Origin of the sequence: Allomuricauda sp. MMSF_3307 (assembly GCF_030733585.1) — a bacterium.
GTDB lineage: Bacteria > Bacteroidota > Bacteroidia > Flavobacteriales > Flavobacteriaceae > Flagellimonas.
Map to the genome: position 1 here is coordinate 1 of NZ_JASHIQ010000002.1, position 115,343 is coordinate 115,343.

115 protein-coding genes, 2 tRNA genes and 1 pseudogene (1 of these 118 running past the window's edge) are annotated in these 115,343 nt (G+C 42.4%); 65 read left to right on the forward strand and 53 right to left on the reverse strand.

What is annotated here, in order from left to right; translation table 11 throughout:
- Nucleotides 1-531 (reverse strand): annotated as a pseudogene (locus RBB12_RS04305) (hypothetical protein); the annotation flags it as partial.
- A 94-nt stretch (nt 532-625) separates the two neighbouring features.
- On the opposite strand from RBB12_RS04305, the gene proS reads away from it, so the two are divergent.
- The 3 genes from proS (at nt 626) to rpsT (ending at nt 2,541) form a co-directional block, all read left to right on the forward strand.
- A complete protein-coding gene (proS, locus tag RBB12_RS04310; protein WP_306014434.1) occupies nt 626-2,101 on the forward strand; it encodes a proline--tRNA ligase in 1,476 nt (491 codons plus the stop codon).
- Between the two features lie 81 nt (nt 2,102-2,182).
- Nucleotides 2,183-2,254, forward strand: a tRNA-Glu gene (locus RBB12_RS04315).
- A gap of 35 nt (nt 2,255-2,289) precedes the next feature.
- Nucleotides 2,290-2,541: a 30S ribosomal protein S20 gene (gene rpsT / locus RBB12_RS04320; protein WP_179384367.1), complete on the forward strand. Its 252-nt coding sequence runs from the start codon at nt 2,290-2,292 to the stop codon at nt 2,539-2,541.
- Between the two features lie 65 nt (nt 2,542-2,606).
- Here the strand turns inward: rpsT and RBB12_RS04325 are convergent, their stop codons facing one another.
- The 4 genes from RBB12_RS04325 to rho all read right to left on the reverse strand — a co-directional run bounded on the left by RBB12_RS04325 (nt 2,607) and on the right by rho (nt 6,489).
- Nucleotides 2,607-3,293, reverse strand: coding sequence for a hypothetical protein (locus tag RBB12_RS04325; protein ID WP_306013460.1), 687 nt, complete (start codon nt 3,291-3,293; stop codon nt 2,607-2,609).
- Nucleotides 3,294-3,397: 104 nt separating this feature from the next.
- A complete protein-coding gene (locus RBB12_RS04330; protein WP_306013459.1) occupies nt 3,398-4,087 on the reverse strand; it encodes a hypothetical protein in 690 nt (229 codons plus the stop codon).
- Between the two features lie 10 nt (nt 4,088-4,097).
- Nucleotides 4,098-4,745: a hypothetical protein gene (locus RBB12_RS04335; protein ID WP_306013458.1), complete on the reverse strand. Its 648-nt coding sequence runs from the start codon at nt 4,743-4,745 to the stop codon at nt 4,098-4,100.
- 130 nt (nt 4,746-4,875) lie between these two features.
- Nucleotides 4,876-6,489 carry a transcription termination factor Rho gene (gene rho / locus RBB12_RS04340; protein WP_293283186.1) on the reverse strand — a complete coding sequence of 538 codons (1,614 nt, stop codon included), beginning with the start codon at nt 6,487-6,489 and terminating at the stop codon, nt 4,876-4,878.
- Nucleotides 6,490-6,680: 191 nt separating this feature from the next.
- On the opposite strand from rho, the gene RBB12_RS04345 reads away from it, so the two are divergent.
- Nucleotides 6,681-7,091: a DUF4293 domain-containing protein gene (locus tag RBB12_RS04345; RefSeq protein ID WP_179384362.1), complete on the forward strand. Its 411-nt coding sequence runs from the start codon at nt 6,681-6,683 to the stop codon at nt 7,089-7,091.
- A 67-nt stretch (nt 7,092-7,158) separates the two neighbouring features.
- On the opposite strand, the gene RBB12_RS04350 is transcribed toward RBB12_RS04345, so the two are convergent.
- Nucleotides 7,159-8,106, reverse strand: a complete 948-nt coding sequence (locus RBB12_RS04350) for an MBL fold metallo-hydrolase (RefSeq protein WP_306013457.1) — start codon at nt 8,104-8,106, stop codon at nt 7,159-7,161.
- Nucleotides 8,107-8,108: 2 nt separating this feature from the next.
- On the reverse strand, nt 8,109-8,603 hold the full coding sequence (locus RBB12_RS04355) for a metallophosphoesterase family protein (RefSeq protein ID WP_306013456.1): 495 nt from the start codon (nt 8,601-8,603) through the stop codon (nt 8,109-8,111).
- An 88-nt stretch (nt 8,604-8,691) separates the two neighbouring features.
- On the opposite strand from RBB12_RS04355, the gene truA reads away from it, so the two are divergent.
- Nucleotides 8,692-9,447 carry a tRNA pseudouridine(38-40) synthase TruA gene (truA, locus tag RBB12_RS04360; protein WP_306013455.1) on the forward strand — a complete coding sequence of 252 codons (756 nt, stop codon included), beginning with the start codon at nt 8,692-8,694 and terminating at the stop codon, nt 9,445-9,447.
- A complete protein-coding gene (locus RBB12_RS04365; protein WP_306013454.1) occupies nt 9,431-11,203 on the forward strand; it encodes an ABC transporter ATP-binding protein in 1,773 nt (590 codons plus the stop codon). Before truA ends, RBB12_RS04365 begins: the two co-directional genes overlap by 17 nt.
- 2 nt (nt 11,204-11,205) lie before the next feature.
- Here the strand turns inward: RBB12_RS04365 and RBB12_RS04370 are convergent, their stop codons facing one another.
- The 3 genes from RBB12_RS04370 to folP are packed head-to-tail and all read right to left on the reverse strand — an operon-like array spanning nt 11,206 to nt 13,645.
- Nucleotides 11,206-11,982, reverse strand: coding sequence for a DUF3667 domain-containing protein (locus RBB12_RS04370; protein ID WP_306013453.1), 777 nt, complete (start codon nt 11,980-11,982; stop codon nt 11,206-11,208).
- Nucleotides 11,979-12,767 (reverse strand): diadenylate cyclase CdaA, encoded by a 789-nt coding sequence (gene cdaA, locus RBB12_RS04375; RefSeq protein WP_293288219.1) that lies wholly within the window; start codon nt 12,765-12,767, stop codon nt 11,979-11,981. The genes RBB12_RS04370 and cdaA overlap by 4 nt, the downstream gene beginning before the upstream one ends.
- A 44-nt stretch (nt 12,768-12,811) precedes the next feature.
- Nucleotides 12,812-13,645, reverse strand: coding sequence for a dihydropteroate synthase (gene folP, locus RBB12_RS04380; RefSeq protein ID WP_306013452.1), 834 nt, complete (start codon nt 13,643-13,645; stop codon nt 12,812-12,814).
- Nucleotides 13,646-13,740: 95 nt separating this feature from the next.
- Here folP and RBB12_RS04385 point away from each other — a divergent pair, with 95 nt between their 5' ends.
- From RBB12_RS04385 to RBB12_RS04410, 6 genes are all read left to right on the forward strand, one after another.
- On the forward strand, nt 13,741-14,283 hold the full coding sequence (locus RBB12_RS04385; protein ID WP_306013451.1) for a DUF1599 domain-containing protein: 543 nt from the start codon (nt 13,741-13,743) through the stop codon (nt 14,281-14,283).
- Nucleotides 14,280-15,374, forward strand: a complete 1,095-nt coding sequence (locus tag RBB12_RS04390) for a BT_3928 family protein (RefSeq protein WP_306013450.1) — start codon at nt 14,280-14,282, stop codon at nt 15,372-15,374. The genes RBB12_RS04385 and RBB12_RS04390 overlap by 4 nt, the downstream gene beginning before the upstream one ends.
- Nucleotides 15,375-15,416: 42 nt before the next feature.
- Nucleotides 15,417-16,166 carry a triose-phosphate isomerase gene (gene tpiA, locus RBB12_RS04395; protein ID WP_306013449.1) on the forward strand — a complete coding sequence of 250 codons (750 nt, stop codon included), beginning with the start codon at nt 15,417-15,419 and terminating at the stop codon, nt 16,164-16,166.
- A 10-nt stretch (nt 16,167-16,176) separates the two neighbouring features.
- Entirely contained in the window at nt 16,177-17,004 is an 828-nt protein-coding gene (gene prmA / locus RBB12_RS04400) for a 50S ribosomal protein L11 methyltransferase (RefSeq protein WP_306013448.1), read from the forward strand.
- 23 nt (nt 17,005-17,027) lie between these two features.
- Nucleotides 17,028-17,303 carry an ATP-dependent Clp protease adaptor ClpS gene (locus RBB12_RS04405; RefSeq protein ID WP_306013447.1) on the forward strand — a complete coding sequence of 92 codons (276 nt, stop codon included), beginning with the start codon at nt 17,028-17,030 and terminating at the stop codon, nt 17,301-17,303.
- Nucleotides 17,304-17,454: 151 nt separating this feature from the next.
- Nucleotides 17,455-18,057 (forward strand): hypothetical protein, encoded by a 603-nt coding sequence (locus RBB12_RS04410; RefSeq protein ID WP_306013446.1) that lies wholly within the window; start codon nt 17,455-17,457, stop codon nt 18,055-18,057.
- Between the two features lie 54 nt (nt 18,058-18,111).
- Here RBB12_RS04410 and RBB12_RS04415 read toward each other — a convergent pair whose 3' ends face one another.
- Nucleotides 18,112-19,719 carry an amidohydrolase family protein gene (locus RBB12_RS04415; RefSeq protein WP_306013445.1) on the reverse strand — a complete coding sequence of 536 codons (1,608 nt, stop codon included), beginning with the start codon at nt 19,717-19,719 and terminating at the stop codon, nt 18,112-18,114.
- Nucleotides 19,720-19,892: 173 nt separating this feature from the next.
- Between RBB12_RS04415 and RBB12_RS04420 the strand changes: the two genes are divergently transcribed.
- The 17 genes from RBB12_RS04420 (at nt 19,893) to RBB12_RS04500 (ending at nt 39,075) form a co-directional block, all read left to right on the forward strand.
- Nucleotides 19,893-22,685 carry a TonB-dependent receptor gene (locus tag RBB12_RS04420; protein WP_306013444.1) on the forward strand — a complete coding sequence of 931 codons (2,793 nt, stop codon included), beginning with the start codon at nt 19,893-19,895 and terminating at the stop codon, nt 22,683-22,685.
- Complete coding sequence (locus RBB12_RS04425; protein ID WP_306013443.1) at nt 22,685-24,016, forward strand: DUF4249 domain-containing protein; 1,332 nt, start codon at nt 22,685-22,687, stop codon at nt 24,014-24,016. Before RBB12_RS04420 ends, RBB12_RS04425 begins: the two co-directional genes overlap by 1 nt.
- Entirely contained in the window at nt 24,013-25,371 is a 1,359-nt protein-coding gene (locus RBB12_RS04430; protein ID WP_306013442.1) for a DUF4249 domain-containing protein, read from the forward strand. Before RBB12_RS04425 ends, RBB12_RS04430 begins: the two co-directional genes overlap by 4 nt.
- 10 nt (nt 25,372-25,381) lie before the next feature.
- Nucleotides 25,382-27,151 carry a hypothetical protein gene (locus tag RBB12_RS04435; RefSeq protein ID WP_306013441.1) on the forward strand — a complete coding sequence of 590 codons (1,770 nt, stop codon included), beginning with the start codon at nt 25,382-25,384 and terminating at the stop codon, nt 27,149-27,151.
- 21 nt (nt 27,152-27,172) lie between these two features.
- Nucleotides 27,173-27,613 (forward strand): DsrE family protein, encoded by a 441-nt coding sequence (locus tag RBB12_RS04440; RefSeq protein ID WP_306013440.1) that lies wholly within the window; start codon nt 27,173-27,175, stop codon nt 27,611-27,613.
- A 524-nt stretch (nt 27,614-28,137) separates the two neighbouring features.
- Nucleotides 28,138-28,719, forward strand: a complete 582-nt coding sequence (locus RBB12_RS04445; RefSeq protein WP_306013439.1) for a hypothetical protein — start codon at nt 28,138-28,140, stop codon at nt 28,717-28,719.
- Between the two features lie 41 nt (nt 28,720-28,760).
- Entirely contained in the window at nt 28,761-29,822 is a 1,062-nt protein-coding gene (locus RBB12_RS04450; RefSeq protein WP_306013438.1) for a sensor histidine kinase, read from the forward strand.
- Entirely contained in the window at nt 29,822-30,544 is a 723-nt protein-coding gene (locus tag RBB12_RS04455; protein ID WP_313882857.1) for a LytR/AlgR family response regulator transcription factor, read from the forward strand. Before RBB12_RS04450 ends, RBB12_RS04455 begins: the two co-directional genes overlap by 1 nt.
- A gap of 143 nt (nt 30,545-30,687) precedes the next feature.
- Nucleotides 30,688-32,445 carry a CocE/NonD family hydrolase gene (locus tag RBB12_RS04460; RefSeq protein WP_306026718.1) on the forward strand — a complete coding sequence of 586 codons (1,758 nt, stop codon included), beginning with the start codon at nt 30,688-30,690 and terminating at the stop codon, nt 32,443-32,445.
- 155 nt (nt 32,446-32,600) lie between these two features.
- A complete protein-coding gene (locus RBB12_RS04465; RefSeq protein ID WP_306013435.1) occupies nt 32,601-33,287 on the forward strand; it encodes a DUF4386 domain-containing protein in 687 nt (228 codons plus the stop codon).
- Nucleotides 33,288-33,408: 121 nt separating this feature from the next.
- The gene (locus tag RBB12_RS04470) at nt 33,409-33,846 is read left to right on the forward strand and encodes a hypothetical protein (protein ID WP_306013434.1); all 438 of its coding nucleotides are present in this window, start codon (nt 33,409-33,411) and stop codon (nt 33,844-33,846) included.
- 470 nt (nt 33,847-34,316) lie between these two features.
- Nucleotides 34,317-35,357 (forward strand): serine hydrolase domain-containing protein, encoded by a 1,041-nt coding sequence (locus tag RBB12_RS04475; protein WP_306013433.1) that lies wholly within the window; start codon nt 34,317-34,319, stop codon nt 35,355-35,357.
- On the forward strand, nt 35,347-35,814 hold the full coding sequence (locus tag RBB12_RS04480) for a thioredoxin family protein (protein WP_306013432.1): 468 nt from the start codon (nt 35,347-35,349) through the stop codon (nt 35,812-35,814). The genes RBB12_RS04475 and RBB12_RS04480 overlap by 11 nt, the downstream gene beginning before the upstream one ends.
- A gap of 38 nt (nt 35,815-35,852) precedes the next feature.
- On the forward strand, nt 35,853-36,545 hold the full coding sequence (locus RBB12_RS04485; RefSeq protein WP_306013431.1) for a DUF4386 domain-containing protein: 693 nt from the start codon (nt 35,853-35,855) through the stop codon (nt 36,543-36,545).
- 34 nt (nt 36,546-36,579) lie between these two features.
- On the forward strand, nt 36,580-37,200 hold the full coding sequence (locus RBB12_RS04490; RefSeq protein WP_306013430.1) for a hypothetical protein: 621 nt from the start codon (nt 36,580-36,582) through the stop codon (nt 37,198-37,200).
- A gap of 192 nt (nt 37,201-37,392) precedes the next feature.
- Nucleotides 37,393-38,076 carry a DUF6624 domain-containing protein gene (locus RBB12_RS04495; protein WP_306013429.1) on the forward strand — a complete coding sequence of 228 codons (684 nt, stop codon included), beginning with the start codon at nt 37,393-37,395 and terminating at the stop codon, nt 38,074-38,076.
- 105 nt (nt 38,077-38,181) lie between these two features.
- Nucleotides 38,182-39,075 (forward strand): alpha/beta fold hydrolase, encoded by an 894-nt coding sequence (locus RBB12_RS04500; RefSeq protein ID WP_306013428.1) that lies wholly within the window; start codon nt 38,182-38,184, stop codon nt 39,073-39,075.
- Nucleotides 39,076-39,093: 18 nt separating this feature from the next.
- On the opposite strand, the gene RBB12_RS04505 is transcribed toward RBB12_RS04500, so the two are convergent.
- From RBB12_RS04505 to RBB12_RS04600, 21 genes are all read right to left on the reverse strand, one after another.
- On the reverse strand, nt 39,094-39,849 hold the full coding sequence (locus RBB12_RS04505; protein ID WP_306013427.1) for a type 1 glutamine amidotransferase domain-containing protein: 756 nt from the start codon (nt 39,847-39,849) through the stop codon (nt 39,094-39,096).
- Between the two features lie 151 nt (nt 39,850-40,000).
- The gene (locus tag RBB12_RS04510; RefSeq protein ID WP_306013426.1) at nt 40,001-41,119 is read right to left on the reverse strand and encodes a type 1 glutamine amidotransferase domain-containing protein; all 1,119 of its coding nucleotides are present in this window, start codon (nt 41,117-41,119) and stop codon (nt 40,001-40,003) included.
- Nucleotides 41,120-42,170: 1,051 nt separating this feature from the next.
- A complete protein-coding gene (locus RBB12_RS04515; protein WP_306013425.1) occupies nt 42,171-42,908 on the reverse strand; it encodes a hypothetical protein in 738 nt (245 codons plus the stop codon).
- 84 nt (nt 42,909-42,992) lie between these two features.
- Nucleotides 42,993-43,838 carry an NmrA family NAD(P)-binding protein gene (locus tag RBB12_RS04520; protein WP_306013424.1) on the reverse strand — a complete coding sequence of 282 codons (846 nt, stop codon included), beginning with the start codon at nt 43,836-43,838 and terminating at the stop codon, nt 42,993-42,995.
- 36 nt (nt 43,839-43,874) lie between these two features.
- Nucleotides 43,875-44,366 carry a DUF1772 domain-containing protein gene (locus tag RBB12_RS04525; RefSeq protein WP_306013423.1) on the reverse strand — a complete coding sequence of 164 codons (492 nt, stop codon included), beginning with the start codon at nt 44,364-44,366 and terminating at the stop codon, nt 43,875-43,877.
- Nucleotides 44,350-44,715: a hypothetical protein gene (locus RBB12_RS04530; protein ID WP_306013422.1), complete on the reverse strand. Its 366-nt coding sequence runs from the start codon at nt 44,713-44,715 to the stop codon at nt 44,350-44,352. Before RBB12_RS04530 ends, RBB12_RS04525 begins: the two co-directional genes overlap by 17 nt.
- A gap of 11 nt (nt 44,716-44,726) precedes the next feature.
- Entirely contained in the window at nt 44,727-45,062 is a 336-nt protein-coding gene (locus tag RBB12_RS16120) for a helix-turn-helix domain-containing protein (protein WP_409557900.1), read from the reverse strand.
- A gap of 81 nt (nt 45,063-45,143) precedes the next feature.
- Nucleotides 45,144-45,689, reverse strand: coding sequence for an NADPH-dependent FMN reductase (locus RBB12_RS04535; RefSeq protein WP_306013421.1), 546 nt, complete (start codon nt 45,687-45,689; stop codon nt 45,144-45,146).
- A gap of 102 nt (nt 45,690-45,791) precedes the next feature.
- Entirely contained in the window at nt 45,792-46,874 is a 1,083-nt protein-coding gene (locus tag RBB12_RS04540; RefSeq protein ID WP_306013420.1) for a hypothetical protein, read from the reverse strand.
- A gap of 168 nt (nt 46,875-47,042) precedes the next feature.
- Nucleotides 47,043-47,414, reverse strand: coding sequence for a DoxX family protein (locus RBB12_RS04545; RefSeq protein ID WP_306013419.1), 372 nt, complete (start codon nt 47,412-47,414; stop codon nt 47,043-47,045).
- A gap of 21 nt (nt 47,415-47,435) precedes the next feature.
- Nucleotides 47,436-48,080, reverse strand: a complete 645-nt coding sequence (locus RBB12_RS04550) for a hypothetical protein (RefSeq protein WP_306013418.1) — start codon at nt 48,078-48,080, stop codon at nt 47,436-47,438.
- Between the two features lie 53 nt (nt 48,081-48,133).
- Nucleotides 48,134-48,727, reverse strand: a complete 594-nt coding sequence (locus RBB12_RS04555) for a Crp/Fnr family transcriptional regulator (protein ID WP_306013417.1) — start codon at nt 48,725-48,727, stop codon at nt 48,134-48,136.
- A 144-nt stretch (nt 48,728-48,871) separates the two neighbouring features.
- The gene (locus RBB12_RS04560) at nt 48,872-50,122 is read right to left on the reverse strand and encodes a S41 family peptidase (protein WP_306013416.1); all 1,251 of its coding nucleotides are present in this window, start codon (nt 50,120-50,122) and stop codon (nt 48,872-48,874) included.
- 4 nt (nt 50,123-50,126) lie between these two features.
- Nucleotides 50,127-51,263, reverse strand: coding sequence for a serine hydrolase (locus RBB12_RS04565; protein ID WP_306013415.1), 1,137 nt, complete (start codon nt 51,261-51,263; stop codon nt 50,127-50,129).
- 27 nt (nt 51,264-51,290) lie between these two features.
- Nucleotides 51,291-51,935: a hypothetical protein gene (locus RBB12_RS04570; RefSeq protein ID WP_306013414.1), complete on the reverse strand. Its 645-nt coding sequence runs from the start codon at nt 51,933-51,935 to the stop codon at nt 51,291-51,293.
- A gap of 250 nt (nt 51,936-52,185) precedes the next feature.
- Complete coding sequence (locus tag RBB12_RS04575) at nt 52,186-52,803, reverse strand: CatB-related O-acetyltransferase (RefSeq protein ID WP_306013413.1); 618 nt, start codon at nt 52,801-52,803, stop codon at nt 52,186-52,188.
- Nucleotides 52,803-53,183, reverse strand: coding sequence for a hypothetical protein (locus RBB12_RS04580; protein ID WP_306013412.1), 381 nt, complete (start codon nt 53,181-53,183; stop codon nt 52,803-52,805). Before RBB12_RS04580 ends, RBB12_RS04575 begins: the two co-directional genes overlap by 1 nt.
- Nucleotides 53,184-53,195: 12 nt before the next feature.
- The gene (locus RBB12_RS04585) at nt 53,196-54,062 is read right to left on the reverse strand and encodes an SDR family oxidoreductase (protein WP_306013411.1); all 867 of its coding nucleotides are present in this window, start codon (nt 54,060-54,062) and stop codon (nt 53,196-53,198) included.
- Nucleotides 54,063-54,085: 23 nt separating this feature from the next.
- A complete protein-coding gene (locus tag RBB12_RS04590; protein WP_306013410.1) occupies nt 54,086-55,189 on the reverse strand; it encodes a serine hydrolase domain-containing protein in 1,104 nt (367 codons plus the stop codon).
- Between the two features lie 96 nt (nt 55,190-55,285).
- Nucleotides 55,286-57,061, reverse strand: coding sequence for a helix-turn-helix domain-containing protein (locus RBB12_RS04595; protein WP_306013409.1), 1,776 nt, complete (start codon nt 57,059-57,061; stop codon nt 55,286-55,288).
- 559 nt (nt 57,062-57,620) lie between these two features.
- Nucleotides 57,621-57,694, reverse strand: a tRNA-Arg gene (locus RBB12_RS04600).
- A gap of 62 nt (nt 57,695-57,756) precedes the next feature.
- On the opposite strand from RBB12_RS04600, the gene RBB12_RS04605 reads away from it, so the two are divergent.
- The gene (locus RBB12_RS04605) at nt 57,757-58,269 is read left to right on the forward strand and encodes an adenine phosphoribosyltransferase (protein WP_306013408.1); all 513 of its coding nucleotides are present in this window, start codon (nt 57,757-57,759) and stop codon (nt 58,267-58,269) included.
- On the opposite strand, the gene RBB12_RS04610 is transcribed toward RBB12_RS04605, so the two are convergent.
- The 3 genes from RBB12_RS04610 to RBB12_RS04620 form a co-directional block, all read right to left on the reverse strand.
- Entirely contained in the window at nt 58,260-58,409 is a 150-nt protein-coding gene (locus RBB12_RS04610) for an SsrA-binding protein (RefSeq protein WP_179384282.1), read from the reverse strand. The genes RBB12_RS04605 and RBB12_RS04610 overlap by 10 nt on opposite strands.
- Nucleotides 58,410-58,927: 518 nt before the next feature.
- Nucleotides 58,928-60,703 carry a M56 family metallopeptidase gene (locus RBB12_RS04615; RefSeq protein ID WP_306013407.1) on the reverse strand — a complete coding sequence of 592 codons (1,776 nt, stop codon included), beginning with the start codon at nt 60,701-60,703 and terminating at the stop codon, nt 58,928-58,930.
- The gene (locus RBB12_RS04620) at nt 60,700-61,059 is read right to left on the reverse strand and encodes a BlaI/MecI/CopY family transcriptional regulator (protein WP_306013406.1); all 360 of its coding nucleotides are present in this window, start codon (nt 61,057-61,059) and stop codon (nt 60,700-60,702) included. Before RBB12_RS04620 ends, RBB12_RS04615 begins: the two co-directional genes overlap by 4 nt.
- A gap of 151 nt (nt 61,060-61,210) precedes the next feature.
- Between RBB12_RS04620 and RBB12_RS04625 the strand changes: the two genes are divergently transcribed.
- On the forward strand, nt 61,211-62,149 hold the full coding sequence (locus tag RBB12_RS04625; protein WP_293284402.1) for a calcium/sodium antiporter: 939 nt from the start codon (nt 61,211-61,213) through the stop codon (nt 62,147-62,149).
- A 63-nt stretch (nt 62,150-62,212) separates the two neighbouring features.
- On the opposite strand, the gene RBB12_RS04630 is transcribed toward RBB12_RS04625, so the two are convergent.
- On the reverse strand, nt 62,213-63,223 hold the full coding sequence (locus RBB12_RS04630) for a glutamine synthetase beta-grasp domain-containing protein (protein WP_179384278.1): 1,011 nt from the start codon (nt 63,221-63,223) through the stop codon (nt 62,213-62,215).
- Between the two features lie 211 nt (nt 63,224-63,434).
- Here RBB12_RS04630 and RBB12_RS04635 point away from each other — a divergent pair, with 211 nt between their 5' ends.
- The 9 genes from RBB12_RS04635 (at nt 63,435) to pyrF (ending at nt 72,370) form a co-directional block, all read left to right on the forward strand.
- Nucleotides 63,435-65,621, forward strand: coding sequence for a glutamine synthetase III (locus RBB12_RS04635; RefSeq protein WP_179384277.1), 2,187 nt, complete (start codon nt 63,435-63,437; stop codon nt 65,619-65,621).
- Between the two features lie 80 nt (nt 65,622-65,701).
- Nucleotides 65,702-66,880, forward strand: coding sequence for an AIR synthase related protein (locus RBB12_RS04640; protein WP_306013405.1), 1,179 nt, complete (start codon nt 65,702-65,704; stop codon nt 66,878-66,880).
- Nucleotides 66,881-66,928: 48 nt separating this feature from the next.
- A complete protein-coding gene (locus tag RBB12_RS04645) occupies nt 66,929-67,369 on the forward strand; it encodes a ubiquinol-cytochrome c reductase iron-sulfur subunit (RefSeq protein ID WP_179384275.1) in 441 nt (146 codons plus the stop codon).
- A 20-nt stretch (nt 67,370-67,389) separates the two neighbouring features.
- Nucleotides 67,390-67,827, forward strand: a complete 438-nt coding sequence (locus RBB12_RS04650; protein WP_306013404.1) for a thioredoxin family protein — start codon at nt 67,390-67,392, stop codon at nt 67,825-67,827.
- Nucleotides 67,824-68,819, forward strand: a complete 996-nt coding sequence (locus tag RBB12_RS04655; protein ID WP_306013403.1) for an FAD:protein FMN transferase — start codon at nt 67,824-67,826, stop codon at nt 68,817-68,819. Before RBB12_RS04650 ends, RBB12_RS04655 begins: the two co-directional genes overlap by 4 nt.
- Before the next feature lie 12 nt (nt 68,820-68,831).
- Nucleotides 68,832-69,041, forward strand: a complete 210-nt coding sequence (locus RBB12_RS04660) for a DUF4266 domain-containing protein (protein ID WP_179384272.1) — start codon at nt 68,832-68,834, stop codon at nt 69,039-69,041.
- A gap of 80 nt (nt 69,042-69,121) precedes the next feature.
- Nucleotides 69,122-70,366, forward strand: a complete 1,245-nt coding sequence (locus RBB12_RS04665) for a DUF3570 domain-containing protein (protein WP_306013473.1) — start codon at nt 69,122-69,124, stop codon at nt 70,364-70,366.
- Between the two features lie 69 nt (nt 70,367-70,435).
- Nucleotides 70,436-71,512 carry a peptide chain release factor 1 gene (prfA, locus tag RBB12_RS04670; protein ID WP_179384270.1) on the forward strand — a complete coding sequence of 359 codons (1,077 nt, stop codon included), beginning with the start codon at nt 70,436-70,438 and terminating at the stop codon, nt 71,510-71,512.
- Nucleotides 71,513-71,548: 36 nt separating this feature from the next.
- Complete coding sequence (gene pyrF, locus RBB12_RS04675) at nt 71,549-72,370, forward strand: orotidine-5'-phosphate decarboxylase (RefSeq protein WP_306013402.1); 822 nt, start codon at nt 71,549-71,551, stop codon at nt 72,368-72,370.
- A gap of 8 nt (nt 72,371-72,378) precedes the next feature.
- Here the strand turns inward: pyrF and RBB12_RS04680 are convergent, their stop codons facing one another.
- Nucleotides 72,379-72,570 carry a hypothetical protein gene (locus RBB12_RS04680; protein WP_179384268.1) on the reverse strand — a complete coding sequence of 64 codons (192 nt, stop codon included), beginning with the start codon at nt 72,568-72,570 and terminating at the stop codon, nt 72,379-72,381.
- A gap of 244 nt (nt 72,571-72,814) precedes the next feature.
- On the opposite strand from RBB12_RS04680, the gene RBB12_RS04685 reads away from it, so the two are divergent.
- Nucleotides 72,815-73,294: a hypothetical protein gene (locus RBB12_RS04685; protein ID WP_306026717.1), complete on the forward strand. Its 480-nt coding sequence runs from the start codon at nt 72,815-72,817 to the stop codon at nt 73,292-73,294.
- Nucleotides 73,295-73,479: 185 nt separating this feature from the next.
- Here the strand turns inward: RBB12_RS04685 and RBB12_RS04690 are convergent, their stop codons facing one another.
- The 3 genes from RBB12_RS04690 to purU all read right to left on the reverse strand — a co-directional run bounded on the left by RBB12_RS04690 (nt 73,480) and on the right by purU (nt 77,499).
- Nucleotides 73,480-74,184 (reverse strand): DUF4197 domain-containing protein, encoded by a 705-nt coding sequence (locus RBB12_RS04690; RefSeq protein WP_293284420.1) that lies wholly within the window; start codon nt 74,182-74,184, stop codon nt 73,480-73,482.
- A gap of 122 nt (nt 74,185-74,306) precedes the next feature.
- Nucleotides 74,307-76,598 carry a glycoside hydrolase family 65 protein gene (locus RBB12_RS04695; RefSeq protein WP_306013400.1) on the reverse strand — a complete coding sequence of 764 codons (2,292 nt, stop codon included), beginning with the start codon at nt 76,596-76,598 and terminating at the stop codon, nt 74,307-74,309.
- A gap of 52 nt (nt 76,599-76,650) precedes the next feature.
- Complete coding sequence (gene purU / locus RBB12_RS04700; protein WP_293284424.1) at nt 76,651-77,499, reverse strand: formyltetrahydrofolate deformylase; 849 nt, start codon at nt 77,497-77,499, stop codon at nt 76,651-76,653.
- Nucleotides 77,500-77,641: 142 nt separating this feature from the next.
- Here purU and RBB12_RS04705 point away from each other — a divergent pair, with 142 nt between their 5' ends.
- Complete coding sequence (locus tag RBB12_RS04705; protein ID WP_306013399.1) at nt 77,642-81,100, forward strand: methylmalonyl-CoA mutase family protein; 3,459 nt, start codon at nt 77,642-77,644, stop codon at nt 81,098-81,100.
- Nucleotides 81,101-81,116: 16 nt separating this feature from the next.
- Here the strand turns inward: RBB12_RS04705 and RBB12_RS04710 are convergent, their stop codons facing one another.
- The gene (locus tag RBB12_RS04710) at nt 81,117-81,509 is read right to left on the reverse strand and encodes a hypothetical protein (RefSeq protein ID WP_306013398.1); all 393 of its coding nucleotides are present in this window, start codon (nt 81,507-81,509) and stop codon (nt 81,117-81,119) included.
- A 121-nt stretch (nt 81,510-81,630) separates the two neighbouring features.
- Here RBB12_RS04710 and RBB12_RS04715 point away from each other — a divergent pair, with 121 nt between their 5' ends.
- The 3 genes from RBB12_RS04715 to RBB12_RS04725 all read left to right on the forward strand — a co-directional run bounded on the left by RBB12_RS04715 (nt 81,631) and on the right by RBB12_RS04725 (nt 84,271).
- The gene (locus RBB12_RS04715) at nt 81,631-82,083 is read left to right on the forward strand and encodes an Lrp/AsnC family transcriptional regulator (protein WP_179384261.1); all 453 of its coding nucleotides are present in this window, start codon (nt 81,631-81,633) and stop codon (nt 82,081-82,083) included.
- Nucleotides 82,084-82,146: 63 nt separating this feature from the next.
- Complete coding sequence (locus tag RBB12_RS04720; protein ID WP_306026641.1) at nt 82,147-83,568, forward strand: alpha/beta hydrolase; 1,422 nt, start codon at nt 82,147-82,149, stop codon at nt 83,566-83,568.
- Between the two features lie 64 nt (nt 83,569-83,632).
- Nucleotides 83,633-84,271 carry a DUF1684 domain-containing protein gene (locus RBB12_RS04725; RefSeq protein ID WP_306013396.1) on the forward strand — a complete coding sequence of 213 codons (639 nt, stop codon included), beginning with the start codon at nt 83,633-83,635 and terminating at the stop codon, nt 84,269-84,271.
- Between the two features lie 38 nt (nt 84,272-84,309).
- Here RBB12_RS04725 and RBB12_RS04730 read toward each other — a convergent pair whose 3' ends face one another.
- From RBB12_RS04730 to RBB12_RS04750, 5 genes are all read right to left on the reverse strand, one after another.
- Nucleotides 84,310-85,059, reverse strand: a complete 750-nt coding sequence (locus tag RBB12_RS04730; RefSeq protein ID WP_306013395.1) for a DUF6733 family protein — start codon at nt 85,057-85,059, stop codon at nt 84,310-84,312.
- Between the two features lie 319 nt (nt 85,060-85,378).
- Nucleotides 85,379-86,635 (reverse strand): ammonium transporter, encoded by a 1,257-nt coding sequence (locus RBB12_RS04735; RefSeq protein ID WP_306013394.1) that lies wholly within the window; start codon nt 86,633-86,635, stop codon nt 85,379-85,381.
- Nucleotides 86,636-86,663: 28 nt separating this feature from the next.
- On the reverse strand, nt 86,664-87,002 hold the full coding sequence (locus tag RBB12_RS04740) for a P-II family nitrogen regulator (RefSeq protein WP_179384257.1): 339 nt from the start codon (nt 87,000-87,002) through the stop codon (nt 86,664-86,666).
- A gap of 271 nt (nt 87,003-87,273) precedes the next feature.
- Nucleotides 87,274-87,645, reverse strand: coding sequence for a fluoride efflux transporter CrcB (gene crcB / locus RBB12_RS04745; protein ID WP_306013393.1), 372 nt, complete (start codon nt 87,643-87,645; stop codon nt 87,274-87,276).
- A gap of 313 nt (nt 87,646-87,958) precedes the next feature.
- Nucleotides 87,959-88,147, reverse strand: a complete 189-nt coding sequence (locus RBB12_RS04750; RefSeq protein ID WP_306013392.1) for a hypothetical protein — start codon at nt 88,145-88,147, stop codon at nt 87,959-87,961.
- A 39-nt stretch (nt 88,148-88,186) separates the two neighbouring features.
- Between RBB12_RS04750 and RBB12_RS04755 the strand changes: the two genes are divergently transcribed.
- Nucleotides 88,187-88,573: a nucleoside triphosphate pyrophosphohydrolase family protein gene (locus RBB12_RS04755; RefSeq protein ID WP_306013391.1), complete on the forward strand. Its 387-nt coding sequence runs from the start codon at nt 88,187-88,189 to the stop codon at nt 88,571-88,573.
- A gap of 25 nt (nt 88,574-88,598) precedes the next feature.
- On the opposite strand, the gene RBB12_RS04760 is transcribed toward RBB12_RS04755, so the two are convergent.
- A complete protein-coding gene (locus RBB12_RS04760) occupies nt 88,599-89,675 on the reverse strand; it encodes a branched-chain amino acid aminotransferase (protein ID WP_293284438.1) in 1,077 nt (358 codons plus the stop codon).
- A gap of 105 nt (nt 89,676-89,780) precedes the next feature.
- Here RBB12_RS04760 and RBB12_RS04765 point away from each other — a divergent pair, with 105 nt between their 5' ends.
- From RBB12_RS04765 to RBB12_RS04810, 10 genes are all read left to right on the forward strand, one after another.
- Complete coding sequence (locus RBB12_RS04765; RefSeq protein ID WP_179384253.1) at nt 89,781-90,254, forward strand: DUF4920 domain-containing protein; 474 nt, start codon at nt 89,781-89,783, stop codon at nt 90,252-90,254.
- Nucleotides 90,251-90,916 (forward strand): tRNA (5-methylaminomethyl-2-thiouridine)(34)-methyltransferase MnmD, encoded by a 666-nt coding sequence (mnmD, locus tag RBB12_RS04770; protein WP_306013390.1) that lies wholly within the window; start codon nt 90,251-90,253, stop codon nt 90,914-90,916. The genes RBB12_RS04765 and mnmD overlap by 4 nt, the downstream gene beginning before the upstream one ends.
- A gap of 137 nt (nt 90,917-91,053) precedes the next feature.
- Nucleotides 91,054-91,998, forward strand: coding sequence for a TIGR01777 family oxidoreductase (locus RBB12_RS04775; protein WP_306013389.1), 945 nt, complete (start codon nt 91,054-91,056; stop codon nt 91,996-91,998).
- Nucleotides 91,999-92,144: 146 nt separating this feature from the next.
- The gene (locus RBB12_RS04780; protein ID WP_306013388.1) at nt 92,145-92,720 is read left to right on the forward strand and encodes a nucleotide exchange factor GrpE; all 576 of its coding nucleotides are present in this window, start codon (nt 92,145-92,147) and stop codon (nt 92,718-92,720) included.
- A 6-nt stretch (nt 92,721-92,726) separates the two neighbouring features.
- Nucleotides 92,727-93,848 (forward strand): molecular chaperone DnaJ, encoded by a 1,122-nt coding sequence (dnaJ, locus tag RBB12_RS04785; protein WP_293284448.1) that lies wholly within the window; start codon nt 92,727-92,729, stop codon nt 93,846-93,848.
- 181 nt (nt 93,849-94,029) lie between these two features.
- Nucleotides 94,030-94,968 (forward strand): ABC transporter ATP-binding protein, encoded by a 939-nt coding sequence (locus RBB12_RS04790; protein WP_306013387.1) that lies wholly within the window; start codon nt 94,030-94,032, stop codon nt 94,966-94,968.
- Nucleotides 94,958-96,301: an ABC transporter permease gene (locus RBB12_RS04795; protein ID WP_306013386.1), complete on the forward strand. Its 1,344-nt coding sequence runs from the start codon at nt 94,958-94,960 to the stop codon at nt 96,299-96,301. The genes RBB12_RS04790 and RBB12_RS04795 overlap by 11 nt, the downstream gene beginning before the upstream one ends.
- Nucleotides 96,302-96,305: 4 nt before the next feature.
- Nucleotides 96,306-97,193, forward strand: coding sequence for a mechanosensitive ion channel family protein (locus RBB12_RS04800; protein ID WP_179384246.1), 888 nt, complete (start codon nt 96,306-96,308; stop codon nt 97,191-97,193).
- 108 nt (nt 97,194-97,301) lie between these two features.
- Nucleotides 97,302-98,096 (forward strand): DUF6268 family outer membrane beta-barrel protein, encoded by a 795-nt coding sequence (locus tag RBB12_RS04805; protein ID WP_306013385.1) that lies wholly within the window; start codon nt 97,302-97,304, stop codon nt 98,094-98,096.
- Between the two features lie 10 nt (nt 98,097-98,106).
- Nucleotides 98,107-99,270 carry a sigma-54 dependent transcriptional regulator gene (locus tag RBB12_RS04810; protein ID WP_306013384.1) on the forward strand — a complete coding sequence of 388 codons (1,164 nt, stop codon included), beginning with the start codon at nt 98,107-98,109 and terminating at the stop codon, nt 99,268-99,270.
- On the opposite strand, the gene RBB12_RS04815 is transcribed toward RBB12_RS04810, so the two are convergent.
- On the reverse strand, nt 99,271-99,972 hold the full coding sequence (locus tag RBB12_RS04815) for a hypothetical protein (RefSeq protein ID WP_306013383.1): 702 nt from the start codon (nt 99,970-99,972) through the stop codon (nt 99,271-99,273).
- Nucleotides 99,973-100,152: 180 nt separating this feature from the next.
- Between RBB12_RS04815 and RBB12_RS04820 the strand changes: the two genes are divergently transcribed.
- Nucleotides 100,153-101,037, forward strand: a complete 885-nt coding sequence (locus tag RBB12_RS04820; RefSeq protein ID WP_306013382.1) for a PPK2 family polyphosphate kinase — start codon at nt 100,153-100,155, stop codon at nt 101,035-101,037.
- Nucleotides 101,034-102,431 (forward strand): M28 family peptidase, encoded by a 1,398-nt coding sequence (locus tag RBB12_RS04825; protein ID WP_306013381.1) that lies wholly within the window; start codon nt 101,034-101,036, stop codon nt 102,429-102,431. Before RBB12_RS04820 ends, RBB12_RS04825 begins: the two co-directional genes overlap by 4 nt.
- A 95-nt stretch (nt 102,432-102,526) precedes the next feature.
- Here RBB12_RS04825 and RBB12_RS04830 read toward each other — a convergent pair whose 3' ends face one another.
- From RBB12_RS04830 to pepT, 4 genes are all read right to left on the reverse strand, one after another.
- Nucleotides 102,527-103,090, reverse strand: a complete 564-nt coding sequence (locus RBB12_RS04830) for a PepSY domain-containing protein (protein WP_306013380.1) — start codon at nt 103,088-103,090, stop codon at nt 102,527-102,529.
- Between the two features lie 142 nt (nt 103,091-103,232).
- The gene (locus RBB12_RS04835) at nt 103,233-103,520 is read right to left on the reverse strand and encodes a hypothetical protein (RefSeq protein ID WP_306013379.1); all 288 of its coding nucleotides are present in this window, start codon (nt 103,518-103,520) and stop codon (nt 103,233-103,235) included.
- Between the two features lie 103 nt (nt 103,521-103,623).
- Nucleotides 103,624-104,214, reverse strand: a complete 591-nt coding sequence (locus RBB12_RS04840) for a YdeI/OmpD-associated family protein (RefSeq protein WP_306013378.1) — start codon at nt 104,212-104,214, stop codon at nt 103,624-103,626.
- 2 nt (nt 104,215-104,216) lie between these two features.
- The gene (gene pepT / locus RBB12_RS04845) at nt 104,217-105,446 is read right to left on the reverse strand and encodes a peptidase T (RefSeq protein WP_306013377.1); all 1,230 of its coding nucleotides are present in this window, start codon (nt 105,444-105,446) and stop codon (nt 104,217-104,219) included.
- A 102-nt stretch (nt 105,447-105,548) separates the two neighbouring features.
- On the opposite strand from pepT, the gene RBB12_RS04850 reads away from it, so the two are divergent.
- Genes RBB12_RS04850 through RBB12_RS04865 form a run of 4 tightly spaced genes read left to right on the forward strand, consistent with a single transcriptional unit; the run spans nt 105,549 to nt 108,612 of the window.
- Nucleotides 105,549-105,968 (forward strand): hypothetical protein, encoded by a 420-nt coding sequence (locus tag RBB12_RS04850; RefSeq protein WP_306013376.1) that lies wholly within the window; start codon nt 105,549-105,551, stop codon nt 105,966-105,968.
- Between the two features lie 56 nt (nt 105,969-106,024).
- A complete protein-coding gene (locus RBB12_RS04855) occupies nt 106,025-107,065 on the forward strand; it encodes a quinone-dependent dihydroorotate dehydrogenase (protein WP_306013375.1) in 1,041 nt (346 codons plus the stop codon).
- Between the two features lie 5 nt (nt 107,066-107,070).
- Entirely contained in the window at nt 107,071-107,727 is a 657-nt protein-coding gene (locus tag RBB12_RS04860) for a LysE family translocator (RefSeq protein ID WP_179384236.1), read from the forward strand.
- 21 nt (nt 107,728-107,748) lie between these two features.
- A complete protein-coding gene (locus tag RBB12_RS04865; protein ID WP_306013374.1) occupies nt 107,749-108,612 on the forward strand; it encodes a hydroxymethylglutaryl-CoA lyase in 864 nt (287 codons plus the stop codon).
- A gap of 51 nt (nt 108,613-108,663) precedes the next feature.
- On the opposite strand, the gene RBB12_RS04870 is transcribed toward RBB12_RS04865, so the two are convergent.
- Entirely contained in the window at nt 108,664-110,886 is a 2,223-nt protein-coding gene (locus RBB12_RS04870; protein WP_306013373.1) for a TonB-dependent receptor domain-containing protein, read from the reverse strand.
- A gap of 276 nt (nt 110,887-111,162) precedes the next feature.
- On the opposite strand from RBB12_RS04870, the gene RBB12_RS04875 reads away from it, so the two are divergent.
- From RBB12_RS04875 to RBB12_RS04885, 3 genes are all read left to right on the forward strand, one after another.
- Nucleotides 111,163-111,663 carry a hypothetical protein gene (locus RBB12_RS04875; RefSeq protein ID WP_306013372.1) on the forward strand — a complete coding sequence of 167 codons (501 nt, stop codon included), beginning with the start codon at nt 111,163-111,165 and terminating at the stop codon, nt 111,661-111,663.
- 85 nt (nt 111,664-111,748) lie between these two features.
- Nucleotides 111,749-113,221 carry an IMP dehydrogenase gene (guaB, locus tag RBB12_RS04880; RefSeq protein ID WP_127141366.1) on the forward strand — a complete coding sequence of 491 codons (1,473 nt, stop codon included), beginning with the start codon at nt 111,749-111,751 and terminating at the stop codon, nt 113,219-113,221.
- A gap of 93 nt (nt 113,222-113,314) precedes the next feature.
- Nucleotides 113,315-115,343 carry the 5' portion of a fibronectin type III domain-containing protein gene (locus RBB12_RS04885; RefSeq protein ID WP_306013371.1) on the forward strand. 266 nt of this gene lie beyond the right edge of the window, so the window shows 2,029 of its 2,295 coding nt (coding positions 1-2,029); its start codon is at nt 113,315-113,317; its stop codon lies beyond the right edge, outside the window.

The window sequence follows — 115,343 nt, forward strand, 5'->3', positions numbered from 1 at the left end:
AAGACCTCCCCAGCCCCAGCGGTTCCATCTCCATGGGTTGTTCCAGCCCCAGCCCCAGCCAGCGTTCCAGCCCCAACCGGCGTTCCATAGCCAAGGGTCGTTCCAACCCCAGCCCCAGCTGTTGTCATAAACATTTATGGAAATATTGGAAGGATTGTCCCCCCAACCGGGATTGCCATTATAGTTATTGTTGTAGGCAAAATAATCGGTTTGCTCACCATAGGGAATAGTATCATTTTGTGTTTGACTGGAGTAACTGTCAACATCGGTAAAAACCTCACTGTCCAAAATTTCACCGTATTCATTTGCTTTATCACCAAAATAATCCCCGTAGATATTATTTTCCTGCTGCTCAACCCTTTCGGCTTGTGCATTTCTCTTTTCTACGCTCACTACACGATTATTGGGAGTGTATATGCCATCATCATAATAGGAAGCCTGCTGATATGAACCACAGGAGGCCATAAAAAGGGCGGCAACCATCAATATGGCGGGGGTTCGTAATTTATTGTGAAGTAAAGACTGTAACATGGTGCAATTTTTATTGTTGAACATACTAAAAATAATTAGTTTTACCCAATCATTTCACTATTAAAGTCACAAGTTTTGTGCCAAACTTCAATTAATGGGTAAAAATTTAACGAGCAGAGCGGAGGATTATTCCAAATGGTATAACGAACTGGTGGTAAAGTCGGATTTGGCCGAAAACTCGGGGGTCAGGGGTTGTATGGTTATCAAACCCTACGGATATGCCATTTGGGAAAAGATGCAGGGACAATTGGATAGGATGTTCAAGGAAACGGGCCACGAGAACGCCTATTTTCCACTGTTCATACCTAAATCCTATTTGAGCAAGGAGGCCAGCCATGTGGAAGGATTTGCCAAGGAGTGTGCCGTGGTTACCCATTACCGTTTAAAAAATGTGGAAGATGGCAGTGGTATTGTTGTGGACGAGGATGCCAAATTGGAAGAGGAACTTATTGTTAGACCCACCTCCGAAACGATTATCTGGGATACCTATCGAAAATGGATTCAATCCTATCGCGATTTACCGTTGAAAATTAACCAATGGGCCAATGTGGTGCGTTGGGAAATGAGGACCCGTCTTTTCTTGAGAACGGCAGAGTTTTTATGGCAGGAAGGGCACACGGCCCATGCCACGCGCGAGGAAGCTTTGGAAGAAGCTGAATTGATGATGAACGTGTATGCCGAGTTTGTTGAAAACTACATGGGCGTGCCCGTGATCAAGGGAACCAAAACCGAAAGTGAACGTTTTGCCGGAGCAGAGGAAACCTATTGTATCGAAGCCCTTATGCAGGACGGTAAAGCATTGCAGGCGGGTACTTCCCACTTTTTGGGGCAGAACTTTGCCAAGGCATTCGATGTGAAATTTGCCAATAAGGAAGGTTCCCAAGATTATGTTTGGGCCACTTCTTGGGGTGTTTCCACCCGATTGATGGGCGCCTTGGTCATGACCCATAGCGACGATAATGGTTTGGTGCTTCCTCCCAAGTTGGCGCCGATACAGGTGGTGATCGTCCCCATTTATAAAGGACTAGATCAATTGGACGCGATTTCCGAAAAAGTGGAGCCTTTGGTAAAGGAACTTCGTAGCAGAGGAATTACGGTGAAGTACGATACCCGCGATACCCACAAACCGGGCTTTAAATTCAACGAGTACGAATTAAAAGGGGTTCCCGTCCGATTGGCAGTGGGTCAGCGCGACTTGGCCAACGGAACATTTGAGGTGGCACGAAGGGACACTTTGACCAAGGAAATCGTGAAAGCCGATGAGGTGGTGGACAAAGTTGTGGCCTTAATGGATGAAATCCAAGAGAACATCTTTAAAAAGGCATTGGACTACAGACAAGAACATATTACCGAAGTGGATTCCTATGAAGAATTCAAAAAGGTAATCGAGGAGAAAGGTGGATTTGTTTCCGCGCATTGGGATGGTACAGCCGAAACGGAAGATAAAATTAAGGAGGACACCAAAGCTACGATTCGTTGCATTCCCTTGGATGCGTCGGAGGAAGTGGGTAAGTGTATGGTAACAGGAAAGCCATCTGTTCGGAGGGTATTGTTTGCCAAAGCCTATTAAATAGCTTGCAAAAAATAAAAAATACTGTTGCAAGACTTAAAAATAGTTGTATTTTTGCATCCGCAATTATGCAAGCATAATGGCCCGTTCGTCTAGGGGTTAGGACGCCAGGTTTTCATCCTGGTAACAGGGGTTCGATTCCCCTACGGGCTACAAAGAAAGTTTTTAGAAAGAATTAATTGTAAGCAATGGCAAACCATAAGTCAGCATTAAAGAGAATCAGAAGAAACGAAGCAGTACGTTTGCGTAACAGGTATCAGCACAAAACCGTGCGTAACGCCATCAAAAAATTGCGTAACGAAGAAGACAAGAAAGCTGCTGAAGCTTTGTTGCCTACTGTCGTTGGCATGATCGATAAATTGGCCAAGAAAAATATCATCCACAGCAACAAGGCGGCCAACCTTAAGAGCAAATTAATGACTCAGGTTGCAGGAATGTAATCTTGAATCATACTTTAAATAGCATCAAGCGTCTCCATATTGGGGGCGCTTTTTTTGTTATGATGTTATCTAAACGCCCTCCTTTTATGGGTGAGTACCCCGATTAGAAAGGAGCCGTACATAAACAGTATCAATACCCATAGTATGCTTCGTAAACGATATTGTACCCATATTTTTGGTGCCTCGTACCCAATCAAGATGAGATAGGGAAAGAAGACATGGAAAACCACCAGTCCCAAACTGGTCCAGAACATTAGGTTATACTTCATAGGTTGAGGATGGGTCTCGTTCCTTTTTTCTTTAAAATAGAGCCAAATCACAAATAAAAGTATCATGGACGCCACGAGATCTGCGTAGTAGAGGTTGGAATAAAACGGATCTTGAAAGAAAAGGCTTAGTCCGTAGGAACCAAGGCTCGTCACGGCACCTACAATGATCCATTTTTTGTATTTGTCCGTTTTTACCAAGCGCCAATAGAGGTAATAGAAAAACGCAAATGAAATCACGGAATAAATATTGTAGATGATTACGTTGTACCAATCGTAATTACTGTCGCTCACCACTTGAAACTCATCATGGAATTTGATGAAATACCCCAACAATTCTGTTAAAAACGTGTACATGAGGTACATGGGGTAATACTTCATGGGGGTATCAAAATACGTGTGGTAACGGGACATGGCCACAAGCCACACAATCAGATAGAAGGGAATGATGTACTGCTCGCTAAGAAATTTAAATAGTTCCTCCATGGGTATGGGCTACCTGATTGGCTGTCAGTAGTTTTCTGTGTTCGTAAAAATACATAAAAAGCCTCCACGAGGGAGGCTTTCTTCTGGAACTTGTATCATTATGCTTATCGAAAAGCCTTTCTTTTGCCCATCAATAGCCCAAATATGATAATTAGGTACATTAGGGCTATTGCGGTAAGTAACAAGGGTCTAAAGTATACCTGAACCCCAATGTTGAGGTCCAAAAGATAAATAGTGGAAATGATTGGAAAAAGGGAATAAAAAACGAGAATACCTGTGCTGACCCAAAACATTAAATTATATTTTAAGGGCTGAGGCAACTGTTCCAACTGCTTTTCCCTGAAGTAGGAAAGTACGATGTAGACCATCATCACCGAGCCGATGATATGTGCATAGGTCATTTGATTGTGCAATGGATTGTAGGCTATGGCATTTACAAGGTATACCAATCCACAGATTCCCATTAAATATCCGATCTGTTTTTTTAGACTTTGGTTATGAAGTACCTTTTGATAAACCCCAAAAAAGAAGATAAAGAAAACGAGCTGGTACACATTGTAAATAATGACATTGTGCCAAGCATACCTTCCATCTGAGAAAAACTGGAAATTGTTGTTGTACTTGATGAGAACGCCCAAGAGCTCCGTAAAAAAAGTGTAAATGATGATCATCGGGAAGTATTTCAACGGGGTGTCGAAATACCTTCGGTACTGTACAATGGCCACTATCCATGTTACGAGGTATAGCGGCACATAGAAGTGCTCGGTCAGATAATCCAGGAGCTCTGTTGGCATGTTCCCTTATTTAAAAATCGGTGTATGGGGGCGGTCCAGAGCCTCCATGATTAAGGTTCAAGCTTCGGTCACCATTTTGAAATAGAGCGGGCACCATACTTGCCTTGGAAGTGTTGGCTTCTTGCATTCCGCCGTCTTCCGGGCTTCCCACCACATCTTTGATGGGTTTTGCCTTTCCATCCGCAGCGATGTAAAAGCCATATTCCTTACCATCCATCATAGTGGTAGGTACTATAAAAATGGAATTTTGTCTCGGATGTACGACCTTTTTTCCATCTGGAAAATCGGGCTTGTTGGGATAATTGGCAAAATACAAGCGTAGCGAAGCTACTTCAACGCCTGCAGCTTCAGCTTCCTGCTCCACATAGGCCATGTATTGTTTCATGTCGGCATAGGTGAAAGCGGTGAAACGGGCGGGAATAAACTTTTCGTCTGGATTTTGCTCCATTTCAAATTGTTCGATCATACTAACCCTGTTCCGGGTATAATTGTCGTAAAGGGATTTGGATTCTTCCAGGGATATAATGCCCTTCGGAGGTTCTACCTTTTCAGGTTTGGGTTCGGTAGGCTCATCCTTTTTTGGACCTTGTTGACAGGACCCGATGAATAGCAATGATGCGCCAAAAATAGCGAGCAAGGCCTTTTTGTTGTGATTCATAGTAAAGTGTTTTAAGTTCAGTTTTGAGGAAACCGAAATAAAGATATGCCTTTTCTATAAATTGACTCAACAAAAAACCCTTCAAAGCAAATTGAAGGGTCTATGATTTTTAGTTGTTATGGAACTATTTTTACTCGTTCATGGTGAGCAAAAACTCCTCGTTGTTCTTGGTTTGCTTTATGCGCTGCTCCATAAACTCCATGGCTTCAATTGGGTTCATGTCGGCAAGATACTTGCGCAAGATCCACATACGTTGAATCGTATTTTCGTCCAACAGAAGGTCGTCCCTTCGCGTTGATGAAGAAATAAGGTCGATGGCAGGGAAAATCCTTCGGTTGGAAATTCTTCTATCCAATTGAAGTTCCATATTACCTGTACCCTTGAATTCTTCAAAAATAACTTCGTCCATTTTGGAACCGGTCTCTGTCAATGCCGTAGCAATAATGGATAGTGAACCTCCATTTTCGATATTACGGGCAGCTCCAAAGAAACGTTTGGGCTTATGCAGTGCATTGGCATCCACACCACCACTCAAAACCTTACCAGAAGCTGGCTGCACGGTGTTGTAGGCTCTCGCCAAACGGGTGATGGAATCCAAAAGGATTACTACATCGTGACCGCATTCCACCAATCTTTTCGCTTTGTCCAAAACAATGTTGGCAACCCTAACGTGTTCGGTGGCCTCTTTGTCAAAAGTAGAAGCTACCACCTCGCCACGCACGTTACGTTGCATATCGGTTACCTCTTCTGGGCGTTCATCAATCAAGAGGATGATTTGATATACCTCTGGATGGTTAGCGGCAATAGCGTTGGCAATATCCTTCAACAACATGGTCTTACCCGTTTTGGGCTGGGAAACGATCATTCCCCTTTGTCCTTTTCCAATAGGGGAGAACAAATCCATGATTCTGGTTGAAATCGTACTCTGTTTTTCCGCCAACTTGAACTTTTCCTTAGGAAACAATGGCGTAAGGTGCTCAAATGCTACCCTGTCCCTCACTACTTGGGGATCTAGGCCATTAATTTTGTTCACCTTGATCAATGGAAAATATTTTTCCCCTTCCTTTGGAGGGCGTATGTTCCCCAAAATGGTGTCGCCGGATTTTAGTCCGAACAATCGTATTTGTGATTGGGAAACGTAAATATCGTCGGGAGAAGAAAGGTAATTGTAATCGGAAGACCTTAGGAATCCGTACCCATCCTGCATAATGTCCAGTACACCTTCACTTTCGATAATGCTGTCAAATTCGAACTCAGGCTCTTTATACCTATTTTTCAGGTCCTTGTCAAAATTGCTGTTCTTTTTGTCGTGGTGGCCCTTATTTTGTTGGTTGTTATTGTTGCTTCTCCTGTTGCTTTGGTTCTTCTGGGAGTTGTTGTTATTGTTGTTCTGGGGTTTGTTGTCCTTTTTTTGTTGTGGACTTTGCCCTTTGGAATCATCCTTTTTGTTTCGAGGCTCTCTTTTCTGTGGAGCTTTTTCGGGGGCATCCCCTTTGTTGTCATTTGCCTCGGTCTTTTTCGGACGAGGGGTCCTGGCTCTTTTTTGTTTCGGCTCTGGTTTGTCGTCCGCAGTTGTTGTGGCTACGGTTTCTGCCACGGCTTTTGGGTTGGAGGCCTGTACATCCAATATTTGGTATACCAGGTCCAGTTTTTTCAAGGTTTTGAATTTGGGAACATTGAGTTCTTTTGCAATCTCTTGCAACTCAGGAAGCTTTTTAGCTTTTAGATCTGAAATCTCGAACATTAAGTAAAGAAATAAGTTAAACTTGTGTGATTCTTAATATGAAGTAAGGGTTATTTTGGATGCTACTGGAGAAAAGAATTTCTTGGTAGGTGCTTGCTAATAACTGCACAATAATACAAATTATTTTTCAAGAATAAGCCCTCATTTCTCAAAAAGACGCCTATTTTTGCCATTGGAAATCAAATTTTGCAATGATTCAACGAATCCAGACGTTATATTTGCTCATAGTAGGCCTCATTTCGGGCATACTGCCGTTCTTTTTGAATTTATGGGTGGAAGTTGGCGGAAAAGAGGTGTTTGCCCAGGATGAAGTGCTGGTGAGCCTTGTTTTTTACATAGTGACCGTTTTGGCCGTTGTGTCGATTGTGATGTACAAGAAAAGACAAAATCAATTTGTGGTAAACAGATTGAATATGATATTGAACCTTTTTTTACTAGGATTTTTCGTTTATCGATCGCTAAGCTTATCCGGAGAAACTGTGGTTTCTGAGAAGGGTATTGGGATGCTGATTCCTGTATTTTCTATCGTTTTTCTGGTCCTGGCCAACAGGGCTATCAAAAAGGATGAAGATCTTGTAAAATCTGTGGATCGCTTACGTTGAACCTAACATCTTAGTAGTATTAGTGCGAAAAAACCCTGGCCTTGGCCGGGGTTTTTATGTTGTTGGGTTACAGTTTAAATCTTGAGCCAAAAGTGGCCATGTTGAAACCAGAGTCAATTACTTTTTTATAAGCTGGACTAGTGGTGTCCAAAAGTGCGTTGGTATGGTTAAAATGTATAAAGTATACCTTGGATTTCTCCACTTGGGGCAAATCCTTTAGCAATTGCATACTTTCCACGACAAAGGGATGCGGGATTTCTGCAATGTTTCTCGAATTGATTTCTGGGCCATCAAAAAAGGTAGCATCCAGAAATGCCAGATCTACAGCTTTGATTTCATTCAATATGTCCTTTTCCCATTTGGACCATTTGTCAATATCGGGAATAAACAAGACAGATTTGTTGGGGCCGATGATTTTAAAACCCACCGTTTCCGAATATTCATCCCTATGCGGAACCGTAAATGGAATCACACTTAAATCTTGGGTAAGTTGAATTGTTTTTTCATTCTGAATGGACTGAATGGAAATATTGTTCAATTTTACAAGCTGACTCCATGGTCCATTGGTTTCCAGGAACCGTTTCATTTTGGGCATCGCATACACGGGAACTCTCTTGCTACCAAGGGACTCTCGGCCCAAGTACATTAAGCCGGTATAGTGGCCAATGTGGGCATGGGTAATAAAAATGCCATCAGGAACCTCTTGGTTGAGGTTGTTTCTCTCTTTCAACAATTTTAATTGGGAGGGTAAATCTGGGGTAGCTTCAAAAAGATAGCTTTTTTGGTTTAGATGGTCTACCACACCCAAGGATACTACTTTACGTGTAGGGTCAGGATTTTTAAACAGCCCTTCGCAGCACGATTTTTGACACCCAATATGAGGGCTTCCTCCATCCTGAACCGTTCCCAAAATATAAAGCGATGGATGTTTGGAATGACCATAGGTGTCCTTTTGGGCATTTACACTATTGCAACTGACCCAAATACCAAAAAAAAGAATTATCAGGTATTTCATTTTCATCTTTTTCCAAGTTCAACCACCTCCAAGTCACTGATTTTTTCCCCATCGATTACAAACCGCAACATGGTCCGCACTTGATGGAAACCATGCTTTCCGCAGGCCCCGGGGTTCATATGCAAAACCCCCAATTTTTTGTCATGCATCACCTTTAGGATATGGGAATGACCGCAAATAAAAAGTCTTGGCGGATTGCTCCTAATTTCGTCCCGCACACGAACGTTGTACCGATTGGGGTATCCGCCAATGTGCGTGATCCATACATCGACCCCTTCGCACATAAATCGATTGTTTTCCGGAAACTCTTTTTGGATCACATGGTCGTCAATATTGCCATAAACGCCCCGAACAGGTTTTAACGCTTTCAATCTATCGGTGACAGAAAGGTTCCCAATATCGCCGGCATGCCAAACTTCGTCGGCCTGGGCGGCATATTTCAGAATGGTCTCATCCATATGTCCATGCGTATCGGAAAGCAATAAAATCTTTGTCATTTCGCTAAAAATATGCTAAAAACCCAAGGTCGGATTTGGTTTGGAAAGGATTCAATTATCTTTACGGGCTTAAAAGTAAGGGATTCCATTGAGATATTTTATCCAATTTTCTTATTTCGGAAAGGCGTACCACGGCTGGCAAAATCAACCCAATGCCATAACAGTGCAAGAGGTACTGGAAAAGGCACTTTCCACCTTGCTCCGTGAAACTATCGAGGTAGTGGGAGCCGGAAGGACTGATGCCGGGGTCCATGCCAAGCAGATGTTCGCACATTTTGATGTTGAACATATTTCGGATGTGGATGAGCTGGTGTACCGTTTGAATGCCTTTTTGCCCGATGATATTGCGGTGCGGCACCTACGGCAGGTTCCAGAGGATGCCCATGCCCGTTTTGATGCTGTGGAACGGACTTACGAATATTGGGTGGTGAAGGAAAAGAACCCTTTTTTGTGGGACTACGCCCACTGGGTAAAGTATCCTTTGGATATGGATGCTATGAACAAAGCAGCCAAAATCCTATTGGACCATACCGATTTTGAATGTTTTTCCAAATCCAATACCGATGTGAAAACCTTTAACTGTGATGTTAGGGAAGCCTACTGGAAAGTCGATTCTGAAAAATGGGTGTTCACGATCACGGCAGATAGATTTCTACGGAATATGGTTCGTGCTGTTGTGGGCACACTGTTGGATGTTGGCACGGGGAAAATCTCTCCCGAAGACATCCACAACGTAATTGCAAGTAAAGATAGGGGAGAGGCAGGCGTCTCCGTCCCCGCAAAAGGATTATATTTGACCAAGGTTAGCTACCCAAAAGAAATTTTTGATGAGCAAAAAGGATGATGCAGGCAAGGCGTTTGATTTTCGCCTTTTTAAACGGGTTTTTTCACGGACCAGGCCCTATCGGGGCATTTTTTGGTTGGTGGCCATCGTGGCTATCCTCTCTGCCGCATTTGCTATTGGGATACCCTTGTTGGTAAAAACCATTATCAACCAATCGTTGGAAAGTAAGGATGGCGGGCAATTGCTCACCAATGTACTTTACATGTTGGCCTTTCTGTTGGGGCAGGTAGTCACCCAGTTGTTATTTAACTATTATGCCAACCTTTTGGGCGAATCGGTCATACGCGATATTCGAATCAATCTATTTGAGAAGATGACCAGCTTTAAAATGACCTATTTCGATAATTCTTCTATCGGCGTATTGGTCACGAGAGCGGTCGCCGATATGCAGCGTATCGGTGAAATCTTTAGCCAAGGATTCTTTATGATTGTTGCCGACGTTCTGAAGATGTTATCTGCCGCTATTATCATGGTAGTAATCAACTGGAAATTGGCGTTGATCGTGTTCGCTATTCTCCCCGTTATTTTGATAGCTACGCGTCTTTTTCAACAAGCGATGAAAGTTGCATTTATCGAGGTGAGGGCCCAAGTGTCCAACTTAAACTCTTTTGTGCAGGAGCGTATTGCAGGGATGAAGATCGTGCAGCTCTTTAACCGCGAGGAAATTGAAAAGGAAAAGTTTCGCGTAATCAACGAAAAGCATCAAAATGCCTGGTTGAAGACCGTTTGGTACAACTCTATATTTTTTCCCGTAGCGGAAATATCCAACTCCATTGGGATTGGCTTGGTGGTCTATTTTGGCGTCATCCAAAACATCCAGAATGTGGGAATGGACAACAAAGGAGCTATTGTCGCCTTCTTTTTCTTGATGGATCTCTTGTTCCGGCCATTGCGCCAGATTGCGGATAAGTTCAATACGCTGCAGATGGGAATGGTAGCGGCCAACCGTGTGTTCAAGATTTTGGATACCGATAGCCATATTGACGACAATGGAACCGTGGAGAAGAAAGATGTGAAAGGTGATATCGAGTTTAGGAATGTCCATTTTGGCTATGTGCCCGATGAGGAAGTACTGCACGGGATTTCCTTTAAGGTGAAGGCAGGGGAGACTGTTGCCATTGTTGGTGCCACGGGTGCCGGGAAATCCACGATCATCAATCTGCTCAACCGGTTCTATGAAATCAATTCCGGGAAAATCTTGGTGGATGATGTAAGCTTGGAGGATTATACCTTAAAATCCTTGCGTTCCCATATTGCGATAGTGTTGCAGGACGTTTTCCTATTTGCCGATACCATTGCCAATAATATTTCGCTCCGTGACGAGAAGGTGACGACCGAACAAATAGAGGCCGCGGCCAAACAGATTGGAGTCCACGAGTTTATTTCGAGTCTTCCAGGGGGCTACCAATACAACGTGAAGGAACGGGGCACCATGCTCTCCAGTGGCCAACGCCAATTGATTGCCTTTTTACGTGCCTACGTGAGCAACCCTAGTATCTTGATTTTGGATGAGGCTACATCATCAGTAGATACCTATTCCGAACAATTGATCCAGCAAGCTACGGATAAAATCACCGAAGGCAGGACTTCGATTATAATAGCGCACCGTTTGGCGACCATCAAAAAGGCGGATAAAATCATAGTGATGGACGCGGGTAAAATTATTGAGACGGGCACCCACAAGGAATTGTTGGACAAGGGCGGTTACTACAACGACCTTTACAATGCACAGTTCTTGGCGGAGGAAGTGGCTTAACTTTACTGCGGAGGCAAGAAATCTTCAACTTTTAGCTCGCCGATCAACAGCAGGAATAGTGGAAGGGCAATGGAAAAGGCGAAATAAAGAATAAGCAGAATAAAATGAAAAAGTAACAATCTCGCAATAAGTGCTACTCCTCTAGATTTTGAAATGCGAATAATGACGTATGTGGTATAAACCACCATGAAAAGAATACCAATAAATGAGAAAATGAAATACTGTTCTGGGATAAAGAACAGGACAATAATAGATGGAAGAAAGATGACCAAGCTATAATGAGCAAGGGCGTACATAAAAATGATGGTACGTTCGGCGAAATTATACCTTTTTTGATCAAAACATAGCCAACCAGCAATGGTCATCATGGGAACAAACAACAAAAAAATAAGTGCTTGGTAGTCTAGGATAAAATCCATCAATTTTTCCTGATACTTCGTAGTCACACCATTGTTTATCATATTGAAATTGATGGCATCACCCGATTTGACCATCAAAAAAACGATAAGTCCTGATAGGGTAATCGCAATCCCCATATAACTTATCGGGTTAAGGTATTTCCTGCGAATTCCTTGAAGATACCCCTCAATGACCACCTCTGGTGTAGTAGTTAAATGTACTACGGTCCTTATGAACGTATTATCTAAATTGAAATATCGCTCTAAAAAGTCTGTCCAAAGATTTTTTATGGTGATTCGGTTGCGTATCACTTTTGCGCCACAAGCGGGGCAATACAAATAATCCGTTCGCAATCTTGCGTCACAATTTTTGCAGGTCATTGCTCCAAATCCTTTTTAATGCGTTTGATCAATTCTTCCCTTCCCTTAAAAGGAACAAAATCTCCATTTTTAATGTAGGATATCGACCCTGTTTCCTCGCTCACCACTAGGCAGAGGGCATCCGTTTTTTCGGTGATGCCCACGGCCGCCCGGTGTCGCAGACCAAAGCGTAGGGGAATATTACGGTCGTTGGACACGGGCAATATCACTCGGGTCGCGGTTATCGAGTTATCCTGAATCACAATGGCACCGTCGTGCAAGGGACTATTTTTAAAGAAAATGCTTTCAAGAATGGGCTGGGTCACTTTAATGTCCATCGCATCCCCAGTGGATTTTACAAAGTCCATGGAATTGTTGCGCTCGATTACAATGAGTGCACCTGTTTTGGATGTGGCCATACGTTCACAGGCCCCGATAATGGCCTCCACATCGGTGTTGGTGGAAATGGCTTCCTGTTTCAGGAATTTAAAGTGCTTGAAAATATTCCGTTTCGAGGCAAAGTTGGTGGAGCCGATCATCAATAAAAACTTGCGTATCTCCTGTTGAAAAACGATGATGAGGGCAATCAAACCAATATTCATAAACCCGCCTACCATGCTACTGATCATTTTCATTTGGAGCAGCTCGGTAAGTTTCCAAAGCGCCCAAACAATCACGATCCCTATAAAAATATTGATGGCAACCGTGCCCTTGACCAGTTTGTAGATGTAATAGAGGAGTGCGGCCACGAGGACAATATCGATGATATCCGTAATCTTGAACTCGAGAAAATTTAGAAAATCCAATGGCGGCGTTTTTGTAAAATTAGCAAAAATAGCAGAACCTCAAATTAGAGCGCATTCTCTTTTAAGACCTCCACAAGTTTAACACATTCCATGGCTTCTTTTACATCGTGCGCCCTAATTATGTTCGCACCTTTCAATAGGGCTATGGTGTGCAGTGCCGTGGTACCGTTAAGTGCTTCCTGTGGAGACGATTCCAAAACCTTATAGATCATGGATTTTCGGCTCAGGCCTATTAAAATGGGCAAACCAAAGGTTTGGAACAGGTCCAGATGGTTCAGCAAGGTGTAGTTCTGTTCGGTGGTCTTGGCAAAACCAAACCCAGGGTCAATAATGATGTCGTTGATTTTTCTGGAGGTGGTTTCCCGTATTTTTTCGGAAAAATAGCTTCTCAAATCCTTGATCACATCCGAATAGGTGGCCTGTTTTTGCATGGACTGTGGGGTACCTTTCATGTGCATCATAATGTAGGGTACTTGATAGTTGGCTACCGTATCAAAGATGGCAGTGTCCAAATTCCCTGCCGAAATATCGTTGATGAGGGCCGCGCCGTGTTCAATGCTCTCCGCAGCTACCTTGCTTCGGAAAGTGTCCACAGAAATCAAGGTGTCCGGAAATTTAGTTAAAATAAGGTCGATCACGGGAAGCATCCGTTGCAATTCTTCATCTTCTGGAACATGTTCGGCCCCTGGGCGCGAACTGTAAGCGCCCATATCAATAAAGGTGGCACCGTGATTCAGCATGTATTCCACTTGCTGGAGGATGGAAGTTTCGTCCTTATACTTGCCCCCATCAAAAAAAGAATCGGGCGTAAGGTTGAGGATGCCCATCACTTTAGGTCTTGTAAGATCTACCAGTTCGCCTTTGCAGTTTATGGTCATAAAAAATATCTGCTTTGTTGGGTTTCATTATCTTTGGCAAAATGCGCTTGGCGATGGCCAAGTTGGACGAAATTTACGCAAATTAGCAACAATACATGCAGCAGACTTCCCAACAATATGACGCGGTGATTCAAACCTGCCGGGAATTGTTTTCAAAAAAGGCAAAGGATTATGGTACCGCATGGCGCATCCTAAGGTTACCCTCGCTAACAGATCAGATTTTTATTAAGGCACAACGGATTCGAGGTCTTCAGCAGAATGATGTACGCAAGGTGGACGAAGATGAGCGTTCCGAGTTTATCGGAATCATCAATTACGCCATTATGGCTTTGATTCAAATACAAAAAGGAGTGGTGGAGCAGCCAGACCTAACGGCGGAAGAGGCCATTGCCTTGTACGATGAACAGGTGGCCATTACCAAAAAGTTGATGGAGGACAAAAATCACGATTACGGGGAGGCTTGGCGCGACATGCGGGTCAGCTCACTCACGGATTTGATTCTGCAAAAATTGCTCCGAGTAAAACAGATTGAAAATAATAAGGGCGCCACCTTGGTAAGCGAGGGCGTGGATGCCAATTATCAGGATATGGTCAACTATGCGGTTTTTGCTATGATTCACTTAAACGAAGAAAAATGAAATATTTGGTCTGGATATCAAGGATTATTGTAGGTGTGCTGTTTATTATCAGCGGTCTCATCAAGTTGAACGACCCTATGGGGTTTTCATTCAAACTGGAAGAATACTTTAGCCCTAGCGTGCTGGATTTGCCATTTTTAACGCCCTTGGCCTTGGGGATTTCCATCTTTGTGGTCATTGTTGAGGTTATTTTAGGAGTTTTGCTCTTGATTGGGTTCAAACCAAAGTTTACCGTTTGGAGTCTGTTGTTGATGATTGTTTTCCTCACCTTCCTCACCTTCTATTCCGCCTATTTCAATAAAGTGACGGATTGTGGGTGTTTTGGGGATGCCATCAAACTAACACCATGGGAATCCTTCACCAAGGATGTCATATTGCTGGTGTTCATTCTGATACTGTTCTACGGTAGAAAGTACATCACGCCACTGTTCGGCCCAAAAATCAACTGGTCCATTGGAGGAGTGGCTTTATTGGCTTGTATATTGTTCGCCAACCATGTATTGGCCCATTTGCCTGTTGTAGACTTTAGACCCTATAAAATTGGGGCCAATATCCAAGAAGGAATGTCTGTTCCCGAAGATGCACCCCAACCCGTGTACGAATATGCTTGGCGATTTAAGGTGAACGGAGAGGAACAGATTTACATTACCCAAGGGGATTACCCTTCTGTGGATGGAGAATTTATTGATGTGGAAACGACCGAAATCCAAAAAGGGTATGAGCCCCCCATTCACGATTTTACGATTGAGCAAGAAGGACAGGATTATGCCTCACGGGTTTTGGAAGTGGAAAAATTGGTAATGGTCATCGCTTACGATTTGGCCAAGAGCAATTGGGATGCTTTTGAAGAGGTGGCCAAAGTGACATCAGAAGCCAAACAAAAGGGATATAAGGTCATTGGTATGTCCGCTTCAAGCAGTGATATGGCCAATCGTGTTGTGGATACCTACGGATTGGACTTCAAGTTCTTTTTCACCGATGAGACGACCTTGAAGACCATTGTGCGATCAAATCCGGCCATTCTGGTGCTCCACAAAGGAACCATTGTGCAAAAAGTACATTATAACGATTTTGACGAGCTTAAGCTTTAATCAAACGACAAAACGAAAACGAAAAACATAATAACAGATATCATGAGAACAAAGATTGTGGCAGGAAACTGGAAAATGAATAAGAACCTTCAGCAAACCGAGGAACTGCTGGCCGAGCTCTCCGCCAAACTACCCGATACCGATGCTGACGTAATTGTGGCACCGACCTTTGTGAATCTTCAAGCTGCAAAGCAGGCCTTGCAAGATTCAAAGATTCAGGTGGCGGCACAAAACATGCACTTTGCTGAAAGTGGTGCGTACACCGGTGAAATCTCCGCCGATATGTTGTTGGGCTTGGATGTAGATATCGTCATTCTTGGGCACTCCGAAAGGCGCGCTTATTTTGGCGAGGATGATGCGTTTTTGGCCAAAAAAGTGAAAACAGCTGTGGAAAAAGGTCTTAAAGTGATTTTTTGCTTTGGGGAAGAATTGGACGACAGGAAATCCGGTAATCACTTTTCCGTAGTGGAAAGCCAATTAAAAAATGCATTGTTCGAACTTAAAGCCAGCGCATGGAGCAAAATTGTGCTTGCCTACGAGCCCGTTTGGGCCATTGGTACGGGAGAGACCGCAAGTCCCGAGCAAGCGCAAGAGATGCACGCTTTTATTAGAAAAACCATTGCCGATGGGTTCAATTCGTCTATCGCCGAGGATGTTTCCATTTTATATGGTGGTAGTGTGAAACCAGGGAATGCGAAGGAAATATTTTCCAAACCCGATGTCGATGGCGGACTCATTGGAGGTGCTTCATTGGTTGCCAAAGACTTTACGGATATTATCAAGGCCATTTAATACTTAAACATTGGTCTATCTCGAATACGATTTTAAGGTCAGTCCGCTCCAACCCGCAACAGATATGCTCATTGCGGAGTTGGGGGAGATGGGCTTTGAGAGTTTTGTGGAAACGGAAACAGGGCTTTTGGCCTATATCCTCAAATCTGAATGGCAGGACCACAGCTTGGAAGACCTTTTTGCATTCCAAATTCCAGAAGTAAAGATTAGCTGGACCCGCAAGGAAATTGAGCAGCAAAACTGGAATGCGGAGTGGGAGAAGAATTTCCATCCCATTCTCGTGGGGGACCGCTGTATGGTGCGCGCACCGTTTCATCAACCCTTGGAAGTGGATTACGATATTGTTATTGAACCAAAAATGAGCTTTGGTACAGGGCATCACGAAACCACCCACATGATGCTTCAGCATATATTGGACAATGATTTTGAAGGAAAAACTGTATTGGACATGGGCTGCGGCACCGGAGTGCTGGCCATTTTGGCCAAAAAACGGGGAGCAACGGACGTAGAGGCCATCGATATTGATGAATGGTGCTTTTTGAATACCCAAGAAAACGTGGAGCGCAATGATTGTTCGGATATCAAGGCATTTCAAGGGGATAGTGGTTTGCTTAAGGGCAAAAAGTACGACATCATCCTGGCCAATATCAACCGGAATATTCTTTTGGAGGATATCCCTATCTATGCAGATTGCCTCAAAAACGGCGGAGCCTTATTTTTAAGTGGCTTTTATTTGGCGGATTTGGATGCAATTTCCTCAAAATGTGCTGCATATGGTTTGGAATTTGAAAAAAATCTGGAGAAGAACAACTGGGTTGCGGCAAAATATGTAAATTAGAAAGACATAAACTGCAATAGATTATGGGCACTAAAGAAAAAGAGTTGGAAGATGTTCTTCTGGAAGAAGAAATCACTAAAGAGCACGAAATAGTACTTTTTAACGATGACGTCAACACTTTTGACCACGTTATAGAAACCCTTATCAATGTGTGCGAGCACACGCCCGAACAGGCAGAGCAATGCTCGTTGATTGTGCATTACAATGGAAAATGCACGGTGAAGACCGGCGAATACTCATTCCTGAAACCCAAGTGCAGTAAGTTGTTACAGGCAGGATTGAGTGCAGAAATCGTGTAATACATTTTTAAGTTGTAGCTTTTCCATAAATTGATACTGCAAACCAAAAATTCATGTATTCTTTAGCTTGAATTGAATTATCTTGCCGTCCCAGTCTTTACATTTAGCCTAAACAATCAAAAACCAACCCGATAACCACCCATTCTGCAAGATGAGTGAATTTTTTAAGGCTGAACTCAAAGACCGTTTTTTGGAATATGCCCTGGACCGTAATGATTATTTTGAAGTCCAGACCCTCTATGATGAATTTTTGCGTCCCAATTACAGTCTGGACTATGTGCAGAAATTGGTCAAGGAAATACAAGAGTACGATGAGGGCCTACTGGATGTAATGGGGGGTAATGGTTCGGATATTTTTATGCTGGCTTCCACGGCAACCACCCAGGACTTTTTGGAGGAGGGGGGCTTTATGCATCTTTATGTAAAGGAAGAAGAAAAGTGGGATACGTTTTTGGAACACCTATCCAGTACGCCCAAATTGACCAAATCAGAAAAAAAGCTCCTCAAACAAAATAATCCTCAACTTAAAAGGGAAAAGTTCATGCTTTTTGGTCTAATTGGTGCCGTGGCCATCAGTTTCCTGTTTACCCTGATTAGTATTTTCAACGAGACCTTGTTAAAACCGGAATACGTTCCTGCCGATGAGTTTCAACGAAAAATGAACCAATTGCAAGAGCAGTACATCTTGGAAAACGAACGCCTCAAGTTGGAGCTCAGGGAAGCCCAGCGAGTGTTAGACTCGTTGGAAAAATAGGATAAAAAGACCGTGGGGAAAGTCCACGGCCTATTTTTTTAGGTGCATGCTGCCTTAGGGCTTCATTCCCGGCTGTACAATTTTATAATTGGATTCGGCCTTCGCCTTTTCGACGATTTTTTTCACATCTTCCAATAGTTTTTTGGCATCGTAAATAATGCCATCTTTAATGGTATATTTTACCCCACCAACCCTTTTCACCGTATTGTCTTCTTGCAGTTGGATGGCACCCGTACCATAGAGTGCCTTCAGGTTGACCAACGGATTCTCCTCAACAATCACAAAATCGGCCAGTTTCCCTACTTTAATGGTTCCGATTTCATCTTCCAGTCCAAGTGCTTCGGCACCGTTCAGGGTAGCGGCCTTGATTACTTCCAGCGGATGAAAACCAGCTTCGCGCAAAAGTTCCATTTCCCGTGGGTAGGCAAACCCATACAATTGGTAGATAAAACCGGCATCAGTGCCTACGGTAATACGTCCGCCCCGATTTTTGTATTCGTTCAAAAAGGTCATCCAAAGCCTGTAATTTTCTTTCCAGTCCATTTCCTGCTCCGTGCCCCAATAGTGCCAGTAGGAACCATGGGATTGTCTGCTTGGCGCATAGAACTCCCAAAGGGAGGGAAGGGTGTATTCCTCATGCCACTCTGCCCGCCTTGCCCTTTGCAGGTCGCGATTGGCTTCGTAAATCACCATGGTGGGGGAGATGGAGAAATCCAACGAAATCAACTCGTCCATTACAGCATTCCATTTTTCAGAATACGGTTGGGCCGCCTGTGCCCATAGTTGTCCTGCCTCCCCAAAACGATCTTGCTCGTTTTGGTAGTTGTAATCCAGGGAATAGTCTTGTACCGTCCTGTCGTCGAACAAAGCTTCGGGCAATCCGTACCAGTGCTCCATGGAGGTAAGTCCGGCCCGGGCACTGTTCAGCACGTTCCAACGACCCACATACAGTTGGGCATGGTGTGTTTTGGAACGTAGGCCCAACTTTTTGTTTTCGTCCAACGCTGCGGTCATGACCTCGGGCAGTCCTCCGCCAAACTTGATGCCATCCGCACCTTTTTTGGCATTGGCGCGCACCCATTCCCGAGCGGCTTCGGGGGTTGTAATATCATCTCTGGTGCGTTCACCGGTCAAGCTGCTACCGAACCAAGTATACGCCTCAATCCGCGGCGCTGTGATTTCATTTTTATTGCTTTTTTCTTTTTGGTCCAGCACCCAATCAATGCCATTTCCGGAACCAGGATCACAAATGGTCGTGATACCGTGGCCCATCCAAAGTTTAAAAACATATTCAGCGGGGGTACCTTGCGAACTCCCGCCAATATGGGCGTGGGTGTCCACAAACCCAGGTAGTAGGTACATGCCTTCGGCATTCAGCTCCTTGCCGCCCTCTTTGAGTTTGGGCCTGCCCTTTGGGTCAATTGCCATTCCGGGAAAACCGACAACCTTAACAGAAGCAATGCGGTTGTTCTCCACTACAATATCCACAGGACCCATAGGCGGGGACAGGGTACCATCGATTACCGTAACGCCGCGAATAATGAGTTGCGACCAAGGTCCTTCTCCTTCCGCTCTTGGAGGTGCTTTCTCAATTTGTGAATAGGAATGGAGCCCAAGCAAAAGGCAGATACATAAAAGGGAGTGTAGTTGAATTGTTTTCATAGGTTGGGTTGATTGGTGCTATATGTAGTAGCGCTATTTGATAAACTTCTAAATTATTTGGTTCAAAACGTGTGAAAATTCAATTTTTTAAAGAAATCCTCGATTTTTTCTAAACTAAATTAAACAACTTATTGATTTATTTTTAAATTCATCAAAGCTAATTCGATAATTCTTTGGGACTTCGTATCAAATTGTACTCTTTTTTTAAAAAGGGAAGTTGGTTTGCCATTTTCTTGATGGCACAATCGATGTTTTCCCAAAACACGGAGATCAGTGTTTCGCAGGATACACAAAACCCTCGGGAATTCTTCCAAGAATTACAGGAAAAATCAGGATATACTTTTTTCTATCTCCACGATTGGATCGATGGGTTGGAACTGCCGGAAAATATCCCCAACGCTTCCCTATCCGAGATTTTGGACACCGTTTTATCCGATACCTCATTGAACTATTACATCCTGGAAGAAGAAAAACGGGTGTTCCTGTTGCAGAATACCATCATTTATGATGAACTGCCCATTAGTTTCTATCAACAGAGCGATACCATTTTACAGTCCCAAACCGCCGAGACCCGGGGCAACCTTCCGCCCCCGACCTTTTTTCAGGATGAAGTTGTACAACGGCAACAACAATTGCCCGTTGCCCGTGTGGGACGTGCTGACGAACAGGACCTGAGGTCGAGCTACCGCTTATCGGGCCGTGTGCTCAATGCGGAAAATGGTGCGCCCATTCCGGATTTGGCCGTAAGGAGCGGCGGACGTGTGGCCGTAACCAACGAACAGGGTGTCTATGAGTTGGAGCTTCCGGCAGGTTACAATTTGGTCACCACCAGTGCAATGGGCATTCAAGATTCGGAGCGCGAGGTAATCATGTACAACGATGGCACGTTGGATTTCACGCTTCAAGAAAGTTTGGAACAGTTGCAAGAGGTCGTAGTTGAGGCAGATGCAGTAAGTAATGTGGAGGATGCCGTATCGGGGAGTGAAGAAATCAACTCGGAAGAAGCGAAGGACATCCCTTTGGTACTTGGGGAAAGGAACATTCTGGAAGTGGCCAAGGCCCTGCCCGGTATATCATCGGCTGGTGAAGGAGCAACTGGGTTGAACGTAAGAGGCGGCAAAACCGACCAAAACCTAGTGTTATTGGATGACGCGGTGCTGTACAATCCTACCCATTTTTTTGGCATCTTTCAAGCACTCAACCCGTTCACCACCGAAAAGGTGAACATCTACAAGGGCGCCGCGCCCATGGAATTCGGGGGAAGGCTCTCCTCCGTGCTGGACATCGAGACCAAGAACGGGAATACCGAAAAAATATCGGGCGAGGGCTCCATTGGGCCCGTGACCGGAAACCTGGCCCTGGAAATTCCATTGAAAAAGGACGTCTCTTCCCTGGTGATAGGGGGTAGGGGCGTTTATACCGATTGGATATTGCGATCCCTGGACGAGGAATCCCTGAACAATAGTGAAGCCTCATTTTTTGACGGCATCGTGAAATATCATCATAAATTCAACGAAAACAGTGAAGTGAGGGGTACGGCGTATTACAGCCGCGATAATTTTAGCATCACTTCCGATTCCCTTTATAATTACAGCAACCGATTGGGTTCGGTACGGTGGGCACATAAGCTCAACGAGAAAACTACCGGAGTACTCACAGGGAGCCACAGTAGCTACAATTTTGGAATTGACTACGAAGGCGAAGGTAACGGCAACTTTGAATTGGACTACACCATTAGTGAGTCCGAATTAAAGTACAAATTGAATACTCGACTGAACAGTAACCACACGCTGGATTATGGTATGTCCACAAAATACTACTCGTCACGACCAGGAGATGTAAGGCCCACGGGGCAGAATTCCAATGTTGAGCCAGTTTCGATTGACAGGGAGCAGGCTTTGGAAGGTGCACTCTTTATTGGGGACGAGTTCAAGGCTTCGGATAGGCTTTTATTTAACGTTGGTGTGCGCTACGCTTTTTACGCAGCTTTGGGCGAAGGAACACAAACTACCTATCAAGAAGGTGCCCCACGAAACCAGTCAACTGTTCAGGATACCATATCCTACGGCTCCGGCGAATTTATCGAAACCTATGGCGGACCTGAGGCCCGGATTTCTGCACGTTATTTGATATCCGATGATTTTTCGGTAAAAACCAGTTTTAATAATTCCTATCAGTTTATACATACCCTGTCCAACAACACGACAGTTTCGCCTATCGATACCTGGAAGCTATCGGACCTGAACATTGCGCCGCAAAGAGGCTATCAGGCGACCCTTGGATTCTTTAAAAACTTTAACGACAATATGTACGAACTGAGCTTGGAGGGATACTACAAACGCATGGAGGACGTGTTGGACTTTAAAACGGGGGCCGACCTTTTGCTGAACGAAAATGTGGAGACCGAGGTGCTCCAAGGTCAAGGAAAGGCCTATGGTGTTGAATTTCTTATGAAGAAAAACCGAGGCGATTTTAACGGTTGGCTGAGTTATACTTACTCCCGCTCCAAATATCGGTTCGATGGCAGTACCCCGGAGGAGCGCATCAATGACGGGGAGTTCTTTCCGTCCAATTTTGACAAGCCACACGACCTGAGCGTCATCGCCAACTATAAGTTTACCCGGAGGTACAGCGTCTCGATGAACTTTGCCTATCAGACCGGGCGTCCGGTGACCTTTCCGGTGGGAACCTTTAGGTTCAACAATGCGGACTTTGTGGCTTTCAGCGATCGGAATGCCTTCAGGATACCCGATTACTACCGGTTGGACCTGGGCATCAATATAGAGGGCAACCATAAAAAGAACAAGCTGGCCCACAGTTTCATCACCATACAGGTATACAACGTTTTGGGCCGGAACAATCCGTATTCGGTATTCTTTGTGACCGAAAACGGGGAGGTAAAGGCCCTGCAAAGCTCCATTTTTGCCATGCCCATTCCCTCCATAACCTATAATTTCAAGTTTTGATGAATCGCGCTAAGATCATATATCGAATCATGTTGAGCTGGGTTCCTTTATTGTTTTTGGGTGCCTGTGTGGACGAATTGGAGATCGAGTCATTGGGCAATGATGAGGAGACACCTCCTCTGGTCATAGAGGCGGTTCTTACCGATGAGGTCATCAACCAAAAAGTATTTCTGAGCAGGAGCAGCCAACGCTTGGATTTGGAGACGGATACGATTTACAACCCGAATGTTCCCCTTGGCAGGGGCCCCAGAGATTCCGTTGATGCAGAAAGCGGGGCCACGGTTCGCCTTTTCGGCGATGATGGAACGGAATATGCTTTTTTTGAGAGTGAAGCGGGCCTGTACCAGTCCGACCAGGCTTTTGCGCTGCAATTGGGGACCGATTATACCTTAGAGATCATAACCCGAAATGGCAATGAGTATGCATCGGACCCCATTGCCGTGCCAGGAAAATCCACGCTGACCAATCTATACGCCGAAAGGGCCACCAATGACAATGGGGAAGAGGGCATTGCGATTTATGTGGACAGTGAACCGGAAGAAGGAGATACTCAGTTTTACAGGTACGCTTATGAGGAAACATATAAGGTTGTGGCCCCGCTTTGGTCGGCTAACGAGTTCAGGTTGACGGATTATGACCCGTGTGCATTGCCGAGTCCCACTTATAATCTGTCTGTCGTACCCAAAGAAGTGGAAAATAGGGTGTGCTACAATACCGTTGCGTCCAATACCATTATACAGTTAAGTACTGCTGGCAATCCAGGAGGTGATATATCCAAACATATGGTCCGTTTTATCGGAAAGGATAATTTTATCATTTCCGAACGCTACAGTATTCTGGTGCAACAGCAGGTACAATCTGCCGATGCCTTTTCCTTTTACTCCAATCTGAACAACTTTTCACAATCGGAAAATATATTTTCCCAAGTACAGCCCGGGGCCATTTATGCCAATGTGTTCCGAAAGGACGGGACCACCGAGAATGTATTGGGCTATGTAAGTGCCGTTGGGGTATCGGACCAGCGGTTGTTCTTTAATTTTGAAGATTTTTTCCCAGACGAGGAGCTTCCGGAATTTCCGTTCAATTGTGTTTATCAATCCCCACCGGAGTCACATCCTTCGTATTGTAGCCAAAATCCGGGGCCCAATCCATGTCCGCTTTCCATTATAGAAAGAGTTGATTTGGGAACCATCAGTTATTTTTCAACCTATGATCAAGCCTTAGTGCCCCTAGCGTCCTGTCCCAGCGATTATGTAGTGGTGCCACGGATATGCGGCGACTGCACACTGTTGGGCAGTAATGTTGAACCCGATTTTTGGATTGAAGGATGAACAATAAAGCTCACATATTTGCTGTTGCTTTAAGTTCTTTGGCGGTTGCTTGCGTGGAACCTTTTGATGTATCTTCTGAAATTCGTTCCGATACGAGTTTAATTGGTGCATTAGTGGTGGAAGCCAACATTACTGACATAGAAGGAACACAACGGATTTTCTTGAGCCGGATGCAACGAGTGGTAAGCGATAGTACGGTTAATGTGGAAGAAGAACGACTTTTTAACGTAAACGCGCCAATTATAATACCGCGCGGTCTTGGTCCTGAATTTGAAAGTAATGCTACCGTTGAAATTCGTGCAGCCAATGGTGCGGTTTACGGCTTTGAAGAAACCGAAGACGGCACCTACGAATCCTTGGTGTCGTTCGCGGCTATGCCCAATGTTTCCTACCAATTGTTCGTGTCCACTTCGAACGGGGAAGAATACGTGTCCGATGCTGTGGTGCTTCCTAGGACATCTACAATAGAAAACTTGTATGCCGAGCGAATGGTCAGCGACTCTGGACTCGAAGGCGTCGGTATTTTTGTGGATTCTACTTTCCCTTCCGATAGCGACAAGCTGTTCCGCTTTGCCTACGAAGAAACCTATAAGATTATAGCGCCTTATTGGACACCATTCGAATTTGAGATTATTAGGGATGAAACGGAGTTTATTTTTGATGATGACGGTAATGTACAAGAGATTTTATATCCTGACGTGCGATTGGTGCCCCGTGCTCGGGAAGAGCAAGTGTGTTACAGGACCGATCTCTCGGCTGGAGAGGTTTTGCTGAACGCCAATAGGTTCAATGGAAATAGAGCGGAAAGGACCATGGTCCGCTTTATTGGTGTTGACAATCCAATCATATCCCATCGATATAGTATTCTTGTCAAACAAAGGGGAGTTTCCAGACAAGCTTTTGATTTTTATGAGAGGTTAGTTGCATTTTCACAAAGTGAATCCCTTTTTAGTCAGGTACAGCCAGGTAGTTTGGAAGGAAATGTGTATAGTGCCAATGGTGATACAGAGGTTATTGGTTTTTTTGAAGTTAGCACAGCGGTAAGTCAACGGTTATATTTCAACTTTGAAGATTTGTTTCCAGATGAACCACTTCCCCCGTATTTCGGTGATATCAATTGTGAAAATTCGGTTGCCCCAATTCTTGGTAACCCTGAAAGGGACGGACCACCTCCACCATTTGGAGGTTGTGCGAGACCATTGATTGAAGGTGTTCAACTTGGTCTGGTAGAGTATTATGAAGCAAATAGCAACCCTCCAGGTGAATGCGAAGGTCCATATTTGGTGGTTCCAACCATATGCGGGGATTGCAATGTGGTGGGATCCAATGTAAAACCCGATTTCTGGGTGGATTAAAAAACAGTTTATGAAAACACAATGGATACTTTTTTGGGTTATCGCATCCTTGGCCTTTCAAGTCAAGGCACAATACGTCATAGGCAGTGCGGAAGAATTAAAGAACCTCAAAAGTCTGCCGCAGGAAAAGGTCTATCTGCACCATACGGGCCCCATCGTGTTTACGGGAGAGTATGTGCATTACGCCTTTTATTGTTTCAATGCGCAGAACAATCGGGCCAGTGATATCAGTTTTACAGGCTACGTGGCCTTGGTCAACCAAAAAGGGGAATACGTGCTGGAACAAAAGGTGCGGTTGCAGAATGGCCTGTCCCACGGCGACTTTTTTGTCAACACCGACGTTCCTTCGGGAAACTATAAACTGTTAGGGTATACCCAATGGATGAAGAACAACGGATTGGAACAGGTCTTCAAGGATGATCTGGTCATCATCAACCCCTACCAACAGGACCAGTCACAACTAATGTCCACTTCCTTGGAAGAGGAAAGGCGGGTTATTGAAACAACACGACCTGTGGATTCCTCCATGGTACAGATAAAACTGTCGGAAAAAAGGGTGGGTACTCGAACAAAGGTCAGTTTACAGTTGGTGAACTACAAGGCCAAGCTGGGTCATGGAACGTATACCCTAAAGGTCCAAAAAAAGGATGAAATCAGAACAAGACCTGCCGAAAACGCCATTTCCTATGCCCGTTCCTATTTTGATGTGAAGGGCGAGCTGGACAAGAAGGTGGGCGACAGCCTTTTTCTGCCCGAGCAGCGCGGGGAACTCTTGTTCGGTAAGGTGACCGACCCACAGGGGAACCCATTGCCCGATGCCAAAATAGTGGTTTCCGTGCCAGGTGAGGGTTTCTTGCTCAAATTCGCCACCACCGATGCACAGGGGAACTTTTATACCTATCTGAGAAAGGACTATAAGCAAGACAGGGCCATTATCCAGCCCACCGATCATACACAGGATGTTCGGGTATCCTTCGGTACCTTGCCGAATCTGGATGCTTCGGGACTTGTATTTGGTGATTTTCGCTTACAATCCAGTGCTATTGAAGCGATAAAAAAGCGCAGTATTTACAATCAACTGGAAAACCAGTTCTTTTCTGCAAAACCGGATTCCGTTCTTTTGGGAGACCCTGTAGACCCTTTTGATGGGGGAATACCCAATACCATTTATTTGGACGATTACACGCGTTTCCCCACCTTTCAGGAAACCTTGGTGGAAGTCTTTAATTTAGCAGGCTACAGGAACAGTAGTAGTGGCAGTGATTATATCCGGATTGCACAGGACTTCGAGAAGTATACAGAAGAGGCCAATAGTTATCCGGCCATTGTGCTGATCGATGGGGTATATATTCCCGACCATGAAAAGATAAAGAGCTTTGATGCCCGTAAAATTGAATCCATCAGTACCGTTCCCGATCAGTTTGTGATGGCGGGCAAGGATTACCAAGGGATTATGTCGGTCAAGACCATTGCGGGCGATTATTTTGAAGAGTACACCCCAGAATATGGGATCAATGTGCCCATAAAAAAGGCCCGGCCGCAAAAAAATTATTTTGAACAACGCTACGGCGTCGAAGAAAGCGACCAAAATCATATCCCCGACTACAGACGGATTCTCTTATGGGAGCCTCAGGTGGAGGTTTCGGATGCGGAGCTGCAGTTCGAGTTCTACACTTCCGACCTCTCCGGGGAATTTGACGTAGTTTTGGATGGATTCACCAGCTACGGAAAGCCGATTTCGGTGTATGAGACCATTCTGGTGCAAGATGACAGCCAATAACCTAAATTCATATATCATACGATGAAGTACTTACGCCATTGTTCTTTTTTCCTTTTAATGTTGGTTTTTTCCACGAATCAAGTGTCCGGTCAGCAACAACTGAGTGCCGAGGTGGTATCCGACCTTCAAAAAACGACCCAATATGCCTTTGTTTTAACCGAAGAGCGACATTTTAGGGGTGTTTTGTCGATGTACGATACATTGAAAGCAAACGGTGTGACCATTACCGACTATGAAATTGTTGTAAAGGGCAAGGTGGTCTTGCAGCTGAAGAAAGGTTCCGAACTGGAGTCCTTATATCAAAAGTATAAGGATAAGGTGCGGGTAAGCGTATGTAGCGTTGCCATGTCCAAATTGGGCGTTCACGCGGACGAACTCATCCAAGGCCTGATTCCCGTGGAAACAGCTTCCATTCGAATGTTACAGTTGCAGGCTAGAGGGTATAATACGCTGACCTATTAGCAGATGGGGTTGAACCCATTTTTGTGACCGCGGCAGGATTTGCTTCGCCTTTCCTGACAAAGTTCCGCTTTGAAAATAGTCCAAACAAAAAAACGCTCAAGCAAGCTTGGCGTTTTTCCTTATTTGAACTATGTATTCGTGACCGCGGCAGGATTCAAACCTTTGTATAGAACCCTTGTTAAAGGGTTTTAGAGCCTTTCAAAATCTGTTGACCGATTTGTTGACGCGTAATTTGACGGTGTTTACAGTCAATCAAACTTTCTTGGCAAACTTACTGAAATTTTTGATTCATTGGTTCCCGAGATAAAGATGACTATGATAAGAATCTCCATCCTATTAGGGGGTGAAGTATAAAAGTAACCCATGGGTTTTGGATAGTTAGCTCTTTTCTAACATTTAACCCCTTAAATCTGCGTTCATGTACTTTTACTATGTTGTAAGGCGCTCTTTTCCTTGCTTTGTACCATGCTGTTCATCATAGTGTTGGAACAACAACGAATATTCATCAATCAAAAAACGAACAAATGAAAAAAGGAGTAATTACAAAACTTATACTGGTATTGTTATTGGCCAGTTGTGCATCAACAAAAACCAGCGAACCCATTGTAAAGGATTACCAAATTGGTGAAAAATGGACTTGGAAATGGGAACGTAAAGTAAAGGGGGAAGTTCGGGCAGAAGGTGAGGACATTCAAGAAGTTGTCAAATACAAGGGTACTTTGGGGCTTTGGAATGGAGCAGACACCCTAGAAATTCCGATTGCTCCCAATAAAAGCCAGAGCAGTACGCCCTTCCGAAATTGGCCTTTGCAGGTTGGTAAAAAGTGGAAATATGAGTCTGAATGGGTGAATAATGAAGGTACTAAAGGAAAGACCAGTCAGGATGTTGAAATTGTTTCCTTTGAAGAATTGCATGTGGAAGCTGGAAAATTCATGGCCTACAAAATTGAATACAAGGGAATTGTGACAAACTCTCGTGGTTTTAAGGGAGAGATGACCGATATTTGGTGGTATTCCCCAGCATTGAAAACCTACATAAAACATATCAATGATGATGGGTATGGTCTATATACCAATGAATTGACCAGTTATTCAAAAGCGGAGTAAGAATCCTCCCTATATGCAATCGAAAGCGATCAAATAAAACAATGGGTACTACAAACAGACATATGGGACTCTCGCTATATTGGAAATGCCAACTTATTGGCTGGGGCGTTGTTTCCTTATTGTGGCTCTATATTGCTTTGGACAGGGATCAATTTTCAGTTCCCCAGGCCTTGATCAACTACCTGCTTGACGTTTCTATTTGTATTGGGCTTACACACGCATACAGGTCTATTGCGTTGCGACTAAAATGGAATCAATTGGGCATTAACCCATTGGTGGTAAGAATCATACCATCCATTCTGGTTTTGTCCGTTTTGTTCATGCAGATCATGAATCTTAAAACATCAGCCTTTATCTATTGGGTCAATGGTGCCAATACCTTTAAGGAGAATGTATTGGTTTGGAACCCGGTTTTGATTACTGGCTTGAGGCATATGGCTATTTGGGTATTGGCATATCACGCCTATCATTTTTATACGAGGGAAGTCAACACCACCAAGGTCAATGCCCAGCTTTCCGTTGTAGCAAAACAAAGTCAGTTGGATAATTTATCGGCACAACTCAATCCTCATTTTTTGTTCAATTCGCTGAACTCCATAAAGGCATTGGTTCTCGAGAATCCCACAGGGGCACGGAGGGCCATCGATTTGTTGTCCGATTTGTTGCGCACATCACTTTATGAGAAGGAGCACCTGAGTATTACTGTGGCCGAAGAAATGAATTTGGTTAAAGATTACGTGGAATTGGAAAAACTGCGGTTTGAGGAACGCCTCAATGTTACATTCAATATGGATCCTGCTATGGAATATGTAAAGATACCGCCACTGAGCATCCAACTCTTGGTGGAGAATGCCATAAAGCATGGGGTGGACAAACAATTACAGGGCGGCATGGTGGATATCTCAGTTCAAAAACAGGATGGCAATCTCATGATTCAGGTGAAAAATCCGGGGATACTCTCCAAAGGAGAAGGGGCAGGGGTAGGACTGACAAACTTAAGTGAACGTCTGTCACTGCAGTATGATGGACTGGCGCGTATCAAAGTCGAAGCACCTTCGGATAATTTGGTTCTTGCGACCTTGCTAATACCAATTGAAAAATGATGGGCAATTATACAACCTTGATCATAGACGATGAGCGCTTGGCTAGGGAAGAAGTGAGACGTGCACTGGAAAACCATCCAGAATTTACGATTGTTGGTGAGGCGAACAATGTAGAAGTTGCCAAGGCATTGATAGAAAAAGAGCAGCCGGACATCATTTTTTTGGATATCCATATGCCCGGAAAATCAGGTTTTGATTTATTGGAGGAGTTGGGGACTGTTCCAGAAGTGGTGTTCACCACCGCCTATGACCAATACGCAGTTCAGGCCTTTGAGGTAAATGCTTTGGACTATTTGGTAAAACCGTTGCGTGAGGAGCGTTTTGCCAAAACCATCGAAAAAGTAAGGCTTGAGTTTAAAAAGCAGGAAGAAGAGCAGAAGGTGCCTTTGACGAGTCATCAAAAAATCTTTATCAAGGATGGTGAAAAGGTGTACTTTATAGCATTGTCACAAATAAGTTTGATGGAGTCCATGGACAACTATGCCCGACTTTATTTTGGCAATGAAAAGCCGATGATCAAACGCTCGTTGAACCAGTTAGAGGAGAGACTGGACCCGAAAATATTTTTTAGAGCGAATCGAAGTCAAATCATCAATACGGAATACATCCAAGAAATACAACCCTATTTTAATCACAAACTACGAATTGTATTGACCACTGGGGAGATTGTAGACCTATCGAGTAGGCAATCAGTGAAGTTCAAAAAACGAAATAGTTTGTAGCAAAGCAACATCAATCACATCCAAAAACGAACAGTAATTGCATGCCGCTAATGGACGGAAATGTCCTGAATTTAACATCAATCAAAATGAACAAGTCACTCAGTATAATAACCTTTTGTATAGCCTATATGCTATTAAACTTAATGTCGTGCAAGGAGCAAACTTCGGTTCAGACCCCTAGAACACTTACCGAAAATGGCACAACATATCTGGTTCAGGATAGCATCTTGATTTCAACAACCGATGGGGCAAAAATCCATGCGATTGTGGTTCGAACATCTGAAATGAAGGAACCCGCTCCTGCTGTGTTGTTCCATACCATCTATGCCCGTAAAGATGATTTCGATAGGGCCAAACTCGCCGCTGACCATGGATATGTAGGTGTGGTTTCCTATACTCGGGGCAAGGGCCTGAGCCCGGATTCGATAGTACCCTATAAGCCTGAGGCCACAGATACCTACACGATAATTGACTGGATCAGCAAGCAGGATTGGAGCAATCAAAAAGTGGGGATGTATGGGGGAAGTTATGTCGGTTTTGCCCAATGGGCTGCCGTAAAGAACAAGGTACATCCCGCTCTAAAGACCATAGTGCCTTCCGTTTCGGCCGCACCGGGTATTGCCGAACCCATGGAGAATGGCGTCCATTGGAATTTCCATTATCCTTGGCACCATTACGTGTCGAACACTAAGTACTTGGATACCATTTTATACAACAATGGACAACGTTGGCACAACTTAAACATGAAGTGGTTCGAAACTGGGGTGGCTTATAGTGCTATGGATAGTCTGGATGGATTGTCCAATCCTCAATTTAGGGAAGGTTTGTTACACCCGACTTATGATAGTTATTGGCAACGTATGATGCCCTACAAAGAAGAGTTTGCCCATATCGATATTCCCGTTTTGGCCACTACCGGATACTATGATGGTGGACAAGTGGGAACCCAGTATTATTTAAAAGAGCATACCAAATACAACCCAAGGGCAGAACATTATCTGGTGATTGGGCCCTACACCCATTATGGGGCCCAAGAAAAACCAAGTAGCCACATTTTTGGTTATGATGTTGATCCTGTCGCTCAAATCGACATCCTTGAGTTAATATTTGAGTGGTTTGATCATATTTTAAAGGGAAAACCAAAGCCAGCATTTTTAAAGGATAAAATCAATTATCAAGTCATGGGTTCCAACAAATGGGGGCATGCCCCCTCTTTGCGGACCATGGCAAATGATACCTTGACCTATTATTTGGGCAATGAGCGATCGGGAGTGACTTTTGCATCCCTGTTCGGAACAGGGAACAATGGAAAGGATGAACATTATACACTCTCCGACAAACCTTTGGATGCCAATAAGTATTTGAAGCAGGTCATAGATTTTACGGACCGCAGCAATTTGACTTGGAATTCAAGTGGTTGGAGAAACATTGTGGCGGATAGCCTTATGGTTGGACATGGTTTTTCATTTGTGACAGCACCTTTTGAATCCGATGTTGAATTGAATGGTTCGTTTGGAGGGGAAATCTCAGTGTCCATCAATAAAAGGGATTTTGATTATACGGTAGTCGTATTTGAGCAGACCCCTGATGGTAATTTCTTTGCGTTGACCTTACCCTACAAGGCTAGGGCAAGTTTTGCACATAGCCTTGAAGAAAGACAGTTGTTGACTCCAAATAAAAAAACAAAACTTCCTTTTGGCATTGTACGGATGACCAGTAAAAAGATAAGTAAGGGTAGTCGGTTGGTGGTGGTCATCAATGGAAATAAAGAACCCTTTACGGAACTAAATTACGGAACAGGGAAGAATGTTAGCGAAGAAACTATCCAAGATGCGAAGGAGCCTTTGGTTATAAAGTGGTATGGGGATGGATATATTACAATTCCGGTGATGGCTTATTAACAAAACCATCACTTGTCTTTAGACTAAGTTCAGTCCACTTTTGGTTGAAGATTTACATATGCTTATATGAACAAGTTGTATGCCATTAAAGTAAAATTGTAACAATAATTCTGTTGCACCGTCATATTTATTATGAACACTAACACAAATAATCTATGGGTTTAAATAAGGAACAAAAGCAATCGGTCAAAACCGCAAGAATAACAGGCTTATGGTATTTAATGATGGCTATTACGGGTATTCTGGGGTTTATGGTCTTTCACTCCGAAATATTTGTATCTGGTAATCCTGAACAAACGCTAACCAATTTAGTAGAATTGGAATCTACGGCAAGAATTAGGTTACTATTAGAGTTTGCTATTGTAATATCACAAGCACTTACCGCAGTTTGGTTTTATAAATTATTTAAAGACAATTATGAATGGGAAGCCTGGACGCTGGGTATATGGGGAATGGTGAATGCTTTAGCCATTATGATAAGTGCAATTTCAATCGCCTCTGCAATAGGTATTGCCAATTCTGATATAAATGCTACGGAAGACAAAGTTGTACTAATTCAGGTTTTTCAAAATATAATTTCAAATGCTTGGGGCATTGGTGGTCTTTTCTTTGGGCTTTGGTTATTTCCTATGGGGTATATAGTCATCAAATCTAAAAGAATGCCTGTCTGGTTAGGAAGAGTTATTGTTTTGGGTGGTATTGGCTATGTAGTTAGTACCGTTATCCGCTATGCAGGAATTGATTTTAGCTTTAATAGATTTCTTACGCTACCCGCAACCATTGGGGAATTTTGGATGATAGGTTATTTACTGATTTTTGGCATAAGACCTGTGAACGATTAAAATTAATTAAAACAGCACACCACAAGGGGGCTATAATTCATTTTGACAACTATTTACATTGGAGTATAGTAACATATTACAGGTTTTCATAATCCAGTTGGCAAACATTTAGAAAGACCATATGAAAAAAAGAAAAATTATCGCATTATTATTTTTGATTGTTGGGCTTTCTTTGAGTGTTGCCTTTATACTTAAGATTGAATTTCCTCAAGGATTTGAGGCATATTTTAAAAGAGAATACTACAATCAATTTGGTCCTTTATCTATAAGTGTTGAATTTTTAATTGCTGGTTATCATTTATTTATAGGGCATAAAAAAACAAATTTCACCTTGGCTCTTTTTGGGTTTACTGCTTTGTTAGATCCTCTTTTTAATCAGATGGGTCTTTTCAACAGTACAGTACCTCTTTACGGAACCATAATATTATCGATTTGTGCTCTTTTGAGTTTATGGCTGGCATTTGCAAACACTTTTAAATTAAAACGTTTATCTAATTTGGAAGCCATATTTAGTATTGTCCTTGGTGTTATTGTGGAACTATTTTTCAATTACCTATAATATATTGCCAACAATGTATGTAAATAATGGCTTCTTAGGTAATAGGAAACGGGTAAAATGGAAGAGTACAGCACAATAGAACAGACATTTTCACCAACAGCATTGAAAGAAATATCTAGTTGGATTTTAGGTCATATAAATTAATTGGTTCTGATTTTATATTTGGAACTTTTCATAATAATAGACAAATAATTTTACTTCATCGAACTATTAACAGTGATAAAATGCTCGATGTTTTCTTTCGTAATATTTTAAAATGCATCATAATTTATAGTCTTGCTCCATAATTTATAGCAATTCGCTAAACTTAATAACCCTTGATTCATAACTGATTACTCTTGCTTCAAAGTTGATCGCATCTTTGTATCATCAAATTAAAGCAATAGCACGGTCTTACTTTGAGCTTAGAAAATTTTTCTATCTATAAAAGTAAAACTACGGGTATTTAAACTCAGATTAATTTAGGAATCATGAATAAAAAAAAGACAAAAATTGTATTGAGAACTATATTGATAACTGCTTCATTAGCTTCATTGTTTTTTGTGCCTTGGAAATTGGTAAAAGCATGGATTTTACCTCTACCCAATTCAGTTCAAGAGCAATTGGACCAAGCTGTAGATCACGGATTTGAAGGTGTTGTTGTTTACGTAGACCAAGCTGGGGAAAGCTCTAAAAAATACGCTTCAGGTTGGCACAATAAAGAAACCAAAATACCTGCAAAACCAAACGCACTTTACAAAATTGCAAGTATTAGTAAACTTTATGATGCAGTTGCCGTAACCAAATTGGTGAGTTCGGGCCAATTATCATTGGATAAAACACTTGCAGATTATTTGCCAGAGCTTGTTGGTAAAATAGAGAATGCAGAAACCATCACTTTAAGATTAATGATTCAACATAGAAGTGGTATTCCAAATTTTACAGATGCACCCAACTTTTGGGAGGAGCCCACGGGTACATACGAAGAATCTTTAGCACTTATTGAAGGTAAACCTGCCAACTTTAAACCTGGCAAAAAATATGAATACTGTAACACTAATTACCTGTTGATCAATAAAATAATGGATAATGTTTTGGGCTATCGTAATTTTCAATTTATTCAACAAGAAATTTTAATCCCTCTAGGCCTCAAAAACACATTTAGCTCGGTCAATGAAGTAAACATAGATGATGTAATGAGTGGTTATCATGTAGGATATCCTCACGACCTTAAAAATAACGATCACGGAATGCATGCTACTGCAGAAGATGTGGGCAAGTTCATAAGGGCATTAAATGACGGCACTGTATTTAAGAATAATGAACAAGAGATATATGCTTCTATTTATGAATTTGAACATGATGGATGGGTCCCAGGATACCAAAGTTTTGCCAAATATTACAAGAATAAAGATACGGTAATTATTGCATTCTATAGTACAACCGATCCCAAGTTACTCAATTGGAATTTATCGCAGATTTTAAATAGAAGAATATATAGGATTATCAAAAAATCTAAAAATGAAGGATAAAAACATCAATTCAGATGTAAAGCGATCAAAAAAGAAGTCGCATCCATTTTGGAGCTTTTTTTGGCTAATATTTTTAGTTGTTTCACTTGGTTATGCTTGGTACTCTTTTTATGAGCCATCTAATGAAATTAAGTTGGTAAATATTTCTAATCAGGAATTACTCGTCAACAATTTCAATAAATACTCAAAAGTTTTTTTTACAGGAGAATGGTGTTCACCCTGTCGTATAATGAAACGTGAAGTATTTGCAGACCAGAAAGTTGAAGAGATTGTGAATTCAAAATTCAGAGCTATCATGATTGATGTCGGCAATCCAGAAACCAATGAAATTGTAAATCAATACAAAACAAATGTGACTCCAACCACAATAATTCTAGATTCAAAAGGGAAAGTTATTGAGCGTATAGTTGGTAAAATTGAAAAAAACAAATTCCTTGAAATGCTTCTAAGTATTTAATCTTAGAGAAAAATTTTAAATAAAAAATAAATTTCGAAATGAAAAAAAATATATCACTTTCAAAAGCTGCATTAATAGCAGGTATAGGGCTCTTAATTATGACTTTAACAGTGCCATTTGCTGAATTTAAAATAATCCCGGATTTAGTTAATCCCAATAGTGCATTGGAGACTGCAAACAATATCACTGATAATTTATTTTTATTTAATGTGGCTATATTCTTGATATTTATAACAATTGTAGCAGATATTGTTGTTGCTTGGGCGCTTTATGTGTTTTTAAAACCAGTAAATAAAAGTCTATCATTACTCACAGCTTGGTTTCGTTTACTATACACTGCTGTATATCTTGTGGCTATTACAAATTTGATTAAGGTTTTTACGCTAACAAAAGGTAATTCATACTTCCTTTCAAATTCTCAAGATCAAATTTCAGAATTCATGCTTTTCTATATTAAATCCTATAAATATGAGTGGTTTTTTGGCTTAGTTCTTTTTGGAATCTATCTAATTATTCTTGGTTTTCTGGTACTCAAAGCAAGTTATATACCTAAAATAATGGGTTGGTTATTAATCATAGCTGGTATAGGTTATGTTGTTGGTCACCTAAAAGTGTTTTTGTACCCCAATATCAATACAAGCTTTAGTATGTTTACTGCATTGGGCGAATTAGTATTTATGCTTTGGCTTCTCATTAGAGGTTCAAGAACTAAAGAATTCCAAATAAGCTAATAGAATTCTTTAAACAATCAAAAAACGAACAATTATGACATCAATTAAAATGAAAACAATCAAAAAACAAATTTTATTAAGAATGGCTTGTGTTGCCTTTGCATTAGTATCTAGCATATCATACGCACAACAAAATACAGATACAGCAACAACAACACAAAGGGATGGTTTCATCTTCGAATTCGTAGTAGGGGGAGGTATAATCGGCATAGAGGATAGTGCCGGTATACAAACCTTCGACAAATCACAGGGAACTTTCGTTTTTCCGGATCTAAAGTTTGGCCACATGTTGAACGAAAAACTCGCCATTACCCTCTCCTTTGCGGGAAATATATACGAATTTCAAGATAGTGACAGAAACTTTGGAGGTTTTATTCCCTCTGTACAATATTGGGTGAAAGATCGTTGGTGGATCCTTGGAGGAATTGGTTTAGCCATAGATTCGCCAGCACTATATGATATTAAGGAAAATGTAAATGACGATTGGAACTTTGGTTGTGCTGTTATGGCAAGTACAGGTTACGAGATTTACAAAAGGAAAAATTTCGCCCTTAATGTGCAGTCTAAACTAGTTTTGGGTCGTGTATCTTTACATGGAGATGCACATAGAGATGGACTCATCTTTAATGTAGGGTTAGGGTTTAGCTGGTTATAGTTCTTAAATTGAATTAATCAGCAAATACAAACACTAAAAAACAATCTATTTCCAAGTATTCTATTCTTAGATTCAACTAGTATGCCCAAACCAAATTATTTTGGTTTGGGCATATGAATATACTACCCGTGGATATCGACACTTTAAATTATTGATCAAAACTTAATGATAAGTCTAAAAACCTCTAAAAGAATGAAATATATTTTAATGACCTGTTTACTATTAGTGATGGGATGCACTAATAACCCCAAGAAAAAAGAAGCATCAGCAAAAAAGGAGACTCAAGAAAACCTAATCGCCGTTATAGATACTATTTGGCAAACGGAACAAGGACCAATTCGATTAAGGGATTCATTAATAGATCTATATGGTGCAGACTCAAAGCAGGTAAAAGAACAGCAAATAATTATCGACAAAAATCATAGGATCAATGAAAATATAGTAAAAGATATTCTCGAAAAATATGGTTGGCCTGCAAAGGAAATTATAGGGGAACGCGGTAATTGGACAATTTGCAATGTTATTCAACACTCGGATAATAGCGTTAGGGTACAATACCTCCCTATGATGAGGCAAGCTGTAAAGGATAAGAAATTGCAGCCAAGATTCTTGGTCAGGGCAGAGGATAGAATAGCAACTGAAAGAGGCGATTTACAGATTTATGGGGGACAGATGAAATACTACCCAGAAACGAAAAGTTTTAATCTTTGGCCAGTTTTTGACCCCGAAAACATAGATAAAAGAAGGACTGCAATCGGATTGGATTCCATTGCCATATTTCTAAAGAATAGGTTCGATTTTCAATGGAACCTGGAAGAACAAATAAAAAGAACAGAAGAATTTATATTGGCAAAATCAGTAATGGGGGAACAATGAGTTATTTACATAAGTTCTAGCTTCTAAACACGAAATTTTAAAGTTAAAACATAGCAACTTCGTCATCATCGATCAATAAAATATCAATCCATAAATCATCAACTCGTGCTGAGAGCAGTCGAAGCATCAAAAAACGAACAGCAAATGTTTTTTAAATCTCAAGAAGGAAAATCAAAAATTTTAAGTCTCTATAATCGAAAACTTCAAGAACTTAACATCGATTACTCTGAAAAATTGGTGGATACCAAGTTTGGTAAAACCAATGTAATACAAGTTGGAGATGCCAATTTACCGTCATTGATGCTGATACATGGTACAGGAGGCTGTGCACCCCAGATTTTAGCGTCCTTTCCCAATTTGGCATCACAATATTGTGTATATGCAGTAGATGTGCTGGCACAACCCAATAAAAGTGCTGAGAACAGATTGGACATGAAGTCTTTGGATTATGGCAAATGGCTTTTAGAGGTCATGATAAAATTAAGGTTGAAAGAAGTAACCTTGGTCGGTTTTTCCTTTGGAGGTTTAATCAGTTTAAAAGCATTGGAGTATAACCAAACACCGATTAAACAAGTGTTCTTAATTGCACCGGTTTATATCGTTAATGGCAACCCAATTCTAAACCTGTGGAAAATGTTTATTCCATTGAAAAAATTCATCAAAACAAATAACCAAAAGCACATTAAAAAAGTTATGGATGTACTTTTTTCTAACTATGATGGTTTTGCATTGGTCTTCATGTCAACGGTATTTCAACACTGCAATATGGATTTTTCACCGTTACCTGTAATTTCGAAGAAATCAGGGAAAACCATCAAAAAACCGATCACTATTTTCGCTGCTGAAAAGGACATCATGTTCCCGGGCAAAAAATTGATAAAACGAGCAAAGCAAGTGTTTCCTTCTTTAGAAGAAGCCGTGTTATTGGCGGGATCTAAACATGTTCCCCCAACAGAGGGCTTTGAGTTTATAGAAAATATGATTTTGAACGCAAAGTAAATACTTCTATTTATAATCCTAATTATGTGTTTTTTCCATTTCAAGTATCATTTCTTTGGCCACAATGGCGGAAGAGGGAAGAAACATCGTCGTTACGATTCGCTCGTCAACCACCACATCATGTTTGTCGTTCAGGTCGCTTTTGTTTTGAAACATAGCTCCATTAGCACGTAATTGATCTTCTAGCATTATAGGCAACAAGGTTCCTTGTTTAGCCCAGCTTTTGGTAACCTCCGTCGAATTTGGAAATCCTGTTACTTTTTTATCCTTGACCATATATTCGCCATTGTTGAGTTTGACATTGGCAAAAGCACCTGGGCCATGTCCGCATCCCCCAACGATTCCGCCAGCTTCATATATTTTGGCAATTATTTCAAGCATATCTTCATTATCTGCAACATCAAATAGTGGTCCATAACCCCCTCCAATAAAAACAGCCTTATAGTTTTTGTAATCTACCTGATCTGGTGTTAATGAGGCTTCAACTTTACCATTGAAATCTTCATATTTAATGGCATAACTGCTTATGCCCATAGGATCCATGGAGAAAGGCACCTTTTCACCTGTGGGTGAAACAAAATCCACTTCATATCCATGAGAAACAAAAATGTGGTATGGAGGCGCTACCTCCCAAAGATTGTTGCCCGCGAAGTGTTTTTCTGGGTCTCCCATGTCTTCTGTATTTGAAACTACAATCAGAATCTTCCCCTTCTCATCCTTATTGCAAGCAAGGATAAATGAGACTATCAATAAGACTAAGAATACTTTTTTCATTTTTTACTTTATTAAGTTTAGACCATTTCCCTGTTAATGTTATAGGTATTCTTCGCGTAAATAGGATACCTCCTAGAAAGGTACTTCTTAAAACATAAAATTAGGCATACTGTAGCTTGAATCGTAGAGGAACAGCCTCCTTATATTGGTGTTAGTTCAATTCTTCAAGCAACTTTTCCGATTCTTCTTTTAAAAGATTTTTAGCAACCAATTCGTTGGCTATATCCCTTGCTTTTTCTTTTTCATCCAACGAAATATAGGTTTTGGCCAATAGCAACTGTAGATTTTCATTAAAAAAGTGTGGCGAGGTCAGCTCGACCAATTCAGCACCTTTTAATAGTCCCTCATTTTTTTCGGCAGAGGCCAGGATTTTATAATAGCCATAGGCTGCTATCAATGGTATGTCGTAGTTGGCTTTATTTTTGGTAAGTTCTTTTTCAGCCCATGCCATGGTTTTTGTGTTATCCAATAGGTCTTGTATTAAATAAGCACTTCTCTCGTCATTGTACAATGCCCTTTCAACAGGAGTAAGGCCCAGAGATGCTACAACAGCTTCGGCCGTACCCGTTGTTGAGAAAGGGTTTTGACCGGTAACAAACTTTCCTGATACCACAACTTTGGACAACATAAAATCGGTTTGTCTGAAAATGGCGCCCCTTGACTCTAATTTGGTTTCCAAGCTAAACGGGAACTCCTTTACCCATTTTTTTCCAAAAAGCTCCTCTTCTATATTACAAAAACTGGTTAACTCAACATCTTTGATGATGTAGTCATCACCGTTTTTGACATTAACAAAGGCCGCCGGACCATGACAGACCGAAGATATAACGGTTCCCTTTTTAAGGTACAAATTTGAAATGATATCCTGAAGGGCAGGGTCGTAGGGCAGATCAAACATTGCTCCTTTACCGCCAACAATATAGATGGCATCATAATCTTCGGCATTAACATCGGCGGTAGCTTTGGTATCGTCCAGTAAACTGGGAGCTGATTTGTCTTCTAGGAGTATTTTGTTGTAAGACTTGTCCTTGTTGTATTCGTCCGCTTCTACCGGTCCTCCCTTTGGACTGGCGACATCTATGGATAGCCCATTATTTTTAAAAATTAGATAGGCTTGGGAGAATTCGTCAAATTCGTAACCCGGTCGTGCCGAACCCATATCCTTTCCATAGCTACTGACCACCATCAAAACTTTTTTATGGACGTCTTTGGATTGGGAAAAAAGGATTACAGGTAAAATAAATGCGATGCTTAAAATAGTTTTCTTCATTTTTTGATTTTTGATTGTAGATAAAGAACACGAATGGATGACTCTTTTGTTACATAAAAGGATGGTTGGATAACAAATACCACAAATGATTCCTTTAAGATTGAATCGTTGCTTTAAATCTGTTAAGCTTCGAACGAATATCCTCTTTCAAATTTTCGTCAGTGATTTTTCCATCTATAAAGTGATCATAAAAAGAAGGTAGCGAAAAAGTATTCTTAGTTAGGACTATAACAAATGGGAGGTCGAATTAACCAAATGGTAAAAAGGTCAAGGAAATAAATAATAAGTTGGTGGACATATGTACAAGGAGCGGGTACTGAAACCCAAAGGCCATTCTGGTGTACCCGGCAATAGTTGCACTAAATAATTGGGGCAGCGTTAATAGGGGTAACCACAGAAAATTCGTAAGGTTTACTTCAAAATTAAAAATGTGTAGCCAAGCAAAACTTATACATGACAAATAATAAATCAGTCTAAAGTGCCTTTCCCAGTATTGATCTAAAACCAACCTTACGTTTTTTTTGTTACAGATAACATAAGTAATCGACATTATTAATATCGCGGCTAAGATTCTATACCCAAATGTGTCATCTACGAGTGACAAGCGACTTTTAAAAACTGCTTTAGTAAGCACATAGTAAGTGAATGCTCCTGAAGTCAGGGAAAGATAAATAGGATTGAATTTTAAGGACAACCTAAAGGTGGTTTCTTCAAATAATGGGAGGATAACTCCTCCCACCAAAAGTAAGGTCAGTGGTGCAAATCGTTCTGTCATACTAGCTGAAGTGAGATTTTCAGGCTCGTACATAAACTGTAGCAACGAAGCCACTATTATCGAGAAAATCACCTTTATAAAAAAGAGGCCAATGGTATCATAGATTTTTTGGGTTACACTTTTCTCAAAGGAAGGTTTGTGTTGCGGAGACCTAATAAAATTCACTAAATCTGTCACTAACGATTTGTAGTATTTTGGCTTGATTAATGGAAAGGATAGTGTCATTTTGCTTTCTTGTTATAGCAATGAATTCATTGCCTTTTTAGTTTTTGTTAGTTATTCTATTAACCTCATAATCATTTTCCTGCCGCCAAAATCAACTTCTTGTTTTATTGTTTTCCTGCTGGATGTTTCGATATAATATGTGCTTACGGCTGTGTTTTTCGAAATATCATCGGTTGTCTCAACTTTCCAGACTTGTTTTGGTGTTTTGTTAAATGTAATGGTTGTTTTTTCTGTACTCTTGATTGTTGCCGAAATCACCCGAATGTTGGATCTCGGATTATAGTCGAATATTGAGATAGTTTTTGAGTAACCTTCTTTTAAAGGGAGAAACCTTAATAGTTGAGGGTAAAAATTACTGTCAAAAAAAGACTTGTTGGTCTCTTCGGATATTAGCGCTTTATTGCCGGTTTGCTTATCTAAATAATATCCTGTTACGATATGACCAAAATTCAAGATCATATCTCTTTGTTGATTGTACGAAGAGTGATAAATAGGTTTGAAATCTTGCGTATTAACAATAGTACTATCGACCCATTTGGTACTTGCTTGCTCCATAAGTACAGTAGATATCATAATAATACTGTCTTTACCTTTTTTAATTTCTGTATAGATCTCACCAATTTTGACTTCGGTGGTATCTTTTACGATAAACCAAGACATTTTTGAGATTTCTGACTCAAGTGAATCTACATTCGAAGGATTATTTATTGGACTTAATGACAATTCTTGGCCGATTGTTTGTGTGATAACTGTGATAGCAAGAATCAAACAACAAATTATTTTTTTCATTTTTTGATTGATTTTGGAATTAAAACAATGTAATGTGATGGCTCCGAACAACTACAATAGTTTTTCGGAGCCTAAATCAATGGGTTAGTTGGTTTGCGGTACTTCTGCGTTCCAAATCCCAGTAGCCGCAGTTTGTTGGGCATAGGTTTCAAAATCTTTGGCAGGTCTGCCCAATACTTTGGCAACATCAGCAGATACTTCTTGGTTATCTGGGTTTCCTAAGACTTCTTGGAACAGATATCCGAAAAGCCATACATAAGAATCAGGTAATCCTGCTTTTCGCATGCCTTCTTTGAATTCATCGATTGAAATAGGAACAAATTGAATGTGTTTATTGGAAGCTTCGGCCATAATTCCCACTACCTCTTTAAAGGTTCTTTTTTGGGGTCCGGTGACAGTGATGGTTTTTCCATTGTAGGAATCATCGACCAGTACTTTGGAAACTACATCTGCAATATCATCTGCGTCCACAAAGGGGATTTCGGCATCTGGCATGGGTAGGGCGACTACACCGTCCAATACAAAGTCTAAAAAGGCACCTTCACTAAAATTTTGATTAAACCATGATGCTCTGACCAAAGTATAATTCAATCCTGAATTGGCAACGATATCCTCACAAGCTTCTGCTTCAGTTTCCCCCTTTCCAGATAATAAAACTACTTTGTCCAAGCCTGCTTCCAGGGCTTTTTTTGTCAATGCGGTTATGGCATCTCTGGAACCGGGCACAGCCAAATCAGGATAGTAGACAATGTAGGCCCTATCCATGCCTTTCAAGGCCGCATCATAAGTTTCGGGGTTTTCCCAATCAAAAGATGGGGTTGTTTTTCTGCCCACTACTCTAACGTTATGTCCAGCTTGTGTTAAATTTTCTGCTACTCGGCGACCGGTTTTACCTGTTCCACCGATAACTAAAATGTTCTCAGTTTTCATGTTTTTCAATTTTAATAGTTAATTATTGGATTGTTTTTATTTCATGGAATACATACCTAGGATCAAGAGTGCAAAAGCTCCAATAGAGCTAAGTGTTCTTATGTTGTGCCAGCGGTTCCAAGGTTGCTCAAATTTGTTCCTGAGTTTTTGCAATTCAATTTCGGATAGTGCTTCCAGATTCGATTTGTCCAAAACTTCGTTTAAGGGAACGTTTCCAAAAACCGTTACCAAACCTACACCTATGAAGAATAGTATTGCTGCAACCAGAAATAGCCAAAAGCCCATACTATTGTACTTGGCTAAGTATGTGTTAAGAAAAAGTAGCATGATAGGTCCAAAAAATATGAGGAGAAATTTCCCATTAATAATGGATCTGTTCATGGATTGAAATGACTTTAAGAAAGTTACGTTGTCCAGTAGGCCCAAGCCAGGTGTTACAGCATTGCCCCATGTAAAGCATAAGCCCGCAGTAAGCCCTGTAAATAAGATGCTCAGCATCAATAAGATTATTCTAATGTTTATTTCCATTTTGATTGTTTTTTGTGGATGTTATCCAGGTTAATAATTCTTGATACTCCTTAGCAGTGAGTTTTATTTTATTTCCTTTTGGCATTCGTTTTCTAATAAATACTTGCTTGTAAATATCATTGGCCCAAGTATCCATGTTTTCAGATGTGAATACACGTCTTTTGTTCCGTTTACGATGGCAAACGTTACATTTATTATCCAAAATTTGAAGGGCATTTTCTTTGGTGAACATGTTTGGCGCAGTCGATACAGGCAACTCATTTTGTTTTCCATATCCTTCAATGGATTGGTAGTCATCCTTTGATTGGAACGAAAGAGTTGTAATAAGTACTATAATAAGTTTTCCCAAGGTTACCATCTTTAAATCGTATTAATTGATTGGATAACACAAAGTTGCGAAGGATTCAACAGTAGTTTTTGACACTTAACGACAACCTTTTGACATTTTACGCCAAAAGGTCTACTTTGCATTAAGCCTCTATGTGTTAATGGTGTTTTGTTTCTCGATTTTTTAAAAGCCCGATTGAACCCACCTTGTTGAGAAAAGCCGGTACAGAAGGCAATTTTATTGATACTTTGTTTTGTGTTGCGGATCATGTCTTTTGTTATTTTTTCTTGCATCTTCTTAATCAAGTCACGAAAGGAAATACCTTCTTCAGATAATGTTCTTGAACCATACTTTTGACATTGGCACAGTTGAACATTTTCATATTGAGATTTTCAGCGTCGTATTTCATCGATTCAAATAATACAGGAGAAAGTGTTGCACATTGCCAATTAAACTTGATCACTAATTAAGTTGTCTTTAAAAAGCTTCACACTTGCCATTAATTGTCCATTCAATTCTTGGTCAGAAATTTTGCTGTCCAAGAAATTATCGTAGAAGGAAGGCAACGAAAAAGTATCCGTGATGCTGGCTCCCATAAACGGAAAGTAGCCCCTTGCAGATTCCAATACGGTTGCACCGCCACGTCGGCCAGGTGAGGTGGCCATCAAGAACATGGGTTTTTCTCTCCATACTTTCATATTTGAACGGGATAGCCAGTCTATGGTATTTTTAAACACTGCCGCATATGAGCCGTTATGTTCGGCGAGGGATATCATAAAGCCATCTGCAGTATCAAATATCCTGTCCAGTTTCTTGACCGCAGGAGGTATACCATTCTCAGTTTCAAAATCAACCCCATAAATGGGCAATACATAATTGTTGAGGTCGATTGCGATAATTTCTACATTTTCAAGTAAGCTAGCCGTGTAGGTTAACAGAGCTTTGTTAATGGAGTTTTGACTATTGCTTCCTGCTATTGTGATGATTTTTTTCATGATTTTTGTTTTTTTAGAGATTTAATTATTGGTTCGCATAAACGACTTGCCATTTCAAAAGGGTGGCATGTCCTTTTTATGCTTTGTTCTATGCTTTTTTCTTCATTCATATAAAATTTTTCCTGCTGCATTTCCCATTAATTCATAGTTGTGTCCAACATTAGGAACAATTTCAATTTTCCAATTAAAATCAGCATTTAGGTCATTTGCTTTACCTTTTGAAAACTCATAGAAATATTTAGCTCTCTCAAGTCTATGCGTCCCTTGTTCATCAGCGGTCTTTGACCTTAGAAGCGTTCCTCCCTTTTCATTTTCGTTATCGAGTTCACCTATTAAAAGAATCAATTGGTTGTTAAATGATTGTATTAATTCTTCATCACGTGAATACAAACCCTGTATCCCAAAAGGCATTTTGTTTTCAATATCTGGAAGCGTATAAAACCCAGAATTTGAAGCTATTATATGATTGACTTTCATATCACTTGTGAGCAAAGCAAGCCTATGCAGGATTTGTCCTCCTGCTGAATGTCCGAAAATATCATATTGGGTTTGGGAAGAATTCGTTGCTTCAGCAACTAAATCAAAAATTCTGTCAAAATCATGGAAGAGCCAATCATTTTGATTTGAATTAGTTTCAAAAGTGAATTCGTCTTCATTCAAAATAGCTTGATTGGTACCCTCCTTGAAGGTTACGGACTCTATCAGGTTGGATGTTTTGATTAATCCACAAAGATGATATTCTTCGAATGGATACTGTTCTTCTTCATATACCGGTGATAGAATCAGAACATTGTATTTTTCGGATTCTTCTTTCCACGCATCCCTGTAACTGTCCCCATTTCTTCCCGCGCCTGGGATTACCATCAACACTTTTGAATCGACGGAAAAATTTCTTGGTTTGTGATAATATACTTTGATTGTTTTGTCTTTTTTCCCTTTTGGACCTTCTATTAAGAATACACCGGAACCTGTTTTGATTTGAACATCATTCAATACTAGATCGGCCTCATTGATTAGGTCACTTTTCCTTACTAGGTCCATCGCACAATGGGGACATATGCCCGCTTTTTTAAACGATAATGTGTCACATGGTAAATCACATGGCGTACAGACATATTCTTCTTGTTTCTCATGACACGAGATGAATATTACTATGCTAATTGTTATTGTTAAGATTTTTTTCATTTTTCGTTAATTTGAAATAACTGATTAATATGTTTCTGTTTTATTTATTTCTTTTTTAAGGAAAGACCGATTACCAAAAGAGGAAATTAAAAACCTTTACTTACTTGGTTCCGGAAGGAGCCCTTCTTACCAACCGTACCTTTCCTTAAAATTTTGGATATTAAACTCCTATACTGTGACTTTGAAATTTTTATCTGTGGCGAGCAGAACCATACTAGCAACACAACAATACAGCGCTGTGTAAAAGTATTCGTAGTCATGATGTGCGAAATGAGTGATCAGTGCACCAATGGCGAATGGAAACAACCATAAGGTCGATAGGTTTTTAACTTGATGTCTCCAAAGTCCAACAACCAAACCAATTACACCCAATAATTCGCCGTAGCCAATAAATAATGTCCAGATTTTTCCGAAACCAAAATTGCTCATGTTATCCATCATACTTTGTTTTTGGAAAACTTTAAAAAGACTCGCATAGCCAAAGGCATAGATCAAATATCCGTAGGCTACCCAATGTGAAACTCGTACTAAATTTTTCATAATATTTAAGATTTAAATGATTTATAAAGTTTTTCGGTAATAGAGACCGAAAGATGTTTTTTCAAGGGGGTCGGGACCATATTGGTCAAAGTCAACACCGATACCAATTTGGTGCCCCGTAAACGATACTCCTGCACGCAACTGCTGAAAACTTCTTGAGTGTGTTTTAAACTTGTCCCAGATAGTTAAAAATTGTCCGTTTAACCAAAATGAAACCTTGTCATTAATAGGTGAGTTGAACTGAAACTGTGCAAACGCTTCGGCGTAACCAGCCCTTTTTTGTTCGGAATGGGCAACCGTAGGAATAAGTACAAATAGTGTCCTTGAATTTTTTAGAATGAGCCTTGCGGAAAGGCGTTCCGCATAACCGGCAAAACTGTTGTAATAAATGGAAGGGCCAACTCCTATATGCTTATTGATGTTCCAAAATAACGTGGGCTGCACGCCTACTTCATCAAAAACGGAGTTCTCGTTTTTTCTGAATTTTTGAAAGAAAGCAAGGGTTGCAATACTGAGCGTATTTTTTTTATTGATGGGATAGCTTGAATAGAGCGTGAAGTCTGTCTTATCCAACCCGGTAAAGAGTTCAACTTGCGTAAATTGCGCATTCAAGTGCCCTGCAAATGCAATGATTATCAGCGAAGTGAGTGTGACTATTTTTTTCATGCTTCAAAATTCCGAGAGGAACGCACGAAAAAAAATGAACTAGTTTAAGACTTTTACATCCTATTGACCTTAGAGATGATCTTGCTCATAAACTCTGGGGTAATGCCAATGTATCCTGCGAGGTCCTTTTGGGTGATTCGATGTACAATGTTGGGATATTTCCGTTTGAACTCGAGGTATCGTTCTTCTGCGGATAAGGATATGCCGTGATTGGACCGCTTTATATAATTTATGAGTGATTTTTGATAGAGTATTCGGTAGAAGCGTTCAAATTTTGGAATCTCCTGAAAAAGTAAATCGTAATTGGTCCTTGAAATACCTAACAATTCGGAATCCTCGGTAGCTTTGATGAAATACCGAGAGGGTTCCCTGGTCATAAAGCTGGCCATGTCCCCAGTCCAATAATCTTCCACAGCGAACATGGAGATATGCGGCGCACCATCCTCATCCAGTGTATAGACCTTTAAGCAACCTTTGGTGATATAATACTCGTATTTGGTGATGTCACCTGCTTGCATTAAGAAATCCTTCCTTGGTATCTTGATTTCAGTCAGTAAGGAAATATATTTCTGTTTTTCGAGCTCGGTCAAGTCAATATACCTAGATATATTATTGAGAATTTGATGATGTGATTCTTTATAAATCAATGACTTCCATATTCGGATTCGTTGAATTTAAAGAAATAATCTCTATTTTAAAATGCTTATAACCTGATGCTTGAAGAAAAATGCTATTGACCAAGATCGGTTGTAGGATGGTTTCACCTGGTACAAATACCTTTTGCCATGCCGTTACAACCGTTCAATCAATTGTTTTAAAACCGTATCGGTTCCCTCCATGAAATGTTGCTCTTGTTGATTGATTACCATATCTGGTTGTAGAGCGGTGTTTTTTTGGTTTGATAAACGAAAAAGCCTTTTCGAATAGGTGATGGTCAATTTGGAGCCAGGAAGCATAAAACTGTCCATGTCTTGGTATCCATTTGGATTGGAACCTGTAGGCTGGCCCACAATTTTTGCATTCAATAATTGTTTGAACAGAGCCGCATTGCTCGTTCCTGCAGAAAAGGTTCGGTTACTTGTCAATACAAATACCCCATTTTCCCAGTTTATGGAATCCGCAAGGTTCAGGGCATAGGCCAAAACCGCCCCGACATACAGGTCGCCGCCACCATTGTGACGCATATCTATCACCACTTGTTTTATCTGGTTCGCCGAAATATAGCCCACCAGTTCTTCTCCAAAGCCTTGCATATCCTCAAAGGTTGGATAGCTTTCAAAATTGATATAGACCGCCTTGGTGCCTTCAATGGGCACGTACCATAAATAGGGGAATTTGGCGTTTTTTGGTTTTGTGATTTCTGGGACCCTGCTGCTTACATGAACAAAATCCGTTGTCTTGTTGTAAACCGCTTCATCTAAAGCTTCCAAGGTTAATTTTACTTCCTTATTATTTGGGTCTACAAATGTGAAGACTGTCTTTTGCTGGTTTTGGATAATCCCAAGTGCGAAGAGCAACTCACTGATATTCATATAACTTCCTGTTCTTATGACTTGTGAGTATTCGTTTTCCACAAATTGGGCTACCTTGGCGACTTTGCTCGCAATCTTTTTTACGGGAACACCATCAATCCCTGCCAAGGTAAACTTCAATAGGTCCTCATGCACTTTACTGGCTTTGACCACCCTCCAATGATTGTCAATATATTCCACTTCGAAAGGAAAACGGTGTAAGGGGACATTCCTTAAGGATACAGCCGTATGGCCATCATTTATACGACGTGTTAAACGCATCAGTCTTACCGTGATATCGAAATCATTCAAGACTGCTACACTATCATATATATGGTTCCAATTCTTTGCGAATTCTTCTTCCGTAATCGAATGGTACAGGTTAATATGTTTTTCTTCCAACGAAGCCTTATATATTGAAAGGTCCTTTTTCCAGTCAATATCTACCATTGACTGGGCAAATAATGTATTGGCCAGCGATGCCAGGACATACATCAAAAAATAGATCAGTAATTTTTGGACGACATTCATCTGATTAGTGTTGATCGATCAATGAAAGGATCTCATATACCCAGTTCAATGTGCTTTTGGAAGCTTCCAATTGATTTAAAGTACCTGCAATATACGTATCCAATTGTGGACAGTACCATAAAAAGGATGCTGTACTGCCCGTGTGCCCGATAACCTCTAGGTGTGTATCCGTATCAAAAAGATTATTAAAAGATACTTTTCGTATCCCAAAACCATATTCCATTCCTTTGGTTTCATGCGTCCAATGTTGCATTGCCGAACGGGTTTCTTTTTTTATGATTTTATCTTCTTGGAAGGCTACTAGAAATTGTATGAGGTCTTGTGTTGTGGATACCAAACCACCACCGCCCCAGTCGGCACTCAGACTTTGAATGGACGATAGCTCAATATCACCAGCATAAAACTTGGCAATTGGTAATTGCTTTTTTATTGGGGACGATATTAAATTGATAAAAGAGGCATCCATGCACAAAGGTTCAAAAATGTACTGTTGAAAGAACTGGTCTAAAGTGGTGCCGCTCACATTTTCAATGATCAAGGCCAAAAGCACATACTCCGTATCGGTATAGTGGTACCCTTGACCGGGTACAAAATGGGGCTCCATTTTCTCTTTGCTAAAGGCAATCATTTCTTGAGGGGACCAAGATTTGTCCGTATCCACCAGTAGCTGATTGATTATATTTGGACTTCCATCAACGGTGGTACCCGTAAAATAGTCTGGCAAGCCTGAAGTGTGCTGCAATAAATGGGCGATGGTAATGTCCTTGGAATACTCTTCGCCATCTAGCACATGCAGGTTCTTCATCAATTGCTCTGGAAGGTACCGGTATATCTGGTCCTCAAAATTTAATTTCCCCTCATCCTTTAGGATGCCTATGGCAGTGGCCGTAAACATCTTGGTGATACTGGCCGTATAAATGGGATTGTCCATCGTTGGAGTATCTTCCGTATGATCATCGCTATCGGCAAATTGAATATTGATACCTTTAGATTTGGAGTACACCTGCAAGAAAGCATTTTTGACTTCCGTTTTTTCCATTTGGGCATCAAACAATCGTTTGATGCCCGTATCCAAATGTTGTTGTCCATAGCTGTTTACTGCGATAAAAATAACAGTTAGAAAGTGTAAACAATCTCTCATGATATGGTTTTATAATGTAGGTTTTTTTTAAAATTTAATGCCCACATATAGGTTGGGTTCAAAAAGGAAATAGTTTTTCCATTTGTTGTCCAACCGTTTGAATTCATCAGGGGTATTGGTGTCGATCATCCAATTTTGACAATGAATTTGTGGTTCAACAAAGATTCGTTTCTTTTTCCCAAAGGCAAAGTGATATCCAAGATGATAGGAGGTATAGAGCTTAAATCCATTTGCTATTTTTTTGTTGTCCAAGTCCAAATACGTTTTGTATTGTGGCAAGACCTCCACGGAGGCAAACAATCCTTTCCAAAGCATACGTTGGTAAGATACGCCAATTCCTGTTTCCCTAAGATAACCGGGATAGAACTCCGTTTCAGAATCTATTTTGTCCAAAAGGCCATCCCACCATTGGATACCCATGGGTTGAAATAGTCTCCAGGTCGCAAATTTCACCCCAATGATATTCTTGGAATCCAATTCTTGCTTTACATGGAGCTCAATGTGCTGTGTATTCGTCCGTTCGCCCCCTTCACCAATGTTGGCCAAAATAATGGCGGGGAAACTGACCCGATACTTGAATTTTGAGCCATTGTTTGTCAATGAATCATTGTTGTCCTGTGCGAAAGAGGCGAGGGTACAAAGTGTTAATCCGATGATTGCTAGTTTTTTCATTTTTGATATTTGTTTGATTGTTCGTTTTTTGATGTTTCAATAACTAAATTTGATGATGCAAAGAAAGGTGGAAAGGAAAGGCTGGTCGTACTGAATTATGATTTGAAACCTTTTTGTTCTTTAGGCTAGGGGAGCGCCTTATTTCATTTTGCTCTCACAGAGCCAATGAATGGGAAATAAAAAAAGGCTCAACGTTTTAACGTTAAGCCTTTTCCGGAGTAGTAAGCTATTTTCCAATCGATTATTATCCCTAAAACAACTCTTCTGGATTGGAGGTCAGCTTAGCTACATTCTGGGTGATTTTTTCCAAGTCCCAATCCCACCATTTTATTTCCAATAATCTTGCAATGCTATCCTCGGAAAAACGCTTTTTTATTTCTTTCGCTGGATTTCCACCAACTATGGTGTAGGGTTCCACATTCTTGGTCACCACCGCCTTGGTGGCAATGATGGCCCCATCACCTATCTGAACCCCTGGCATTATGGTTGCATCATGACCTATCCATACGTCATTCCCAATGACCGTGTCACCTTTGGTTGGGTAGCTTTTCCCCTTCATGGCATCTTGCCAGGCCCCTCCAAAAATGGCAAACGGATATGCTGATGTTGCTTCTGTTAAATGGTTTCCACCGTTCATTATGAAAGTGGCGCCCGATGCAATCATGCAGAACTTGCCGATAATCAACTTGTCCCCGATAAAATCAAAATGGTACTTCACGTTTTTCTCAAAGTTGGAAACATCATCAAAATCATCATAATAGGTATAGTCCCCTACAATAATGTTGGGATTGTTGACTAGGTTCTTTAGAAAGCAAAGGTTTTTGTAATTGGACAACGGAAAAACGGTATTTGGATCTGGAATGTTCATTAGGATTTGATTTGTTGTGATGATTTAAATAGTGTAATAGCAAAAAACAAGGTGATTATCGCCTGAGACTTCTCTATCATGGTTTCTGCTAGAAGGTTACCAAGGGTATTCAATGCAAAAAAGACCGCAAATACCATGAATATCCTTTTTATCGCCATAGCTGTAAAAATAGGTTTTATAATCTTGATTTTCATAGCTAGGACCATCCCTAGAAATAGCATTGTAACCAATGCAATTCCTTCCAACAGATAAAGTTTTTCGATGGAATCGATTTTACCGCCCCATACAATATGATGAGGTACTATTTGCAGAAGAATGAATATATGCATGACGCAGTAACCCAATACAATAATTAACATTCCTTTTTCCCAAGTTATCATGGTCGTTCTTAGTTAAGTTTGCAGTTTTTTAGCCTCTATTATGTAATACTCTTTTAAGCGATGTTCGCCATAAGTTGGTGTGATATGGTCCTTTGCCATTAAAGTTAAAAAGAACTCGATAGGTCCATAGGTTTTGACGCTGGTGAATGTTCTGAATACCCATAGGGTCAGTTTTCGGGACCAATCAGGTAAATGAACAATTCTTATAGGTTTGTTCAAAGCGTTGAATGCAAGTTTTCCAATTTCGTTGAGGCTCAGCACATCAGGACCTCCAAGGGTCATTTCTTTATTATAATCAGTTAAAGTATCAACAATGGCTCTTGCTAGATCTTCACCATGAATTGGGTTGAATCTTTGATGGCCGGAACCAAATACATACACACGACCTGATTTGGCCATTTGTAAAAAGTCCCTCATATCGGAGAAAAAGCCATTGGGCCTAACAACCGTATAGTTTATTCCGGAAGAACGTAAAGCATCGACAAACTTCTCTTTGGCCTCAAAGATCTTCAAATTTCTGTATGTGTCGCCATCGACCGCTGAAACATAAACAAAGTGATTGACCCCAGCTTTTTTGGCTTCGTCAAGTAGATTCATGTTCGCCTGATAATCCACATCCATATAAGTAAGTCCATCTTTCTGTCGAGTTATGCCAACCGTGGATATAACGGTATCGATTCCTTTACATATGTCCCGCAAGGTTTTCGGATCTGTCACCTCGGCCTGTTTGATTTCTAAATAGTTTTCATTGAAGGCTTTTATTTTTTCCGGATTGCGCACAATCGCAACGACCTGATTTTCTTTTTCGATCAAAACCTCCAACAAATATCTGCCCAAATAGCCCGTTGCACCTGCAAGTAATACATTGGTATGTTTCATTGCCAATTCGTTTTAAAGTTATTTCAATTAAACTCGTTGGCTAACAAGTGGTGGATAATGGTATTGCGTTGTTCTCCTGTATCATCTTGCAGATTGCTCAAGAGTACAATGGTTGCATCGTATGCCGGTATAAAACCGATCATACTCCAATAGCCGTTAATATCACCACCATGCCAGTACATTGTTGTGTTTCCCGCTTGGGTCGTAAACCATCCCATACCAAAATCTACATAGCCACTCGGTACATCTTGGGCAAATATTTCTGCTTTTTCAGCTTCGGTAAACCAATCTTTTTTTACTGCGTTGGTCCAGGTTTCCATATCCTTTGGTGTACTACTAAAATCACCGGCGCCAAATGCAAGGGTCATTGGATATGTGCTGTTGGGACTTCCATTTAGATACCCTTGTGCGTGGGTGTTGGTATCAATTTCATCGGTGCCTTTGTATGAATTTGCAATGCCTAACGGATTAAAAATATGCTGCTGGATGTATTGATGGTACGAAATGCCGGACAATTGCTCCACCAAAAGTGCGGCAATAAGATAGTTGGAATTGCAATAGTGCTTATTTGAGCCTGGTGTAAAGCTGAGCCCGTTTTCTAAAATCAGTTCCTTAATGAGAGCGTAGATATCCAATCGATCCAAAACCAAACCTTCTTCAAAAGCTTGTTCCGCCACTAATTGGTATTCAGGAATCCCGGATTGGTGCGACAATAGGTGTCCAATGGTAATCTGGTCCCCGTTAGGAAATTCAGGGTCAAACTCATCCAAAGTCTGGTCAAAACCAGTAATAAGACCATCCCGCTTTAATCCCACTATGGCCGCTGCGGTCAATGTCTTGCTGACCGAACCGATGCGATAGGCGAGCTCTTGGTTTTGTGGTAGGTCCGTACTTTGATTTGCCAAGCCAAAGCCTTGGCGCACCAAGTCATTTCCGTTTTTCGTAACAATGGCATACCCTTGAAAATCACTTTCGGTCAATAAGTTTTTTACGTTTTTGTAGTCTGTAGAAGGTAAACTTGTATCATCATCATTGGAGCAGGACGATACTAGCATAGCTATGGTAAGCAATAGCAGTAATGGGAGTTTTGAGACTGAATTGTAACGTTGTTTGATTGATGCGTTCATGACTGTTCGTTTTTTGATTATTGATTTTGGTGCAAAGATTAACTGGATTGATTAGTCAATCGTTCTAAATTATAATCTGAAACGAACTAAGGGAGTTTAGGATAGATTGGATTTCATCCAAGTTCTAGGTGTAACTCCTTCTGTTTTTTTAAAGTAGGTGTTGAACACGCTCTTGGAATTAAAACCACTATCATAGGCCAACCCAAGAATGGTAAGGTGCGCATTTTTAGGATTCAGCGCTATGGTTTTAAAATGCTTTAAGCGGTAGGAATTCACAAAGTCATTAAAATTGGTATCAAAGGCTTTGTTGATCAGAAAGGACATTTTATTGGTGTTTAATCCCAAGACCTCCGCTACAAATTTTAAACTCAAATTTTGGTTTAAATAGGGCTCTTCTTCGATAAAATAGGAAAGGAGTTCTTCTTTTAAGGAGGCTATTTGACCGTTATCCAAAACCGCTGATGTTGATTTCTCTCCGTCATCCTTTTCTGGTTTAATATCCGAAAGGCATAAACTGGAATGATGTAGGTCTTTAAAAGCCTTTATTTTTTGCAATGGTTGCAAAAATGGCTCTTGCCTATAATTAATGACCTGGCCGCGTCTTTGGTCTATCAATTCCCTTAAGCGTTGGAAGGCCTGTTCTTTGAGGTCTGAACTGCTTAAAATAAACAGATCATATGGAACCAGCATCGTTTGGTCGTTTCCAAGTCGTGCCCAATGTTCAATCATCTCATGGGGAACTTCCGTGTGCTTTTCATTTATGATTTTGAACAAAAGCTGTTTTTCTTTAACTAATGATGTATTTCGGGTAAATTCGAGGAATTCGGCTCTTTTATTGAGCCATATCAGACAAAAGCATTTTAAATGATGCGCTAATTCTAGTTCGGGATTCAGGGTAAGCGCGTAATTGACCACTTCCAATGCCTTCTCAAATTCATTTTGGTAATAGTGTATATGGGCCAAGGTATAATGGTTGTTTGCCGAAAGGGGGTCTACTTCCAATAGCTTGTTTGCGTGTACCAGTGCTTGGTCAAAAAAACCAAGTGCCATGAACAGTTCTGCCATGGCTTCCAAACCATCGATATGATTCGGATTGATTTCCAGTACCTTATTGATATGGACATAGGCATTTTTAAAATCCCATTCTTCCCAAAAGAATTTGCCAACAAATGACAATGGATATTCAGGTAACGTGGCATCCAGTTCCTTGGCTATCAATAAATTGCTTATCGCTAGTTCTATCCCTTTTTGATATGGAATATAACCCCACATGGCCAGTAGGCCGTAGCATTGTAGGTTTGCATAGTACGCCTTGGCGTAATTTTTATCCAAAGCAATGGCTTGGTCGTAATAAGATATCGCTTCGTTGATACTTTGAGGTGTCCATTTTAATTGTAGGGAACGGCCTTTTAAAAATAATTGATAGGCATCAATGCTGTTGGTAGGTTCTTGGATCAACCGCTCCTGAATTTCAAAATGCCCAAAGTTGTTGCGGACTTCTTCAGCAATGCCCAGACTGATTTCATCCTCTAGTTCAAATATGTCGATCAATTCCCTATCGAACCTTTTTGACCAATAATGCGTTCCGTCCGCTACATCAATTAATTGTGCCGTGATTCTGACTCTTTCTTGGGACTTTTTAATACTTCCTTCAAGAATCGTATGCACGCCCAGTTGTTTGCCAACTTCCCTAACATCGATGTTTTTTCCCTTAAAGGCAAAGGAAGAAGTTCTTGCAATAACTTTAAGCTGGTCGATTTTTGTCAGTGCATTTATAATTTCCTCTGTGATTCCATCGCAGAAGTACTCATTGTCAATATCATTGCTCATATTGACAAAAGGCAGGACTGCTATGGACTGTGTAGTGCTCATTAATTTGGACCGCCGAGATGATTAAAACGGTCTCGAATTGTCGCCAACCTTCAGGTTATATTATCTACCAGCTTTGGCAGATGGGCAAGTTAAACATTGTTTTTAATTTTCACATTAATTATTGGCTATCTACAATTTTTTTAAGTGGTATTACCAAAAAATGTTATACATGTATTAAAATGGGCAGTCTTAAATATTGATGAGCCAAATTGTGTTGTTTGTGCTTGATTCCCATATAGACCTAACGGATAAATAGTGATCTTAAAAAGTTGTTAGTCAGTATTAATTCAGAATTTTTTGGAGCACAGATTTAAGTTGAAGTAAAGGAATAGGATGAAGAATCTAATTTTAGTTACAATGAGATAAAAGAAAGTATTAAGTCCAATTTCCCATATTTTGGAGGGTACCCCTATGATTTGAAAGTTTCGTTGTTTTGGCATTGCTGCCCTGTGACCGCGGCAGGATGGTTCCACATCCTTAGCGCTACGCGCTGAAAATCAAAAATCCTCAAAATCAAAAAAGCAAGCTTTATGATTTTGCTTGCTTTTCGATTTATTCGTGACCGCGGCAGGATTCAAACCTGCAACCTTCTGAGCCGTAATCAGATGCGCTATTCAGTTGCGCCACGCGGCCTTATTTAAGGGCTGCAAATATATTTCTTTTTAACTTTACCTCAAAACCCTAGCGAACAAAAAATGGATTTTGCACCCTACATTCGTGATATCAAGGATTTTCCCAAGCCCGGGGTCGTTTTTAAGGATATCACTCCACTCTTGAAAAATGCCACAGCACTGCAAAAGGCGGCCGATGCCCTGGTCGGTTTTACCAACCATATGAAAATTGATAAAGTGGTGGGTGTGGATAGCCGCGGATTCATATTCGCGCCCATGATGGCCGAAAAATTGGGTGCGGGCTTTGTAACGGTGCGCAAATCTGGCAAATTGCCCTATACCACCATCTCCGATACCTATGAATTGGAGTATGGGACAGGCACCCTCGAAATCCACTCCGATGCCATTGAGGTAGGGGATAAGGTGCTGGTACACGACGATGTGCTGGCCACGGGAGGTACGGCTCAGGCCGTTTGCAGATTGGTAGAGAAACTGGGGGGAGAGGTCGTCCAATGCAATTTTTTAATTGAACTTACCTTTTTGAACGGATTTGAAAAAATAAAGGATTATCAAAAAGCAGCCCTGCTTCAGTATTGATCGAGTGCCCTGGTGGTGATATAGTATCTCCAACCAATAATGGCCATCTGTAATTTGGATGCTTTGGCCAAGTCCAACCCCCTTTTACTATAAGAGGGCAACAGTGCCTTGTTCAGTTTTGCCAAAATCTTGTAAAACATATTGTTGTGTTGCTCTGTACAAATATACACAAAGCCTATTACAAGCAATGGAGGTCAATAGCAATGTGGCAACCCTAACGGTTAAATGAAGATAACCGTTAAGAGTTGCACAAGAAGTGTGATGAATACTTTTACAATTGCTATCATTTTTTGATTGATTTTTAAGGTTGAAAAAACAACTATTTTTCTGTTATGTCCCCGAATATATAATGATAAATGTCATGCTTCCAAGCATTTGGCCCAAAAACAATGCAATTGCATACGAGATTGTATTTTTAAAAACGAATAGCTCCTTCAAGTGAAACATGTTTCCTTGTTATAAATTACATTTTGTAATAATAAATATTGTTTTGATGTATAAAATGTTAGAAATGTAGGGGCTTTTTTGGGGTGAAATTAAAAACCAAGGGAGCTTTCGTTTAAAAAAGGGCTGTTTTTTGGGTTTTCGTTTTGTAGCAAAAAAAGAACCGCCTCGAAAGACGGTTCCACTGACTACTCAAAAACCATTGGTTTTTTGATCAATTGCCTTTTTTTGTAGTTACCTCGATAACGCCATTTTTGGCCTTTTTTCCATACTTCTCCATCGCGGTGTCTCCTTTAAGCACGCTAATGCTCTCAATCTCGTCAGGAGACATATTTTTAAAGTCTTTTGGTTCCGACTTTTTACCGTCGATATAATAGAGAGGTTTTCTTTTTCCATCATCTTTGATGTAAAAGAAACGGGAGTCTTCATCACCAATGATTACCTCATTTTCCTCATCGCTCACAGAATCTTCGATGACCACTACATTTTTGTCTCTTTTTACATGGATCTTTTTTTCATCATCCGTTCGGATCATCACCACATTCTTGTGTTTCTCTTCTCCCACTTTTTTGATGGTCACATAGTTGACGTCCTTATCTTCCTCGTCCTTTGTTACAAAAATGGAAGCAACGTTATCTAAATCGATTTCCTCCATTTCTTCTTCCGTCAATCGCTTTCCATTAATGATGACCTCTTTCTCTGCATCACCTTCTTTTATGATGATTTCCGTATCATCATCGGTGGTCCAAGAGCCTTTGCCTTTAATTTGATGTATTTTGACGTTTTGGCCCTTGCCTGCGTTCCAAAAGGAAACCGCATTGTTCGTATCGTCGTACAACACGGTGATGGGACCAATGGGACCGTCCGAATTGCTGTTGTAATTACCGCTGAACGATTTGCCATCGGAACTCTTGCCACTCAATTGTAGCGAAATTTCAATGATTTCCCTATCATCATTCCGAACCGTGGTGTAGCTGAAGTCGATATCATCCTCGGCCAAATCTTTCTTCATTTGGTCCAATTCGGCATCCGTGGTGTTTTTATTTATGCTAAGCTCCACGGTTTTGTCATCAATGGGGGATTCTTCCACCATTACATCCTCTATGCTGTCCGATTCCTTATAAATATAAGTTTCCTTGATACTGAAACTTGCCAAGAACAGTCCCAACAGGGGTAGCATCACCAGAATTTTAAGGGCATTGATTTTTTTGGATTGATTTTGATTTAACATGACTATTCGTTTTTTGATTAATGAATTATAAAATGAATTGGTTAAGGCATATTTTGGTGTATTAACTGCCTGTTTAAGCATCAGGTATTGGTAGGATTTTTTGTCCGCAGCCTGGGCTATGGCAAAATGGTCCGCCAAGTATTCCAGGTTTTCTTTTACCGCACTTTTGTACAACCATAAGACCGGGTTGAACCAAAACACGATTTTCAGCAGTTCCAAGAATAGGATGTCCAAGGTGTGCCATTGCCGGGCATGCGCCTTTTCGTGCTCCAAGACGGCGTGCAGTTCGTTGGGTTCAAAAAGTTGCGGATTGTAAAAAATATAGTTGAAAAAGGAAAACGGGGTAATCTTCTTTTCCGTGACCAGGTGCAAAAATGGGGTTTCCTTTCTCCACTCTGCTTTTTCGGCCAAATTTTTCAATGAAATCAATTTAAGTATGAACCGTATCAATAAAAAAGCGCTCACGACTATGTAGATGGTAACGAGTCCATTTTGAAGCGTAAAAAATCCATTTTCCTGAAGAGTTGTTGACATCTCTCCACTGGCCGCACTTGCCTGAATCAGCGCAGGTTTCGCAATGACCACGGTCTTTTTTATCTTGATTAACGGGAACACAAGGGCCAGAATCAAACCGGATAAGAGAAACAATCTGTTTTCGGTAAAAAGGGTGTCCCTTTTTAAGAAGATATGGTATACCGCCAAAAAACCTCCGGATATAAGGACAGACTGTAAAATATACATATATAGTGGTTCCATCATTTCTTCTTTTCTATGAGTTCTATAATTTCCTTGAGTTCCGAAATGGATATTTTTTCTTCCTGTGCAAAATGTGAGACCAAACTTTTAAAGGAATCATTATAATAATCGGCAATGGCAGCATTCACAAATTTTTTGCGGTACTGTTCCTTGCTGATCACGGGGAAATAGCGATGGGTGTTGCCAAAGGCTTCATGGTCCACATATCCTTTTTCCTGGAGATTCCGAACTATGGTGGATAGGGTGTTGTAGTGCGGCTTTTCCCCTTCGATTTTTTCTAGGATTTCCTTTACAAAAGCCTTTTCGAGCTCCCAAAGGATTTTCATGACTTCCTCTTCTTTATTGGTCAATTTTTGCATGATCTAATCTTTAACTGCTCCAAACATAATACTAATAAAATAGTTAAACAACTATTTTTATAGTTTATTAACTATTTTTGTAGTTTTATTTATAAACTTTCTGTACTGCATCAATTTCCCAAGGCTTATATTTGTCCTAAAATTTAGGCTTTTGGGAAATCTGTTGTTTATACTTTTGGGTCTGGCCCTTTTGATTGCGGGAGGAAATTGGCTGTTGAAGTCTGCGGTGGCATTATCGCTTAAACTGAATATTCCTAAAATTGTGATAGGGATGACGGTGGTTTCTTTCGCAACCTCGGCACCAGAACTTATTGTAAGTATAAAGGCCGCATTGGATGGCTTTCCCGATATTGCCTTGGGCAATGTGGTGGGTTCCAACATTGCCAATTTGGGACTGGTGTTGGCCGTTACGGTAATCTTGCGAAATATTGAGGTGCGCAAAAGTTTTTATACCACCGACTGGCCGGTGATGATGGTGGCCTCCTTGCTCTTTTTTGGTTTTATCTATTTTGATGGGCAATTGGGACAAACCGAGGGCATAGTGCTGGTGTCCTCATTATTTGTGTTTTTAGTGTATCTGCTTCGTTTTCAAAAAACAGCCGTGGTGGATGATGCGCCCGAGGACGATGTGCCTCTTCCCCTCTACAAAACAGCCTTGTTCCTGGGACTGGGAGGTGCTGCCCTTTGGGGCGGTTCCGAATTACTTATCGATGGAGCTGTTGGACTGGCTTCGTCCTTTGGGGTGAGTGACCGGGTAATCGGGATAACCGTTGTATCGGTAGGGACCAGTATACCAGAGTTGGCGGCATCCGTAATTGCGGTTATCAAAAAGGAGAAGGCCATTTCCGTTGGCAACTTGATCGGTTCCAATATCTTTAATCTGTTGGCGGTGTTGGGAATCACTTCTATCATCACGCCTATAACCGTGGTGGACCAAGGATTGTTGTCCAACGACATATTTTGGATGTTGGGAATCTCCTTCCTTATCCTGCCCTTGGTGTTCTTCCCCAAAGGATTACGATTGGGGTGGAGGGACGGTCTGGTCCTTGCGGCCTTTTATACTGCATTTGTATACTTTACCATAACATAAAAACCGCCCCAAAAAAGTTCGGGACGGTTTTCACCTATAATCAACAACTAATCTATTATCCGTTTATACGTTGGCGGATTTTACTGTTTTCACAATAACGGCCGCTACTTTGTATGGGTCAGCGTTGGAAGCTGGTCTTCGGTCTTCCAACCATCCTTTCCATCCTTTCTCTACGGTCAAAATTGGAATTCGGATGGAAGCACCTCTATCGGAAACTCCATAGCTAAAATCGCTAATGGAGGCAGTCTCGTGCTTACCGGTCAATCGCTCATCGTTGTACTCACCATAAACGGCAATGTGCTCTGCGGTTACCGGACGGAAAGCCTCACATACCTTTTCGTATACTTCTTTCGACCCACAAGTTCTCAACAAGGTGTTCGAGAAGTTGGCGTGCATACCGGAACCGTTCCAGTCACCTTTGATGGGTTTTGGGTGATACTCGATATAGTAACCATAGCTCTCGGTCAATCGCTGCAGCAAGTATCGCGCTACCCAAATCTCATCACCGGCTTTCTTGGCACCTTTGGCGAACAATTGGAATTCCCACTGTCCAGCAGCAACCTCTTGGTTGATTCCTTCAAACTGAAGGCCTGCATCCAAACATAGGTCGGCATGTTCTTCAACAAGGTCCCTGCCCCAAGTGTTTCTACCACCAACAGAGCAATAATATAGACCTTGTGGTCCAGGATAACCACCTACAGGGAAGCCAAGCGGCAGTTGTGTGGCCGTATCCATAATAAAGTACTCCTGCTCAAATCCAAACCAGAAATCATCATTGTCATCATCAATAGTGGCTCTGGAATTGCTCACGTGCGGAGTTCCATCAGGGTTCAATACCTCGGTCATCACCAAGTAGCCATTTCTTCGAGCTGGGTCGGGATAAATGGCAACAGGTTTCAAGAGGCAGTCAGAGGAACCACCTTCAGCTTGTTTGGTAGAAGAACCGTCGAAGGACCACATCGGGCAGTCTTCCAATTTACCGCTAAAATCTTCCTCAATTCTAGTCTTACTTCTAATATTGGCTGTTGGTTCATACCCATCCAACCATAGATACTCTAATTTAGATTTGCTCATAATGCTGGTAGTTAATCGTTCTCAATTTTATGATGCACAAAAATAGTTTTTTCATTTAATTATCAATATTTTAAAGGGTTAAAATCACAAAATTGCATTTAATATTTATTTTACCCCTGTCAAGAGGAGGGTGGAATGAAAAAAAAGTAATTTTTGAAGCATATATTATTAAATTCTTAATTGTAGATTTGAATTTTAAAAATTATGGAATATGCCCAAAACAAGATTTGATGCCTTGGCCGAAAGCCGAAATAGGACACATGCCGATATAAACGAAACTGGTAAAAGATCCGAGCTGTTCGGGAAAAATGTCTTCAATGAAGAAAAAATGCTCCAGTTCCTTACCGCCGAAGCATTTGAAAAGGTAAAATCTGCGATTTTCCAGGGAACCAAAATAGACCGAAAAATTGCCGACCAAGTTGCCGAAGGGATGAAAGCTTGGGCACTTTCCATGGGAGCTACCCATTATACACATTGGTTTCAACCGTTGACCGGTGCCACTGCGGAAAAGCACGATGCTTTTTTCGATATCCTGCCCAACGGCAAGGCCATGGAAAAGTTTGGCGGGGCACAACTCGTACAGCAAGAACCCGATGCATCCAGCTTTCCGAGCGGAGGAATCCGTAATACCTTCGAGGCCCGGGGCTATACCGCGTGGGACCCTACCTCTCCGGCATTTATTTATAAGACAACACTCTGTATCCCAACCATATTTGTTGCATATACTGGTGAAGCCTTGGACAATAAGGCGCCTCTTTTGCGGGCCCTACAGGCGGTGGACCAAGCCGCAACCGGAGTGGCACAGTATTTTGACAAAAACGTACGGAAGGTTTATGCCACATTGGGTTGGGAACAAGAATACTTTTTGATAGATAAGGCATTGGTCAATTCCCGAATGGACCTCTCTGTAACGGGAAGGACATTGGTGGGCAGTTTTTCGGCCAAAGGCCAACAATTGGACGATCACTATTTTGGTGTAATCCCAGCAAGGGTCTTGGGCTTTATGAGCGAATTGGAAAAAGAATGTACCAAATTGGGCATTCCAGTGAAGACACGCCATAATGAGGTGGCGCCCAATCAGTTTGAGCTTGCTCCAGTTTTTGAAGAGGCCAATCTTTCCGTAGACCATAATTTATTGTTGATGGACGTGATGGAGGAGATTGCCGACAAATACAACTTCTCCGTGCTGTTCCACGAAAAGCCCTTTGCGGGAATCAATGGTTCGGGAAAGCACAATAACTGGTCTTTGGCAACCGATACAGGCGTCAACCTGTTGAGTCCGGGGAGCACGCCCATGAAAAACCTTCAGTTTTTGACCTTTTTCGTGAATACGATCAAAGCTGTGGACACTTATGAGGAATTATTGAGGGCATCCATAGCCTCTGCCAGCAACGACCATCGATTGGGAGCCAACGAAGCACCCCCTCCTATCATTTCCATATTTATAGGAAAACAGTTGAGCGATGTGCTGGATGAACTCGAAGGGGTTTCCAAAGGAAAATTATCACCCCAAGAAAAAACGGAGCTCAAATTGAACGTGGTTGGAAAGATTCCCGAAATATTACTCGACAATACGGATAGGAACAGAACCTCGCCCTTCGCGTTTACCGGAAACAAGTTTGAAATGAGAGGGGTAGGGGCCAAGACGAATTGTGCAAAGCCCATGACCATGCTCAATACCATTGTCGCCAAACAGTTGACCGACTTTAAAAAGGAGGTCGATGCGCTTATCGACAAGAAAAACCTAAAAAAGGACGAGGCGGTTTTCAATGTGCTTCGGGAATATATCAAAACCTCCAAGCGTATCCGTTTTGAAGGGGATGGCTATGGTATGGAATGGCAGGAAGAGGCGAGAAGACGCAAGCTGAGCATCAATAAAAACACACCAGAGGCACTTCAGGTCATCACGGCAAAGGAGAGTTTGGAGCTTTTCAAGCAAATGGACGTGATGAACGAGGTGGAACTCAAGGCCCACAAAGAGGTCGAGTTGGGAGCCTACATCTTTCATATTCAAATTGAAGGGCGTGTGTTGGGCGAAATGGTGTACAACCATATTATTCCAGCAGCAGTAAAGTACCAAAACATCCTTTTGGAAAACATTCACGGGTTGAAAGAAGTATATGGCGCGGCACACAAGAAAATGGGAGAAGTCCAGCTGAACATCTTGGAGCAAATCGCGGAGCATATCGTTGAAATCAAAAAGCTAACGGATGAAATGGCCGATGCCCGAAAGCGTGCCAATGGTATGTCAGCCGTGGAGAAAAAGGCCCAGGCCTATTGCAACAACGTAAAACCCTATTTTGATAAAATCCGGGAACACTCCGATACCTTGGAGAAATTGGTTGCAGATGAATTTTGGCCCTTTACCAAATATCGCGAGATGCTGTTCTCCAAATAGGACGAGCCTTAAAAATGTAAAAGACGGAAAGCATATCAATAGTTTGATGGCTTTCCGTTATTTTTGCCCAAACCTTTCATATGTCATCCGATACCAGTAAGAGATATGCACAACGAGGTGTTTCCGCCTCCAAGGAAGATGTGCACAACGCTATCAAAAATATCGACAAAGGCCTTTTTCCCAAAGCGTTCTGTAAAATTGTACCCGATTACCTTACGGGTAGCGAGGACCATTGTTTGGTAATGCATGCCGATGGTGCTGGTACCAAGTCCTCTTTGGCCTATATGTATTGGAAGGAAACGGGGGATATTTCCGTATGGAAAGGAATTGCCCAAGATGCCTTGATTATGAACGTGGACGATCTGATCTGTGTGGGTGCCACCGATAATATTATGTTGTCCTCCACCATTGGGCGAAACAAAAACTTGATTCCCGGAGAGGTGATTTCCGCAATCATCAATGGCACCGAAGAATTGATTGCCGACTTGGAGAAACACGGCATCACCATTCGGTCTACAGGAGGTGAAACGGCCGATGTGGGGGATTTGGTGCGAACCATCATCGTGGATTCCACGGTAACGGCCCGGATGGAACGCAAAAATGTTATCGACAATGCCAATATTAAAACAGGTGATGTGATCGTAGGCTTGGCTTCCTTCGGAAAGGCGAGCTATGAAACCGAGTATAATGGCGGCATGGGGAGCAATGGACTTACCTCGGCGCGCCATGATGTGTTTTCCAAATATTTGGCCAAAAAATACCCAGAAAGTTTTGATGCCTCCGTTCCAGAGGAATTGGTTTATTCGGGGAATACAAAATTGACCGATGAGGTGCCAGGTTCACCCCTTGATGCGGGAAAACTGGTTTTGTCGCCCACCCGGACCTACGCACCCATCATCAAAAAAGTGTTGGAGCGCTATTCATCCAAAGAAATTCACGGTATGGTGCATTGCAGCGGTGGTGCACAGACCAAAATTCTCCACTTTGTGGATAACCTCCACATCATAAAGGACAATATGTTTCCCATTCCACCATTGTTCAAACTGATACAGGAACAATCCAATACCGACTGGAAAGAAATGTACCAGGTGTTCAATTGCGGACATCGTATGGAACTGTATGTGGATGAGAGTGTTGCGGAGGAGATTATCGCCATTTCGCAGAGTTTTGATGTGGATGCCCAAATTATTGGTCGAGTGGAACCCTCCGAAACCAAAAAATTGACCATCCAGAGTACCTACGGCAAGTTTACCTATTAGCATACGATTTCTCTCGAAATAGCGTTTTACATTATAAACCTCTACGCTATGGAAAGAAAGGAATTCCTACGAAGTTTGGGCGCAGGTGCTGCCTTTGCCCTCACATTTCCCTGTTTGCACGGTTGCTCCAAGGACGAAGTGAATGGGAATTTGGTGGAAGAGCCCACGGGAGTCGACTTTACCATCGACCTGACTTCGAACGAAGCAGCAAATCTTTCGCAGAATGGCGGATTTATCTTAAAAAATTTAGTTGTGGTCGCTAGAAATTTGGAAGGCGAATATGTGGCCGCAAGCCAAGTTTGCAGTCATGAATCCTATGATCAGGTACGTTTTGTGAACCAGAACGGTGGTATATTTTATTGTGATGTCCACGGGTCTCGTTTCGACCAAGACGGCACACCGCTCAATCAGGTAGATGGAAACCCTGCCAGAGCCTTAAAGGTGTACAATACAGCACTCAACGGTTCCGAATTACGGGTATTTGAGTAGTTTTGCCAATCCCAAATCGAATGAAAAACATCATCTACATACTACTATTTTGCTTTTCTGGCCTGCTTCAAGCACAACAATGGGAAGAAAGTTTTGATGCGGCCCTTGCCAAAGCGTCGGCCGAAGAGAAACCGATTGTTCTTGTGTTTTCGGGTTCGGATTGGTGTGCCCCATGCATTCGTTTAAAGCGACATATTTTTGACAGCGATGAGTTTAAGGCCTACGCTTCGGAACATTATGTGATGTACGATGCCGATTTCCCTCGGAAGAAGCAGAACAAACTGCCCGAGGAAAAGATGAACGTAAACAAATCCCTAGCTGAAAAATATAACCCAAAGGGTTATTTTCCGTTGGTGGTGGTGATGGACAAAAATCAGAAAGTCTTGGGAACCACAGGCTTTGTGGCCCGAACCAGTCCCGAAAAGTATATCAAGACCCTTAACAAGTTCATCCAATGAAGACCCTACTTGTCTTGACCTGCAGTCTTTGTTGCCTGCTGTCGTTCGGGCAGTCGAGGCAAACGGATGTGACGGTAAAAAAGACCTTGAAATTGATGGGGACCCGGTTTGAGATTACCGTCGTGGCACCCAACGAGGAAATAGGGTACATCAACATTGACGAAGCTGTTTCCGAAATTGAACGTATCGAAAGGCTCATTTCATCATGGGATGAAAAATCAGAAACGTCCTTGATCAATAAAAATGCTGGTATTAAACCCGTAAAGGTGAGTCGGGAACTGTTTAATTTAATAGAACGGGCCATCAAAATATCGGAAATCACTGATGGGGCTTTCGATATCACCTATGCTTCCATGGACCAAATCTGGAAGTTTGATGGGAGCATGGACAAAAAGCCCACGGCTGACGAAATCAAAAACTCTGTGGCGAAGGTGGGGTATCAAAAACTGGTATTGGATGCCGAAAACGCAACCGTATTTCTTCCCGAGAAAGGTATGAAAATCGGATTTGGAGCCATTGGCAAGGGCAATGCCGCCGATAAGGCCAAAGATCTATTGGTTTCCAAAGAGGTCAAAGGCGGAATCATCAATGCTTCTGGTGATCTTACTACTTGGGGAACCAAAGTCACAGGCGAAAAATGGTTGGTGGGCATCGCCAATCCGCTCAGTAAGGATAAAGTGTTCAGTTGGCTGCCTGTTGTGGAGTCCTCTGTGGCCACATCCGGGAATTACGAAAAATATATTATCATCGACGGGGAAAAATACTCCCATATTATCGACCCAAGGACGGGGTACCCCACCAAGGGCATCAACAGTGTATCCATTTTTGCGAAGCAAGCCGAGTTGTGCGATGCCTTGGCCACCGCGGTTTTTACGATGGGCCGTGATGTTGGTCTGCATATGATCAATCAAATTGATGGGGTAGAGGCTGTCATTGTGGATTCGGAAAATAAAGTTCATCGAAGTTCGGGCATCCTGTTCGATACGAATTAGTACATTTAGCTCATGCAAAAACTCTTTTGGTTTATCATACTTCTGATTGGTCTCAATTCCTGCGTTGTTGTTCGAGAGTACGACAAGGTGTACGTGAACGATGAGGAGATGCAGTTGAGTGCAAGGCCGTGCGAGCGGTTCGAGACCAATTTCCATATTTATAGGGAGGCATCCGCTGGTGCCAACGGAGGCAAAACAGGTGGGGGATGCGGATGCAATTAATACAAAGCAGCAATCGATATAACAGCCCGATGACTGAATTCTCCAAACCCATAAAAACCATTTTTCTTGTCTTTTTCTTAATGATGGCAGGTATGGGCTGGTCACAGCAGAGCAATACCTCTTATAAACAAAGAGTTCTGGAAGCTAGTGAAGTTGACTTGTTGTTCAGTTATTACAATCAGGATGGGCAAAATGCTGCCGTTACCGGCGGTGAGGGCACGGAGGAGTTGACAGATGCCACTTCGAGCATCGTGCTTCGTATGCCTATGAACGAAGACGATATCTTAACGGTAGATGTGGGTCTTTCTGCCTATACTTCAGCATCTTCCAGTAACGTCAATCCTTTGGATGGCGGCGTGGATGTGAGCCCGTTTGATGCCTCTTCGGGCGAATCGCGCAAGGATGTGCTGGCTTATATCAACCCAACTTACGAGCACAGTTCCGATGACCGCAATACCATTTGGAGCGCCAACGGTTATTTTTCATCCGAGTACGATTATGTTTCGATTGGATTTGGTGGGAGTTTTACCAAATTGTTCAATGAAAAGAATACGGAAATCACCCTAAGCGGTCGTGTGTTTCTGGATAAATGGAATTCGCAATACCCCATAGAGCTGCGAAACGGTTTTTTTGATGATCGCATCACTGGAAATGGGAGCTATCAACCCATTTTTTCGGAATTTGAAAATGAAAACAGAAACTCCTATTCACTTTCGTTGAGTTTCAGCCAAATATTGACGCCAAAATTACAGGGAGCCCTATTTATGGATGTAGTTTCGCAGAATGGTCTGTTGAGCACGCCCTTCCAGCGGGTCTATTTTTCGGATTTTGAGGATTTTTTTATCGATGAGTTCCAATTGGCGGACAATGTGGAGCAATTGCCCGATAGCCGATTCAAACTACCCGTGGGTGGGCGATTGAACTATTATCTGAACGATTTGGTGATACTGCGTTCCTACTACCGTTTTTATTGGGACGATTGGGGAGTTCAGTCGCATACAGCGAGTTTGGAGGCGCCGATTAAGCTTACGGATAAGTTTACCCTGTTTCCCGCCTATCGATACTATACCCAAACAGCTGCCGATTATTTCTATCCCAAGGAAGAGGCCTTGTCTACCTTTGAGTTTTATACGTCCGATTACGATTTGTCCAACTATGATGCGCATCAATATGGGATGGGGGTTCAGTACAAGGACATTTTTACCAGCGCCCGGGTGCTCAGCTTTGGGTTAAAGACCATCAACCTGCGCTTTAGTCAATACGACCGTAGCGATGGTCTCAATGCCTTTATCGTTACCTTGGGGACTACTTTTGTTGGTAACTGATACCTAGGATTTAAAAAATAATCCAACTAAAAAATCGTAAATTCGCATTCCTATTAGGAGGATTGATTTATGCTAGACAAACTCAACATTGTAAAACAACGTTTTGATGAGGTTTCGGACCTGATCATACAACCCGATATTATTGCGGACCAAAAACGGTACGTAAAACTCAACAAAGAATATAAGGACCTTAAAGTACTCAGCGAAAAGCGGGATGAGTACATTACCCTTACCAATAATATTCAAGAGGCCGAAGAAATCATTGCCGATGGCAGCGATGCCGAAATGGTGGAAATGGCCAAAATGCAATTGGACGAGGCAAAAAGCGCCCTGCCCCAATTGGAGGAGGAAATCAAATTCCTTTTGATTCCCAAAGATCCTGAAGATGCCAAGAACGTGGTTATGGAAATCCGTGCAGGTACGGGCGGAGACGAGGCCAGTATTTTTGCCGGAGATTTATTCCGGATGTACACCAAGTACTGTGAATCCAAAGGGTGGAAGACCAATGTAATCGATTTGAGCGAAGGAACCAGTGGTGGTTATAAGGAAATCCATTTCGAGGTGAATGGGGAGGATGTGTACGGTACCCTCAAGTTTGAAGCGGGCGTACACCGTGTGCAACGCGTGCCACAGACCGAAACCCAAGGTAGGGTGCACACCAGCGCCGCTACCGTAATGGTAATTCCAGAAGCGGAAGAATTTGATGTCCAAATAGACCCCAAAGATGTTCGGATTGATTATTTCTGTTCGTCCGGACCGGGTGGGCAGTCGGTGAACACTACGTACTCGGCGGTGCGATTGACACACGAACCAACGGGTATTGTTGCCCAATGTCAGGATGAAAAATCACAGCACAAAAACAAGGATAAAGCCTTTAAGGTACTTCGTGCCCGTTTGTACGATATGGAATTGGCCAAAAAGCAGGCTGAAGATGCAGCCAAACGGAATTCCCAGGTGAGCAGTGGCGACCGTTCGGCCAAAATCCGTACCTACAATTATCCGCAGGGTAGGGTGACCGACCACCGAATCGGGCTTACGCTCTACGATTTGCAGAATATCATCAATGGGGATATCCAAAAAATCATTGATGAGCTGATGTTGGTAGAGAACACTGAAAAACTCAAGGAAGCTTCCGAGATATTCTAATGTATTAAAACCAAGAACGGTCGAGAAACCACCAAAATGAAGATAACAGATTTAATTGCCCAAATACGTCAAAAAAAATCGTTTCTCTGTGTAGGTCTTGATACTGACTTGGATAAAATCCCGAAGCATTTGCTGAAGGAGGAAGACCCCATTTTTGCGTTCAATAAAGCCATTATTGATGCTACGCATCCGTACTGTGTGGCCTACAAGCCCAATATCGCTTTTTATGAAGCCTATGGGTTGAAAGGATGGAAATCCTTGGAACGGACCATGGCGTATATCAATGCAAACCACCCAGAAATCTTTACCATTGCCGATGCAAAACGAGGGGATATCGGGAATACTTCTACCCGCTATGCCAAAGCATTTTTTGATACCATGGATTTTGATTCCATCACCATTGCACCTTACATGGGCAAAGACTCGGTGGAACCTTTTCTGGCATTTGAGGATAGGCATACCATTTTATTGGCATTGACTTCTAACCAGGGGGCTTTTGATTTTCAGACCAAAAATGTGGATGGACAGGAACTCTACAAAGAAGTATTGTCTGTCTCTAAAACGTACAAAGGTGCTGAGCGATTAATGTATGTGGTGGGGGCCACCAAAGCCGATTATTTGGCGGATATCAGAAAAATTGTCCCAGAAAGCTTTTTGTTGGTGCCCGGAGTGGGTGCGCAAGGCGGAAGTTTACAAGAGGTATGCAAGTATGGAATCACCAAGAATGTAGGTTTATTGGTGAATTCTTCCAGAGGAATTATCTATGCATCAAATGGGACTGGCTTTGCGGAAATCGCTGCAAAAAAGGCACAGGAAATTCAGCAGCAAATGGAAATTGAGCTGGATAAATTAGTATAGCCCTCAAACTAAAGACTTTCCAATACTTTTTTAATGCCCTGCGCTTTCCTTTTAAAGAATTCGCCCAATTGGGAATCCTTACCGGAAACACTGGCAGCCTTTTCCATAAAATTGTTGTGCATCACTTCCAAAACGGAGGTGGCATGACTTAAACCGGTGATGGGCGTTACCGTTCCTACTTTACAATACTGATTATTCATAGCTCTTAAGATTTGTTACTTCCAAAGATACGTTCAAATCGGGCTTGTGGACTATGGGCGAAGACGCTATACAGCTATAAATCAGGTAATTTATCTAAAATTTAACGAATCGGCCTTAATCCAATCGAAGGCATTACATTGGGTTAGGATAAAATTAACGTACCTTTAAAAGGAGTCGAATAATTACTAAGGCATCCTTATGTTTAGATCATTGGTCATTTTAGCGTTGTTTTTGCCAACACTGATGACTGCCCAAAACTCGGATAGTTGTCCCTGTTGTACCGAAAATCATAGAGCTTTTGATTTTTGGATAGGGGAATGGGAGGTCGTTAACGCCAAAGATGGTTCTCCAGCCGGAACGAGTCGTATCTCAAAGGAAGAAAACGGTTGTGTTATCCGTGAACATTGGACCAGTGCTAAAGCTGGATATACTGGAACGAGTCTCAATTTTTATAATGCTGAAAGGGATACGTGGGAACAGACGTGGGTAGATAATACCGGTGCAGTGCTAAAATTAAGGGGAAACCGAAAAGGAAATAAAATGATTTTGTCCTCAGATGAGTTTACCAAAGCTGACGGGAAAACCTATACCAACAGAATTACATGGACAAACAACCCGGATGGAACAGTGAGGCAATTATGGGAGGTAGTTGACGAAAAAGGAGCGGTCTCCGTTGCTTTTGATGGCCTGTATCGTCCCATGCAGAAAACAAAAAACCGGTGATGGTACACCGGTTTTTAAACTAACTAACTCAAAAAAATGCTAACTCAGATAACTTGTACAAAATTCAAGTTTAACCTTCAGCTCAAGGTTAATTTAACTTTAGGGTTTTGTTATAATTATTCTTGAATCTTGAAATTATAACGCTTTAGTTTTAAAGTTATTACATTTTTCTGAAAAAATTATGATTAATCTTGTAGAGCGAACACTTTTTTTAACAAATCTGTTGTTCTGGAAGAAACTTTTGTCCTAATTTCCTTTTCTTCCACCGCTATCATAGCATAAACACCTTCCAGCGCTTCATTGGTGGTGTAGTCCGTTAGGTCGGGGTTTACATCATTGGTTAAGGGTAGGTTATTGTATTTGGTGATGATGTTGCTCCAAATCTGGTCTGCACCTACTTTTTGGAACGATTGCTTGATAATGGGATTGAATTTATTGTACAGCTGGGTTTTAGTGGCCTGCTGCAAATATTGGGTGGCGGCATTATCGTTCCCCAGTAGAATTTGCCTGGCGTCGTTGAACGTGATGCCTTTCACAGCCTCTACAAAAATCGGGGTCGCCTCCCCAACGGCATCCTCTGCGGCCCTGTTGATGATGCGCAGCCCCTCGTCGGCCAAACTCGACAATCCAATATCACGTAGCGTTTTGTCTACCTTTTGCAATTCTTCGGGGAGCAAGATTTTTACCAGCTCGTTCTTAAAAAAGCCGTTTTCCAGGGCCAGTTTATTGACCTGTTTGTCAATGCCCATATTCAAGGCTTCCCGCAGACCTTGGGCTATCTGTTCGTTGCCAATGCCCGATGTTCCTTGGGGCAATTGGTTCACGACCTGTTGCAGTTCGGCGCAGCTCATTAGCAGCAGCACAACGGCACTTAGGATTATTTTCTTCATGGTTTTGTGTTTAAAATTGATATGAAAATAGGTGTAATGCTCCATAAATCGATGATTTATGGAGCATTTTAGATGAACTTCTTCTTTGGGAAAACCAAACGACGTGTTTCCTTAGCCCATTTTTAGGACGGAGAGAGCGTTTTCGGCTTGCCGTTCAGCATGATTTCGAGGTCCGCTCCTTCATCAATTGTAAACGTTGTTTCTTTTTGGCTGACGTTCACTTTAATGATTCTGTTCCTAAAATTGATTTTAAAGGAATAGGACTCCCATTGTTCCGGTATTTGCGGAGTAAAGCACAAGGTTCCATTTTGGATGCGCATTCCGCCAAAGCCTTCCACAATACTCATCCAAGTACCCGCCATGGAAGTGATGTGTAGTCCTTCTTCCACCTCCTTATTGTAGTCGTCCAAATCTAAACGTGAAGTGCGCAGGTAAAACGTATACGCCTGCTCCATTCTGCCCAGCTTTGCTGCCTGTATGGCGTGTACGCAGGGCGATAAGGATGATTCGTGAACCGTAAACGATTCATAGAAATCAAAATGTTTCTCCAGCTCGGCACCGGTAAAATGGTCCTCGAAAAAGTAAAAGCCCTGCAAGGTATCAGCCTGTTTAATATATGGCGAACGAAGGATGCGGTCCCAGCTCCAATGTTGGTTGATGGGCCGTTCTTTTTTTCCCAAATCGACCACCCGCACCAAATCCTTGTCCAAGAAGCCATCTTGTTGCAGGTATACGCCATGTTCCTCTGAATATGGGAAGTACATGTGGGCCGCAATTTTTTTCCAAAGTCCGGTTTCGTCATTGCTTAATTGGGTCTTGTCCATGACCCTTTTGTAATCGGATGGGTAGTTTTGTTGTACCTGCTCCAATTGCTCCAAAGCATATTCCAAGCACCATTTGGCCAAATAGTTGGTGTACCAGTTATTATTGACGTTGTTTTCGTACTCATTGGGTCCTGTGACGCCCAGCATCACGTACTTTTTGCGATATTCGGACCAGTTGACGCGCTGTTGCCAAAAACGTGCAATACCGATCAAAACCTCCAATCCCATTTCAGGAATGTAGCTTTGGTCGCTGGTGAAACGTGTGTAGTTAAAAATGGCGTAGGCAATGGCGCCGTTCCTATGGATTTCCTCAAAGGTGATTTCCCATTCGTTGTGGCACTCTTCGCCGTTCATCGTTACCATGGGATAAAGAGCTGCCCCCTTGGTAAAGCCCAGTTTTTCCGCATTTTCAATGGCCTTTTCCAAATGGTTGTAGCGGTACTTTAGCAACTTACGGGCGACCTCCTGATTTTTGGTGGCCATGTAAAACGGCAGACAGTATGCCTCGGTATCCCAATAGGTGCTACCACCATATTTTTCGCCCGTAAACCCTTTGGGTCCAATATTCAAACGGGAATCGGTACCGGTATAGGTTTGGTTCAACTGGAAAATATTGAAACGGATACCTTGTTGTGCCTTAACGTCACCTTCAATGGTGATATCGCTCATTTCCCAAACTTCGGCCCATGCTTTCTTTTGGGCGTCCAAAAGCCCCTCAAACCCTAGCTTGGAGGCTGCATCAAGAACATGGTTGGCCGCTTCGGTCAGTTTTTGGGCATCATGGTTTCTATCTACCGTATACCCTCCAAATTTGACCAAACTTACGCCCTCTCCCTTTTTTACGTTTTGGGAAAACTCAAACCCAATGGAAAGCTCTCCTTTATGCACTTGGTCAGGAGTTGTTTTGGTATGCTCTCCATACACCAAGTGGGCCTGCATAAAAGTGCACACATTAAAATGGGTTTTCATGGTGTGCGATTCCACAAACGCTCGGTTTTTTTCCGATGTAATCTGTGTGGTGTTCCAAAATTTATCGTCCCAGTTGCTGTCCTCGTTGGTGATGCCAGCATCTAGATAAGGCTTAAAGGTGATATCGGCATCGGTGTTCAATGGTGTTACCTCGTAGTGTATCGCCCCCATTTCATCATGGGAAAGACTTAAAAATCGGGTGGCTACCACTTTGATTTCAATATTATTGGCCGTAGTGGCTTCAAAGTTCCTGCGGTACCAACCTTCCTTCATGTTGAGTTCCCGTCTAAAGTTTTTTACGTTTTTGCATTTGGCCAAATCCAACGGCTCACCATCGATCAGCACATCAATACCGATCCAATTGGGAGCGTTCAATACCTTGGCAAAATATTCGGGATAGCCATTTTTCCACCACCCAACGCGGGTTTTGTCAGGATAATAGACCCCTCCGATATAGCTCCCTTGGAATGTGGGGCCGGAATAGGATTCTTCAAAATTGGCACGTTGTCCCATGGCGCCATTTCCGATACTGAAAAGACTTTCCGAAGATTTAACGCGTTCCTTGTCGAAACCTTCTTCGATGAGACTCCATGCATTCGGTTGTATATAATCTTGATTCATGTAAGAATTTGGTGTTAATTGTTGATATTAAGATACATAATCTTTGATTCGATTATGAAAAAATAACGGTTTTGTTATTGTAGACCATTGTTTTGCGGGCTACGTGAAGCTGCACCGCACGGGAAAGGACAATACGTTCCAAATCCCTGCCCTTGGCGATAAAATCCTTCACGGAGTGGGTGTGCGAAACGGCTGTAACATCCTGCTCAATAATGGGTCCTTCGTCCAAGTCTTCTGTTACGTAATGACTGGTGGCGCCAATGATTTTTACCCCTCTCTCAAATGCGGCGTGGTAGGGTTTAGCGCCCGCAAAGGCCGGTAAGAACGAATGGTGAATATTAATGATTTTTTGCGGAAAAACGTCAATCACCTTTGGTGATACAATTTGCATGTATCTGGCCAAAACGATAAAGTCTGCTCCATATTCAGCCAACAATTCCAATTGTTTGTCCTCAGCTTCGGCTTTGTTTTCCTTGGTCACCGGAACGTGAAAATACGGAATGTCGAATTGGCGGGCCACATATTCCAAATCCTTGTGGTTGCTCAAAATAAAGGGAACTTCTACGGCTAGCTCCCCAGAATTGTATCGGCTGAGCAAATCATAAAGGCAATGGTTGTATTTGGAAACGAAAATGGCCATTTTCGGTTTGTACCCATCCGTGTAAGCGTCCCATTCCATTTGAAACCGTGTTGCCAGTTCTTGACCAAAATCCTCCTTGAATTGAGTCAGGTCGATTTCCTGTTCGAACTCGCTTTTCAAACGCATAAAAAATACTCCGGCCTGTTTGTCCACATGTTGGTCCAAATACACTACATTTCCTTGCTGTTGATGGACAAAGGTGGTCACCGAACGAATGATTCCCGATTGGTCGGGACAATGAATGAGAATGGTCAGCTTCATGGGTTAGGTTTTAGTGAGTAAAATTATGGTATTCAAAAAAGGAAGCCCAAACATTTACTATTTTTTGTACAATCTTAATCAAAATCAATTTTCAATTGCATTTTCCGTAAATTGCAGAGCAAAATTACATCCTTTATTAACGATGGAACAAATTAAAGCCTACACACCCAAACATAAAATACGCATTGTAACCGCAGCTTCTCTGTTCGATGGCCACGATGCAGCCATCAATATTATGCGACGAATCATTCAGGCCACTGGGGTCGAAGTGATTCATTTGGGGCATGATAGAAGCGTTTCCGAAGTGGTCGATTGTGCCATTCAGGAGGATGCCAATGCCATTGCGATGACCTCTTACCAAGGAGGGCACAATGAGTATTTTAGGTACATGTTCGATTTGTTGAAGGAACGGGGTGCAGGCCATATCAAAATATTTGGTGGCGGAGGCGGAGTTATACTTCCGGAAGAAATCAAGGAATTGATGGAGTATGGCATTGAGCGCATTTATTCGCCCGATGATGGAAGGGAAATGGGTCTTCAGGGAATGATCAATGATCTGGTGGAACGTTGCGATACTGCTGTCCCAGATTTGACCTTCCCAAAGGGAAGAAGTCTGGAGCAGGAATTGTCCGCCAAGCACCCCAACACACTGGCGCGCCTGATTTCCTTGGCAGAAAATCGTCATGATGTCTTTGAGCAGTTTGCATCAACCATCCAAAAAGAACAGGGCAATGTTCCTGTACTTGGGATTACGGGTACTGGAGGTGCTGGAAAATCCAGTCTGGTGGATGAATTGGTCCGAAGGTTCTTGATGGATTTCCCCGACAAGCATATTGGTATTGTTTCCGTAGATCCTTCCAAACGAAAAACAGGAGGTGCGCTTTTGGGCGATCGCATCCGTATGAACGCGATCAATAACGAACGCGTGTACATGCGGTCATTGGCGACCCGACAGTCCAATTTGGCCCTTTCCAAGCATGTGTCCGAAGCGGTGCAGGTGCTCAAGGCGGCAAAATACGACCTTATTATCTTGGAAACCTCGGGCATAGGGCAGTCCGATACCGAAATTTTGGAGCACAGCGATGTATCCCTGTATGTGATGACGCCCGAGTTTGGCGCGGCCACGCAATTGGAAAAAATTGATATGCTCGATTTTGCCGATATCGTGGCTATTAACAAGTTTGATAAAAGGGGCGCTTTGGATGCTCTTCGCGATGTAAAGAAGCAATATGCCCGTAACCATGGATTATGGCATGCCAATGAGGATGAGCTTCCCATTTTCGGGACCATCGCTTCGCAGTTCAACGACCCTGGCATGAACAGTCTATATAAAAAAGTGATGGATACCTTGGTGGAAAAGGCAGGTTCATCATTACGATCTACCCTGGAAGTGACCCAGGAAATGACCGAAAAGATCTATGTGATTCCGCCGGCGCGGACCAGATATCTGTCGGAAATTGCAGAGAACAATAGAAATTATGATGCCAGGGCCAGGGAGGAATCCAATGTGGCGCAGAAGCTTTATGGGGTATTTATGACCCTGTCCTCCGTTTTGGGAATGGAGCAAGAGCAGGCAGAGGAAGCTTTCTTGGATAAATCGGGATTGAACGAGGAAAACATTAAGTCCCACCTTAAAAATAAGGAGTCCAAAGAACTGGTCAATCTTTTGATCAAGGAATTTGATCGCATCAAAATGTACTTGAACCCACTTTACTGGGAGGCCATCATCAAGTGGCGGGAAAAGGTGAGCCGTTATGCGGCCGAGGTGTATTCCTTTAAGGTGCGGGACAAAGAAGTCAAAATTAAAACCCATACCGAATCCCTTTCGCATAGTCAAATCCCGAAAGTTGCCTTGCCCAAATACAAGGCGTGGGGCGATATTTTGCTATGGATCTTACAAGAGAACGTACCGGGTGAATTTCCCTACACCGCTGGACTGTATCCGTTTAAACGGGAGGGAGAAGACCCCACCCGAATGTTTGCTGGAGAGGGTGGGCCGGAACGGACCAATCGCCGATTTCACTACGTGAGCATGGATATGCCAGCCAAACGGTTGTCCACAGCATTTGATTCAGTGACGCTCTACGGGAACGACCCAGACCACCGCCCGGATATCTACGGAAAAATTGGAAATGCAGGGGTGAGCATTTGCTGTTTGGATGATGCCAAGAAACTATATTCCGGATTTGACCTGAGCAGTCCAATGACTTCGGTGAGTATGACCATTAATGGTCCGGCGCCCATGTTGCTGGCCTTTTTTATGAATGCTGCGATTGACCAAAATTGTGAAAAATACATCAAGGCACACGGATTAGAGCAAGAGGTCCAGAAAAAAATAAAGTCGATTTTTAAGGCGAAGGATGCAGAAGCACCCTCCTATTATGGAGACTTGCCCCAAGGGAACGACGGTCTGGGGTTGATGCTTTTGGGCGTTACGGGGGACCAAGTGTTGCCCAAGGAGGTGTACGAAGATATCAAGGCCAAGACCTTGAACCAGGTTAGAGGAACGGTTCAGGCCGATATTTTGAAGGAGGACCAAGCGCAGAACACTTGTATTTTCTCTACGGAGTTTGCCTTAAGGTTAATGGGGGATGTGCAGGAGTATTTCATTGAGCAACAGGTACGTAATTTTTATTCCGTTTCCATTTCAGGATACCACATTGCCGAAGCAGGTGCCAATCCAATAACGCAATTGGCGTTTACGCTGTCCAACGGTTTCACCTATGTGGAATATTATTTGAGCAGGGGAATGGACATCAATAAGTTTGGACCCAATCTTTCCTTTTTCTTTTCGAACGGGGTGGATCCCGAATATGCAGTCATCGGTCGGGTGGCGCGACGTATTTGGTCCAAAGCCCTCAAAGAAAAGTACGGTGCCAATCCTAGGGCGCAGATGCTCAAATACCATATCCAAACCTCTGGAAGAAGTTTGCATGCCCAAGAAATCGATTTCAACGATATCCGAACCACGCTCCAAGCGTTGTACGCCATCTACGATAATTGCAACTCCTTGCATACCAATGCGTATGACGAGGCCATCACTACCCCCACGGAGGAATCTGTCCGCAGGGCCATGGCCATTCAATTGATCATCAACAAGGAATTGGGCTTGGCCAAAAACGAAAACCCGATTCAAGGCTCGTTTATCATTGAGGAATTGACCGATTTGGTCGAGGAGGCTGTACTGATGGAATTTGATAGGATTACGGAACGCGGTGGTGTTTTGGGAGCCATGGAAACCATGTACCAGCGCTCCAAAATTCAAGAAGAAAGTTTGCATTATGAGACGTTGAAGCATTCTGGGGAATACCCCATCATTGGGGTCAATACCTTTTTGAGTTCCAAAGGCTCGCCTACCATTCTGCCAGCAGAAGTCATCCGGGCTACGGAAACCGAAAAGCAAAATCAAATCAAGACACTGGAAAACCTGCACAAACGGGAAGGCAGCGAAGCCGAAAAACAATTGAAGGAGTTGCAAGAGGTGGCCATCAACAATGAAAATATCTTTGAAAAATTAATGGAGGCAGCGAAATACTGTTCGCTAGGGCAGATTACGGAAGCCTTGTTCCAAGTAGGGGGTCAATACCGAAGAAATATGTAGAGACGATCAATCGTTTTTATGGATGGAGGGATTTCCTCCATTTTTTAAAGTACACCCTAAAGATGCGGATCTCTTTTCTAAGGAGATTGAGGTATTCCTTTTCTTTGACCCCATCCCTTTCCAGTCCGTTGCAATAGGCCAAGATGTTTCGTGTCATGATGTTCACGTAAGAAAGACTTTTCATCCGAACGGAAGGACAGCTGCTCAGTGCGGCCTGTTCCACTTCTTTGGTGATGAGGTTGGCATCGGCCAACAGTGAGCGGGAAATATCGTCCCGAAAGGAGTCGATTTTACGAAAGGATAGAATTTCCCGGTTTTGGGTAAAGTAAGCAGCGACCGCTTCGCTCATATCACGAAGGGCCAAAGATCTGCGGTATACACCTAAGGAATTTAGAGAATTTCTCTCCATTTTTCAAAGCAATTTAGTATCCTAAAATTACGCACGATTTAAATTTTCTTACTTTTGTTAATAAAGCTAAAGTTTGATTTTACTTTTGAAAGCAAAATAATATAGCTCAATTACTTTAAAAATGAAGATAGATGATTTGAATTGGCAAATACTGCATCATTTGCAGCAGAATGCAAGGGAATCGTTTGCCAATATTGGGAGAAAAGTAGGGCTTACGCCACCAGCGGTTGCGGAGCGGGTCAAAAAAATGGAAGATTTGGGCATTGTAGAAGGTTACCGTGCCAACATCTCATACGTGGAGGCCGGATATCAGTTCAAGGCCATCATCATGCTGCGTGCCTTTATGGGAAAGCTCAAACCCTTTTTGGATAAGGTAAAAACATTTCAGGAGGTCGTGAATTGCTACAGGATCACCGGTAACGAAAATATCATCATGGAGGTGGTGTTGCGGGATCAGTCGCACTTGGAAAAATTTATTGATGAGCTTATCGTCTACGGGGAGTGCCGCACCCATATTGTGCTATCCAATGTTGTTGGGAATGCCCCCATCAAAAAAAGCAAATCAGTGAAGTAGATGTCATTTTAATTTGATAATTTCAGAGTAAACTTTGGCCAGATTTTTGTTATGATAAGAATTATGAGAAAAGCATATCTGTTACCGCTCCTGACTATTTTTTGCTCCGTTCACGTTTTTTCGCAACAAATAGTGCTTCGAAAAGGGGAGATTATCGAAAACCTTCCCGTGAACGATTCCACCCAAAACACCTATTCATTATATCTCCCAAAGGATTTTACCAAAGATAAAAAGTGGCCGCTCCTTTTGTTGGCCGATTTGGAGGGGAATGACAAAAAGGTGATTTCCATGTTTTTGAACGCTGCAGAAGAGGAGGGGTATGTTTTGGCGGCTCCAAAACTTTACGACAGTATTTCGCTGACCAATAAAATGGTGTTGATAGGCAATACCATCCAACGTGTCGGTGATATGTTGCCCATTCATACGGACCGTATCTACACGGGTGGTGAGAATTCCAGCGGTCGTTTTGCTACGCTGGCGCCTGTATTGCTCAATGGGGTAAATGGTTCTATGGCCATTGGAGCATCACTGGCCAATAGCGAATTGATCAATGTGAAAAAACCGTTTCACTTTGTGGGTATTATTAGTAAGGAAAACTATAATTACCCTTATATGCTCACGGATTCCAAGCTCTTGGACCGCTTAAAGTTTCCCAATCAGGTATTGATTTACGACGGCAACGGGGAATGGCCAAGTACCGCCTATATCCGAAAGGGTCTCCAATTATTCACTTTGGATGCCATGGGCAGAAAGTGGATACCCAAGGATACGATGTACGTTGAAAATGCGTACAAGGAGGACTTGGAAAAGGTCAATCAACTTATCGGAATTGGCGATTTCTTATGGGCGGAGCAGTACATGACCGAGATGATGTCCATGTACGGTGCCCTTAAAAACACGGATTCCTTGAGGTCTGTCCAGCGGGATTTGAGACGCGACAGGGAGTATAGGGTGATGCAGCGTGCCGAAAACGCGGCCTTTTTGCAGGAGTCCATTCTAAAGGAGGATTACCAATACTATATGGAGGATGATATGTACACCCATAACTTCAATAATTTGGGATGGTGGAACTACCAAATGGGAGAAATCGGGAAGTTTATAGCCAGTGCGAAACCTTTTGAGAGGCAAATGGGACATCGATTAAGAGGTTACGTGAACGCCTTGGCCGAAGACAGTATTACCCTTGTGCTGGCAGAGGAAGTGGTGGATGAGGACGCGCTCGCTTTTTTGTACATGTTGAAAACCATCTTGGATCCCGAGGATACCGAGTATTATTTTAAGATCATTTCGTTGAGCGCCAAAAATGATGATTTTGGTACTTCGCTGTTCTACTTGGAGGAACTATTGAAAAAAGGCTATAAGGATCGCGAAAAAATATACAGTTTGGAGGATACGGCGCTCCTGCGTATCACCCCAGAATTTAATGAAATGGTTTCCAAATACTTGGAAGATGCCAGGTACGACATTAAGATAGAGGACAATTAAGGTGCTTCTGACCTAATCCTTTGTTTGTGCGGGATAAGCTGTATTTTTGCACAAATACTTCAAGATGAAATATGCAGTCTTACTTTTGGCAATTGGTTTGGTGGCCTGTGGTAGAGGTAAAAAGTACCACGACGAGGAAGACACAGTTACCGCCACATCCGATTTGGTAGCAGAAATCTTGGAATACCAAAAACAGCAGAATGAAAGTTTCAAAGACCCCGATTCTTCTCCCTTACCCGATAAATACCGAAAGGATTTTGAGAGTTTGGACTTCTTTGAGCCCGATACCTCTTACATTGTAAAGGCCAGGTTTGAAAGAACTCCTGATGCCGAACCTTTTTTGATGCCAACCACAACAGATAGGCAGACTCAGGAAGTTGTCTACGGCATTGCCCATTTTTCGTTGAACGGTAAAGCGCATCAACTGGAAGTGTACCAGAGTTTGGGCCTGCTGGACGATGAGGAATTTGAGGATTACCTTTTTTTGCCTTTTATGGATGAGACCAACGGTGAGGAAACCTACGGTGGTGGTCGGTACATCGACCTTTCCATTCCCGATGGGGATACCCTAGTGATCGATTTTAACCGAGCGTACAACCCCTATTGTGTGTACAACAAAAAGTTCTCCTGCCCTCTAGTGCCAAGGCAAAATTATTTGAGAACTGAGGTGAGAGCAGGAGAGAAAAACTTTTTGATGGAATGATTATCTATTCGTCAGGAATACCTCAGAATAGCTAACCATTATAAAGAAATAAAGAAGGATAATTTGTAAAAATCATTGGGAGCAAACCGCTCATCTTCATCGGCCAAGTTTCCTCCGAAGGAAAATCTCAACCCAGCGTTTCCTTTTTGAAACTGTACATAAGGCCCTAGCCAAACGTAGCCGTCTGCTCTGTCGAGTTCTCCACCACCATTGATTTGACCACCAGACAGGAACAGTTCTTCAAAATGACCTCCCACGGAGAAAAAATCCGTCACCTTGAGACCAAGGTTTGCCCAATAGTGTACATAGTTGTTTGTGGCCTCACCCGTCGCAGTCTTATCGCTCAAGGCTCCGTAGTAACCAAAGTAAAATTGCCCTTCGAGCAGGTCGGTTCCTAAATTAACGGTAAGGTTAGGTACAATACCATCCCCAATGATACCTGGCTGTGCGGCACCGCTGGACAAAAGGCTTCCCATAGTAAAACCTAATTGGGGGTTAATGTCAAATGCCCCTATGGTCTTGTTGTATCCAACGCCAAACTCGGTCCACTGCCCCCATGCGGAGCCGGTACCTGCACCCCATTGAATGCCATAAAACGTAAGGGCATCTGAATCGCTCAAGGAATAGGAAAGAGCCATCATGGGATTAAAGCCAAAAAAGGCATCGTGATTTAGTGTTAGACTTGCGCTAAGTTTGTCGTCACTGCTAGGAGCATCTTGGGCTACACCTTTGGAAATAAAGGCAACACCAGCGAACAACATCGATAAAATAAACTGTTTCTTTTGCATGATTTCTAAGTTTAAAAGGATTAATAATGGTTTGTGCCGCCAAAGGGCACGTTTGTGATAACCCCTTCATTATAAATGAATAGGCAAAAGTTGATTTACTGTATGATTACGGGTGGAAGGTCTCCAGTTGTTCACAAATAGTATTGTCAGTTCTCGGAACAAACTATTTTTAGTATTTTGGAAGAAGATTGCCACTTTCATAATCATATAGTTGTAATGCCTGTAAAAGGGTTTTTAAACAAATTGATTGAGTTAAACACGAAAGAGGTTGTCTGACGGAGCGTTTGGCAGAACGCTCCGTTCCTCTTTATAGCAATAGTTAGTGTTGGTTCATTCGGAAATCCGCATAGGCATCCATCCCATGCTCGTGAATATCGAGTCCGTCGAGTTCTTCTTCTCTTGAAACCCGGAGTCCAGCTGTTTTTTTAATGGCAAACAGAATTATAAATGCGGTACTGGAACAAAAGGTAGCTGCAGCACCTATACCAGCTAACTGTACCAAAAATTGGTCAAAACCGGCTTTGCTCCCAAAAAGGCCAACGGCCAAAGTCCCCCAAATACCGCAGATAAGGTGTACCGTAACAGCACCCACGGGATCATCAAGTTTCAAACGATCAATTAGGGCAACCCCAAAAACAATGATTACCCCCGCAATAAGACCAATGATGACTGCTTCGTTGGGTGACATTTGATCGGCGCCTGCGGTAATCCCCACAAGTCCTCCAAGTATGCCGTTCAAAAACATCGTCAAGTCATAGTTTTTATAAAGCAATGTGGACGTAATAAATGCGGATACCCCTCCAGCTGCCGCAGCAAGGGAAGTGGTGACCAATACCAAAGATGTTAAGGCTGGGTCGGCCGATAGTACCGAACCACCGTTAAAACCGAACCATCCGAGCCATAGGATAAGAACCCCTGCGGTCGCCAGCGGTAAATTGTGTCCAGGAATAGCATTTGTGCTTCCATCCTCTCCGAACTTTCCGATACGACCGCCCAAAAGAAAAATGGCAATCAAGGCACCCCAGCCTCCCACGGAATGGACCAGCGTAGAACCTGCGAAATCATAGAATCCTTCGGCTTCCCCATAGGAGAGGGACGAAAGGAAACCGCCTCCCCATTGCCAAGATCCAACGATAGGATACACCAAGCCTACATACAGTAGGGTGAACAGCATAAAACCACCCAATTTCACCCTTTCCGCAACGGCACCGGAAACAATGGTGGCAGCGGTGGCAGCGAACATACCTTGAAAGAGAAAGTCGGTCCACCAAGTGTATCCACCATCGGCATATGCAGGGGTCATGCCATTCTCCGGAGCTCCAATACCAAAACCAGCAAACTTCAAAAATCCGGTATCCCCGTCTTCAAAGCCTGGATACATCAGGTTGAATCCACCAATATAATATAGGAGTAGTCCCACACATATAATGAATACGTTTTTGAACAAAATATTTACGGTGTTTTTCTGTCTGGTGAGTCCTATTTCCAAAAAAGAGAATCCAAGGTGCATAAAGAATACTAGTCCTGCACAAATCATCATCCATACATTGTTTGCGGTAAATAATCCTGCTTCCATAAGATTTTGCTATTTTTTTGATTGATAATTAGTTGATTCCAGCGCTTCCGCTTTCCTTGGTTCTGATCCTGTAGGCCTCGATAACATCGGAAACGAAGATTTTTCCATCACCCACATTACCGGTACTGGCGGTATCCAATAAAGTGTTCACGGTTTTCTCCAGAAAGTCATCGCTGACCACGATAACCAAATACCTTCGTTGTATATCTGAGGTACTGTAGGAGATACCTCGATACACATGTCCTTGTTTTTCGTTTCCAACCCCTGTTACATCCCAGTAACTAAAGAAGTTGACCTCAATTTGATGCAGGGCCTTTTTGACCTCGTCAAATTTGGATTTTCTAATTATTGCCTCGACTTTTTTCATGATTAAGAAATTAATTGTCGCGTCAAATATATGGGATAATAGAGGAGACTATGAAAAAGAAGAGGGTATTGCACAGATTTTTATGGGTATAAAAAAAACACCCCTATAATTTTAGGGGTATTTAATTTTATAACTTATTTTCTTAGCTATTTGTTGATTTTTATTTAACACAAAACAGTTGAGAATACATTTCTTGCATCAAACGGAAGAAATGAATTGATTTTGTTCAGTTTTTAACAAATTTTTACTGTAAAAATGTAATCTGTAACGATTACAGTTGTTTGGATAGCCAAAGCCCCAAAACTATGGCCAATACACCTATAATGATGCTGGAAACCATGTAAATGGCGAAAGGTAGTAGGTCGCCATTTTTTAAAAGGGAATGTTTTTCAAAAGCAAATGCGGAAAAAGTGGTGAAGCCTCCACAAAATCCTGTGGCTAAAAAAATAGTGTTGTTATAGGATAGCAAGTTGCCTTTGGCAGATAACCCCAAGAAAAGTCCAATGAGGAAACAACCAACAACGTTTACCAAGAAGGTGCCCAGAAAAAAATTTTGGAATACGGGATTAAGGGATTTTGAGATGAGATAGCGCAATACGCTTCCAAATCCCCCGCCCAAAAAAACGAGTAAGGCCTGTTTCATGCCTTAAAAGTACAAACTAAACCGCTTCTTTGTACTCGGTCTCTAATGCCTCTCGGGGGAAAAGTTTGGTAGTAGAGGTCGCTGAAATCCGCTGAATCGGTTTTGTAAATCTTTCTTTTGCTCCGTTGACGCTGAAAATCAACAGAATGGCATTAATTGCAAGCAAAACGAACAGAATACTAAAAAAAACAGTCATTTAGGTTAGGTGCTGAATTAGTGTTAAACAAAAGTACGGTTTTTCCTATAAGAACGAAATGGAACGGTCACTATTGTTGCAAAACCGTTCATTTTTGTGGTTAAGTCAAATCTGTTGTTAATTTTTAAGAAAGAACTTAATAATGAAGAGGATAATTATAAAAGTTATGAAAGAAACAAGGATCCAAATGACGCCCTTGTAGTTCTTTTTGTGCAATTTTTTGTCCTTATGGTAGGAAAGGGAGATGATTACAACAAAAGCGATGAAAAATAAGGCGGCAAAAATGAGCTGTCCCGTGCTGAACATATTTTATATTTTTATGCAAAGCTAAATCAAAATTAAGTAATGAAACGTAAAATTAAAGCAGTGGAGCTCTTTCACAATTCCTTTGGATTGGGAGTTTTGCAACAACCGAAAGCCAATTTAGGTCCCGAAAAGAATACATTAAGGTTTAATTTGATGGACGAGGAAAATAAGGAATATTTGGAGGCCGCGAACAATGGCGACCTAGTGGAGGTAGCCGATGCTTTGGGCGATATGCTCTATATTTTGTGCGGAACCATTTTGGAGCATGGCATGCAATATAAAATAGAGGAGGTTTTTGAAGAGATTCAGCGAAGTAATATGAGCAAATTGGGTGCCGATGGAAAACCGATATACCGGGAAGATGGAAAAGTACTCAAAGGTCCCAATTATTTTAAACCGGATATACAGACCATCATGGATAAATAAAAAAGGCGCCATTTGGCGCCTTTTTTTATTCTTGTGAAACCACTTCTTGTCGCCATCCAAAGGGGTCGGATGCGCGGTTGTATTGAATGTCCGTGATTCTTTTCTTTAAGCGGGAAGCATAACTTTCCTCCAATTCGGGCAGATCGTAATCCTTGCCGCTATAGCCAAAGCCCGAGATGGGGGATATGACCGCTGCGGTTCCAGCCCCGAACATTTCCTTTAGGGAGCCGTTCTTGGCGGCTTCCACCAATTCGTGTACCGAAATTTTTCTCACCTCGGTTGGGATCCCTTCGTCCTCTGCTATGTCCAAAATACTTTTTCTAGTGATTCCATCCAGGATACGGTCACTGGTCGGTGCCGTCATCAGGGTATCATTAATACGTACAAAAACGTTCATGGCACCTGCTTCCTCAATAAACTCATGGGTATTGTCATCTGTCCATATCACCTGTTGGTATCCTTTGTCGGCGGCCAATTTGGTAGGGTAGAACTGCCCTGCATAATTACCACCAGCCTTTGCATAGCCGACACCACCATTTGCGGCGCGCGAGTAGGTCTCTTCAATCAACACCTTGACCTTACCTGAAAAGTAGGAGCCCGAAGGTGCGCAGGCGATTATGAATTTGTACTCATTGGCAGGGGAAGCGTGGAACCCATTTCCTGAGGCAAACACAAATGGTCTTATGTATAAGGAACTGCCTGGGTTTGTTGGTATCCAATCGCGCTCCAAATCGATAAGCGCGTTCAACCCTTCCATAAAATAAGCTTCTGGAATTTCGGGAATGGCCAATCTTTTGGCGGATTTATTCAATCGTGCACAGTTTTGTTCCGGTCTAAAAAGCCATACCTTTCCATTCTCATCCTTGTAGGCTTTCATGCCTTCAAAAATGGACTGTCCGTAATGGAATATTTTTGCCGAAGGGTCTAAAGTGATGGGCTGGTAGGGAACAATCTTAGGGATTTCCCATTTTCCGTTTTTATAATCACAGACCAACATGTGGTCCGAATACACACTTCCAAAGGAAAGGTTGTCAAAATCCACCTGTTGAATCTTCGAAGACTTCGTTTTTTCTATCGCTATTTTATGGGCCACTGTTTCCATATCAGTTATATTTTCAGGCTAAAATTAGCTAATTATTGTTAGTTTTGGACTTTTCTCAAATCTAAATATGATACTTCATCTTAATTCATTTAAATCTTATCAAAAATGAGGGTTTTTAACATTTTCACTGTTGCACTTCTAGGTATTTGCTTGGTTTCCTGTAAGCAGGAGACCATGAAAGGAGATTATTTTGGCGAGGAATTTGCCATTTCCGACCAAGCATCAAAGACTGCCGCTCCGTATGATCAAATTGTGGGGAAAGATTCATTACAAACACAAGTGGTTGGGGAAATAAAAGAGGTTTGCCAAGCCAAAGGTTGCTGGATGAAGGTCCAATTGGAATCCAACGAAGAAGTTTTTGTCCGTTTTAAGGATTACGGTTTTTTTGTGCCCAAGGATGCTGCCGGAAAAAGAGTGGTAATGAATGGAGCCGCCTTTTTTGAAGAAATGTCCGTGGAAGACCAAAGGCATTATGCCGAAGATGAAGGTGCATCGGAAGATGAGCTAGCCCTGATCACCTCACCAAAGAAAACACTCAGGTTCGAGGCCGATGGTGTGCTGATCGAAAGCCAACCTTGAAACGAAAAATCATCACCACTGGAGATGGCTCCAAAACCATCCAAATAGAGGACTGGAACGAACAGTACCACTCCAAGCACGGCGCCATTCAGGAAGCGTACCACGTTTTTATCGAGCATGGCCTCAGATTGTTCAACAGCACTGAGGTCAAGCTTTTGGAAATTGGTTTTGGTACGGGACTTAACGCATTGATAACGTTGTTGGAAGCCCCCAAGTTGGAGCTCGCCATTGATTATGTTGGGGTGGAGGCATACCCCGTGTCCATGGAAGAAATTGAGGCCTTGGATTATGTACGTCAGTTGGGAGTTGATAAACTGCAGGAGCCTTTCCAACACATGCACTCTTCACCATGGGAAAAGCACATCTCCATTGCTAATCACTTCTCACTTTGTAAGCAAAAGAAGGATTTTAAGGATATAGATGCCCAAAACTTGTTCAACCTTATTTATTTTGATGCCTTTGGGGCGAGGGTGCAGCCCGAGTTATGGACGGAGGAACTTTTTTCCAAGATGTATGAAGCCGCCAAACCCGGAGGTATTTTGGTGACCTACGCCGCCAAAGGCAGCGTGCGTAGGGCCATGCAAGCGGTCGGTTTTGTCGTGGAAAGATTGCCTGGTCCACCCGGGAAAAGGGAAATGTTGAGGGCTACCAAACCCGGCTAGTTGCCAACAATCTGTTAAGGAGAGTTCTTTGGGTGGTCATAAAATGTTTTAAAGTTTGAACAAATATGTTAAACCTAAATTAAGGTCTCATAAACAGTCGATTAAACCTATAACTTTGTGTCAAAGAATAGGATAGTATGAAGGTGTTGATAACAGGAGCGACGGGATTGGTTGGGCAGGCCATTGTAAAGGTGCTGCACCAAAAAGGCATCCCCGTAAATTATTTGACTACGAGCAAGGATAAAATTTCCACCGCGGAAGATTATACTGGTTTTTATTGGAATCCCGCTAAAGGGGAGATTGATTTGAAGTGTTTTGAGAATGTCCAGGCCATTATCAACTTGGCAGGGACCAGTATCGCCAAACGCTGGACTCCAGAGCACAAAAAAAAGGTGCTTTCCAGCAGAATCGATAGCTTGAGAACCCTTAAAAAGGGAGTGGAGCAGTCGGAGAGCCATGAGGTGGAATGTTTGGTATCTGCTTCGGCCATAGGAATTTATCCAGATTCCACCAGTGCCTATTACGATGAATCCACCACCGAGACAGACAACGGTTTTTTAGGTGAAGTGGTAACCAAATGGGAGTCCGAAGCCGACACTTTTAAAGCATTGGATATTGACGTCGCCAAAATCAGGATAGGTTTGGTATTGTCCAAAGATGGAGGGGCCCTGCCCAAAATGGCCATGCCCGTTAAAAACTTTGTAGGTGCACCTATTGGTAGCGGTGACCAATGGCAATCTTGGGTCCATATCGAGGATTTGGCCCAGTTGTTCGTGTTTGCCGTGGAAAACAATCTAACGGGAGTGTACAATGCAGTGGCGCCCAACCCGGTAACCAATACCAAGTTGACCAAGGAGCTCGCCAAAGTTTTGGAACGACCCTTGTGGTTGCCCAATGTGCCTGCCTTTGTGCTTAAAATGGTTTTAGGAAAAATGGCAACCCTCTTATTGGCAAGTCAACGAGTAAGTGGCAAAAAAATAGAGGAAGAGGGCTTCGTATTTCAGCATGCCAACATCTGTCAGGCACTTGAGGCCATTTATGCCTCCCATGAAAATGGTGTTGCGGCATCCCTGGAGGTATAATATCCTTGATACATTCGTTACAATTGAGTTTGTCATTATAGAAAGACCGCTTCGGCGGCTTTTTTTATGTTTTGCGGTGACATTTTGACATTTTTAGACAATTGGCAGTACTTTTGCCATTTCAAATCCGAATAAAACAATAGAACATGAGCAATAAAAGTAAGGTTGAGGAAATGGAAGATGAGCCTAAAAAAGGGCAAACCGAAGAGAGTACTGAGCTGAACGATGAGCATATAGAGGGCGATACTGCCGAAGAAAACGAGGAGGAAAAATCCGAAGAGGAGCAGTTGCGCGAGGATTTGGCCAAGGAAAAGGAAAAATTTCTACGGCTTTTTGCCGAGTTTGAAAACTACAAGCGCAGAACATCCAAGGAGCGAATGGACCTGTTCAAAACGGCAGGACAAGAGGTCATGGTAGCACTGCTTCCCATTATGGACGATTTTGACAGAGCGTTGAAAGAGCTTTCCAAGTCGGAGGACAAAGAAATGTTCAAGGGTGTGGAGCTTATCAGTAATAAGTTCAAGGAAACCCTTAAAAGCAAGGGCTTGGAGGAAGTAGGAGTAAGTGCTGGGGACGCTTTTGATGCCGAGGTGCACGATGCCATCACCCAAATCCCCGCACCTGATAAAAAAATGAAGGGGAAAATTATCGATGTGGTGGAAAAGGGCTTCAAATTGGGAGACCGCATCATTAGACACCCAAAAGTAGTAGTAGGAAACTAGAGTTTTATGAAGGAGGATTATTACGACATATTAGGAGTTTCCAAAGGAGCTTCGGCCGCAGAAATCAAAAAGGCCTACCGAAAAAAGGCAATTGAATTCCACCCGGATAAAAATCCCGGAGATGCCAAGGCGGAGGAAATGTTCAAAAAATCTGCCGAGGCTTACGAAGTTTTGGGCAACCCTGACAAAAGGGCAAAATACGACCAGTTTGGTCATGCCGCATTCGATGGAAGCGGAGGATTTGGCGGTGGCGGCATGAACATGGACGACATCTTTAGCCAATTCGGCGACATCTTTGGCGGTGCGTTTGGAGGCGGTGGCGGATTCAGCGGATTTGGCGGCTTTGGTGGCGGACAGCGCAGGGCCAAGGGCAGCAACCTTCGCATCCGCGTTAAATTGACACTGGAAGAAGTGGCCAATGGCGTGGAGAAAAAGGTGAAGGTGCGTCGTAAAAGACAAGCGGATGGGGTTACCTACAAAACCTGTCCCACCTGTAATGGTACTGGACAAATCACGAAAATCACCAACACCATTTTGGGCCGAATGCAAACGGCTACCACCTGTACCACTTGTGGTGGGGCAGGCCAGTCCATTGATAATAGACCGGCAGGTGCCGATGCGCAAGGCCTTAAGGTAGAGGAAGAGACCGTATCCATTAAAATACCGGCCGGAGTGGAAGACGGGATGCAGCTCAAAGTTACCGGAAAAGGAAACGATGCACCAGGTAATGGTATTGCTGGTGACTTGCTTGTAGCCATTGAAACGGTGGAGCACGAAACCCTAAAACGTGAGGGAGACAACCTGCATTACGATTTGTACATCAGTATCCCCGAAGCCGTGTTGGGCAGTTCAAAGGAAATTGATGCTATCGGCGGCAAAGTACGGATCAAATTGGAGCCTGGACTTCAATCCGGAAAAATTTTGAGACTACGTGGAAAAGGTATCAACAGCCTTAATGGTTATGGTGCGGGGGATTTATTGGTCCACGTAAATGTGTGGACCCCAAAAACGGTGAACAAGGAACAGAAGGAATTTTTTGAGCGCATGCAAGACGATGAAAACTTCGCTCCAAGGCCCGAAAAATCGGATAAATCCTTTTTTGAAAAGGTAAAAGATATGTTCTCTTAAAATTTAGAACTGTCTGTTTAAATAAAAAACGTATATTTGAAACTGATGTTGGGTGACCGATATCTAATTTTCTTTTTCATAGCAATTTTTTTCCCATCCTTGATTCTTTTAAGGGTGGGTTTTTGTTTTTAGGGAAAATGTAGGTATGCCGCAAATGCATATCTTTGAAAAAATTGTTTACATGGATCATATCCTTGTTGCCAAAAATGTGACCAAAACGTATGGTGACTACACAGCGTTGAGCAACATTTCGCTTCAAATTCCCAAGAATTGTATTTATGGACTTTTAGGTCCGAATGGAGCTGGCAAAACCTCATTTATCCGAATCATCAACCAAATCACTTACCAAGATGCTGGCGAACTTTGGCTCAATGGCGAGCCCTTGGCCCCGAAGCATATTGCGTCCATTGGCTATTTGCCCGAGGAGCGCGGGTTGTACAAGAGCATGAAGGTAGGCGAACAGGCACTCTACTTGGCACAATTGAAAGGATTGACCAAGGCAGAGGCCAAAGTGCGATTGGCTCATTGGTTCGAGCGTCTGAATATTGGCGACTGGTGGGACAAGAAGATTCAGGAACTCTCGAAAGGGATGGCCCAAAAGATTCAGTTTATCGTCACTGTATTGCACGAGCCCAAATTGCTGATTTTTGATGAACCTTTTAGTGGTTTTGATCCCATTAATGCCAATATCATAAAGGATGAAATATTACGGTTGAAGGAAAATGGTACTTCCATTATTTTTTCTACCCATCGCATGGAATCCGTGGAGGAGCTTTGCGAGTACATCGCACTGATTCACAAATCCGAAAAAATTCTGGACGGCAAGCTATCCGATATCAAAAGAGCCTATAAAAACAATATTTTCAATGTGGGCGTGCATATAGAAAAGGATGCCGATGCCTTTCTAAAGTCTTTGGAAGAGAAATTCAATATTCTTTCTTCAGAAATCGACCCTATGGAGCATCAATTGAACTTCAAGGTACAATTGCCTTCGGACCATACCGGAGAGATTCTGGCAGCACTTTCAAAAGTGTCAAACATCAATAGGTTCGAGGAAACCATACCTTCGGCCAACGATATTTTTATTCAAACCGTAAATAGCAAGGACAATGGCAAGTAAGCTTGGGCTGATCATAAAACGCGAATATTTGGCCAAAGTGCGGAATCGTTCCTTTATAGTGATGACGATTTTGAGCCCGATTCTTATTGTGGGAATGATTGTGCTTATCGCTTTTTTGACCAAGATCAATGATGATGAAACACGCGTAATCACCATTTTGAACGAAAGCACTTTTTATCGAGATGCGTTTAAGCCATCCAAGAATATATCTTTCTTGCAATTCAATGACTTGACGGTAGAGCAGGCCAAGGACTCTACAAATGCCTTGGAGTATTACGGTTTGCTGCACATTCCTGAAGGGGCAACCGTGGAAGAAGTTGCCAGGTCGGCCTTTCTTTTCACCAAGGACAACCCTAATACTTCGGTCACCAAGGAATTGGAGAACATATTTCAAAACCGTTTGCGACAGGAACGTTTGCAAAAATTGGGAGTAACACCCGAACAGTTTTCCAGCGTTGAAAAGCCGTTTGAAATCAATCTTTCCACTTTTGATGGGGAGCGGAGCATTCGAGGGGTCAATGAAATTAAAGCCATTATTGGCGGCAGCTTTGGCTATGCCATTATGATGTTCATCATTATTTACGGTGGTTTTGTGATGCGGAGTGTGATCGAGGAAAAGACCAGCCGAATCATAGAAGTGATCATATCATCCGTAAAACCATTTCAATTGATGCTGGGAAAAATTATCGGTAATTCCTTGGCCGGGGTGACCCAATTTTCCATTTGGATTGTATCTGCATCAGCTTTGCTGTTTGTCGCCGTATTGATTTTTGGGATAGATCTAAGTGCCTTATCGGAGAACAGTGCCATGCCCCCCAACGCAATGGGAGGTATGTCCGAAGTGGGAGGTATGGACGGAAAAATGCTTTTGTACGCCAAGGAAATTTATGGCATCCCGTGGGGACTGCTCATTGTTTCGTTCTTTATCTACTTCGTACTTGGCTATTTGATCTACAGTTCCATTTATGCGGCCATTGGTGCGGCAGTGGACAATGAGACCGATACGCAGCAATTTATTTTCCCCATTATATTACCTTTAATGTTGGCCATTTATGTTGGATTCTTTTCCGTGTTCAGCAATCCGCATGGACCCATTGCAGTAGGGTTTTCATTGTTCCCGTTGACCTCGCCCATTGTCATGCTGATGCGTTTGCCCGGAGGTATAGGGGAAGGAGGCGTACCCTTATGGCAGTTTATAGTGTCCATTTCACTATTGATTGTGACTTTTTTAGGAATAGTGTCGTTAGCGGCAAAGATTTATAGAACGGGTATCTTGATGTACGGTAAGAAGCCTACATACAAGGAATTGTTTAAATGGTTGAGATATAAATAGGAGTATGCAAGACGGAACGGAAGACATAAAGGAAATAATCAAGGAAGATGTTTGGGGGTCCATTAAAAACTTTTTGGACCTTGGATTTCATATTGGCGAAGGGGAAAAGGCCATAGACCTTACCATTGGACTTCTATTGCTCTTAACAGTCACTATTGTGGTGGTAAAATTTCTCCTAAAATGGCTGCGGTACATCTTTACCCGAAAAATGCAGCAGGAGGATAAACAAAAGTTTACCAGCGTATTCAAGTTTATCAACTATGTCATATATATCATTGCCGTACTCGTTACCTTAAGTGCGGCGGGTGTTGATATTACTTTGGTGATTACCGCCTCCGCGGCCCTTTTTGTTGGTTTGGGTCTCGCCCTGCAAGAACTCTTCAAGGATGTCTTGGGCGGAATTTTTATCATCATTGACAAATCCCTTCAAGTCGGCGATGTGGTCGAGGTAGATGGCAAAGTAGGTAAGGTGTTCGAGATAAAGCTCAGGACCACAAGAGCCATCACAAGGGATGATAAGGTGTTGATTCTGCCCAATCATAAGTTTATCAGTGATATTGTTTATAACTATACCCAAAATCACAGGACCACCAGGGAAAGAGTGAGTGTTGGGGTCGCGTATGGCAGTGATGTGGATTTAGTGACCAAAATTTTGGAAGAGGTGGCATCGACCCAAAAGCAAGTGCTCAAAAACCCAAAGCCTTTTGTACTTTTTGAGGACTTTGGAGATTCCGCACTGATTTTTTCCATATACTTCTTTACCAACGACACCTTTCGAGATCCTAGGATAAAAAGTGAAATGCGCTATAAAATAAATACCAAATTCAAGGAGAACAACGTTACTATACCGTTCCCGCAGCGCGACGTACATATTTTTCAGCCAAAACAATAGAAAGCGATAAAAACCTCAGCCCACCATAATACACTCTGGAAGTCATTGGCTTTCGTTGTAATGCTTTGCAGTTCTATATTAAGTGCTCAGAGTACGGATATTTTTCGAGTGGAATACCTTAATATTCCCGAAAACGATAGTGGTGTAAAGACACAACGCTATAAAGCATTGCTCAATTTTCCCATTCAATTGAACGATAACAAGGATTACCTCGTAACTGGCGCCGAATATAACCGTTTTGATATGGGATATTCCGCGGACTTGCCGTTTGATAAAAAGGAGATGATCAGGTTCCATGTGATTGACTTTAACTTGGGAATGGTCAAAAAATGGAACGAGAATTGGAATGTAGTGGCCATTTTAACCCCAAGGATAGCCTCCAATTTATTGGATGGAGTATCTCAGGACGATTTTTTTATGAACGCCTCCGCAGCTTTTTGGAAGGAAAAACCAAAGGCCGATAAGCCTTTCAGGATAGTTTTGGGGCTCACATATAACAGTACCACGGGGATTCCTGTGCCGTTACCACTGATTCATTATTATAGAAAGTTCCATCCAGATTGGTCTTTTGTGATGGGCGTTCCAAAATCCAATTTAAAATATCATTTCAACGAAAAGCACAGTTTGGAGTTGGCACTGTTCTTGGATGGTTACTTTTTGAACCTTCAAAACGATATTATTTTGGATAACGGATTGGCAGCTTCCCGAATTTCCTTCAATACGTTGGTGGGCAGTTTGGGGTATCAATATAACTTGTCCAAGAGCATGTCCTTTTTTGCGATTGCCGGAAGCAGTGTCTACCAAGAAGGCAAATTGAGGGACAAAGATCGCGGCGAGGTGTTTTTATTCAATAACGATTGGAATTTTTATATTAGAACAGGCTTCAAAATCGGAATATTTTAAATAGCAGCATATGTCAAAAATATTGGTAATAGAGGACGAATCGGCAATTAGAAGGGTATTGGTCAAAATATTGGCCGAAGAAAACGATAGCTACAATGTGGTAGAGGCAGAGGATGGCCTGGCCGGTATGGAGGTTATCAAAAAGGAAGATTTTGACCTAGTGCTGTGCGATATCAAAATGCCAAAAATGGACGGTGTGGAAGTGCTAGAAGCCGCCAAAAAGATAAAACCCGAAATTCCTTTTATCATGATTTCTGGTCACGGTGATTTGGATACAGCTGTAAATACAATGAGGTTGGGGGCGTATGACTATATTTCCAAGCCACCGGATTTGAACCGATTGCTTACCACCGTTCGCAATGCACTCGAACGAAAAGAACTTGCCGTGGAGAACAAGGTGCTCAAGAAAAAAGTCTCCAAAAATTACGAGATGATCGGCGAGAGCAAGGAAATCGAAGCCATTAAAGAAATGATAGAAAAAGTGGCTCCAACGGATGCCCGTGTGTTGATTACGGGTTCCAACGGTACCGGAAAGGAACTGGTGGCCCATTGGGTGCACCAAAAAAGCCCACGTTCCTCTTCCCCGTTTGTTGAGGTCAATTGTGCCGCCATCCCATCCGAGTTGATTGAAAGTGAATTGTTTGGCCATGTAAAGGGTGCGTTTACATCGGCAGTAAAAGATAGAGCCGGAAAGTTTGAAGCAGCCAATAAGGGAACCATTTTTCTTGATGAAATAGGCGATATGAGTCTTTCTGCGCAGGCCAAGGTGCTTCGGGCATTGCAGGAGAACAAAATCAGCAGGGTCGGTTCCGATAAGGACATCAAAGTGGATGTTCGCGTACTTGCAGCCACAAATAAAGATTTAAAGAAAGAAATTGAGGACGGAAAATTCCGCGAGGACCTCTACCACCGTTTAGCGGTTATTTTGATCAAGGTTCCCTCATTGAACGATAGGAGGGACGATATTCCGTTATTGATAGAACATTTTTCCAAAAAGATCGCTACCGAACAGGGAACGGCCCAAAAGAGCTTTTCCAAAAAGGCCATTGATCTCCTCAAAAGTTATGACTGGACAGGTAACGTTCGGGAATTGCGAAACGTGGTCGAGCGCTTGATCATTCTAGGTGGTAAGGAAGTATCCGAGGAAGATGTAAAACTCTTCGCCAGTAAGTAATCAGTTGCAATCGCCCAGTTGTTGCAGGGCCTCTTGTGCCAAGGTCTTCACTCTTTGGTGGTATTCCTTTTTATGCTGTGATAGCTCGGTGTTCAATAAAATCAGTCGGGATTCTTCATAAATATTGGTGATAAATCGGTGCGCATCTGCGCAATCCACTTCGGTCACCACTTTCTCCAAGGAGGATTCAAATCCCAGCAAACATTGATGCACCTGTTTTTTTACGGCGGAACCCTGGGTCAAAAACATCCCATCTTGAAAATCAATTGCACTTTTAGTGTTCAGCACCAAAACGTTGCTGCCATATTCGCTAGAGGTCTCCTGTGCAAAGGCATTAAGCACGTTGCCACCGATAGTCGCAGTTTCCAAAGCCTTGTGCAAAGCGGATTTCGATTTTTTCAAGTCGCTGGATTTGGTTGCCGACTTTAAGTGGGTCAGGGTGTTTTCCAAACTCTCCAGAGCGCCTTCGCAGCCGCAATCCAAAAAGTTTTCCCTGGTCTTTTCAATACCGTTGAGTGCTTTGTAGGCATGGTACTTTGCCATTTGCAAGGCATCTGCCATGATGGCTTCCTGAATTTTGCTTTTGATGTATTCCAAGTTGGAACTAGCATATTGGCAGGCATTGGCCGGCTTGGAAAAGGATGTCATGATAAAGAGGCCCATGGCGAGCCCCATAAGTAGGATACTCTTTGAGGTTTTCATAACGCTATACAGATTTGGGACGTGGCGTCATTGATTTTCATAAAGTTACATTTTCATCCGTTGGGCGGACAAATAGATCGATTAAATCCCGATCTTGAGGTATAAGCGGTCAAACCCTCGATGAACTGCACTTTTGCAAAGGGCTTGAAGGAATAATCAAAAAGAAGTATATTCAGTCCTATGAAAGAAATCGACACAGAAAAGTATCGGGTCAAAGGAGATGTCCGTTTGTCCGAAATAGCTACCTATCAGGATTTTGGTGCCTCCAAGGATGAGCTCAAAGACCAATTAAAGGATATTAGAAAGGACCTCGGCGATTTTCAGGACACCCTTTATGCCCATGGAAAATATGGGGTTCTGGTGTGTTTGCAGGGAATGGACACGGCAGGCAAGGACAGTTTGATTCGGGAAGTATTCAAGGATTTCAATGTGAGGGGAGTGGTGGTACACAGCTTCAAAGTGCCATCCACCAAAGAAAAGAAACACGATTACCTTTGGCGACACTACATCGCCTTACCAGAAAGAGGCAAGTTTTCCGTGTTCAACCGGACCCATTATGAAAATGTATTGGTGACCAAAGTCCACCCAGAATATATTTTGGCCGAAAACATTCCAAAAATTGATTCGGTGGATGATATAGACCAAGCTTTTTGGGAAAGGCGCTATGAACAGATCAATGCCTTCGAAAAGCATATTTCGGAGAACGGGACCATTATTTTCAAGTTTTTTCTACATCTGTCCAAAGAAGAGCAACGCCATCGTTTGTTACGACGCATCCGATTAAAGCAGAAAAACTGGAAGTTTTCACCCGGGGATTTGGAAGAACGCAAACTCTGGGACAACTATGTGGCTTGCTATGAGGAAGCATTGGGTAAGACTTCCAAGGAACACGCTCCTTGGTTTGTGATTCCAGCTGATAACAAAAAGGCGGCGAGAGTGATTGTGGCATCCATTCTTATGGAAGCGTTAAAAAAGTACAAAGATATCGAGGAACCTGAGTTGGACGATGAAATAAAGGCTAATTTAGAAATCTTTAAACAGGAATTGGAAAAAGAAACCACATGAGAACCGTACTACTTTTGGCCTTTTTGATGGTCAGTACCCCCTTTTTAGCCCAAACGGAGGATGAGCAACAGATAAAGGCCATCTACGATGAGGCATTGACCAATGGGAAGGCCTATGATTGGCTCAATTACCTCTCCAACCAGATTGGTGGGCGACTTTCGGGCTCCGTTCAGGCTCAACAGGCGGTAGACTATACCAAAGCCCAATTGGACTCGTTGGGACTGGATAAGGTATGGTTGCAGCCCGTAATGGTACCCAAATGGGTCAGGGGTATTCCTGAATTTGCCTACTTTGAAACCAAACCTGGACTAACGACCAATGTGCCGATTTGTGCGCTCGGAGGTTCCGTAGCCACCCCGGATGGTGGCCTTAAGGCCAATGTAGTGGAAGTAATGGGAATTGAGGACTTGGAAAAATTGGGACGCGACCAAATTGAAGGGAAGATTGTCTTTTACAATCGCCCAATGGATCCAACGCTTATAAATACTTTTGCTTCCTATTCCGGATGTGTGGACCAGCGATATTCCGGTGCAGCAGAAGCAGCCAAGTACGGTGCGGTCGGTGTCATAGTCCGTTCCATGAACCTTCGGTTGGACGATTATCCACATACCGGATCTATGGGATACGGAGATATGCCTGTCAATCAAAGAATACCGGCGGCAGCCATCAGCACCAACGGAGCGGAGTTGCTGAGTACTACCTTAAAATTGAATCCCAACGCCAAGTTTTATTTCAAACAAAACTGTAAGCAACTGGAAGATGTGCAATCCTACAATGTAATCGGGCAGATTACGGGAAGTACCTACCCTGATGAAATTATGGTAGTCGGCGGACATTTGGATTCCTGGGATTTGGGCGATGGTTCCCACGATGATGGTGCAGGATGCGTGCAGAGTATGGATGTACTTCGACTTTTAAAAGAAACGGGATACCGTCCCAAGCGAACCTTGCGTGTGGTTCTTTTTATGAACGAGGAAAACGGCCTTCGCGGCGGAAACAAATATGCCGAGGTGGCACGTAGCAAAAATGAGAGGCACATTTTCGCCTTGGAAAGCGATTCTGGCGGATTCACGCCCAGAGGTTTTTCCATTGATGCCAATCCCGAAAATATCCAACAGATTCAAGGTTGGAAAGAATTGTTTGAACCCTATCTGATACATTTATTTTACGAAGGGGGAAGTGGAGCGGATATTGGACCTTTAAAGGATGAAGGAATCGTTTTGGCAGGCTTGCGTCCCGATTCCCAACGGTACTTTGATCACCACCATGCCGAAAACGACACTTTTGAGCACGTGAACAAGCGCGAATTGGAGTTGGGAGCGGCCACCATGGCCAGTTTGGTTTATTTGATAGATAAGTATGGAACCATACCAACCAAAAAGATAAAAGGATAAACAGGGTAGATTTCGAACAAAAATTCTTCAGTTCGAGTTCGTTTTCGCATCAAAGTGTGGAAAACGAGCATCGAGAATTGTTGTTTTTTGAGGTCTTACGCTTTGTTGGCCTTTCTCATACGCTTGGGGCCGTACCAGAGCCAAAACCCGGTGATGGTAAAAATCAATAGGGAAATTCCCATTACAGAGGTGTAAAACAGTTTGAAATATCCCTCAGAACCTAGATAGTCGTCTACCAAAGAACCATCATGAATGTTTTCCAAAAAATCGGACCTTCGTTTGCCGATGGAAAGCACATTTCCTGTGGAGCCATCCAATTGTATCTCATAAAAAGAATCCACAAACACAAATTTTACAGACCCTTTTTCCTTCCGCATATCAATACGGTCTATTTCCAAGGAAAGATCGGGTGAGACCTCACTGTGCAAGGTGGTACAGGCAATGGTGTGCAAACTGTCCACAGGCAACCATTGTTTCAGGTCGGCTGTTGTTCCCTTTTGTGTTTCGGGAAGGATATAGCCGTTGGAATTCTTCTTCCAGCCCAACAATAGTCCTGAAATGGATATGAAAAAGAAAAAAATAAAGAGTAAAGCCCCTGTGGTTCGGTGTACTTTTCGAAATATGCGTAATACTTTGGCCTGCTTCTTCCGTTTGCCCATTCTTGCCCGTTAAAAACCCTAAATATCTATAAATTTTGTGGAACGCAAACAGGAGGTTTCCTGCAATTTTTTGCAGATGCTCCGCATTTAACAAAAATTTTGGAAAACTGGCGTTTGGATGCTCTTTAAAGGGAAATTACAATTAACTACCGGCGAAGGGAGTTCCGAATACTCCAATAGCCAATTCTGCCCAGACCAAAAGGAATATGGCCACAAAAACGGTGATGGCAATTACTCTTTTGGATAGGGTTTTGACTTTTCTGAGTGCAAAATCAATTGAAAAACCCAAGGCCAATAGCAATCCACCAGCCACCACAAAATCGAACAACGACCATTGTACATCGGGTGAGAACTGCATAGCAATCAAGGGTATGGCTAGCAATACCAAAATGGAAGATAGAATGATGGTTTGTCTTGTACTTATGGTCATGGCGTCTTTATTTATAAAGCTAAAGTAAGATATAACTTGCTGTGCTGAAAATAAATAAGGAAAAATTAACTTTAGATGTAGTAGCGCAATTAGGGGTTAAGTACTACCGATACCCATCATTCAAACCAACACCTTCAATAATCATGGGGATTATTTTCTCCAACCTTCGCAATTTGGTTTTTTCCTGTTTGGCTTCGGAAATATGTTCGCTAAACTCTTTCTGTTTGTAAAGGGATAGTGCATCAAAGGCCTTCCGCAGTTTAGTATCTTTTTTAAATTCAGAAAGCAGTAATTCTGGAATAGCCACCTCTTTCGTTTTCTCCGCCTTTACTTCCATTCCTTTTTTCTGATTATCCAGTGCCTCTTTCATGTAGGACAGGACAATTTGTTCATCCACTGCTTCCAAACTTTGAAACTTCCAGTGTCGCATGCCCTTTGTTTTGCCTTTTTGTGCATTTTCTAAAACTTTTTGCGGGTCCTTTAAAAACACACCGTTAAAAAACCAAACTCCAAAGTGGTTCTTGAACTTACAGATACCAAAAACGTTTTTCCCGTTGAGCGTATACACGGGAATGCTCCATTTAAAATCTTCCTTGGCCTCCGTTTTCAACGCTATTTTTCTCAGTATGCCGATACCTTTCTTAAACGGATGCTCTTTTTCGTAGTACGTTCCCAGTTTTTCCAATTTGTCCATAACTACTTGATTTGAATGGCGGTAAGTTCGCAGATTTTAACAATGACCATCACTGCCTTTTGCATACTTTCCAAAGGAACATACTCGTATTTACCATGAAAATTATGTCCGCCGGCAAAAATATTGGGGCAGGGCAACCCCATAAAACTTAGTTGCGAACCATCGGTACCCCCTCGAATAGGCTTGATGATGGGCTCAATTTGAAGCGATTTCATGGCTTCCTCGGCAATCTCTACAATATGAAAAACAGGTTCAACTTTTTCACGCATGTTCTTGTACTGGTCCTCGATGGTAAGGTCGATGCATTCCCCATACTTTTTATTGAGCTTTGCTTTGATGTCGTTCAACAAATCTTTCCTCGCCTGAAAATGAACGGCGTCATGGTCACGAATAATGAGGTCTATCTCCGCCTTTTCAATTTCCCCTTTGATTTTGTGCACATGAAAAAAGCCTTCCCTGCCGGTGGTATGTTCGGGAACTTCACTGGGAGGTAGGTGGGTCAAGAAATCGTTGGCAATCCTAATAGCGTTCACCATTTTGTTCTTGGCATAGCCCGGGTGTACACTTTTACCGGTAATGGTGATTTTGGCCTTTGCGGCATTAAAGTTTTCGTATTCCAGTTCGCCCACTTGGCTGCCGTCCATGGTGTAGGCCCATTCGGCGCCAAACTTTTCCACATCGAACTTATGGGCGCCGCGTCCAATTTCCTCATCGGGCGTAAAGGCAATTCTAATCTTGCCATGCTTTATTTCTGGATGCTGAATCAAGTATTCCATGGCCGTGATAATTTCGGCAATACCCGCCTTGTCATCGGCTCCCAACAAGGTGGTACCATCTGTAGTGATCAAAGTTTGACCTTCGTAAGCCTTAAGGTCCTCAAAATAATCGGGAGAAAGCACAATATTGTTCAATCGGTTCAGGATGATGTCCTTTCCGTCATAATTTTCGATAATCTGTGGCTTTACATTTCTACCCGAGAAATCAGGAGAGGTATCAAAATGCGAAATAAACCCAATGGTGGGAACTTTTTTATCGATATTGCTGGGCAATGTCGCCATGATGTAGGCATTCTCGTCAATCGAAACCTCTTGCATGCCAATTTGGTGTAGTTCCATCACCAATTTTTTGGCCAAGTCCCACTGCTTTTCTGTGCTGGGGGTGGTTTGGGAATACGGGTCGCTTTGCGTATCCGTAGTGACATATTCCAAAAAACGGGGCAATAATTTTTCCATGTTCTGAGCTGCTTTTCATCAAAAATACAGCTTATTCAAACGCTATTTTACCAATTAAAGCCATTAATAAGTATCTTTCCTCAACTTAAATGCATTCTGAAGTTGAAAGCGACTATTCTTTTCCTTTATCTGATGTGCGGGTTTTGCGGTATGGCCCAAATGGACTGTATTTTGGGCGTGGGCGGCCGTGATAACGAAGCCATTATCAAAGTGTTTGAACTTACCGAGGAGCAACAGGAAAACCTGAAAAACTGGAGTGCCGAGGTAAAGATAAGGAACGACGTTTTTAAGGAAAAGGCCAAATATCTGATGAAGCAGAACGAGGAAAGCTCCCCCGAGGTGCTCATCGAAGTGTCCAAAAAATATCAATCTTACATTGATAGCATGGCAAATAATGTCCGTTTGATTGACAAGCGTTTGCTGGGCACCTTCAGCCAGGCACAATATGATAGGTACTTGAAATTATGCAATCAATTGACCTTGCGCCCCATCTACATTAATAGGTCTGTTGACGAAAATTGACCGAAATGGCAAGAACTGTTTGAAGAGTTTTTATTTTTGTGCAAAATCCGATTGGAATGTACAAATACCTGATTCGCCCGGTACTTTTTTTGTTTGACCCCGAGGCCGTGCACCACTTTTCTTTTAGGGTCATCAAATTCTTTTCCATATTGGGATTGGGCGGGTTGTTCAGAAAAATATTTGTCATAAACGACCCTAGATTGGAGCGTGAGGTATTTGGGGTAAAATTCAAAAATCCGGTGGGTCTTGCCGCCGGTTTTGATAAGGATGCCAAATTGTACAACGAATTTTCGGATTTTGGCTTTGGCTTCGTGGAAATAGGAACGGTGACGCCCAAGCCGCAACCCGGAAATCCCAAAAAACGGTTGTTCCGTTTGCGGGATGACCAAGCGATTATCAACCGCATGGGGTTTAACAATAAGGGTGTTTTTGATGCCGTGGAACAGCTTAAGAAAAAGCATCGGGTCATCGTGGGCGGAAATATTGGTAAGAACAAGGTTACCCCGAATGACGAAGCCCTAAAGGATTATTTGATTTGTTTTGAGGCACTGTTTGAGCATGTGGATTATTTTGTGGTGAATGTGAGCTCTCCCAATACGCCCGGACTTAGGGAGTTACAGGACAAAGAACCTTTGACAAAGCTGCTCAAAAAACTGAAAAATCAAAATAAGAAATTGGCAAAGAACCATCAAAAGAAGGAAAAGCCAATTTTATTGAAAATAGCGCCGGATTTAACGGATGACCAGTTGTTGGACATCATCGAAATTGTGGCAGATACGAAAATTGATGGTGTCATCGCCACCAACACCACCATTGCACGCCAAAATCTAAAATCCCACCTTACCTTAACGGAAGAAATGGGTGGGCTCAGCGGAAAACCATTGACCAATCGAAGTACCGAGGTAATTCGGTTTTTATCGGAAAACAGCAGAAAGGCATTTCCCATCATAGGGGTTGGGGGCATCCATGCTCCCGAAGATGCACTGGAAAAATTGGAAGCAGGGGCCGATTTGGTTCAGCTGTATACCGGGTTCATTTATGAAGGTCCGGGACTCATAAAAAAAATCAACAAGGCCATTTTGGAAAATATGGCGTAGGAAACATGGAAAGCCTAGCGATATTTTTGGAAACCATCCATTATCCCATATTGATAGGTTTCTTCCTGTCCGCTCTTGCCTTGGCCCTTTCCCCCGGTCCCGATAATATTTTTGTGCTCACCCAAAGTATGGGTCATGGAACAAAATCGGGCTTGGCCGTTGTCTTTGGTCTCGTTTCCGGCTGTTTGGTACATACCACCTTGTTGGCCTTTGGGGTTTCGGAGATTATCAAACGGAGCGACGCTCTCTTTTTTATCATCAAATTGTTCGGTGCGCTGTACTTATTGTTTTTGGCGATGAAGGTTTACAAAAGTGATGCGTCCATTTCATTGGAAGATGGAAAAAGTGCCCAAAAATCGGGGAAGAAGCTGTTTTGGACCGGTTTTACCATGAATGTGCTCAACCCCAAGGTAACCATATTCTTTCTTGCGTTTTTCCCGGGTTTTCTATTCAGTGAAACAGTGAATACCGTGGTTCAATTCTATGTGTTAGGGTTGATTTTTATGCTTTCGGCCACCCTGGTTTTTAGCACGATTGCTTTCTTGGCGGGCTCCATTTCCAATTATCTGAAGCACCATAAGAAAGCGGGACTTTACTTAAAATGGATGCAGATCATTGTTTTTGTAGGGATTGCCATTTATCTATTTGTATCGGATAAATAAGTGCTATTTTTACGGAAGCTTATGCCACAGGTAAAACTCATAGAATGTCCCAGAGACGCCATGCAGGGAATAAAGACCCATATTCCTGCCAAGGAAAAGGCGAAGTACATCCAATCTTTGCTGGGCTGCGGCTTTGATACTATTGATTTTGGAAGCTTTGTATCGCCAAAGGCCATTCCACAAATGCAGGATACCGCAGAAGTGTTGGAGCTATTGGACCTTTCCCGTACCCAAAGCAAACTGTTGGCCATCGTTGCCAATGTCCGTGGGGCACAAGATGCCTGCGAGCACGAAGCCATCGACTATTTGGGCTTTCCTTTTTCCATTTCCGAGAACTTTCAAATGCGGAACACGCATAAAACCATTGACCAATCCGTGGAAACCTTGAAGGGTATTCTGGAATTGGCGGATAGGCATGGCAAGGAAGTAGTCACTTACATCTCCATGGGGTTTGGAAATCCCTACGGAGACCCTTGGAACGTGGAGATAGTAGGGGAGTGGACCGAAAAACTGGCTGAAATGGGAACCCGTATCCTTTCCCTATCTGATACGATAGGCAGTTCCACCCCGGAAGTAATCGATTATCTGTTTTCCAATTTGATTCCCAAATATCCGGATATTGAATTTGGGGCCCATTTGCACACTACCCCCACAAAATGGCATGAGAAAGTGGATGCAGCCTACAAAGCAGGCTGTCGTCGTTTTGATGGCGCCGTTCAAGGCTTTGGTGGTTGTCCCATGGCCAAGGATGAGCTTACTGGGAATATGCCCACCGAAAAGATGTTGTCCTATTTTACCGAGCAAAAAGCGGATACAGGGGTCAATTGGATGGTGTTCGAGGCAGCCTTCAACAAGGCAACTGAGCTATTTTCGGTATACCACTAAAAAAAGGCACCCCGAAGAGTGCCTTTATCTGCTATTTTTAATGAACAACTATTAATATCGAAGTTCGATACCTGCGTAAATCCCGAAGGGATGTCCTGGTCGTAGCCCTGCGGGAACCCTTGCCACCGCATAGGTTTCATCCAACAAGTTGATGGCATTCGCAGTGAGGGCCAAATGATTATTGAATCGGTAGCGCCCACCAAGGTCCACAATAAAGTTGGAGGCCACCTTTTCATCGGCCGGAATAGGGCCACTGCCTGCCAAAGTTCTAAACGCACCATTGTACCTTCCGCTGAGATTGATTTCAAAATTTTGATGCTCAAGGGATAGGGCTGCATTGAACTGATGCTTTGCAATATAAGGAAGCTCATCACCGGAATTCACTTCGCCCCAAATATCATTTTCACTACCAAAACTGTTTAAAAACTCCGTATCGGTCAAGGTATAGCCAAAGGTAAAGGGAAGTTGCAGATTGGGGTTGTTCTCCAAGAAATTGTAGTTGAGCAATACTTCAATACCTTGAACTTTTACTTCTCCAGCGTTGAATTGGTCCAAGGAACCCGTTCCCCCGGTAGCAGCAAGGTCGCTACCCAAAAGATTGCTATAATCATTGTAAAAACCGACCAGTTCCCCAGAGATTCCAGCAAAAGAAAAGCGGCTTCCCAATTCGTAATTGATACTTTCTTCGGGATTTTCACCAGGTTGATTGCTAGGTGGGGAGAACCCTTTGTGAACTCCACCAAATACGGATAGTTTATCAAAATTATAATTGAACCCAATACCTGGGATAAAGACATCGACCTTGTTTTGTCGCTCCGAAATATCCGTGCCTTCACGGGAGATATCATCCGTGCCATAGTCCAATCGCTCCAAAGAGATATTCTCGTAACGAAGCCCGGGGGTCAGGGTCAAATCGTTGATCTTCACTTTGTACATCGCATATGAGGCAAAGGCCCTTGCGCTACTGATGCGGTTGGCATTGGTTCCGGGAATACCAGCATTGACCAATTGCATATTGCCGTTCACCATAGCATAATCGTCTATCCATTGAAAGCGGTCCTCTTCGTCATAATGGTAGCGCAATCCAATTTCCAAATCATGGTACGTGTTCTCCCCGTTCCAGTGGTAGTCCAATTTGGTCTGAACTCCAGTGGATAGATAATCACGATTGTTATTTCGGGCATTGAGGAAATCGTCTCCATCACTGTCAACAGCACCTGTCACCAAATCAATGTAGCTATCAAAAGTGGTAGGGTCGCTAAATATGTTACCAATTCCTTGACGCTCCCCGTCAACGGTCACGAAGTCGACCTTGTACCAATTGCGGCTAAAATCGTTGTAATACCCAATGGTTGTGATTCGGAATTGGTCACTAAACTTTAGGGCATGGGTTCCCATCACCTGAAAATGTTCCGTATTCATTTGGTCGTTTTGGGAGCCTGCATAACGGCGGAAAGGATCTGCATCAAAATCTTCCTGGGTCAAACCAAGATAGGTTTCATTGGAAGTTTCATCCGAATACTGGAATTTTACTTCAAACTCTTGCCCCAAAGGAGCCTCGGGATTGGTATTGATTTTGAATTTGGCCACGAGGTCATTTTTATCAAAACCGGTATTATCCCCATTTTCAAGATTTTTGAATCCGTTGGAATTGTAATTGAGGTATTCCACGGCATAACCAAAATTTTTCTGGGTATCCCCCAGTTGTGCATGGATACGGCCACTTTGGAAACTTCCGTAGCTACTGTTTAAAAAGATGCTAAAATCATCTGGTACCTCAGTAGAAATCATATTGATGGCTCCGCCAGTAGTGTATGGACCGTATTGTACTTGACTGCTTCCTTTCAGAATTTCCACGGCCTGCATACGGGCTATGGTAGGGAAATAATAGGCCGATGGAGCACTGTAGGGGGCCGGGGCGATAAGAACGCCATCTTCCATCAATGTGATTTTTGAGCTCCTTTCGGGAGAGGTTCCCCGCAAACTGATGTTGGGCCTTAGGCCAAATCCATCTTCTTCATAAATATTGACCCCGGGCACAGAACGCAGGGTGCGGTTGATATCGGTATAATTAAACTTTTTGATTTCCTCTTGAGAAAGGTAGTATGAAGAGCCAGTCCTGTTTTTGGCGACAAACTTACTTCCGAAAATAACCTTGGCGGAAAGGACTACTTCGCTCAATTGAATGGTTGATGAATCGGTTGAAATCGGGTTTTGCTGCCCAAAAAAAGTGAGACAACTCAATAGTGCAATGGTAAGGGATAATCTGCGCATAACATTAATTAAGACTTATTTTAAATAAGGGTTAGTTTTGGTCGGCAAATGTATGAGGTCTTGTAGAGAAAACAAACTTTATTTAGAATAAATATTAATAGATTGGGAGTGGGATGCCATTTTGGTTGGATGTCCTCACTGCTGCTGTAATCTCTTTTAGTGATAAAAGTTAGGTTGGATTTTGCTTTGCTGCTGACGATGATGTAGTTATCCTTTAATTTATTTAGATTAAGTCTAAATGAATATCTTTGGCGTATCAAAAAAAGGTTTTTTCAAATGGATTACAATGGTGTACTACCCGCGCTACCCAAAGAACTACGCTTGTTTGTCGCCGTTTTTGTTGTGGTGCTTTCGGTGGGTTATTTTACAGGCCTGCTCTTTGTGCAGGAAACTGAGGCAACCACCCCATTGGGGGTACAGGAAAATTATTTGGGCAACGAGGATGATTTGGAAGCCGAGGGCATGAAGTTTAAAAAAGGCAATCGTGAGATGCTTACGGTAATCCATACGCATATCCTTTCCATGTCACTGATATTTTTCTTGTTGGGTGTATTGGTTTGGTTAACGAAAGCCCCGAAAAAACTAAAACTGTTTTTGACTCTCGAACCCTTCCTATCCGTCATACTAACGTTTGGTGGTATCTATCTGATGTGGTCGGGTATTGGTTGGTTTAAATATATCGTGGTGTTTTCGGGCATCTTAATGACCGTGACTTACTCAACTGCCGCAATTTTGGTATTGGTTCAGTGTTGGAGCGGAGAAAAACGTATGGTTTAATTTCTTTTGTGCTTCACTTTTAGCGGGATTGGTGACAATCCAATAAAATAGTGGTATATTTGCACGCAATTAATCCGTAATTGCAATGGAAGCTCACCAAAACAAAATTGTTGGCGAAGGACTTACTTACGACGATGTTCTTCTCGTGCCGGCTTACTCCGAAGTACTTCCCCGAGAAGTCAATATCCAATCAAAATTTACCAAAAACATCACTATCAATGTGCCCATTGTTTCTGCGGCCATGGATACGGTGACCGAATCCCGTATGGCCATTGCCATGGCTAGGGAAGGTGGGATTGGAGTTCTGCATAAGAACATGACCATTGAGCAGCAAGCTTTGAAGGTCCGTAAAGTAAAGCGGGCCGAAAGTGGTATGATCATGGACCCTGTGACGCTTCCGTTGGACTCCGTGGTCCGGGATGCAAAAGCTAGCATGAGGGAACACAGCATTGGTGGAATCCCAATTGTGGACGACAATAAAAAATTGATCGGAATTGTCACCAACCGCGATCTCCGTTTTGAAAAAAATGATGACAGACCTATTGCGGAGGTTATGACTTCCGAAAACTTGGTGACCGTGGGAGAGGGAACCTCATTGCAGCAAGCGGAGGTAATCCTCCAAGAAAATAAAATAGAAAAATTGCCCGTTGTCAACGATAAGGAGGAACTTATCGGCTTGATTACGTTCAGGGATATCACTAAACTCACCCAAAAACCGATTGCCAACAAGGACCAATACGGTCGTTTGCGCGTGGCAGCAGCCATTGGGGTAACCGCCGATGCAGTGGAGCGGGCAGGTGCCTTGGTGAAAGCTGGGGTGGATGCCATTATTATTGACACTGCGCATGGACACACCAAAGGTGTGGTGAGCATTTTGAAATCGGTGAAAGAGGCCTATCCAGAATTGGATGTGGTCGTTGGAAATATTGCCACCGCTGAAGCAGCCAAATACTTGGTGGAGGCTGGAGCTGATGCCGTAAAGGTTGGTATCGGGCCCGGTTCCATCTGTACCACACGCGTGGTTGCAGGTGTTGGATTTCCACAATTCTCCGCGGTTTTGGAAGTAGCGGCAGCCTTAAAAGGTACCGGTATTCCTGTAATTGCCGATGGTGGAATCCGCTACACTGGGGATATTCCCAAAGCCTTGGCGGCAGGAGCTGATACGGTAATGTTAGGTTCGCTGTTGGCAGGTACCAAAGAATCTCCCGGGGAAACGATTATTTATGAAGGACGTAAATTCAAATCGTACCGAGGAATGGGTTCTGTTGAGGCCATGAAGCAAGGTAGTAAGGACAGATACTTCCAAGATGTGGAGGACGATATCAAAAAATTGGTACCCGAGGGCATTGTGGGCCGTGTACCTTACAAAGGAGAATTAGTGGAAAGTATGCACCAGTTTATCGGTGGTCTTCGTGCTGGTATGGGGTATTGTGGCGCAAAGGATATTGAAGCCTTGAAAAACAATGCACGCTTTGTGAAGATAACTTCAAGCGGTATCCACGAGAGCCATCCGCACAACGTAACCATTACGAAGGAGAGTCCTAATTATAGTAGATAGTAAAAGTTAATTTATTCGGTTTTTTTTCAATTGTAGCTTTTTTCTGATATAGGTTTCGTATACTTGAGGTGAATAATCAACCTCACTTATACTATGTTCAGAAAAGTTGCCTTTTCCCTTTTTTCTCTATTTCTATTATTTTCTTGTGGAAGTGATTCTGGAAGTGGTGAGGAGCCAGTTGAAGTTAACTTGCCATCTGTGACCACAATTGCTGCTAGCTCCATTACCAATAATTCTGCCCGAGTTGGAGGCAATATCACCAATGATGGTGGAGCAACAATTACAGCAAGAGGTATTGCTTGGGGAACAAACTCAAATCCTACTATTTCCGGTAATAAAACAACCGATGGAACAGGTGACGGGGAGTTCAGTGCTGCCTTATCCGATTTAGAAAGTGCTACACAGTATTATTTTAGGGCTTACGCAACAAATTCCGAAGGAACTGCCTACGGGGACGAAAAAACCTTTACCACCAACGTATCCCTGGCAGCTGTTTCTACTAAGGATGTAACCGATATAACCGACAGTTCTGCTGTAAGTGGAGGTCTTATTTCTGATGATGGCGGAACTACTATTATTTCCAAAGGAATATGTTGGAACACGAATGGCAATCCCACAATAGAAGACGATATAACCGAAAATGGGCAAGGCGCGGATGAGTTTGTTAGTGAGTTAAGTGGGCTTTTGCCTAACACCACGTATTCAATTAGAGCTTATGTAGTAAATTCTGAAGGGGTTTCTTATGGTAATGAGGTCCAATTCACAACAAATCCATCTTTACCATCCGTTACAACCAAAGAAATTACGGAAATAGGTCAAATTTCAGCAATAAGTGGCGGAGTTATCTCGTCTGATGGAGGTGCTGATATTACAGCACGGGGTGTTTGCTGGAGCACCGATCCAAATCCTACTATAGAAGATAATAATACCGCCTTTGGTTCAGGAATAGGAGATTTTGATATTACGCTTCAGGACTTGACACCCAACACCCAATATTACGTGAGGGCTTATGCCACCAATGACGCTGGCACTGGATATGGTCAAGAAATCTCATTTACAACATTAGAGGTCAGCACTATATACGATGGAGATATTGTTTTATTGACCCAACAAGAGGTTGATGATTTTGGTTCCAATAATTTCTTGGAAATTACTGGGAGTTTGACGATTGGGGATAATACTGGTATTGTCTCAGACATTACAAATTTGGACGCATTGAGTTCATTGGAAACTGTGGGCAATTTTCTGGCAATTTATAACAATGATCAACTAGAAAACTTAAACGGTTTAGTCGGTATTACGTCAGTTGGAGGAGATATGTTGATTGGTATGAATGACTTGTTTACTGAAATCAATGGATTGGGCAACATAACGGTTATCGGTGGAGCACTTGAAATTTTCAGCAATGATTTGATTCAGAACATTCAGGGATTATCAAATGTGACATCACTTGGAGGTGGTGTAAGAATAGTGAGAAATGAAGCACTCGCCAGTTTGGCTGGTTTTCCCAGCTTAACGGAAATCGATGGTAACATTACGATACGAGAAAACGCAATTACAAGTCTGATAGGTCTTGAAAGTTTACGAAATATTGTTGGAGATTTTTCAATTCTTAATGAAGTTTTGTTGCAAGACTTGGCAGCTATACAAAATTTGGAATCTGTACAAGGGTATTTTGGTATAACTGGTACTGCTATTACAGAGATCAACGGGTTTAACGGTTTATCGCTAGTGTCAGGTCTGATTAGGATAAGTGGAAACAATCAACTTACTTCGGTTCAGGGTTTTTCTAGTATAACCACTTGTAGTGGTATTCAAATTCAAAACAACGATTTATTGGTATCTATATCCGGGTTTGACGGACTTGAGACAGTAATGGGCGATTTTAGGATAAATATTAATGGTTCCCTGAGTTCCATCGGTCTGCTCAATAGTCTAACCGCTATAGAAGGAGATCTATCCTACAGCTCCAATAGTACTTCGGACATGGGATTTCTGGCGAATCTTACCTTGGTGGGAGGCAATGCTCGCATAGCAGATACCTCTACCCTTACATCCCTATCTGGAATGGAAAATTTAGCGCAGATAAATGGAGATTTAACCATAGATAATATTCAAGCAA

Bases quoted from the DNA above. Each gene is read 5' to 3' on its own strand.
- proS (WP_306014434.1), top strand. From the start codon at position 626: ATGGGTAAAAATTTAACGAGCAGAGCGGAGGATTATTCCAAATGGTAT.
- rpsT (WP_179384367.1), top strand. From the start codon at position 2,290: ATGGCAAACCATAAGTCAGCATTAAAGAGAATCAGAAGAAACGAAGCA.
- RBB12_RS04325 (WP_306013460.1), bottom strand. From the start codon at position 3,293: ATGGAGGAACTATTTAAATTTCTTAGCGAGCAGTACATCATTCCCTTC.
- RBB12_RS04330 (WP_306013459.1), bottom strand. From the start codon at position 4,087: ATGCCAACAGAGCTCCTGGATTATCTGACCGAGCACTTCTATGTGCCG.
- RBB12_RS04335 (WP_306013458.1), bottom strand. From the start codon at position 4,745: ATGAATCACAACAAAAAGGCCTTGCTCGCTATTTTTGGCGCATCATTG.
- rho (WP_293283186.1), bottom strand. From the start codon at position 6,489: ATGTTCGAGATTTCAGATCTAAAAGCTAAAAAGCTTCCTGAGTTGCAA.
- RBB12_RS04345 (WP_179384362.1), top strand. From the start codon at position 6,681: ATGATTCAACGAATCCAGACGTTATATTTGCTCATAGTAGGCCTCATT.
- RBB12_RS04350 (WP_306013457.1), bottom strand. From the start codon at position 8,106: ATGAAATACCTGATAATTCTTTTTTTTGGTATTTGGGTCAGTTGCAAT.
- RBB12_RS04355 (WP_306013456.1), bottom strand. From the start codon at position 8,603: ATGACAAAGATTTTATTGCTTTCCGATACGCATGGACATATGGATGAG.
- RBB12_RS04365 (WP_306013454.1), top strand. From the start codon at position 9,431: ATGAGCAAAAAGGATGATGCAGGCAAGGCGTTTGATTTTCGCCTTTTT.
- RBB12_RS04370 (WP_306013453.1), bottom strand. From the start codon at position 11,982: ATGACCTGCAAAAATTGTGACGCAAGATTGCGAACGGATTATTTGTAT.
- folP (WP_306013452.1), bottom strand. From the start codon at position 13,645: ATGACCATAAACTGCAAAGGCGAACTGGTAGATCTTACAAGACCTAAA.
- RBB12_RS04385 (WP_306013451.1), top strand. From the start codon at position 13,741: ATGCAGCAGACTTCCCAACAATATGACGCGGTGATTCAAACCTGCCGG.
- RBB12_RS04390 (WP_306013450.1), top strand. From the start codon at position 14,280: ATGAAATATTTGGTCTGGATATCAAGGATTATTGTAGGTGTGCTGTTT.
- tpiA (WP_306013449.1), top strand. From the start codon at position 15,417: ATGAGAACAAAGATTGTGGCAGGAAACTGGAAAATGAATAAGAACCTT.
- RBB12_RS04405 (WP_306013447.1), top strand. From the start codon at position 17,028: ATGGGCACTAAAGAAAAAGAGTTGGAAGATGTTCTTCTGGAAGAAGAA.
- RBB12_RS04410 (WP_306013446.1), top strand. From the start codon at position 17,455: ATGAGTGAATTTTTTAAGGCTGAACTCAAAGACCGTTTTTTGGAATAT.
- RBB12_RS04415 (WP_306013445.1), bottom strand. From the start codon at position 19,719: ATGAAAACAATTCAACTACACTCCCTTTTATGTATCTGCCTTTTGCTT.
- RBB12_RS04425 (WP_306013443.1), top strand. From the start codon at position 22,685: ATGAATCGCGCTAAGATCATATATCGAATCATGTTGAGCTGGGTTCCT.
- RBB12_RS04430 (WP_306013442.1), top strand. From the start codon at position 24,013: ATGAACAATAAAGCTCACATATTTGCTGTTGCTTTAAGTTCTTTGGCG.
- RBB12_RS04435 (WP_306013441.1), top strand. From the start codon at position 25,382: ATGAAAACACAATGGATACTTTTTTGGGTTATCGCATCCTTGGCCTTT.
- RBB12_RS04440 (WP_306013440.1), top strand. From the start codon at position 27,173: ATGAAGTACTTACGCCATTGTTCTTTTTTCCTTTTAATGTTGGTTTTT.
- RBB12_RS04445 (WP_306013439.1), top strand. From the start codon at position 28,138: ATGAAAAAAGGAGTAATTACAAAACTTATACTGGTATTGTTATTGGCC.
- RBB12_RS04450 (WP_306013438.1), top strand. From the start codon at position 28,761: ATGGGTACTACAAACAGACATATGGGACTCTCGCTATATTGGAAATGC.
- RBB12_RS04455 (WP_313882857.1), top strand. From the start codon at position 29,822: ATGGGCAATTATACAACCTTGATCATAGACGATGAGCGCTTGGCTAGG.
- RBB12_RS04460 (WP_306026718.1), top strand. From the start codon at position 30,688: ATGTCGTGCAAGGAGCAAACTTCGGTTCAGACCCCTAGAACACTTACC.
- RBB12_RS04465 (WP_306013435.1), top strand. From the start codon at position 32,601: ATGGGTTTAAATAAGGAACAAAAGCAATCGGTCAAAACCGCAAGAATA.
- RBB12_RS04470 (WP_306013434.1), top strand. From the start codon at position 33,409: ATGAAAAAAAGAAAAATTATCGCATTATTATTTTTGATTGTTGGGCTT.
- RBB12_RS04475 (WP_306013433.1), top strand. From the start codon at position 34,317: ATGAATAAAAAAAAGACAAAAATTGTATTGAGAACTATATTGATAACT.
- RBB12_RS04480 (WP_306013432.1), top strand. From the start codon at position 35,347: ATGAAGGATAAAAACATCAATTCAGATGTAAAGCGATCAAAAAAGAAG.
- RBB12_RS04485 (WP_306013431.1), top strand. From the start codon at position 35,853: ATGAAAAAAAATATATCACTTTCAAAAGCTGCATTAATAGCAGGTATA.
- RBB12_RS04490 (WP_306013430.1), top strand. From the start codon at position 36,580: ATGACATCAATTAAAATGAAAACAATCAAAAAACAAATTTTATTAAGA.
- RBB12_RS04495 (WP_306013429.1), top strand. From the start codon at position 37,393: ATGAAATATATTTTAATGACCTGTTTACTATTAGTGATGGGATGCACT.
- RBB12_RS04505 (WP_306013427.1), bottom strand. From the start codon at position 39,849: ATGAAAAAAGTATTCTTAGTCTTATTGATAGTCTCATTTATCCTTGCT.
- RBB12_RS04510 (WP_306013426.1), bottom strand. From the start codon at position 41,119: ATGAAGAAAACTATTTTAAGCATCGCATTTATTTTACCTGTAATCCTT.
- RBB12_RS04515 (WP_306013425.1), bottom strand. From the start codon at position 42,908: ATGAAAAAAATAATTTGTTGTTTGATTCTTGCTATCACAGTTATCACA.
- RBB12_RS04520 (WP_306013424.1), bottom strand. From the start codon at position 43,838: ATGAAAACTGAGAACATTTTAGTTATCGGTGGAACAGGTAAAACCGGT.
- RBB12_RS04525 (WP_306013423.1), bottom strand. From the start codon at position 44,366: ATGGAAATAAACATTAGAATAATCTTATTGATGCTGAGCATCTTATTT.
- RBB12_RS04535 (WP_306013421.1), bottom strand. From the start codon at position 45,689: ATGAAAAAAATCATCACAATAGCAGGAAGCAATAGTCAAAACTCCATT.
- RBB12_RS04540 (WP_306013420.1), bottom strand. From the start codon at position 46,874: ATGAAAAAAATCTTAACAATAACAATTAGCATAGTAATATTCATCTCG.
- RBB12_RS04545 (WP_306013419.1), bottom strand. From the start codon at position 47,414: ATGAAAAATTTAGTACGAGTTTCACATTGGGTAGCCTACGGATATTTG.
- RBB12_RS04550 (WP_306013418.1), bottom strand. From the start codon at position 48,080: ATGAAAAAAATAGTCACACTCACTTCGCTGATAATCATTGCATTTGCA.
- RBB12_RS04560 (WP_306013416.1), bottom strand. From the start codon at position 50,122: ATGAATGTCGTCCAAAAATTACTGATCTATTTTTTGATGTATGTCCTG.
- RBB12_RS04565 (WP_306013415.1), bottom strand. From the start codon at position 51,263: ATGAGAGATTGTTTACACTTTCTAACTGTTATTTTTATCGCAGTAAAC.
- RBB12_RS04570 (WP_306013414.1), bottom strand. From the start codon at position 51,935: ATGAAAAAACTAGCAATCATCGGATTAACACTTTGTACCCTCGCCTCT.
- RBB12_RS04575 (WP_306013413.1), bottom strand. From the start codon at position 52,803: ATGAACATTCCAGATCCAAATACCGTTTTTCCGTTGTCCAATTACAAA.
- RBB12_RS04580 (WP_306013412.1), bottom strand. From the start codon at position 53,183: ATGATAACTTGGGAAAAAGGAATGTTAATTATTGTATTGGGTTACTGC.
- RBB12_RS04585 (WP_306013411.1), bottom strand. From the start codon at position 54,062: ATGAAACATACCAATGTATTACTTGCAGGTGCAACGGGCTATTTGGGC.
- RBB12_RS04590 (WP_306013410.1), bottom strand. From the start codon at position 55,189: ATGAACGCATCAATCAAACAACGTTACAATTCAGTCTCAAAACTCCCA.
- RBB12_RS04595 (WP_306013409.1), bottom strand. From the start codon at position 57,061: ATGAGCACTACACAGTCCATAGCAGTCCTGCCTTTTGTCAATATGAGC.
- RBB12_RS04605 (WP_306013408.1), top strand. From the start codon at position 57,757: ATGGATTTTGCACCCTACATTCGTGATATCAAGGATTTTCCCAAGCCC.
- RBB12_RS04610 (WP_179384282.1), bottom strand. From the start codon at position 58,409: ATGTTTTACAAGATTTTGGCAAAACTGAACAAGGCACTGTTGCCCTCT.
- RBB12_RS04615 (WP_306013407.1), bottom strand. From the start codon at position 60,703: ATGATGGAACCACTATATATGTATATTTTACAGTCTGTCCTTATATCC.
- RBB12_RS04620 (WP_306013406.1), bottom strand. From the start codon at position 61,059: ATGCAAAAATTGACCAATAAAGAAGAGGAAGTCATGAAAATCCTTTGG.
- RBB12_RS04630 (WP_179384278.1), bottom strand. From the start codon at position 63,223: ATGAGCAAATCTAAATTAGAGTATCTATGGTTGGATGGGTATGAACCA.
- RBB12_RS04635 (WP_179384277.1), top strand. From the start codon at position 63,435: ATGCCCAAAACAAGATTTGATGCCTTGGCCGAAAGCCGAAATAGGACA.
- RBB12_RS04640 (WP_306013405.1), top strand. From the start codon at position 65,702: ATGTCATCCGATACCAGTAAGAGATATGCACAACGAGGTGTTTCCGCC.
- RBB12_RS04645 (WP_179384275.1), top strand. From the start codon at position 66,929: ATGGAAAGAAAGGAATTCCTACGAAGTTTGGGCGCAGGTGCTGCCTTT.
- RBB12_RS04650 (WP_306013404.1), top strand. From the start codon at position 67,390: ATGAAAAACATCATCTACATACTACTATTTTGCTTTTCTGGCCTGCTT.
- RBB12_RS04655 (WP_306013403.1), top strand. From the start codon at position 67,824: ATGAAGACCCTACTTGTCTTGACCTGCAGTCTTTGTTGCCTGCTGTCG.
- RBB12_RS04660 (WP_179384272.1), top strand. From the start codon at position 68,832: ATGCAAAAACTCTTTTGGTTTATCATACTTCTGATTGGTCTCAATTCC.
- RBB12_RS04665 (WP_306013473.1), top strand. From the start codon at position 69,122: ATGATGGCAGGTATGGGCTGGTCACAGCAGAGCAATACCTCTTATAAA.
- prfA (WP_179384270.1), top strand. From the start codon at position 70,436: ATGCTAGACAAACTCAACATTGTAAAACAACGTTTTGATGAGGTTTCG.
- pyrF (WP_306013402.1), top strand. From the start codon at position 71,549: ATGAAGATAACAGATTTAATTGCCCAAATACGTCAAAAAAAATCGTTT.
- RBB12_RS04680 (WP_179384268.1), bottom strand. From the start codon at position 72,570: ATGAATAATCAGTATTGTAAAGTAGGAACGGTAACGCCCATCACCGGT.
- RBB12_RS04685 (WP_306026717.1), top strand. From the start codon at position 72,815: ATGACTGCCCAAAACTCGGATAGTTGTCCCTGTTGTACCGAAAATCAT.
- RBB12_RS04690 (WP_293284420.1), bottom strand. From the start codon at position 74,184: ATGAAGAAAATAATCCTAAGTGCCGTTGTGCTGCTGCTAATGAGCTGC.
- RBB12_RS04695 (WP_306013400.1), bottom strand. From the start codon at position 76,598: ATGAATCAAGATTATATACAACCGAATGCATGGAGTCTCATCGAAGAA.
- purU (WP_293284424.1), bottom strand. From the start codon at position 77,499: ATGAAGCTGACCATTCTCATTCATTGTCCCGACCAATCGGGAATCATT.
- RBB12_RS04705 (WP_306013399.1), top strand. From the start codon at position 77,642: ATGGAACAAATTAAAGCCTACACACCCAAACATAAAATACGCATTGTA.
- RBB12_RS04710 (WP_306013398.1), bottom strand. From the start codon at position 81,509: ATGGAGAGAAATTCTCTAAATTCCTTAGGTGTATACCGCAGATCTTTG.
- RBB12_RS04715 (WP_179384261.1), top strand. From the start codon at position 81,631: ATGAAGATAGATGATTTGAATTGGCAAATACTGCATCATTTGCAGCAG.
- RBB12_RS04720 (WP_306026641.1), top strand. From the start codon at position 82,147: ATGAGAAAAGCATATCTGTTACCGCTCCTGACTATTTTTTGCTCCGTT.
- RBB12_RS04725 (WP_306013396.1), top strand. From the start codon at position 83,633: ATGAAATATGCAGTCTTACTTTTGGCAATTGGTTTGGTGGCCTGTGGT.
- RBB12_RS04730 (WP_306013395.1), bottom strand. From the start codon at position 85,059: ATGCAAAAGAAACAGTTTATTTTATCGATGTTGTTCGCTGGTGTTGCC.
- RBB12_RS04735 (WP_306013394.1), bottom strand. From the start codon at position 86,635: ATGGAAGCAGGATTATTTACCGCAAACAATGTATGGATGATGATTTGT.
- RBB12_RS04740 (WP_179384257.1), bottom strand. From the start codon at position 87,002: ATGAAAAAAGTCGAGGCAATAATTAGAAAATCCAAATTTGACGAGGTC.
- crcB (WP_306013393.1), bottom strand. From the start codon at position 87,645: ATGAAACAGGCCTTACTCGTTTTTTTGGGCGGGGGATTTGGAAGCGTA.
- RBB12_RS04750 (WP_306013392.1), bottom strand. From the start codon at position 88,147: ATGTTCAGCACGGGACAGCTCATTTTTGCCGCCTTATTTTTCATCGCT.
- RBB12_RS04755 (WP_306013391.1), top strand. From the start codon at position 88,187: ATGAAACGTAAAATTAAAGCAGTGGAGCTCTTTCACAATTCCTTTGGA.
- RBB12_RS04760 (WP_293284438.1), bottom strand. From the start codon at position 89,675: ATGGAAACAGTGGCCCATAAAATAGCGATAGAAAAAACGAAGTCTTCG.
- RBB12_RS04765 (WP_179384253.1), top strand. From the start codon at position 89,781: ATGAGGGTTTTTAACATTTTCACTGTTGCACTTCTAGGTATTTGCTTG.
- RBB12_RS04775 (WP_306013389.1), top strand. From the start codon at position 91,054: ATGAAGGTGTTGATAACAGGAGCGACGGGATTGGTTGGGCAGGCCATT.
- RBB12_RS04780 (WP_306013388.1), top strand. From the start codon at position 92,145: ATGAGCAATAAAAGTAAGGTTGAGGAAATGGAAGATGAGCCTAAAAAA.
- dnaJ (WP_293284448.1), top strand. From the start codon at position 92,727: ATGAAGGAGGATTATTACGACATATTAGGAGTTTCCAAAGGAGCTTCG.
- RBB12_RS04790 (WP_306013387.1), top strand. From the start codon at position 94,030: ATGGATCATATCCTTGTTGCCAAAAATGTGACCAAAACGTATGGTGAC.
- RBB12_RS04795 (WP_306013386.1), top strand. From the start codon at position 94,958: ATGGCAAGTAAGCTTGGGCTGATCATAAAACGCGAATATTTGGCCAAA.
- RBB12_RS04800 (WP_179384246.1), top strand. From the start codon at position 96,306: ATGCAAGACGGAACGGAAGACATAAAGGAAATAATCAAGGAAGATGTT.
- RBB12_RS04810 (WP_306013384.1), top strand. From the start codon at position 98,107: ATGTCAAAAATATTGGTAATAGAGGACGAATCGGCAATTAGAAGGGTA.
- RBB12_RS04815 (WP_306013383.1), bottom strand. From the start codon at position 99,972: ATGAAAACCTCAAAGAGTATCCTACTTATGGGGCTCGCCATGGGCCTC.
- RBB12_RS04820 (WP_306013382.1), top strand. From the start codon at position 100,153: ATGAAAGAAATCGACACAGAAAAGTATCGGGTCAAAGGAGATGTCCGT.
- RBB12_RS04825 (WP_306013381.1), top strand. From the start codon at position 101,034: ATGAGAACCGTACTACTTTTGGCCTTTTTGATGGTCAGTACCCCCTTT.
- RBB12_RS04830 (WP_306013380.1), bottom strand. From the start codon at position 103,090: ATGGGCAAACGGAAGAAGCAGGCCAAAGTATTACGCATATTTCGAAAA.
- RBB12_RS04835 (WP_306013379.1), bottom strand. From the start codon at position 103,520: ATGACCATAAGTACAAGACAAACCATCATTCTATCTTCCATTTTGGTA.
- RBB12_RS04840 (WP_306013378.1), bottom strand. From the start codon at position 104,214: ATGGACAAATTGGAAAAACTGGGAACGTACTACGAAAAAGAGCATCCG.
- pepT (WP_306013377.1), bottom strand. From the start codon at position 105,446: ATGGAAAAATTATTGCCCCGTTTTTTGGAATATGTCACTACGGATACG.
- RBB12_RS04855 (WP_306013375.1), top strand. From the start codon at position 106,025: ATGTACAAATACCTGATTCGCCCGGTACTTTTTTTGTTTGACCCCGAG.
- RBB12_RS04860 (WP_179384236.1), top strand. From the start codon at position 107,071: ATGGAAAGCCTAGCGATATTTTTGGAAACCATCCATTATCCCATATTG.
- RBB12_RS04865 (WP_306013374.1), top strand. From the start codon at position 107,749: ATGCCACAGGTAAAACTCATAGAATGTCCCAGAGACGCCATGCAGGGA.
- RBB12_RS04870 (WP_306013373.1), bottom strand. From the start codon at position 110,886: ATGCGCAGATTATCCCTTACCATTGCACTATTGAGTTGTCTCACTTTT.
- RBB12_RS04875 (WP_306013372.1), top strand. From the start codon at position 111,163: ATGGATTACAATGGTGTACTACCCGCGCTACCCAAAGAACTACGCTTG.
- guaB (WP_127141366.1), top strand. From the start codon at position 111,749: ATGGAAGCTCACCAAAACAAAATTGTTGGCGAAGGACTTACTTACGAC.